The 112,761-nt window shown below is 71.9% G+C and carries 100 protein-coding genes and 1 riboswitch (2 of these 101 running past the window's edge); of the genes, 50 read left to right on the top strand and 50 right to left on the bottom strand.

What is annotated here, in order from left to right; genetic code table 11:
* On the bottom strand, window positions 1-154 hold the 5' end (the start) of the coding sequence (locus ACH4XV_RS01920) for a DUF6421 family protein (protein ID WP_395786162.1). Its footprint begins 1,232 nt before the window's first position; only the first 154 of its 1,386 coding nucleotides appear in the window; the start codon lies at window positions 152-154; its stop codon lies off the left edge, out of view.
* 358 nt (window positions 155-512) lie between these two features.
* Between ACH4XV_RS01920 and ACH4XV_RS01915 the strand changes: the two genes are divergently transcribed.
* Window positions 513-1,811, top strand: a complete 1,299-nt coding sequence (locus ACH4XV_RS01915; protein WP_395786160.1) for a nucleobase:cation symporter-2 family protein — start codon at window positions 513-515, stop codon at window positions 1,809-1,811.
* 57 nt (window positions 1,812-1,868) lie between these two features.
* Here ACH4XV_RS01915 and ACH4XV_RS01910 read toward each other — a convergent pair whose 3' ends face one another.
* The 4 genes from ACH4XV_RS01910 to ACH4XV_RS01895 form a co-directional block, all read right to left on the bottom strand.
* Window positions 1,869-2,489: a transglycosylase family protein gene (locus ACH4XV_RS01910; RefSeq protein ID WP_395786158.1), complete on the bottom strand. Its 621-nt coding sequence runs from the start codon at window positions 2,487-2,489 to the stop codon at window positions 1,869-1,871.
* Between the two features lie 105 nt (window positions 2,490-2,594).
* Window positions 2,595-2,777: riboswitch (cyclic di-AMP (ydaO/yuaA leader) on the bottom strand.
* Between the two features lie 201 nt (window positions 2,778-2,978).
* A complete protein-coding gene (locus ACH4XV_RS01905; protein WP_379998328.1) occupies window positions 2,979-3,314 on the bottom strand; it encodes an EthD family reductase in 336 nt (111 codons plus the stop codon).
* Window positions 3,315-3,390: 76 nt separating this feature from the next.
* Entirely contained in the window at window positions 3,391-4,254 is an 864-nt protein-coding gene (locus ACH4XV_RS01900) for a phosphoenolpyruvate hydrolase family protein (protein ID WP_395786156.1), read from the bottom strand.
* Window position 4,255: 1 nt separating this feature from the next.
* On the bottom strand, window positions 4,256-5,500 hold the full coding sequence (locus ACH4XV_RS01895; protein ID WP_395786154.1) for a Tm-1-like ATP-binding domain-containing protein: 1,245 nt from the start codon (window positions 5,498-5,500) through the stop codon (window positions 4,256-4,258).
* A gap of 157 nt (window positions 5,501-5,657) precedes the next feature.
* Here ACH4XV_RS01895 and ACH4XV_RS01890 point away from each other — a divergent pair, with 157 nt between their 5' ends.
* A complete protein-coding gene (locus tag ACH4XV_RS01890) occupies window positions 5,658-6,443 on the top strand; it encodes an SDR family NAD(P)-dependent oxidoreductase (protein ID WP_395786152.1) in 786 nt (261 codons plus the stop codon).
* A gap of 1 nt (window position 6,444) precedes the next feature.
* Here the strand turns inward: ACH4XV_RS01890 and ACH4XV_RS01885 are convergent, their stop codons facing one another.
* A complete protein-coding gene (locus tag ACH4XV_RS01885) occupies window positions 6,445-8,064 on the bottom strand; it encodes a PucR family transcriptional regulator (RefSeq protein ID WP_395786150.1) in 1,620 nt (539 codons plus the stop codon).
* Window positions 8,065-8,366: 302 nt separating this feature from the next.
* Here ACH4XV_RS01885 and ACH4XV_RS01880 point away from each other — a divergent pair, with 302 nt between their 5' ends.
* The 5 genes from ACH4XV_RS01880 to ACH4XV_RS01860 all read left to right on the top strand — a co-directional run bounded on the left by ACH4XV_RS01880 (window position 8,367) and on the right by ACH4XV_RS01860 (window position 15,042).
* A complete protein-coding gene (locus ACH4XV_RS01880; protein WP_395786148.1) occupies window positions 8,367-9,251 on the top strand; it encodes an FAD binding domain-containing protein in 885 nt (294 codons plus the stop codon).
* Window positions 9,248-9,748: a (2Fe-2S)-binding protein gene (locus tag ACH4XV_RS01875; protein ID WP_395786146.1), complete on the top strand. Its 501-nt coding sequence runs from the start codon at window positions 9,248-9,250 to the stop codon at window positions 9,746-9,748. Before ACH4XV_RS01880 ends, ACH4XV_RS01875 begins: the two co-directional genes overlap by 4 nt.
* 4 nt (window positions 9,749-9,752) lie before the next feature.
* The gene (gene pucD / locus ACH4XV_RS01870) at window positions 9,753-12,119 is read left to right on the top strand and encodes a xanthine dehydrogenase subunit D (protein WP_395786144.1); all 2,367 of its coding nucleotides are present in this window, start codon (window positions 9,753-9,755) and stop codon (window positions 12,117-12,119) included.
* 231 nt (window positions 12,120-12,350) lie between these two features.
* Window positions 12,351-13,856, top strand: a complete 1,506-nt coding sequence (locus ACH4XV_RS01865; RefSeq protein WP_395786142.1) for an NCS2 family permease — start codon at window positions 12,351-12,353, stop codon at window positions 13,854-13,856.
* Between the two features lie 40 nt (window positions 13,857-13,896).
* Window positions 13,897-15,042: an XdhC family protein gene (locus tag ACH4XV_RS01860; protein WP_395786140.1), complete on the top strand. Its 1,146-nt coding sequence runs from the start codon at window positions 13,897-13,899 to the stop codon at window positions 15,040-15,042.
* Window positions 15,043-15,247: 205 nt separating this feature from the next.
* On the opposite strand, the gene ACH4XV_RS01855 is transcribed toward ACH4XV_RS01860, so the two are convergent.
* The 8 genes from ACH4XV_RS01855 to ACH4XV_RS01820 all read right to left on the bottom strand — a co-directional run bounded on the left by ACH4XV_RS01855 (window position 15,248) and on the right by ACH4XV_RS01820 (window position 24,529).
* Window positions 15,248-15,457 carry a CsbD family protein gene (locus ACH4XV_RS01855; RefSeq protein WP_078978080.1) on the bottom strand — a complete coding sequence of 70 codons (210 nt, stop codon included), beginning with the start codon at window positions 15,455-15,457 and terminating at the stop codon, window positions 15,248-15,250.
* Window positions 15,458-15,615: 158 nt separating this feature from the next.
* Window positions 15,616-16,911 (bottom strand): family 2B encapsulin nanocompartment shell protein, encoded by a 1,296-nt coding sequence (locus tag ACH4XV_RS01850; RefSeq protein WP_395786138.1) that lies wholly within the window; start codon window positions 16,909-16,911, stop codon window positions 15,616-15,618.
* Window positions 16,912-17,212: 301 nt separating this feature from the next.
* Window positions 17,213-18,256 (bottom strand): allantoicase, encoded by a 1,044-nt coding sequence (alc, locus tag ACH4XV_RS01845; RefSeq protein ID WP_395786136.1) that lies wholly within the window; start codon window positions 18,254-18,256, stop codon window positions 17,213-17,215.
* 116 nt (window positions 18,257-18,372) lie between these two features.
* Window positions 18,373-19,719, bottom strand: a complete 1,347-nt coding sequence (allB, locus tag ACH4XV_RS01840; protein ID WP_395786134.1) for an allantoinase AllB — start codon at window positions 19,717-19,719, stop codon at window positions 18,373-18,375.
* Complete coding sequence (locus ACH4XV_RS01835; protein WP_395786132.1) at window positions 19,716-20,837, bottom strand: glycerate kinase; 1,122 nt, start codon at window positions 20,835-20,837, stop codon at window positions 19,716-19,718. The genes allB and ACH4XV_RS01835 overlap by 4 nt, the downstream gene beginning before the upstream one ends.
* 181 nt (window positions 20,838-21,018) lie before the next feature.
* The gene (gene gcl, locus ACH4XV_RS01830; protein ID WP_395786130.1) at window positions 21,019-22,734 is read right to left on the bottom strand and encodes a glyoxylate carboligase; all 1,716 of its coding nucleotides are present in this window, start codon (window positions 22,732-22,734) and stop codon (window positions 21,019-21,021) included.
* Window positions 22,734-23,690 carry a 2-hydroxy-3-oxopropionate reductase gene (locus ACH4XV_RS01825; protein WP_395786128.1) on the bottom strand — a complete coding sequence of 319 codons (957 nt, stop codon included), beginning with the start codon at window positions 23,688-23,690 and terminating at the stop codon, window positions 22,734-22,736. The genes gcl and ACH4XV_RS01825 overlap by 1 nt, the downstream gene beginning before the upstream one ends.
* Window positions 23,687-24,529 carry a hydroxypyruvate isomerase family protein gene (locus tag ACH4XV_RS01820; protein WP_395786126.1) on the bottom strand — a complete coding sequence of 281 codons (843 nt, stop codon included), beginning with the start codon at window positions 24,527-24,529 and terminating at the stop codon, window positions 23,687-23,689. Before ACH4XV_RS01820 ends, ACH4XV_RS01825 begins: the two co-directional genes overlap by 4 nt.
* Window positions 24,530-24,670: 141 nt before the next feature.
* On the opposite strand from ACH4XV_RS01820, the gene ACH4XV_RS01815 reads away from it, so the two are divergent.
* From ACH4XV_RS01815 to ACH4XV_RS01790, 6 genes are all read left to right on the top strand, one after another.
* On the top strand, window positions 24,671-24,928 hold the full coding sequence (locus ACH4XV_RS01815; protein ID WP_395786124.1) for a thiamine-binding protein: 258 nt from the start codon (window positions 24,671-24,673) through the stop codon (window positions 24,926-24,928).
* Window positions 24,925-25,287, top strand: coding sequence for a helix-turn-helix domain-containing protein (locus ACH4XV_RS01810; RefSeq protein WP_395786122.1), 363 nt, complete (start codon window positions 24,925-24,927; stop codon window positions 25,285-25,287). The genes ACH4XV_RS01815 and ACH4XV_RS01810 overlap by 4 nt, the downstream gene beginning before the upstream one ends.
* Before the next feature lie 159 nt (window positions 25,288-25,446).
* Window positions 25,447-25,944: a 2-oxo-4-hydroxy-4-carboxy-5-ureidoimidazoline decarboxylase gene (uraD, locus tag ACH4XV_RS01805; protein ID WP_395786120.1), complete on the top strand. Its 498-nt coding sequence runs from the start codon at window positions 25,447-25,449 to the stop codon at window positions 25,942-25,944.
* Window positions 25,941-26,282: a hydroxyisourate hydrolase gene (gene uraH, locus ACH4XV_RS01800; protein WP_395786118.1), complete on the top strand. Its 342-nt coding sequence runs from the start codon at window positions 25,941-25,943 to the stop codon at window positions 26,280-26,282. Before uraD ends, uraH begins: the two co-directional genes overlap by 4 nt.
* Before the next feature lie 4 nt (window positions 26,283-26,286).
* The gene (gene pucL, locus ACH4XV_RS01795) at window positions 26,287-27,201 is read left to right on the top strand and encodes a factor-independent urate hydroxylase (protein ID WP_395786116.1); all 915 of its coding nucleotides are present in this window, start codon (window positions 26,287-26,289) and stop codon (window positions 27,199-27,201) included.
* Window positions 27,202-27,235: 34 nt separating this feature from the next.
* Window positions 27,236-28,624, top strand: coding sequence for an 8-oxoguanine deaminase (locus ACH4XV_RS01790; protein WP_395786114.1), 1,389 nt, complete (start codon window positions 27,236-27,238; stop codon window positions 28,622-28,624).
* A gap of 20 nt (window positions 28,625-28,644) precedes the next feature.
* Here ACH4XV_RS01790 and ACH4XV_RS01785 read toward each other — a convergent pair whose 3' ends face one another.
* The 3 genes from ACH4XV_RS01785 to aceB all read right to left on the bottom strand — a co-directional run bounded on the left by ACH4XV_RS01785 (window position 28,645) and on the right by aceB (window position 31,170).
* Window positions 28,645-28,995 carry a hypothetical protein gene (locus ACH4XV_RS01785; RefSeq protein ID WP_395786112.1) on the bottom strand — a complete coding sequence of 117 codons (351 nt, stop codon included), beginning with the start codon at window positions 28,993-28,995 and terminating at the stop codon, window positions 28,645-28,647.
* Between the two features lie 25 nt (window positions 28,996-29,020).
* Complete coding sequence (locus ACH4XV_RS01780) at window positions 29,021-29,410, bottom strand: gamma-glutamylcyclotransferase (protein WP_395786110.1); 390 nt, start codon at window positions 29,408-29,410, stop codon at window positions 29,021-29,023.
* A gap of 140 nt (window positions 29,411-29,550) precedes the next feature.
* Window positions 29,551-31,170, bottom strand: a complete 1,620-nt coding sequence (aceB, locus tag ACH4XV_RS01775) for a malate synthase A (RefSeq protein ID WP_395786108.1) — start codon at window positions 31,168-31,170, stop codon at window positions 29,551-29,553.
* A 130-nt stretch (window positions 31,171-31,300) separates the two neighbouring features.
* Here aceB and ACH4XV_RS01770 point away from each other — a divergent pair, with 130 nt between their 5' ends.
* The gene (locus tag ACH4XV_RS01770; protein WP_395786106.1) at window positions 31,301-32,104 is read left to right on the top strand and encodes an IclR family transcriptional regulator; all 804 of its coding nucleotides are present in this window, start codon (window positions 31,301-31,303) and stop codon (window positions 32,102-32,104) included.
* 27 nt (window positions 32,105-32,131) lie between these two features.
* Here ACH4XV_RS01770 and ACH4XV_RS01765 read toward each other — a convergent pair whose 3' ends face one another.
* Window positions 32,132-33,334 (bottom strand): TetR/AcrR family transcriptional regulator, encoded by a 1,203-nt coding sequence (locus ACH4XV_RS01765; protein WP_395786104.1) that lies wholly within the window; start codon window positions 33,332-33,334, stop codon window positions 32,132-32,134.
* A gap of 137 nt (window positions 33,335-33,471) precedes the next feature.
* Between ACH4XV_RS01765 and ACH4XV_RS01760 the strand changes: the two genes are divergently transcribed.
* Window positions 33,472-34,251 carry an SDR family NAD(P)-dependent oxidoreductase gene (locus ACH4XV_RS01760; protein ID WP_395786102.1) on the top strand — a complete coding sequence of 260 codons (780 nt, stop codon included), beginning with the start codon at window positions 33,472-33,474 and terminating at the stop codon, window positions 34,249-34,251.
* Window positions 34,252-34,434: 183 nt separating this feature from the next.
* Here the strand turns inward: ACH4XV_RS01760 and ACH4XV_RS01755 are convergent, their stop codons facing one another.
* Window positions 34,435-34,605, bottom strand: a complete 171-nt coding sequence (locus ACH4XV_RS01755) for a hypothetical protein (protein WP_395786100.1) — start codon at window positions 34,603-34,605, stop codon at window positions 34,435-34,437.
* Between the two features lie 139 nt (window positions 34,606-34,744).
* On the opposite strand from ACH4XV_RS01755, the gene ACH4XV_RS01750 reads away from it, so the two are divergent.
* The 7 genes from ACH4XV_RS01750 to ACH4XV_RS01720 all read left to right on the top strand — a co-directional run bounded on the left by ACH4XV_RS01750 (window position 34,745) and on the right by ACH4XV_RS01720 (window position 41,462).
* On the top strand, window positions 34,745-35,773 hold the full coding sequence (locus ACH4XV_RS01750) for a glycerophosphodiester phosphodiesterase (RefSeq protein ID WP_395786098.1): 1,029 nt from the start codon (window positions 34,745-34,747) through the stop codon (window positions 35,771-35,773).
* 138 nt (window positions 35,774-35,911) lie between these two features.
* On the top strand, window positions 35,912-37,060 hold the full coding sequence (locus ACH4XV_RS01745; protein WP_395786096.1) for an NAD(P)/FAD-dependent oxidoreductase: 1,149 nt from the start codon (window positions 35,912-35,914) through the stop codon (window positions 37,058-37,060).
* A complete protein-coding gene (locus ACH4XV_RS01740) occupies window positions 37,057-37,344 on the top strand; it encodes a (2Fe-2S)-binding protein (protein WP_395786094.1) in 288 nt (95 codons plus the stop codon). The genes ACH4XV_RS01745 and ACH4XV_RS01740 overlap by 4 nt, the downstream gene beginning before the upstream one ends.
* Window positions 37,341-38,717 carry an NAD(P)/FAD-dependent oxidoreductase gene (locus ACH4XV_RS01735; RefSeq protein ID WP_395786092.1) on the top strand — a complete coding sequence of 459 codons (1,377 nt, stop codon included), beginning with the start codon at window positions 37,341-37,343 and terminating at the stop codon, window positions 38,715-38,717. The genes ACH4XV_RS01740 and ACH4XV_RS01735 overlap by 4 nt, the downstream gene beginning before the upstream one ends.
* Complete coding sequence (locus tag ACH4XV_RS01730) at window positions 38,714-39,655, top strand: dihydrodipicolinate synthase family protein (protein WP_395786090.1); 942 nt, start codon at window positions 38,714-38,716, stop codon at window positions 39,653-39,655. Before ACH4XV_RS01735 ends, ACH4XV_RS01730 begins: the two co-directional genes overlap by 4 nt.
* Window positions 39,655-40,656 carry a proline racemase family protein gene (locus ACH4XV_RS01725; protein WP_395786088.1) on the top strand — a complete coding sequence of 334 codons (1,002 nt, stop codon included), beginning with the start codon at window positions 39,655-39,657 and terminating at the stop codon, window positions 40,654-40,656. The genes ACH4XV_RS01730 and ACH4XV_RS01725 overlap by 1 nt, the downstream gene beginning before the upstream one ends.
* Window positions 40,657-40,778: 122 nt before the next feature.
* Window positions 40,779-41,462, top strand: a complete 684-nt coding sequence (locus ACH4XV_RS01720) for a GntR family transcriptional regulator (protein WP_078978057.1) — start codon at window positions 40,779-40,781, stop codon at window positions 41,460-41,462.
* An 82-nt stretch (window positions 41,463-41,544) separates the two neighbouring features.
* Here the strand turns inward: ACH4XV_RS01720 and ACH4XV_RS01715 are convergent, their stop codons facing one another.
* The gene (locus ACH4XV_RS01715) at window positions 41,545-42,825 is read right to left on the bottom strand and encodes an alpha/beta fold hydrolase (RefSeq protein ID WP_395786086.1); all 1,281 of its coding nucleotides are present in this window, start codon (window positions 42,823-42,825) and stop codon (window positions 41,545-41,547) included.
* Window positions 42,826-43,033: 208 nt separating this feature from the next.
* Here ACH4XV_RS01715 and ACH4XV_RS01710 point away from each other — a divergent pair, with 208 nt between their 5' ends.
* Window positions 43,034-44,203 carry a lactate 2-monooxygenase gene (locus tag ACH4XV_RS01710; RefSeq protein ID WP_395787036.1) on the top strand — a complete coding sequence of 390 codons (1,170 nt, stop codon included), beginning with the start codon at window positions 43,034-43,036 and terminating at the stop codon, window positions 44,201-44,203.
* Window positions 44,204-44,573: 370 nt separating this feature from the next.
* Window positions 44,574-45,758 (top strand): low temperature requirement protein A, encoded by a 1,185-nt coding sequence (locus tag ACH4XV_RS01705; RefSeq protein ID WP_395787035.1) that lies wholly within the window; start codon window positions 44,574-44,576, stop codon window positions 45,756-45,758.
* A gap of 15 nt (window positions 45,759-45,773) precedes the next feature.
* Here ACH4XV_RS01705 and ACH4XV_RS01700 read toward each other — a convergent pair whose 3' ends face one another.
* Window positions 45,774-46,280 carry an Lrp/AsnC family transcriptional regulator gene (locus tag ACH4XV_RS01700; protein WP_395786084.1) on the bottom strand — a complete coding sequence of 169 codons (507 nt, stop codon included), beginning with the start codon at window positions 46,278-46,280 and terminating at the stop codon, window positions 45,774-45,776.
* 60 nt (window positions 46,281-46,340) lie between these two features.
* On the opposite strand from ACH4XV_RS01700, the gene ACH4XV_RS01695 reads away from it, so the two are divergent.
* Window positions 46,341-47,651, top strand: coding sequence for a trans-sulfuration enzyme family protein (locus ACH4XV_RS01695; protein ID WP_395786082.1), 1,311 nt, complete (start codon window positions 46,341-46,343; stop codon window positions 47,649-47,651).
* An 84-nt stretch (window positions 47,652-47,735) separates the two neighbouring features.
* Here ACH4XV_RS01695 and ACH4XV_RS01690 read toward each other — a convergent pair whose 3' ends face one another.
* Entirely contained in the window at window positions 47,736-48,890 is a 1,155-nt protein-coding gene (locus ACH4XV_RS01690; RefSeq protein WP_395786080.1) for an FAD-dependent oxidoreductase, read from the bottom strand.
* A 140-nt stretch (window positions 48,891-49,030) separates the two neighbouring features.
* Between ACH4XV_RS01690 and ACH4XV_RS01685 the strand changes: the two genes are divergently transcribed.
* Both ACH4XV_RS01685 and ACH4XV_RS01680 read left to right on the top strand, forming a co-directional pair.
* Window positions 49,031-49,627, top strand: a complete 597-nt coding sequence (locus ACH4XV_RS01685) for a TetR family transcriptional regulator (protein ID WP_395786078.1) — start codon at window positions 49,031-49,033, stop codon at window positions 49,625-49,627.
* Between the two features lie 475 nt (window positions 49,628-50,102).
* A complete protein-coding gene (locus ACH4XV_RS01680) occupies window positions 50,103-51,107 on the top strand; it encodes a transporter substrate-binding domain-containing protein (protein ID WP_395786076.1) in 1,005 nt (334 codons plus the stop codon).
* Window positions 51,108-51,172: 65 nt separating this feature from the next.
* On the opposite strand, the gene ACH4XV_RS01675 is transcribed toward ACH4XV_RS01680, so the two are convergent.
* The 4 genes from ACH4XV_RS01675 to ACH4XV_RS01660 form a co-directional block, all read right to left on the bottom strand.
* Window positions 51,173-51,868 carry a response regulator gene (locus ACH4XV_RS01675; RefSeq protein ID WP_395786074.1) on the bottom strand — a complete coding sequence of 232 codons (696 nt, stop codon included), beginning with the start codon at window positions 51,866-51,868 and terminating at the stop codon, window positions 51,173-51,175.
* Window positions 51,869-51,965: 97 nt separating this feature from the next.
* A complete protein-coding gene (locus ACH4XV_RS01670; RefSeq protein WP_395786072.1) occupies window positions 51,966-53,141 on the bottom strand; it encodes a sensor histidine kinase in 1,176 nt (391 codons plus the stop codon).
* Window positions 53,138-55,288 (bottom strand): MMPL family transporter, encoded by a 2,151-nt coding sequence (locus ACH4XV_RS01665; RefSeq protein WP_395786071.1) that lies wholly within the window; start codon window positions 55,286-55,288, stop codon window positions 53,138-53,140. The genes ACH4XV_RS01670 and ACH4XV_RS01665 overlap by 4 nt, the downstream gene beginning before the upstream one ends.
* 473 nt (window positions 55,289-55,761) lie before the next feature.
* On the bottom strand, window positions 55,762-56,748 hold the full coding sequence (locus tag ACH4XV_RS01660; RefSeq protein WP_395786069.1) for an ADP-ribosylglycohydrolase family protein: 987 nt from the start codon (window positions 56,746-56,748) through the stop codon (window positions 55,762-55,764).
* A gap of 2,510 nt (window positions 56,749-59,258) precedes the next feature.
* Here ACH4XV_RS01660 and ACH4XV_RS01655 point away from each other — a divergent pair.
* From ACH4XV_RS01655 to ACH4XV_RS01645, 3 genes are all read left to right on the top strand, one after another.
* Window positions 59,259-59,777, top strand: a complete 519-nt coding sequence (locus ACH4XV_RS01655; protein ID WP_201260900.1) for a DUF6643 family protein — start codon at window positions 59,259-59,261, stop codon at window positions 59,775-59,777.
* 142 nt (window positions 59,778-59,919) lie between these two features.
* Window positions 59,920-60,738, top strand: a complete 819-nt coding sequence (locus tag ACH4XV_RS01650; RefSeq protein WP_395786067.1) for an MOSC domain-containing protein — start codon at window positions 59,920-59,922, stop codon at window positions 60,736-60,738.
* A gap of 243 nt (window positions 60,739-60,981) precedes the next feature.
* Entirely contained in the window at window positions 60,982-62,079 is a 1,098-nt protein-coding gene (locus tag ACH4XV_RS01645) for an ABC transporter ATP-binding protein (protein ID WP_395786065.1), read from the top strand.
* Window positions 62,080-62,121: 42 nt separating this feature from the next.
* Here the strand turns inward: ACH4XV_RS01645 and ACH4XV_RS01640 are convergent, their stop codons facing one another.
* The gene (locus tag ACH4XV_RS01640) at window positions 62,122-65,181 is read right to left on the bottom strand and encodes a helix-hairpin-helix domain-containing protein (protein WP_395786063.1); all 3,060 of its coding nucleotides are present in this window, start codon (window positions 65,179-65,181) and stop codon (window positions 62,122-62,124) included.
* Window positions 65,182-65,471: 290 nt separating this feature from the next.
* Here ACH4XV_RS01640 and ACH4XV_RS01635 point away from each other — a divergent pair, with 290 nt between their 5' ends.
* Window positions 65,472-66,092, top strand: a complete 621-nt coding sequence (locus tag ACH4XV_RS01635; RefSeq protein WP_395786061.1) for a GNAT family N-acetyltransferase — start codon at window positions 65,472-65,474, stop codon at window positions 66,090-66,092.
* A 39-nt stretch (window positions 66,093-66,131) separates the two neighbouring features.
* On the opposite strand, the gene ACH4XV_RS01630 is transcribed toward ACH4XV_RS01635, so the two are convergent.
* A complete protein-coding gene (locus ACH4XV_RS01630) occupies window positions 66,132-67,112 on the bottom strand; it encodes an aldo/keto reductase (protein WP_395786059.1) in 981 nt (326 codons plus the stop codon).
* A gap of 209 nt (window positions 67,113-67,321) precedes the next feature.
* Between ACH4XV_RS01630 and ACH4XV_RS01625 the strand changes: the two genes are divergently transcribed.
* The gene (locus ACH4XV_RS01625) at window positions 67,322-68,371 is read left to right on the top strand and encodes an LLM class F420-dependent oxidoreductase (protein WP_395786057.1); all 1,050 of its coding nucleotides are present in this window, start codon (window positions 67,322-67,324) and stop codon (window positions 68,369-68,371) included.
* A 129-nt stretch (window positions 68,372-68,500) separates the two neighbouring features.
* Here ACH4XV_RS01625 and ACH4XV_RS01620 read toward each other — a convergent pair whose 3' ends face one another.
* Entirely contained in the window at window positions 68,501-69,124 is a 624-nt protein-coding gene (locus ACH4XV_RS01620) for a hypothetical protein (RefSeq protein ID WP_201260899.1), read from the bottom strand.
* Between the two features lie 255 nt (window positions 69,125-69,379).
* On the bottom strand, window positions 69,380-70,354 hold the full coding sequence (gene corA, locus ACH4XV_RS01615; RefSeq protein WP_395786055.1) for a magnesium/cobalt transporter CorA: 975 nt from the start codon (window positions 70,352-70,354) through the stop codon (window positions 69,380-69,382).
* 174 nt (window positions 70,355-70,528) lie between these two features.
* Here corA and ACH4XV_RS01610 point away from each other — a divergent pair, with 174 nt between their 5' ends.
* From ACH4XV_RS01610 to mshC, 4 genes are all read left to right on the top strand, one after another.
* Complete coding sequence (locus ACH4XV_RS01610; protein ID WP_395786053.1) at window positions 70,529-71,254, top strand: histidine phosphatase family protein; 726 nt, start codon at window positions 70,529-70,531, stop codon at window positions 71,252-71,254.
* A 92-nt stretch (window positions 71,255-71,346) separates the two neighbouring features.
* The gene (locus ACH4XV_RS01605) at window positions 71,347-71,916 is read left to right on the top strand and encodes a DUF3090 domain-containing protein (RefSeq protein WP_078978035.1); all 570 of its coding nucleotides are present in this window, start codon (window positions 71,347-71,349) and stop codon (window positions 71,914-71,916) included.
* Window positions 71,913-72,737, top strand: coding sequence for an SCO1664 family protein (locus ACH4XV_RS01600; protein ID WP_395786051.1), 825 nt, complete (start codon window positions 71,913-71,915; stop codon window positions 72,735-72,737). The genes ACH4XV_RS01605 and ACH4XV_RS01600 overlap by 4 nt, the downstream gene beginning before the upstream one ends.
* 141 nt (window positions 72,738-72,878) lie before the next feature.
* Window positions 72,879-74,105 (top strand): cysteine--1-D-myo-inosityl 2-amino-2-deoxy-alpha-D-glucopyranoside ligase, encoded by a 1,227-nt coding sequence (gene mshC / locus ACH4XV_RS01595; RefSeq protein WP_395786049.1) that lies wholly within the window; start codon window positions 72,879-72,881, stop codon window positions 74,103-74,105.
* Window positions 74,106-74,450: 345 nt separating this feature from the next.
* Here mshC and ACH4XV_RS01590 read toward each other — a convergent pair whose 3' ends face one another.
* Both ACH4XV_RS01590 and ACH4XV_RS01585 read right to left on the bottom strand, forming a co-directional pair.
* Window positions 74,451-75,707, bottom strand: a complete 1,257-nt coding sequence (locus ACH4XV_RS01590; protein ID WP_395786047.1) for a class I SAM-dependent methyltransferase — start codon at window positions 75,705-75,707, stop codon at window positions 74,451-74,453.
* A gap of 340 nt (window positions 75,708-76,047) precedes the next feature.
* Complete coding sequence (locus tag ACH4XV_RS01585; protein ID WP_395786045.1) at window positions 76,048-76,923, bottom strand: TIGR04222 domain-containing membrane protein; 876 nt, start codon at window positions 76,921-76,923, stop codon at window positions 76,048-76,050.
* Window positions 76,924-77,216: 293 nt separating this feature from the next.
* Between ACH4XV_RS01585 and ACH4XV_RS01580 the strand changes: the two genes are divergently transcribed.
* The 3 genes from ACH4XV_RS01580 (at window position 77,217) to ACH4XV_RS01570 (ending at window position 79,963) form a co-directional block, all read left to right on the top strand.
* Window positions 77,217-78,545, top strand: a complete 1,329-nt coding sequence (locus tag ACH4XV_RS01580) for a M20/M25/M40 family metallo-hydrolase (RefSeq protein ID WP_395786043.1) — start codon at window positions 77,217-77,219, stop codon at window positions 78,543-78,545.
* Window positions 78,546-78,768: 223 nt separating this feature from the next.
* Window positions 78,769-78,999, top strand: a complete 231-nt coding sequence (locus ACH4XV_RS01575; RefSeq protein WP_395786041.1) for a chaplin — start codon at window positions 78,769-78,771, stop codon at window positions 78,997-78,999.
* A 313-nt stretch (window positions 79,000-79,312) separates the two neighbouring features.
* Window positions 79,313-79,963: a chaplin gene (locus ACH4XV_RS01570; RefSeq protein WP_395786039.1), complete on the top strand. Its 651-nt coding sequence runs from the start codon at window positions 79,313-79,315 to the stop codon at window positions 79,961-79,963.
* A gap of 129 nt (window positions 79,964-80,092) precedes the next feature.
* On the opposite strand, the gene ACH4XV_RS01565 is transcribed toward ACH4XV_RS01570, so the two are convergent.
* Window positions 80,093-80,278 carry a DUF5703 family protein gene (locus ACH4XV_RS01565; RefSeq protein ID WP_078978027.1) on the bottom strand — a complete coding sequence of 62 codons (186 nt, stop codon included), beginning with the start codon at window positions 80,276-80,278 and terminating at the stop codon, window positions 80,093-80,095.
* A gap of 118 nt (window positions 80,279-80,396) precedes the next feature.
* Here ACH4XV_RS01565 and ACH4XV_RS01560 point away from each other — a divergent pair, with 118 nt between their 5' ends.
* Window positions 80,397-81,038 (top strand): hypothetical protein, encoded by a 642-nt coding sequence (locus tag ACH4XV_RS01560; protein WP_395786037.1) that lies wholly within the window; start codon window positions 80,397-80,399, stop codon window positions 81,036-81,038.
* A 128-nt stretch (window positions 81,039-81,166) separates the two neighbouring features.
* On the opposite strand, the gene ACH4XV_RS01555 is transcribed toward ACH4XV_RS01560, so the two are convergent.
* Window positions 81,167-82,306 (bottom strand): chemotaxis protein, encoded by a 1,140-nt coding sequence (locus tag ACH4XV_RS01555; RefSeq protein WP_395786035.1) that lies wholly within the window; start codon window positions 82,304-82,306, stop codon window positions 81,167-81,169.
* Window positions 82,307-82,555: 249 nt separating this feature from the next.
* Here ACH4XV_RS01555 and ACH4XV_RS01550 point away from each other — a divergent pair, with 249 nt between their 5' ends.
* Window positions 82,556-84,109, top strand: coding sequence for an ABC transporter substrate-binding protein (locus tag ACH4XV_RS01550; protein ID WP_395786033.1), 1,554 nt, complete (start codon window positions 82,556-82,558; stop codon window positions 84,107-84,109).
* Here ACH4XV_RS01550 and ACH4XV_RS01545 read toward each other — a convergent pair.
* The 3 genes from ACH4XV_RS01545 to ACH4XV_RS01535 all read right to left on the bottom strand — a co-directional run bounded on the left by ACH4XV_RS01545 (window position 84,081) and on the right by ACH4XV_RS01535 (window position 88,043).
* The gene (locus tag ACH4XV_RS01545) at window positions 84,081-85,628 is read right to left on the bottom strand and encodes an MFS transporter (protein WP_395786031.1); all 1,548 of its coding nucleotides are present in this window, start codon (window positions 85,626-85,628) and stop codon (window positions 84,081-84,083) included. The two genes, ACH4XV_RS01550 and ACH4XV_RS01545, sit on opposite strands and share 29 nt — an antisense overlap.
* Window positions 85,628-86,695, bottom strand: coding sequence for a fatty acid desaturase family protein (locus tag ACH4XV_RS01540; protein ID WP_395786030.1), 1,068 nt, complete (start codon window positions 86,693-86,695; stop codon window positions 85,628-85,630). Before ACH4XV_RS01540 ends, ACH4XV_RS01545 begins: the two co-directional genes overlap by 1 nt.
* Window positions 86,696-87,095: 400 nt before the next feature.
* Window positions 87,096-88,043 (bottom strand): LysR substrate-binding domain-containing protein, encoded by a 948-nt coding sequence (locus ACH4XV_RS01535; RefSeq protein WP_395786028.1) that lies wholly within the window; start codon window positions 88,041-88,043, stop codon window positions 87,096-87,098.
* A 410-nt stretch (window positions 88,044-88,453) separates the two neighbouring features.
* Between ACH4XV_RS01535 and ACH4XV_RS01530 the strand changes: the two genes are divergently transcribed.
* Window positions 88,454-90,316 carry an LVIVD repeat-containing protein gene (locus ACH4XV_RS01530; protein ID WP_395786026.1) on the top strand — a complete coding sequence of 621 codons (1,863 nt, stop codon included), beginning with the start codon at window positions 88,454-88,456 and terminating at the stop codon, window positions 90,314-90,316.
* 56 nt (window positions 90,317-90,372) lie between these two features.
* Here ACH4XV_RS01530 and ACH4XV_RS01525 read toward each other — a convergent pair whose 3' ends face one another.
* The 4 genes from ACH4XV_RS01525 to ACH4XV_RS01510 all read right to left on the bottom strand — a co-directional run bounded on the left by ACH4XV_RS01525 (window position 90,373) and on the right by ACH4XV_RS01510 (window position 95,492).
* The gene (locus ACH4XV_RS01525; protein ID WP_395786024.1) at window positions 90,373-91,101 is read right to left on the bottom strand and encodes an SMI1/KNR4 family protein; all 729 of its coding nucleotides are present in this window, start codon (window positions 91,099-91,101) and stop codon (window positions 90,373-90,375) included.
* Window positions 91,102-91,110: 9 nt separating this feature from the next.
* Window positions 91,111-92,538, bottom strand: a complete 1,428-nt coding sequence (locus ACH4XV_RS01520; RefSeq protein WP_395786022.1) for an MFS transporter — start codon at window positions 92,536-92,538, stop codon at window positions 91,111-91,113.
* Between the two features lie 125 nt (window positions 92,539-92,663).
* Window positions 92,664-94,844 (bottom strand): endonuclease/exonuclease/phosphatase family protein, encoded by a 2,181-nt coding sequence (locus ACH4XV_RS01515; RefSeq protein ID WP_395786020.1) that lies wholly within the window; start codon window positions 94,842-94,844, stop codon window positions 92,664-92,666.
* A 93-nt stretch (window positions 94,845-94,937) separates the two neighbouring features.
* Window positions 94,938-95,492: an NADPH-dependent FMN reductase gene (locus tag ACH4XV_RS01510; protein ID WP_395786018.1), complete on the bottom strand. Its 555-nt coding sequence runs from the start codon at window positions 95,490-95,492 to the stop codon at window positions 94,938-94,940.
* Window positions 95,493-95,591: 99 nt separating this feature from the next.
* On the opposite strand from ACH4XV_RS01510, the gene ACH4XV_RS01505 reads away from it, so the two are divergent.
* Entirely contained in the window at window positions 95,592-96,059 is a 468-nt protein-coding gene (locus tag ACH4XV_RS01505; RefSeq protein ID WP_379998478.1) for a YbaK/EbsC family protein, read from the top strand.
* Here the strand turns inward: ACH4XV_RS01505 and ACH4XV_RS01500 are convergent, their stop codons facing one another.
* Genes ACH4XV_RS01500 through ACH4XV_RS01490 form a run of 3 tightly spaced genes read right to left on the bottom strand, consistent with a single transcriptional unit; the run spans window position 96,060 to window position 99,015 of the window.
* Window positions 96,060-96,722 carry a class I SAM-dependent methyltransferase gene (locus tag ACH4XV_RS01500; RefSeq protein ID WP_395786016.1) on the bottom strand — a complete coding sequence of 221 codons (663 nt, stop codon included), beginning with the start codon at window positions 96,720-96,722 and terminating at the stop codon, window positions 96,060-96,062. It lies immediately after the preceding gene.
* 4 nt (window positions 96,723-96,726) lie between these two features.
* Window positions 96,727-98,148 carry a VWA domain-containing protein gene (locus ACH4XV_RS01495; protein ID WP_395786014.1) on the bottom strand — a complete coding sequence of 474 codons (1,422 nt, stop codon included), beginning with the start codon at window positions 98,146-98,148 and terminating at the stop codon, window positions 96,727-96,729.
* A gap of 6 nt (window positions 98,149-98,154) precedes the next feature.
* Window positions 98,155-99,015, bottom strand: coding sequence for a MoxR family ATPase (locus ACH4XV_RS01490; protein WP_201261004.1), 861 nt, complete (start codon window positions 99,013-99,015; stop codon window positions 98,155-98,157).
* 241 nt (window positions 99,016-99,256) lie between these two features.
* Here ACH4XV_RS01490 and ACH4XV_RS01485 point away from each other — a divergent pair, with 241 nt between their 5' ends.
* The 4 genes from ACH4XV_RS01485 to ACH4XV_RS01470 are packed head-to-tail and all read left to right on the top strand — an operon-like array spanning window position 99,257 to window position 102,401.
* Window positions 99,257-100,339: a slipin family protein gene (locus ACH4XV_RS01485; RefSeq protein ID WP_395786012.1), complete on the top strand. Its 1,083-nt coding sequence runs from the start codon at window positions 99,257-99,259 to the stop codon at window positions 100,337-100,339.
* A gap of 36 nt (window positions 100,340-100,375) precedes the next feature.
* Window positions 100,376-100,999, top strand: a complete 624-nt coding sequence (locus ACH4XV_RS01480; RefSeq protein WP_380038845.1) for an AIM24 family protein — start codon at window positions 100,376-100,378, stop codon at window positions 100,997-100,999.
* Window positions 100,996-101,643 carry an AIM24 family protein gene (locus ACH4XV_RS01475; RefSeq protein ID WP_126635649.1) on the top strand — a complete coding sequence of 216 codons (648 nt, stop codon included), beginning with the start codon at window positions 100,996-100,998 and terminating at the stop codon, window positions 101,641-101,643. The genes ACH4XV_RS01480 and ACH4XV_RS01475 overlap by 4 nt, the downstream gene beginning before the upstream one ends.
* Window positions 101,640-102,401: an AIM24 family protein gene (locus tag ACH4XV_RS01470; protein WP_078978011.1), complete on the top strand. Its 762-nt coding sequence runs from the start codon at window positions 101,640-101,642 to the stop codon at window positions 102,399-102,401. The genes ACH4XV_RS01475 and ACH4XV_RS01470 overlap by 4 nt, the downstream gene beginning before the upstream one ends.
* Before the next feature lie 107 nt (window positions 102,402-102,508).
* On the opposite strand, the gene ACH4XV_RS01465 is transcribed toward ACH4XV_RS01470, so the two are convergent.
* Window positions 102,509-103,417, bottom strand: coding sequence for a LysR family transcriptional regulator (locus ACH4XV_RS01465; protein ID WP_395786009.1), 909 nt, complete (start codon window positions 103,415-103,417; stop codon window positions 102,509-102,511).
* A 154-nt stretch (window positions 103,418-103,571) separates the two neighbouring features.
* Between ACH4XV_RS01465 and ACH4XV_RS01460 the strand changes: the two genes are divergently transcribed.
* Complete coding sequence (locus tag ACH4XV_RS01460; protein WP_379998489.1) at window positions 103,572-104,786, top strand: amidohydrolase family protein; 1,215 nt, start codon at window positions 103,572-103,574, stop codon at window positions 104,784-104,786.
* A gap of 414 nt (window positions 104,787-105,200) precedes the next feature.
* On the opposite strand, the gene ACH4XV_RS01455 is transcribed toward ACH4XV_RS01460, so the two are convergent.
* Window positions 105,201-105,662, bottom strand: a complete 462-nt coding sequence (locus ACH4XV_RS01455; RefSeq protein ID WP_395786007.1) for a prevent-host-death family protein — start codon at window positions 105,660-105,662, stop codon at window positions 105,201-105,203.
* 214 nt (window positions 105,663-105,876) lie between these two features.
* The gene (locus tag ACH4XV_RS01450) at window positions 105,877-107,631 is read right to left on the bottom strand and encodes a choice-of-anchor A family protein (protein WP_395786005.1); all 1,755 of its coding nucleotides are present in this window, start codon (window positions 107,629-107,631) and stop codon (window positions 105,877-105,879) included.
* A 328-nt stretch (window positions 107,632-107,959) separates the two neighbouring features.
* Between ACH4XV_RS01450 and ACH4XV_RS01445 the strand changes: the two genes are divergently transcribed.
* Window positions 107,960-108,901, top strand: a complete 942-nt coding sequence (locus ACH4XV_RS01445) for a hypothetical protein (protein WP_395786003.1) — start codon at window positions 107,960-107,962, stop codon at window positions 108,899-108,901.
* A 50-nt stretch (window positions 108,902-108,951) separates the two neighbouring features.
* Here the strand turns inward: ACH4XV_RS01445 and ACH4XV_RS01440 are convergent, their stop codons facing one another.
* A complete protein-coding gene (locus ACH4XV_RS01440) occupies window positions 108,952-109,863 on the bottom strand; it encodes a LysR family transcriptional regulator (RefSeq protein ID WP_395786001.1) in 912 nt (303 codons plus the stop codon).
* Window positions 109,864-109,937: 74 nt separating this feature from the next.
* Between ACH4XV_RS01440 and ACH4XV_RS01435 the strand changes: the two genes are divergently transcribed.
* Window positions 109,938-110,855, top strand: coding sequence for an EamA family transporter (locus tag ACH4XV_RS01435; protein WP_395785999.1), 918 nt, complete (start codon window positions 109,938-109,940; stop codon window positions 110,853-110,855).
* 127 nt (window positions 110,856-110,982) lie between these two features.
* Here ACH4XV_RS01435 and ACH4XV_RS01430 read toward each other — a convergent pair whose 3' ends face one another.
* Both ACH4XV_RS01430 and ACH4XV_RS01425 read right to left on the bottom strand, forming a co-directional pair.
* Complete coding sequence (locus ACH4XV_RS01430) at window positions 110,983-111,942, bottom strand: electron transfer flavoprotein subunit alpha/FixB family protein (protein ID WP_395785997.1); 960 nt, start codon at window positions 111,940-111,942, stop codon at window positions 110,983-110,985.
* 116 nt (window positions 111,943-112,058) lie between these two features.
* On the bottom strand, window positions 112,059-112,761 hold the 3' portion of the coding sequence (locus ACH4XV_RS01425; RefSeq protein ID WP_395785996.1) for an electron transfer flavoprotein subunit beta/FixA family protein. It continues 77 nt past the right edge of the window; 703 of the gene's 780 nt are visible here — the last part of the coding sequence; the start codon falls outside the window, past its right edge — the gene reads right to left on this strand; it ends in the stop codon at window positions 112,059-112,061.

Below are 112,761 nucleotides of genomic sequence, written 5' to 3'. Positions count from 1 at the left end.
CGGCGACCAGGAGACGGGCGGCAGCATGCCCGGACGGCTCGATCGAGCCGTCCTTGGCCTGAAGCGGACGCAGGTCGGCAACGGCTTCCTTGAGCACCGGCCACTGCGGGTGGTCGACGGCGGTACGGACGGCTACGCGGGTCATGTCGGACATGAAACCCCCTCAGGGAAACGCAGGAACCACGGTCAGACGAACCTATGTCAAAAGAATTTCACGTGGCAAGGCCGATTCAAACGCAATCTTATCGTCTCCAGTGCGTTTTGCCCGAATAAGTTGAGAATGCGATCACTGGCTCGCCGACCGAGCCGCCGACAGCTGTGGCTATTGACCGCCGATCCGACCCCTCCCTGCAGTCTCGTTCTGTTCTACGGAATACTGATTCTGCATCACGAAAACCGTTGGTCAGGGGAACGCCCCGGATCCGCATCCACTCCCGCTGCCCGAACCTGCGATCCCGTACGCCAATGGGCCGGACCGTCCCCGCGACGGCATCCGATGTGGAGGCACGGACATGGGCTGGAAAATCACCGGAAGATCCGCGCAGGCGACCACGCATCCCGTCGACGAGGTCCTGCCGCCCGGGCGCATGCTGGTCGGCGCCCTGCAACATGTGGCCACCATGTACGCCGGCGTCGCCGCACCGCCGCTGATCATCGGCGGCGCGCTCGGCCTGCCCCCCGCCGAGACGACCACGCTGCTGGGCGCGAGCCTGCTGATCGCGGGCCTGGCCACGCTGCTCCAGACGATCGGCTTCTGGCGGATCGGCTCGCGACTGCCGTTCGTCAACGGCGTCACCTTCGCGGTGGTCTCGCCGATCCTGGCGGTGGCCGCGGCCAAGCAGGACGCGACACTGCCGGTGATCTTCGGCTCGACCATCGTCGCCGGCGTGTTCTGCCTCGTGCTCGCCCCGGTCTTTTGCCGACTGGTCCGCTTCTTCCCGCCGGTGGTCGGCGGGACGGTGATCACCCTGATCGGCGTGTCCCTGCCGCCGGTGGCGGGCAACTGGGCGCAGGGCGGCGACCGGAAGGCGGCCGACTACGGCTCGATGACCAATCTGGGCCTCGCCGCCGCGACGCTGGTGGCGATCCTGGTCCTGCATCGGGTGCTGACCGGATTCGGGCAGCGTGTCGCGGTCCTGCTCGGGCTGCTCGTCGGCACGCTACCGGCCATCCCGTTCGACCGGGTGGACGGGGACGCGCTGAGCGGCCTCGCGATGTTCGAGGTGCCAAGGCCCTTCGCCTTCGGGGCACCGCAGTTCGACGTATCGGTGACCGTGTCGATGCTCGTGGTGATGATCGTGTGCATGACCGAGTCGACGGCCGACATCATCGCGCTGAGCGAGGTGGTGGACAAACCCGCCGACGACCGCACCATCGCGGGCGGGCTGCGTGCCGACGGCCCGGCCACCGCGTTCGGCGGCGTGTTCAACGGCTTCGCCTGCACCGCCTTCGCGCAGAACATCGGACTGGTCGCGCTGACCCGGATCCGCAGCCGGTTCGTGGTCGCGGTCTGCGGCGGCTTCCTGGTCCTCATGGGCCTGATGCCGATTGTCGGCGGCCTGGTCGCGCTGGTCCCGCAGCCCATACTCGGCGGCGCGGGCGTGGTCCTGTTCGGCACCGTCGCGGTGGCCGGCATCCGCACCCTGGGCAAGGCCGATCCGAACGCCGGCTCCAATGCGCTGATCGTGGCGGTCGTGCTCAACCTGCTGCTCAACCACACCAGTCGCGCGGGCGGCAAGGCGCCCGCCGAACCCACCGACCCCGCCGTCACGTTGCCGGCCCAGTCCGCCCAACAGCCCACTCGAGCATGACCACATGCACGTGGGCCCCGCCGAAGTGTTCGGCGGGGCCCACGTGGTGAGGGGAGATCAGACGGCGAGCTTGGTGCCCACCGCGATCACGTTCGGGTTGTCGCCGATGACGCCGGCGTTGGCCGTGTGCAGGGCCTTGTAGCCGCCCTTGACACCGAGCTTGGCCGCGATCGCGGACAGCGTGTCACCGGACTTGACGGTGTAGGTGCCGGAGCCCGACGCCCGCTCGGTCGCGGCCGACTTCGGCGCGTCCTGCTTGGCGACGTCCTGCTTGGGCTGCACGTTGAGCTTCGGCGCGTTGCCGGTCGCGGGCTTGGCCTCGGACTTGGGCTCGGCCTTCGGCTCGACCGAGGACTTGGTCTTGCCGGCGGTCGAGGACTCGGCCGTGGCGTTGGCGTCGCCGCCCTTGCCCAGGCCGGCCTTCACGGAGCAGACCGGCCAGGCGCCGGGGCCCTGGCTCGCCAGGACCCGCTCGGCGACGGCGATCTGCTGCGCCTTGGAGGCCTGCGCGGCGCTGGCCGCGTACTGGCTGCCGCCGAACGCGTTCCAGGTGCTCGGGGTGAACTGCAGACCGCCGGAGAAGCCGTTGCCCGTGTTGATGCTCCAGTTGCCGGTGCTCTCGCACTGGGCGACCGCGTCCCAGGTGGACGAAGTCGCGGCGTTCGCGCTGCCCGCCATGCCCACGAGAGGAAGGACGAGACCCGCACCCGCGGCGACGGCGATGCCGGCGCGACGGCCACGAGAGAGCGAACGAACCGGAGCGGTGATGGCACGGAAGGTCATTGATTACCTCGTCGGGCGCCTACGAAGTTAGCTGTCGGGTTCGGACGATTGGCCCGGCCTCGCCTGTCACAGGCATGGCTTCACCCCAGGCATCGGCAGTGCCGATGTCGGCTCACTTGGTTCCCCCGCTCCTGCCGCCAGTCAATTTCGACTGCTTCCCTCGGGCGGCGGCAGGATTCGGCGTACCGCCCGGGGAGTCCGCTTGTGCGAACAACCACGAAGCTACGCACCGGTTCGCCGGGTTGGCAAACATTTCGGGCGGTTTGTGACGTCCCCCATAAGGGGGAATAACACCTATTTGCCCGATTTGTCGCCATCCTTGCAGGTCACGGCTCCGGCGTACACGGTGCGCGGCCGCGTGGTCACGCGTGCGTCAGCGACGGGCTATTCCGTCGCGGGCAGCTCTACCGGAACCACTACCCGCTCCTCGTCCCAGAGGAACGTCGCGCCGCCGGTCGCGAAATTGGGCACATCGGCCACCGTGGCCCGCCCCTCGGGCGAATCCAGCACAGCCTCGAGTTCCGCGCGCGAGGGCGCGTACAGCGCGACCACCAGGTAATAGGGCGGCTTCGCGCCGGACGGATCCGGTTCGCACTTGCCGATGGTCCAGCCGGTCAGCCCCGGCATGGTGCGGGCCAGCGGGACGTGCTTGTCCCAGTAATAGGAGTCGAACGCCGCCGGGTCTTCGGGGTGGCCGTAGAGCACGGTCAACTTGTACATGCCGGGTCCTCACGCTCGTGATGGTCGGACGGACGGACGTGCGCTTGCGCCAGGCGGCTGCTGCCGGGCGCGGTCGTTACGGATGTGCCGGGGTGTCGCCCGTCGTGGCGGCGTCCCCACTCGGGGTGATGCTCTTGAACGCCCGTGCCTGCTCGGTGATGGCCACCTCGGTCGGCAGGCGCTCCATGCTGGAGGCGCCGAAGAAGCCGACCACGCCGGTGGTGTGGGCCAGCACGTACGCCGCGTCCTCGGGTTCGGCGATCGGCCCGCCGTGGCACAGCACCAGCACGTCGGGATCGACCTCCGCCGCCGCGTCGCGCATCTCCTGCACCCGCTCAACCGCCTGGTCGAGGGTGACCGCGGTGGTCGCGCCGATGCTGCCCTTGGTGGTCAGGCCCAGGTGCGGCACCAGCACATCGGCGCCGGCCGCCGCCATCGCACGGGCCTGCTCGGGGTCGAAGACGTACGGCGCCGTGAGCAAGCCGCGCTCCGCCGCCAGCCGGATCATCTCCACCTCCAGGTCGTAGCCCATCCCGGTCTCCTCCAGGTTCTGCCGGAAGACACCGTCGAACAGGCCGACCGTCGGGAAGTTCTGCACTCCCGCGAAGCCCATGGCCGCGAGTTGGTCCAGGAAGTGCGGCATGATCCGGAACGGATCGGTGCCGCACACCCCCGCGAGGACCGGGGTACTGCGCACCACCGGCAGCACTTCGCCCGCCATCTCCACCACGATCGCGTTGGCGTCGCCGTACGGCAGCAGTCCCGCCAACGAACCCCGGCCGGCCATGCGATAGCGGCCCGAGTTGTAGATGATGATCAGGTCCACACCCCCGGCCTCGGCGCACTTGGCGGACAATCCGGTGCCCGCGCCCGCGCCGATCACGACGCCGCCCTGCTCGACCGTCGTGCGCAGTCGGCCCCGCGCCTCGCGTCCGTTCATCTCAGTCCACGTGTCCCTTCGTGATCAATTCGTGCAATCGATCCGCCGCCGCCTTGGCGAACGCCGGATCGTTGATGTCCGTCGCGACCTCGCGCACCTCGACGGCGGTCCCGTCGAGGCCGGCGCGCAACGCGTCGAACAACGCCGTATCGGCGTCGGAATCGTAGAAGGGTGCGCCCTCGACGTCGATCGCCGAGACTCCGCGCAGCGGCAGGTACAGCGCGGTGGGCCCGGTCGCGTCGAGCAGTTTGGCCGCGATCCGCCGTCCCAGTTCGGCGTTTTCGGCCGGTGTGGTGCGCATCAGCGTCACGGTCGGGTTGTGCACGTACAACAGCCGGTCCTCGAAACGCGGCGGAACGGTGTCGCGGGGGCCGAAGTTCACCATGTCCAGTGCGCCCACGCTGACCACCTGCGGCAGCCCCACGCGCCCGGCGGCGGTCAGCCGTTGCGGACCCGCGCTGAGCACCCCGCCGACCAGGTCGTCCGCCAGCTCGGTGGTGGTCAGGTCGAGGACCCCGGCCAGGAATCCGCCCTCGGCCAGGTTCTCCATCGCCCGGCCGCCGGCTCCGGTGGCGTGGAACACCAGCACCTCGTAACCGAGTTCGTTGAGCCGCTCGCGCGCCGCGTCCACCGCCGGCGTGGTCACCCCGAACTGGGTCGCGGCCACCAGCGGTCGGCCCTCGCCGGTCACCCCGGCGACCGCCGCGCGATCCTCGGCGTAGCCGCCGGCCATGCCCGCGATCGCGTCCGCGGCGTTGCCCAGGATGCGTTCGGAGAGCCGGTTGATCCCGGCGATGTCCACGACGCTGTACATCATCGTCACGTCCACCGCGCCGACGTACGGCGACACGTCGCCCGCCGCCATCGTGGACACCAGCAGCTTGGGCACGCCCACCGGCAGCGCGCGCATCGCGTGGGACGCGATCGCCGAGCCGCCCGAGCCGCCCATCGCGAGCACTCCGTCCACCCGTCCCTGCTCGAAGAGTTCGCGCAGGATCGAGGCCGCGCCCTCGGCCATCGCGGTGGTCGCCGCGCCCCGGTCGGCGCGGGTGCGCAGGTCCTGCAAATCGGTGCCCGCCGCGGCCGCGACCTCGCCCGCCTGGACGTCGGCCTGGGCCAGCGAGTCGCCCAGGACGCCGACGTTCATCAGCAGGACCTCGGCGCCTCTGGCCCGCAGCCGGTAGGCCAGCCACGCGTATTCGGACCCCTTGGTGTCCAGCGTTCCGATCAGTACGACGGTGGGCATCGGTGCCTCCGGTGGTGTCGGTACGGCTTGCCGGGTTGACGCTTCGGCGGCGAACGGCCGCGCACAGTAACCCAACCGGATGATCATGGCAATGCAAAGCACCGTGCGATAGGACGGGTGGCGAGTCGCGGATTTCGTGCACGTGAAAGGGGTGTCGATGGCGGAGGAACCGGACGCACGGGTCGCAATCGTCGCGGGAGCCGGAGCGGGCATCGGGCGCGCGTCGGCATTGGCGCTGGCCCGCGACGGCGCGGATCTGGTGCTGGCCGCCCGCCGCCCCGAACCGCTGCGCGAACTCGCGGACGAGATCCGGGAGCTGACGGGCCGTCGAGTGCTCGCGGTGCCGACCGACCTGGCCGACCAGGGCGCCTGCCGCGCGCTGGTGGACACCGCGGCGCGGGAGTCGGGCCGGGTGGACGTGGTGGTGAACGTGGCGACGTACAACCCGTCGGGACGCCTGGAGGAGTTGGACCCGGACGAGTTCCGGCGCGCGTTCGAGATCAACGTGCTGGGCGTACTGGCCGTCTCCCGGGCCGCGTTGCCGCATCTGCGCGCGGTGGGCGGCGGCTCGATCGTGCAGATCAGCTCCGAGGCGCCGCGCGCGAAACTGGTCGGCCTGGGCGCGTACGCGGCGACCAAGGCCGCGATGGAGGTGGCCTCCGGGGTGTTGGCCAAGGAGGTCGGGCCGGACGGCATCCGGGTCAACGTGGTCGTCGCGGGCTACACCGAGAACGCCAAACTCGCCGGGTACATCGCCGACATCGCCGCGCGCCGGGAGGTGCCCGAGAGCGAGGTGCGGGCCGAGCTGACCCGGTCCTCGGCGCTGCGCCGGATCACCCGGCCCGAGGACATCGCCGACGCCGTCGCCTTCCTGGCCTCCGACCGGGCCCGGGCGATCACCGGCACGGTCGTCCCGGTCACGTCGGGGGTCTCCATCGGCTGATTCAGCGCAGCCGCAGCGCCAGGAAGAAGTCCACCTTGTCCTCCAGCCGGGCCAACTGACGCCCGGTCAGCTCCTCGATCCGGCCGATCCGGTAGCGCAGCGTGTTCACGTGTACGTGCAACCGCGCGGCGCACCTGGTCCACGACCCGTCGCAGTCCAGGAACACCTCCAACGTGCCGATCAGGTCCGCCTGATGGCTCGCGTCGTAAGCGCGCAGCGGTTCCAGCAACCGGCCCCGGAAGGCCCGGCGCACGTCCTCGGGCACCGCGGCCAACAGCGCCACGTGCGAAGCGAGTTCGGCGTGCCCGACCACCTCGATCCGGCCCGTCCTGGTCCCGGCGATCCGGCCCGCGTGCCAGGCCTCCTCCAGGGCGCCGCGCAGCGCGTCGGCGCGGGCCACCCGGGCGCTCACCCCGATGTGCGCCCGCAGGTCGTCCGTCGCGGGCCCGTCCAACGCGGCCAGCCGCTCGCGCAGCAGGCCCGTGGTGGGATCCGGCTCCGCGCCGTCCCGGTCGTCCCCGCCCTCGCACGAGATCAGCGCCACGGCGCCGGTGCCGGCCGCCGACACCAGGGCCGGCGTCGGTCGATCCGCCAACGCCTCTTCCAGCAGCACCCGGGCCAGTCGGGGTGCGTCGCGCACGGGCACGTCGGGCAGCGTGAGGGTGACGAACTGCCGGTGCCACGTGTCGCCCTCGTCCGGCCCGGCCACCCGCAGGCGGGTCGCCACCTCCAACGAATCGGCGCCGGTCGCCAGCAGGTTCAGCACGTCGTCGGCCAGGCGCCGGGTGTGCCGGCGTCCGTCCTCGACCCGCTCCCGGCCCACCGAGACCAGCCGGACCAGTTCGCCCAGCAGCGCCTGGTGCCGGTCGGGCCAGTCGCTCACGTCGTCCTCGACCGCCAGGAACCAGTCGCCCCACGCGTCCGGGTCGGCCGCCCCGCCCGCCTCGGGCACCGGCAACAGCGAGAACGAGCGCCCGTCGACCCGGTGCCGGTACGGCACCCGGGCCCGGCGCTCGCGGGCGGCGAAGTGCGCGCGGGCCAGCTTGACCCGCAACCCCGGTGCCAGATCCGGCCCGCCTGCGGCGGCCTGCCGCCCGGTCAGCGAGAGCACCCAGCAGTGGATGTCGATGTCGGCCGCGACCAGCCCGAGCACCCCGTCCAGCCCGGCCCCGCCGGCCGCCGCCTGGACCAGACGTCGATGCCGGTCGACCACCGCGGTCAGGTCGTCGGCCCGCTCGGCGGAGATCCGCCGGACCACGAACTCGGTCAGGTGGGCGAAGGACAACTCCTCCTCGACCGCGAACAGCGGCAGGTGGTGCCGCTCGCAGGCGTCCACCAGATCGGCCGGGATGGCGCCGATCTCGGCCTCCCCCGCGGCCAGCGCGGTGGCGCCGCCCCGGGTCAGCACCCGGACGAAGCGGTCCGAGTCGGCCGAACCCGAGCGCCAACCCATCCCGGTCAGCACCAGGGCCCCGGCGGTCAGGTAGCGGCTGGGGTCGTGCAGGTCGGTGGTCATCACCGCGCGCACCGTACGATCCAGCTCCCCCTCGCCCACCAGCAGACGGATGCCGGCTATGCCGACGCCGCTCGTGCCATCGCCGAGAAGCGCGCGCAACCGCATCGACGGCCCCCTCTCGATCGAGCCGGCCACGGCGTCGGCCGCGCGGCGGATCCGTCATACCGGTTCGACGACCGGACGAGCACTTGGAGAAAAGTACGGGAACACCGCCCGTGCGACACGCCTGGGTCATGTCTTTGGCGGGTACTCGCAGTGACCTCCGTCTCGGTGTACTGGTGCGCACCCTCCCATCCACACAAACGACCGGCCACGAAACGACCGGTCACCACACCCCGAGCGACGCGCCCCCCGCGACGGGTACAAGGACGGTAGGGCCATACGCAAGGCAGAAGGAGACACCCGACATGGAATTCCTGCGGCCCGCGACGTGGGAGGAGGCGCTCGCCGTCAAGGCGCAGCACCCGTCCGCGGTCCCGATCGCCGGTGGCACCGACGTGATGGTCGAGCTGAACTTCGACCGGCGTCGCCCCGACGCCCTGGTGGATCTCAACCGGATCCGCGAGTTGCACGAATGGCGGATCGAGGACGACGACACGGTGCGTCTGGGCGCCTGCGTACCGTACGCGCGGATCATCGAGTCGCTGCACGACCGGCTGCCGGGGTTGTCCCTCGGCGCACGCACCGTCGGCTCGCCGCAGATCCGCAACCGGGGTTCGGTCGGCGGCAACCTCGGCGGCGCCTCGCCGGCGGGCGACGCGCACCCACCGCTGCTCGCCTCGGGCGCCACGGTGGAGGCGGCGTCGGTGCGCGGCACCCGGCTGATCCCGATCGACGACTTCTATCTCGGGGTCAAGCGCAACGCGCTGGAGCCGGACGAGTTGATCCGGGCGATCCACATCCCCTCGGCGACCGGGCCGCAGCAGTTCGCCAAGATCGGCACCCGCAACGCGATGGTGATCGCGGTCTGCTCGTTCGCGGTCGCGCTGCACCCGCGCACCCGGGACGTGCGCACCGGGATCGGCTCCGCCGCGCCCACCCCGCGCCGGGCCCGAGAGGCAGAGGAGTTCATCCGAGCCGAACTCGGCGAGAGCGGCCTGTGGACCTCCGGCGGCGAGCTGCCGCAGGCCACCGCGCGGCGCTTCGGCGAACTGGTGGCGGCGGCCGCCGCGCCGATCGACGACGTGCGCGGGTCGGCCGCGTACCGGCGCCACGCGCTGGCCGTGCTGGCGCGCCGCACCCTGCTCTGGACCTGGAACGACCACCGCACCACCGGGAGGGCCGCCGCATGAGGGTCACATTCACCGTGAACGGCCGCCCGACCGAGGCGGACGACGTGTGGGAGGGCGAGAGCCTGCTGTACGTCCTGCGCGAGCGGGTCGGGCTGCCCGGGTCCAAGAACGCGTGCGAGCAGGGCGAGTGCGGCTCGTGCACGGTCTATCTCGACGGTGCCCCGGTGTGCGCGTGTCTGGTCGCCGCCGGACAGGTGCAGGATCGTGAGGTCGGCACGGTCGAGGGGCTGGCCGACGGGGACACGCTGGATCCGGTCCAGCAGGCGTTCGTGGACGCGGGCGCGGTGCAGTGCGGGTTCTGTACGCCGGGGCTGCTGGTCCAGACGCATGACCTGCTCAACCGGGCGCACCACCCCTCCGACGCGGAGATCCGCGAGGCGCTGTCCGGCAACCTGTGTCGCTGTACGGGCTACGAGAAGATCATGGACGCGGTCCGGTTGGCGGCGGCGCGCAAGGCCGAAGCGCGCGGCACGGCCCCGGTCGGTTCGGAGGGCTGACGCCATGGCCGGTCCGACCATGCCGAAGAACCTGCTCGACGTCGCCGCGCCCGGTCGGGACGGCATCGGCGCCTCGCCGCCGCGGCCCGACGGGATCCTCAAGGTCAAGGGCGACTTCGCCTACGCCTCGGACCTGTGGCACGAGGACATGTTGTGGGGCACGACGCTGCGCAGCCCGCATGCCCGGGCCCGGATCCGGTCCGTGGACGTGTCCGCGGCGCTGGCCGTGCCGGGGGTGTACGCCGTGCTCACCCACGAGGACATCCCCGGCAGCAGGTTCTACGGCCTGGAGATCGCGGATCAGCCGGTGTTGGCCATCGACGAAGTGCGCTTCCACGGCGAGCCGATCGCGATCGTGGCCGCCGACCACCCCGAGACCGCGCGGCGCGCGGCGGCCCGGATCGTGGTGGACTACGACGTGTTGCCGGCGATCGGACCGGCCGAGGCGCTGGATCCGGAGCGCTACGGCTACGTGCACGCGCCGGCCGACTACAAGGCGCACGCCTTCGGCAACATCGTGCACAGCCAGCACATCCACCACGGCGGCGGGGACTCGGCGCGGGTGCGCGCACGGGCCGATGTGATCGTGCGCGGCGAGTACGAGGTCGGCATGCAGGACCAGGCGTTCCTGGGCCCGGAATCGGGGCTCGCGGTGCCCGCCGAGGACGGCGGGATCGATCTGTACATCGCCACCCAGTGGCTGCACGTGGACCGGCAGCAGTTGTGCCCGGTGCTCGGTCTGCCGCCGGAGAAGGTGCGACTGTCCCTGGCCGGCGTCGGCGGCGCGTTCGGCGGGCGCGAGGACCTGTCGATGCAGGTACACGCTTGTCTGCTCGCGCAGTACACCGGCAAGCCGGTGAAGATCGTCTACAACCGCGAGGAGTCGTTCTTCGGCCACGTGCACCGCCATCCGGCCACGATGGTCTTCGAGCACGGCGCCACCCGGGACGGCCGGTTGGTGTTCGTCCGGGCGGAGATCGTGCTGGACGGCGGCGCGTACGCCTCCTCCTCCCCCGCCGTGGTCGGCAACGCGGCCTCGCTGGGGATCGGGCCGTACGTGATCCCGAACGCCTCGATCGACGCGACCGCGGTGTACACGAACAACCCGCCGTGCGGCGCGATGCGCGGCTTCGGCGCGGTTCAGATGTGCTTCGGCTACGAGAGCCAGATGGACCGGCTGGCCGCGGAACTGGGCCTGGATCCGGTGGAGTTGCGGCGGCTGAACGCGATGGAGCAGGGCTCGGTGCTGCCCACGGGGCAGGTCGTGGACGCGCCCGCGCCGGTGGCCGAACTGCTGCGCCGGGTCGAGGCGATGCCGCTGCCGGCGGCGGAGCACCGGCACACCGCCGACGGTGTGGACGTGCGCGAACTGCCGGGCGGGGTGTCCAACAGCACGCACGGCGAGGGCGTCGTACGTGGGATCGGCTACGGGGTCGGGATCAAGAACGTCGGCTTCTCCGAGGGCTTCGACGACTACTCCACCGCGCGGGTCCGGCTGGAGGTGTTGGGCGGCGCGCCGGTCGCGCTGGTGCACACCGCGATGGCCGAGGTGGGCCAGGGCGGCGTCACGGTGCACGCGCAGATCGTGCGCACCGAGTTGGGCGTGGACCTGGTGACCATCGCGCCGGCCGATACGCGGGTGGGCTCCGCCGGGTCGACCTCCGCGTCGCGGCAGACGTACATGACGGGCGGCGCGGTCAAGTCGGCCGCCGAGGCGGTGCGCGGCACGGTGTTCGAGCGCGGCCGGCTCCGCCACGGCTGGACGCCCGATCTCGTGGCGGGCCTGCGCCTGGTCGGCGGCAAGGTGGTCGACCGCGCCGACGCGGTGGTCGCCGACCTGGTCGACCTGCTCGGCGACGAACCCGTGGACGAGACCGTCGAGTTCCGGCACCGCCCCACCCAGGCGTTCGACCGCAGCACCGGACAGGGCGTCGGGCACGTCCAGTACACATTCTGCGCACACCGCGCGGTGGTGGACGTGGACGTGGAGCTGGGCCTGGTCAAGGTGGTCGAACTGGCCGCCGCACAGGACGTCGGCAAGGCGATGAACCCGCTCGCGGTGCTCGGCCAGATCCACGGCGGCAGCACCCAGGGGCTGGGCCTGGCGGTGATGGAGGAGATCGTGGTCGCCGAGGGACGGGTGCGCAATCCGTCTTTCACGGACTACCTGATCCCCACCATCCTCGACACCCCGCCGATGCCGGTGGACGTCCTCGAACTGGCCGACCCGCACGCCCCGTACGGGCTGCGCGGAGCCGGCGAGGCACCCACTTTGTCCGCGACGCCCGCGATCGTCGCGGCTATTCGCGCGGCGACCGGTCTGGCCCTGAACCGGGTGCCGGTCCGGCCGGAACACCTCACCGGGCTCTGAGACTCCGTCAGTTCCCGTTCTCATCACCGTAGTACGGTCCCGGCGGCGGCGCAGACGCGGCCCTCGGGGCCGGACCGGCTCGACCCCGCACGGCCGATCGCCGTGCCGTCGAGCGGACGCGCCCCCACGCAGGAAGGCGTCGCGCCCGCCTGCCCGGAACAGGCTCCGGGCGGTTGCGCCGCGGCGACCGGCTCCACCCCAACAACACCTAGGACACTTGGGAGTGGGAAAGTGGCTCAGACATCGGTTCCGACGGAACCCGGCGAGAATCCCCCGAATCCGCCGCGCGGATCCGGGGCGACCGCGGCCGGCGATCCGCCGCCGGCCGGCTCGTCCGGTTCGGGCGCGTTGGACACGTACTTCCGGATCAGTGCGCGCGGCAGCTCGGTGGGCCGCGAACTGCGCGGCGGCCTCACCACGTTCATGGCGATGGCGTACATCCTGCTGCTCAATCCGATCCTGCTGGGCGGCAAGGACGTCAAGGGGCACCAGCTCGACCCCGCGCAGATCACCACGATGACCGCGCTGGCCGCGTTCATCACCACGGTGGCGATGGGCCTGATCGGCAACGTACCGCTGGCGCTGGCCGCGGGCCTGTCGGTGGCCGGCGTGGTGGGCAACCAGGTCGCGGCCGAGATGACCTGGCCGCAGGCGATGGGCCTGTGCGTGATCTACGGCTTGATCATCATGCTGATGGTCGTCTCGGGGCTGCGCGAGCGCATCATGAACGCCATCCCGATGGCGCTCAAGTACGCGATCACCATCGGGATCGGCCTGTTCATCGCGATGATCGGGCTGAACAAGGCGGGCGTGGTGACCGAGAACGCCGCCCCGGGCGGACCGCCGGTGACGCTCGGGCCGGCCGGTGAACTGGCCGGCTGGCCGGTGCTGATCTTCGCGGTCACGGTGCTCACCATCTTCATGCTGATGGCCCGCGGTATCCGCGGCGCGATCCTGATCGGCCTGGTCTTCGGCACCGTGCTGGCGATGGTGGTCAATGCGATCGTCGACATATCCGACAAGACCTGGGGCGGCGGTGTACCGAACCTGCCGGACAAGGTGGTCGATGCGCCGGACTTCGGGCTGTTCGGCCAGGTGAGCGTGTTCGGCGGTTTCTCCGAGGCCGGCGGCATCACCACCTCCGTCCTGGTGTTCACCCTCGTCTTCGCGGGCTTCTTCGACGCGATGGCGACCATCATCGGCATCGGCAACGAGGCCGAGCTCGTGGACGACAAGGGCCGGATGCCCGGACTGTCCAAGGCCCTGGCCATCGACGGTGCGGGGGGCATCGTCGGTGGGGTGACCGGTTCGTCGGGTCAGACCGTCTTCATCGAATCGGCGACCGGCGTCGGCGACGGCGCCCGCACCGGGCTGTCCAGTGTGGTCACCGGCACGATCTTCGGCCTGATGTTGTTCTTCACCCCGCTCGCCGGCGTGGTCCCCGACCAGGTCGCCGCCGCCGCGCTCGTGGTGATCGGCTCGATGATGATCACCCAGGTCAAGCACATCGACTGGGACGACAAGGCCGAGGCGATCCCCGCGTTCCTGACCATCGTGCTGATGCCGTTCACGTACTCGATCACCGCCGGCGTCGCCGCCGGCGTGATCGTCTACACGCTCATCAAGGCCGCCCAGGGCAGGTTCCGCGACATCGGCCCGCTGATGTGGATCCTCACCCTGGCCTTCCTCGTGTTCTTCGCCCTGCATCCGATCAAGGAGTGGTTGGGCGTCAGCTGACGCCCGCACACCGCACCATCCACACCCCCAGGAGACGTCGATGCTCGACCTCGGGAGCGAACTCGCGGCATGGCGCCGTGCGGGAACGCCATACACCCTGGCCACCGTCGTCGGCGTCGGCGGGAGCGCCCCCCGCCCCCCGGGCGCGGCGCTCGCGGTGGGCGCCGACGGCACGGTCGTCGGCAGCGTCTCCGGAGGGTGTGTGGAGGGTGCGGTGTACGAGTTGTGCCGCGAGGCACTGGAGCGCGGCACCCCGGTGCTCCAGCGCTTCGGCTACAGCGACGAGGACGCCTTCGCCGTGGGGCTGACCTGCGGCGGAGTGCTCGACATCTTCGTACAACGCGCCGGCGACGCGACGGTGGAGGCGGCCCTGGCCGCGGCCGAACGGGACATCCCCGTGGCCGCGGCCCGCGTCGTGGCGGGACCGGCGGCGCTGGTGGGGCGGGCGATCACGGTCGTGGGCGCGGCGCACGGGGTGGACCCCGCGGAGTCCGCGGTGACCGGTACGTTCGGCGCCGATCCCGCGCTGGACGCCTCCGTGGTCGCCGAGGCCCGAGCCATGCTCGCGCTGGGCCGCACCGGCCTGGTGACGCTGCGCCCGGACGGCCGCCCGTGTCCGGAGTCGGCCCCCGACGACGTCACCGTCTTCGTGGAGACCCACACCCCGCCACCACGCCTGCTCGTCTACGGCGCGATCGACTTCGCGGCGGCGGTGACCCGGATGGGCAACCTGCTCGGCTACCGGGTGACCGTGTGCGACGCGAGGGAGGTGTTCGCCACGCGGCGGCGTTTCCCCGACGCGGACGAGGTGATCGTGGACTGGCCGCACCGCCACCTGGCCTCGATCGCGAACACCCTCGACGCCCGCACGGTGATCACCGTCCTGACCCACGACCCGAAGTTCGACGTCCCGCTCCTGGACCTGGCGCTGCGCCTCGATGTGTCCTACGTCGGCGCCATGGGCTCGCGCCGCACCCACGAGGCGCGCCTGACCCGCCTGTGCGAAATCGGGCTCACCGAAAAGCAGTTGGCCGCGCTGCACTCCCCCATCGGCCTGGACCTCGGCGCCCGCACCCCCGACGAGACGGCCCTGTCCATCTTCGCCGAGGTGGTGGCCGCCCGAACCGGCGCCACGGCCCGCCCCCTGCGCACCGCCACGGGCCCGATCCACCGCGCGGCGGCCTGACTCCGCCGCCCCCATCCACCTCGCCTGGGCCGCCGCGCTCCCGGTCGCCGTATTCGTCCTGCTGCGGGCCAACCACCGCCCGTTCGGCCGGTCGGGCTGACCCGCCGGGCCCGACCCGCCCACCCACGCCGCGAGGCCCCCGGAACACCGGGGGCCTCGCGGTCGCCCGACTCCGTCGCACGCGGCGACCGGGCAGGCCCTGCGATCAGTCCCGCTTGAGCGAGCCCTTGATCTTGTTGATTGCCTCGTTGGCCTTGTCCTTGGCGCCTTCGACGGCCTGCTTGGCCTTGGCCGAGCCCTGATCCTGCTGGCCCTCGTCCCGCAGGTCCTCGTTGCCGGTCGCCTCGCCGACCTTCTCCTTGGCCTGGCCGGCTGCGTCCTGGGCCTTGTTGCGGATGTTGTCGTCGATGCCCATGTCTCGGGTCTCCTGTCGCGGTAGACCGCGCGCGTCCGTTGATCGCGCGACGTCCGGCCCGACCTATAACCGGAAACGACCGGTTTGACACCCATGCATAGTCTTCGTGATCTTTCTCATCCGGTCACCGGTGCCGCACACGGGGTGGTTTCTCCCGCTCACCGGGCCCGCGAGATCTCGACGTTCTCCAGGACCCCCAGGGCGTCCGGGACCAGTACAGCCGCCGAGTAGTAGGCGGTGACCAGGTAGGAGATCAGCGCCTGCTCGTTGATGCCCATGAAGCGCACCGACAGGCCCGGCTGGTACTCGTCGGGCAGGCCGGTCTGGTGCAGACCCACCACACCCTGGTCGTCCTCGCCGGTACGCATCACCAGGATCGAACTGGTGCGCTCCGCCGAGATCGGGATCTTGTTGCACGGGAAGATCGGCACGCCGCGCCAGGCCGGGATCTGGTTTCCGCCCACGTCGACCGTGGTCGGGTACAGGCCGAGCCGGCTGCACTCGCGACCGAACGCGGCGATCGTGCGCGGGTGGGCCAGGAAGAGCCTGGAGCCGCGTCGCCGGCTGAGCAGTTCGTCCATGTCGTCGGGGGTGGGCGGGCCGGATTGGGCCTGGATGCGCTGGTCGTAGTCGGCGTTGTGCAGCAGCCCGAACTCGCGGTTGTTGATCAGCTCGTGTTCCTGGCGCTCGCGCAACGCCTCGATGGTCAGCCGCAATTGCTGCTCGATCTGATCCATCGGATGGTTGTACAGATCCGCGACCCGGCTGTGCACCTTGAGCACGGTCTGCGCGGCGCTCAACTCGTATTCGCGCGGCTTGAGTTCGTAGTCCACGAAGCTGCCGGGCAGCAGCGCCTCGCCACGGTGGCCGGCGGACATCGGGATCTCCGCCTCGCCCTTGGCGTTCTGCGGCCGGCTGGTGTCCTCGGCGTATTCGGCCAGGTGCGTGCGCAACGCGTCGGCCTGCACCGCGTCGAACGCCTCCCGGGTCATCTCCAGCACGATCACCGAGGTGGCCGCGGTGGCCGTGTACCCCCACGTCGCGTCCCGGTCGACGAGCATGCGCTCGCCGAAGTGGTCGCCGTCGCCGTGCAGTCCGAGCACGGTGCGGTCGCCGTAGCGGCCCTCGCCGAACCGGTTGATCTTGCCGTGCACGACCAGGAAGACCCGGTCGGTCGGCTCCCCCAGGGTCGCCAGCGTCTCCCCCGCCGCGAACTCCCGCCGCACGAACCGGTCCGCCAGCGCGCGCAGCACCTCCTCGTTTTCGAACCCGCGCAGCGGCGCCAGCTCGCCCAACTCCGCCGGGATCACCCGCACATCGGAACCGGTCTGAACGAACTGGACCCGGCCGTCCCCCACCCGGTAGCTCAGCCGTCGGTTGACCCGGTATGTACCACCCGATACCTGGACCCACGGCAACATCTTCAGCAGCCATCGCGACGTGATGTCCTGCATCTGCGGGACGGTCTTGGTGGTCGTCGCGAGATTTCGCGCCGCCTCCGTCGCGAGACTCGAACGGGCCTGCGTGTCCTGGGCGTCACCTTCCGTGCGCGCCCCAGCATCGATCGACAACGATTCCGCCTCCCCTGGATGAACCCGTTTGCGCGGTCAATCGTTGCCGTTGCGCCGGTGGCCGGCCATTACCCGAACGAGTGAGACTGGTAGGGGTGCGAATTGGCTAAGTAGCTCTGACGGAGGCTTCCCCGGGATCCGCTCGCTCGTCTCGGATCCGACTCCCCGTCGGCCGGCGCGTGCGCTACGGTCCGGCGGTGTGGAAGCGGTCGCGCAGCGCGGTCAGGGCCGCCTCCGTCAGTCGGCCCGGCAGCCGCAGTCGGGCCACCCCGCCGTCCGGGAAGACCTCGATGCGTACGTGCGTGACCGGGGGCGCGTCGGTGAAGCGGAATCGGTGTCGGGTGTCCGGCTGGACCCGGGTGCGCGGCAGCAGTTCGAACCAGGCGTCAGGATCCACACCCGCGTCGCTGCCGGCCAGCGCGACCCAACCCGGCGCGTTCCCCAGGTAGTTGTCGATGTCGATTTCGGCGCCCAGGAGTTCGGCCCGTCCGACCAGGCGCAGCCGCACCCAGTCGTGGCCGTCGTCGCGCCGCCGGCGGGTCTCCCAGCCCTCGCCCATCACCCGCGAGCGGCCCGGCGCGTTGAGGTTGTGCGGCGAGGAGAAGTAGCGGTCGCTGGCCGTCTCGGCGACCCCGCCGTACTCTTGCGCCGCGAGGTCCACGGTGAGTCCGTCGAGCCAGGCCGGATCCGGCACCGCCTCGCCGTGCACGCGCAGTCGGGCCACCCCGCCGTCGGGGAAGATGTTCAGCCGTACGTGGCTGAACCGACGTGCCACGGCGACCTCGAAGGGATGCGCGGTGTCGCCCCGCAACTCGGTGCGGGCGACGATCGTGGTCCATACGACCGCCGGGTCGAGCAGTTCCTCGACCGAGGGTGTGCCGGGCACGGAGGCGGCCTCGACCGAGGCGCCCGGCGGAAAGTTCCCGGTGAAGAACGCGGTGTCGATCACGACCCCGCGCACGATGCCGGGCACGCCCAGGCGCACGATCGCCCAGTCGTGCGCGTCCGGTTCGGGGTGCGGGTGCGCGGCCGAGGGGCCGCGCCGGCGGCGGGTCTCCCAGCCGTCCATGATCTGCCCCCTGGGGCCGAACGTGTGCGGCGCGAAGACCGGCGGTTCGGCTCGGAGCAGGTTCTCCTTCTCGGCGAACCACTCGTCGTTGGCGGCGACTACGCCGGCGCCGAGCGCGCGCGAGGCCAGATTGACGTACGCGGTGAAGTCGGTGGTCATGGGGAATCTCCTCGCCCGGAACGGGAGTCGACGACCGCGGGCGGGCGCTCGCGGCCATGGGAGAGCGCTCGGAGGAGGCGGCCCGTGGCCGCGCGGCCGGCGCATGGCCGGGGTGATCACGCGGCCGTCCCCACGCGGTCCAGGAGGCGTCCGCGCGGGGTGCCGTGTACGTCCACGGGCGCGCCCGCGAGCCACGTGGTGCGGACCGCGCCGGTGAGCGTGCGGCCGGCGTAGGGGGTGGCCGGATTGCGGTGGTGCAGCCCGCCCGGATCCACCGTGAACACCGCGTCCGGGTCGAACGCGACCAGGTCCGCGTCGTATCCGGGCGCGATCGTGCCCTTGCGGGCCAGGCCGACCAGGCGCGCCGGCCCGGTCGACATCAGCGCGACCACCTCAGCCAGCGCCAGGCCGCGCGCCCGGGCCTCCGTCCACACCGTGGGCAGGCCCAGTTGCAGCGACGCGATGCCGCCCCACGCGGCGGCGAAGTCGCCGACGTCGAGCCGCTTGAGGTCGGTGGTGCACGGCGAGTGGTCGGAGACCACGGCGGCGAACGCGCCCGCCTCGATCCCGTGCCACAGCCGTTCGCGGTTGTCCTCGGAGCGGATCGGCGGGCAACACTTGAACGTGGTGTCGCCGGCCGGCACCCCTTCGGCGACCAGGGTCAGATAGTGCGGACAGGTCTCGGCGGTGACCACGACCCCGTCCGCACGGGCGGCGGCGAGCAGCGGCAGTACGTCCGCCGAGGACACGTGCAGCACGTGCACCCGCGCGCCGGTGCGCTTGGCGGTGTCCAGGAGTCGCCCGACGGCGACCGTCTCCGCCGCGTCGGGTCGGGAGGCGAGAAAGTCGGCGTAGGCCCGACCGGGCACCTGCGGCGCGGCGTCCAGGACCTGCGGCGCCTCGGCGTGGATGATCGCGAGCGCGCCCAGCCGGGCCTGCTCGGTCAGCGCCTCGGCCAGCTCGGCGGCGTTCACGTGCGGGAACTCGTCCACGCCGGAGGGCGCCAGGAAGCTTTTGAACCCGTACACGCCGGCCCGGTACAGCGCGGCCAATTCTCCCGTGTTGCCCGGGATCGCCCCGCCCCAGAAGCCCACGTCCACGTAGACCCGCCCGCGGGCGGCGTCCCGCTTGATCCGCAGCGCGTCGACCGTGACGGTGGCCGGGATCGAGTTGAGCGGCATGTCGATCAGCGTGGTCACCCCGCCGGCGGCCGCGGCCCGGGTGGCGCTGGTGAAGCCCTCCCACGCGGTGCGGCCCGGCTCGTTGATGTGTACGTGGGTGTCCACCAGGCCGGGCAGCAGGGCCACCTCGCCCAGATCCTGGATCGGCGCGCCGCCGACGGCGGCGCCGTGGGGCAGCACCTCGGCGATCCGGTCGCCGGCCACGACCACGTCGGCGGGCCGCTCGCCGTGCGGGGTGAGCACCCGGCGCGAGCGCAGCACGAGGGTGGGGGCGTGGGTCACGACGCGTCCTCCGATGCGGTGAGCAGGTCGCGGGCCAGCCGCTCGCCCGCGATCTCGGCGAGGGCGCCGGCGCGGGTCAGGCTGTCGGGGCCCAGGTCGGTCAGCGCGTAGGCGGCGACGATGCCGGCCGCGTCGAGTCGGTCCCGGCTCAACTCGACGCGGCCGCACACCACCGCCACGGGCACGCCCCGGGCCCGGGCGGCGGCGGCCACCCCGGCCGGTGCCTTGCCGTGCAGGGTCTGTGCGTCGAGGCTGCCCTCGCCGGTGACCACGAGCCGGGCCCCGTCGAGCAGTTCGGCGAAACCCAGGAGGTCGAGCAGCAGGCCGATGCCGGGGCGCACGGTCGCGCCGAGCAGCGCCAGCGCGCCGAATCCGGCGCCGCCGGCCGCTCCCGCGCCGGGGACGTCGGCCAGGTCCGGGGCGACCACCTCCGCCCAGCGCGCGAGGGCCGCGTCGAGCACGGCCACGTCGCCGGGAGTGGCGCCCTTCTGCGGCCCGTACACCACCGCCGCGCCCTTGGGGCCGAGCAGCGGGTTGTCCACGTCCGAGGCGATCACCACCTCGACGCCGGCCAGCCGCGCGGCCAGGGCCGAGGCGCCGTCGATCCGGTCCAGGTCGCGCAGCGCGGCCCCACCCCGGGGCAGGTCCGCCCCGGCCGCGTCGAGGAGGCGCACCCCCAGCGCCCGGGCCAGGCCCGAGCCGCCGTCGGTGGCCGCGGCGCCGCCCAGGCCGAGCACGATCCGGGTGCAGCCCAGTGCGAGCGCGCGGGCGATCAACTCGCCCACCCCGGTGGTGTCGGCGGTCAGCGGCTCGGGTCCGGCGGGCAGCCGGGCCGGCCCCGAGGCCTCGGCCAGTTCCACCACGGCGGTGGCGCCGCGCATCGCGAACGCCGCGTCGACGGGCCGCCCCGTGGGACCGCTCACCCGCGCCGGGATCCGGGTGAAGCCGGCCGCCACCGCGGCGTCGACCGTGCCCTCGCCGCCGTCGGCGACGGGTACCACGCGGATCCGGGCGTCCGGGCGTGCCCGGCGGATCCCGGCGCCGATCCGGGCCGCGGCCTCCGCCGCGGTCAGGGTCCCCTTGAACTTGTCGGGGGCCAGCACGACGACCGGGCCCATGCGCTGCTCCTTCGGGTGGGCTGTCGGGTGGGCTGTCGGGTGGGCGGTACAGAGGGCACAGTCAACTACGCGGCCGCCGTTTCGGGCAGGACCGACGGGGCCGGCAACCGCCCGGTGGCGCGGGCACGACACCGGAATGGGTCGACGCCACCGGACGGAATCGATGGGAAGCGGCGGTCCGCTACGGCACCGGCTCGAATTCCTCGACCGCGTCGATCGCGGGCCCGTGCGGCGTGTTCGCCTCGCGCTCGATCATGATCTCCACCAGGACCGGCCGCGAGGTGCGTTGCGCCTCCTTGCGGGCCCATTCCACGCTCAGGCGGATGTCGCCCGGCTCGATCACCCGCTTGCCCGAACAGCCGTACGCCTCCATCAACTTGACGTTGTCGGTGCCGACCTCGTCGTAGTGGATGTCGACCTGGTAGTTCATCTCGTACGGGATCGACGCCTGCCGGATCAGGCCCAGATACTCGTTGTTGATCATGATGATCACGAACGGCACGTTGTACTGCGCCGCCACGGCCAGTTCCTCGACCAGATACTGGAAGCCGTAGTCGCCGACGATGCCGACCACCTCGGCGTCCGGATCGCTGCGCCCCAGTGCCTTCTTGACCCCGATCGCCGCCGGGATCTCCCAGCCGAGCGGGCCGGCCTGACCGCAGACCTGGTAGTGGCGCGGCTTGTACGCCTTCTGGTGCTGGCCGCCCCAGATCTGGTAGAGCCCGATCGCTGTGACGAAGTAGGTGTTCGCGTCGAAGATCTCGTTGATCTCCTTGTACACGCGCGGCGCCTTGATCGGCACGGTGTCGAAGTCCTCGCGCCGGGTCAACGACGCGCGCAACTCCCGGATCCGCGCGACCCACGCGCCCGCCTCGCGGCGGATGCCGCGCTCCTTGGCGGTGGCCAGGATCGCCTGGAGGAACAGCCGGGTGTCCGAGACGATGCCCAGGTCCGGCTCGAACACCTTGCCGATCTGGGTGGGTTCGATGTCGACGTGGATGAACTTCCGCTCCCCCCGGTACACATCGAGCGTGCCGGTGTGTCGGTCGCCGAAGCGGGCGCCGAGCGCGAGCACCAGGTCCGACTCCAGAAACGAGGCGTTGCCGTAGCGCTGCGAGGTCTGCACACCGGTCATCCCGCTGTAGAGCGTGTGGTCCTCGTCGATCGACCCCTTGCCCATCAGGGTGACCTGCACCGGGATCTGGAGCAGTTCGGCGAGTTCGACCAGTTCTTCGTGCGCCTCGCCGATGATCACCCCGCCGCCGGAGAGCAGCAGCGGGCGTTCGGCGGCGAGCAGCAGGTCCAACGCGGCGTCCACCCGGGGCTGGTGCGGGTGCACCTCGGTCACCGGCAGCGGCGCGTCCACCTCCGAGTCCCACCAGATCTCGTGGCGCTGCACGTCCAGCGGCAGGTCGATCAGCACCGGGCCCGGGCGGCCCGAGCGGGCCAGCCGAAACGCCTCACGGAAGATCCAGGGAGCCTGTGCGGCCTCCTTGACCTGCACCGACCACTTGGTCACCGGTTTGGCGATCTCCACGATGTCGACCGCCTGGAACGCCTCCTGGTGCAGCTTGCTCGACACTGCCTGACCGGTGATGCACACGATCGGGACCGAGTCGGCGAGCGCGGTGTACAGGCCGGTGATCATGTTGGTGCCGGCCGGACCGGAGGTGCCGATCGCGACGCCGACGCCGCCGTTGGTCCGGGCCCAGCCGTCGGCCATGTGGGTCGCGCCCTCTTCGTGCCGGACGATCAGGTGCTCGATCCCGCCGACCGCCTCCAGGGCCGCGTAGAGCGGCAGGATGGCCGCGCCGGGGCAGCCGAACGCGGTGTCCACGCCCTCCGACTTCAGCACCTCCACCACGGCGTTCATGACCGGAACACGACGGGGTGCCATCAGTTGTCTCCCTGTTTCGAAACACTGTCCTCGATGCCGGCGATCGCCGAGCCGCCCTCGCGGGGACCACCGTTGAGCCGTTCCAGGCCGAGCAGCAGACCGGAGTGGTCCAGCCCGCCGCCGCCCTGGGCGCGCAGCGACGCGACGAGTTGCGCGGTGAGTCCGGCGAGCGGCAGTACGAGGTCGAACTCGCGGGCCGCCTCGGTGACGATGCCCATGTCCTTGTGGTGCAGGTCGATCCGGAATCCCGGCTCGAAGTCGCGGTCGCGCATCACCCGCCCCTTGCGGTCCAGGACGGTACTGCCGGCCAGTCCGCCGGCGAGCACCTTCAGCCCGGCCTCGGTGTCCACCCCGGCGCGCTCCAGGAACAGCAGTGCCTCGGCGACGAGTTGGATGTTGCCCGCGACGATCAGCTGGTTCGCGGCCTTGACCGTCTGTCCCGCGCCGTGCGGACCGACGTGCACGATCGTGCGGCCGAGCACCTCGAACAGCGGCAGTGCGGCGGCGAAGTCCCACTCGGTGCCGCCGACCATGATCGAGAGCACCGCCTCGACCGCTCCCGCCTCGCCGCCGCTGACCGGCGCGTCCAGCACCCGCAGCTCGCGCTCGGCGCCGGCCTGGGCCACCGCGATCGAGGTGCCGGGCTTGATCGAGCTCATGTCGATCACCATCGTGCCGGGCGCGACAGTCTCCAGGACGCCGCCCGCGCCGAGCATCACCCGCTCGACCTGCGGGTCGGCCGGGACCATGGTGATCACCACGTCCGCGTCGCGCACGGCGTCGGCGATGTCCGCCGCGCCCTCGCCGCCGGCCGCGATCAGCCGGTCGATCGCGGCCCGCTCCAGGTCGTATCCGGTGACCCGGTGGCCGGCCCGAACCAGATGGGCCGCCATCGGGCCGCCCATGATGCCCAGTCCGATGAACCCGATCCGCCCGGTGTCCCCCGCGCCGGTCATCCGGTCCCTCCCTTGCTGCCGCGCAACTCGCGCGCGAGCCAGCCGAAGCTGTCCGCGGCGGCGCCGACCGGCTTGTATTCGAGGCCGACGCGCCCGGTGTACCCGGCGGCGACGAGTCGGCGGAACAGGTCGTCGAAGTCCATTTCGCCGGTGCCGGGTTGCCCCCGTCCGGGGGTGTCGGCGATCTGCACGTGGCCGAAGCTGTCGGCGTGGGCGTCGATCACCCCCGCCGGCGCCTCGCCGTTGCGGGCGAGGTGGTAGAAGTCGGCCAGGAAGGCCGTGTTGCCCAGGCCGGTCTCGGCGTTCACCTTGTCCACCACGGCGAGCGCGGCGGCCGAGGTGGCCAGCGGGTAGCGCGGGTTCTCCGGCGTGTTCAGCGCCTCGATCAGCACGGTCGCCCCGACCCGCTCGGCGGCGACGGCCGCCGACACCAGGTTCTCCAAGGCGAGTTCGTCCTGGGCGCGCGGATCCACGCCGTCCTCCCGGTTGCCGTACAGCGCGTTCAGCGCGCGGCAGCCCAGGCTCCCGGCGAAGCCGGTCGCGACGTCGATGTTGGCCCGGAAGCGCGCCGCCTCGGCGGGCCGGGACAGCAGGCCACGATCCCCGGCGGGCATGTCCCCGGCGTCGAAGTTCAGCCCGACCAGGGCGACCCCGGCGTCGCGGACGGCCCGGCCCAGCGCGTCCGACTCGGCGTCGGTGGGGGTCGGACCGGCGAAGGGCCACCACAGCTCGATCTCGGTGAAGCCGGCCTCGGCGGCGGCCGCGGGCCGTTCGAGGAGCGGGAGTTCGGTGAAGAGGATCGAGAGATTGACGTCGAAGCGCAGTTCGCGAGCGCTCACGGGATCACCTCTTCCACGTCGATTCCATAATGCGGAAGTAATATTCCGCTCATCGAAATCATGTCACGCGGCTTCAACAGTTTGTCAAGGGTGGGTGCACGGCAGCCCGGGATCGGCCCGGCCAGGGACTAGGGTTCGGGCGTGCGATTGCGGATGGAGTTCTCGACCGAGCCGTTCGATCTGGACGGCGTGCCGGCCCATGCCCTGGAGGCCCGACGCGTGCTCGACGACGCGGGTCTCGACGTGGAGGTCGGCCCGTTCGGTACGACCGCCGAGGGCGAGGCCGAGGTGGTCCTCGCGGCGCTGGACCGGGTGTGCCGAGGCGCGTTCGGGGTCGGCGCGTCCCGCATCTCGATCCAGGTGACGACCGTGCCGCAGACACCGGGAGGCCGGGCGTGAGCGCCGCCGAACATCCCCTGTCCGCCGCGATCAAGCCCCTGGTGACCGCGATCGGCGCCGAGTTCGTCCCGGTCGGCGACGCCGGCCCCGAGGACGTCGTGCTCGACTGGGAGGGCCGCCCCGCCGTCGCCGTACGCCTGCCCGGCCTCGGCAGCGCCCTGGACCGCCTCCTGGGCGAGGCCGAACGCCAATACGGCCCGCTGGCCGACCTCGGGCGCGAGGACAAGCAGCGGGTGGTCCGCGCCCTCGAACAACGCGGCGCGTTCACCATCCGCCACGGCGTCGAGACGGTGGCCGCGGCCCTCGGAGTGAGCCGCTTCACCGTCTACAACTACCTGAACCGCGACACGCGCCCCTGAACCGAGGCCCCACGATCGCTCCGATGACGCACTTCAACAAACTGTTGACGATCGGGATTCGCAACGCCTAGCGTTCCGGCCAGTGCCGCCGCCGGGTACTCGCTCGGGCGTGGTGCTCACCTCTGGACGGGAGTACCCGCGGAGCGAGGAGGTCTCGACATGCCATCGACCCCAGGGCTGAAACGGCTCGACGACGCGTCCACCGACGAGGGGATCCGACTGCTCGGGCAGGTATGCGCCAGTCGGGCCTGGATCGCGGCGGTGCTGGCCGGACGCCCCTACCCGGACCCGGACGCGCTGTTCGCCGGCTCCGACGCGGCGACCGCCGCTCTCACCACCGACGATCTGCTGGAGGCGATCGACGGACACGCCGTGATCGGGCGCCCCCGGCACGACGATCCGCAGTCGACCCGCGAACAGGCGGGCGTACGGCAGGCGGACGACACACTGGCGGCCGACCTGCGGGCCGGGAACATCGCGTACCGGGACCGGTTCGGGCGGGTCTTCCTGATCTGCGCGAGCGGGCGCGGAGCCGCGGAGATCCTGGCCGAACTGCGCCACCGACTCGACAACGACCCGGCGACCGAGTGGGAGGTCACCCGCGAGGAGTTGCGGAAGATCAACCGCCTGCGCCTGGAAGGGCTGATCCGCGCGTGATCTCCACCCACATCCTCGACACCAGCGAGGGCCGCCCGGCCTCCGACGTCCCCGTCGAGTTGTCCAGGCGCACCGCCGACGGCACCTGGATCGTACTCGGCACGTCCGCGACGGACGCCGACGGCCGCTGCCCGGACCTGCCGGCGCTCGGCGTCGACCCGGCCGCCGGCCCCGTCGACGTGCGCCTGGTCTTCGACGTCGGCGCCTACCGGCGCGCCCGCGGCGAGACGCCGTTCTTCCCGGAGGTCCGGGTGGTCTTCACCGCCGACCCCGAAACGCGCTACCACGTACCGCTCTTGCTCAACCCGTACGGATACTCCGTTTATCGAGGGAGCTGACGACATGCCGATGGTGCTCGGGCAGAACCAGTACGGAAAGGCGGAGACCCGCGTCGTCCGGGTCCGCCGCGACACCGAGCGGCACGAGGTCAAGGACCTCAACGTCGGCGTCGCGCTGTCGGGCGACCTGTCCGACACCCACCTGACCGGCGGCAACGACAAGGTGCTGCCGACGGACACGATGAAGAACACCGTGTTCGCCTTCGCCCGCGAACACGGCATCGACTCCGCCGAGGCATACGGGATACGCCTGGCCCGGCACTTCGTCGAATCGCAGCCGTCGATCACCCGGGCCCGGATCCGGATCGAGGAATACCCGTGGAACCGGATCACCTCGGCCTCGGGACGCGATCGCTTCGTCGGCGCGGACGAGATCCGCCACTCGTTCGTCCGCGACGCGAGCGAGACCCGCACCACCGAGATCGTCTGGGAGCACGGACGGGCGCAGGTGGTCTCCGGACTGAAGGACCTGGTCGTGATGAACACGACCGCCTCCGAATTCCGGGGCTACATCAAGGACCGCTACACCACCCTCCAGGAGGCGTACGACCGCATCCTGGCCACCAAGGTCAGCGCCCGCTGGCGGTTCTCCTTCGACGCCACCGCCGGCGCGAGCGAACCGGACTGGGAACGCTCGTACACGCGGGTGCGCCGGCATCTGCTGGAAGCGTTCGCCGAGACCTACTCCCACTCGCTCCAGCAGAGCCTGTACGCGATGGCGGACCGGGTATTGACCCATCGGCACGAGGTGGACGAGGTCCGCCTGTCGCTGCCGAACAAGCACCACTTCCTGGTCGACATGGAGCAGATGGGCATCAAGAACGACAAGGAGGTGTACTACGCCGCCGATCGGCCCTACGGTCTGATCGAGGGCACGGTGCACCGCGAGGGTGTCACGCCACTGATCCCGGTGGACTGAACCCACCGACACCGCTGCCGCAAAGGGACCGCCGATGTCTGTCGACAACTCCACCGGCTCCACCGCCCCCGGGCGCATCGTGATCGAGAACTGCGCGATCGCCACCGTCGACGCCGGGGACACCGAGTACGACTGTGGCCACGTCGTGGTCGCCGGCAATCGCATCGAGGCGGTCGGCGCCGGGCCCGCCCCCGCCGGCCTGGAACGGGTGGTGCGCCGCATCGACGGGACCGGGCACCTGGTCACCCCGGGCCTGGTCAACACCCACCACCACTTCTATCAATGGATCACGCGCGGCTTCGCGCAGGAGTGCAACCTCTTCGACTGGCTCGTCACGCTCTACCCCGTCTGGGCCGGGATCGACGACGAGATGTGCTACGCCGCGGCGCAGGGTTCGGCCGCCGCGCTGCTGCGTTCGGGCTGCACCACCTCCACCGACCACGCCTACGTCTTCCCCAAGGACGGCGGCGACATCCTGGGCGCGGAGATCCGCGCACTGGCCGAGTTGGGCATGCGGTTCCAACCCACCCGGGGGTCGATGGACCTGGGCACTTCGCAGGGGGGACTACCGCCGGACGCGTGTGTCGAGGACACCGACGCGGCGCTCGCCGCGACGGCCGAGGCGATCGACCGCTGGCACGACGCCTCCTTCGACGCGATGGTCCGGGTCACCGCCGCACCCTGCTCGCCGTTCTCCGTGACCCCCGAACTGCTGCGCGGAGCAGCCGAGTTGGCCCGCACCAAGGGGGTTCGGCTGCACACCCACGGCGCCGAGACGGTGGAGGAGGAGGCGTTTTGCCGGGAACGATTCGGCATGGGGCCAACCGACTACCTGGAGAGCCTGGGCTGGTTGGGCGAGGACGTGTGGATGGCGCACTGCATCCACATGGACGACTCGGACATCGCCAAGTTCGCCGGCACCGGCACCGGCGTGGCGCACTGCCCCTCCTCCAACGCCCGGATCGCGGCGGGTATCGCCCGGGTGCCGGACATGCTGGCCGCCGGCGTCCCGGTGGGCCTCGGCGTGGACGGCGCCGCCTCCAACGAGTCGGGGGAACTGGGTACCGAGCTGCGCAACGCGCTGCTGATCGCCCGACTGCGCGGCGGACCGGGCGCGTTGACGGTCCGTCAGGCGCTGCGCCTGGGCACCGCGGGCGGCGCGAAGGTGCTCGGCCGGGAGCACGAGATCGGCTCCCTGGAACCGGGCAAGCTCGCCGACCTGGCCGTGTGGCGGGTGGACGACGTGCTGCACTCGGGCATCGCCGACCCGGTGGCCGCGCTGGTCCTGGGCGCCGCCGCCCCGCTGACCCTGCTGCTCGTGAACGGCCGCGAGGTGGTGGAGCACGGTCACCTGTCCCGGGTGGACGAGGAGGAGATCGCCCGCAACGTGAGCCGAGCGGCGGCCCGACTGCGCGCGAAGTAGCGCCCCGCGGCGGGCGGGGGTCAGTCCCGGGCCGCCGCCTTGGCCACCAGCGCCAGCGGTACCGTCGCGCACTGCGTCGCGGACGCCACCGTCATGGTCCGCACCCCGGTCCGCCCGGCGATGTCCACCAGCCGGGCCGCGTCGCACACGAAGGGCCGGGCGTGCGGGACGTCCCGGGCGCAGGTGGCCGCGTCGACGAAGGCCGCCAACCACGGCTTGCCGTCCTGCCCGTGGATGAAGACCACCGATTCGGTGTCGTCGATCGCCACCACCACCCCGCCGGCCACGATCGCGGCGAGCAGGTCGGCGGGGTCGATCTCCCCGTCGGTGTCCTCCAGGACGGCGGCCAGGGCGGCGTTCTCGGCAGTCATGCCGTGATCATATGGGCGCCGGCGGCTACGCCTCGCGCCCGAGCGTGCGCAGGTACGCCCGCCACCCGCCGAACTCGGTGATCTCCTTGTGCCGGCCGCACTCCGACTCGCCACGGCGCAGGATCATCGAAAAACAGGCCGAGCCGTCCTCCAGCTTGATGATCCCGAACTCCAACTCCGGCGGTTCGGTCGGCAGCAGGTTGTCCCGCAACACCTCGTCGGGGACCTCGTACACCTCGCCCGCGATCCGCGCCTCGCTCGTCGGGTCGGGCAGCAGTCCCGGGCAGCGGTCGCCGATCGAGAAGAAGCGGTATCCGGGGGCGGTGCGGGTCCGGGCGACCAGCGGCGCGCCCTCCAGGTGGTGGTGGAACGGGCCACCCTCCATCGCCTGACCATTGAGGAACATGCGGGCCATCGGCTGTCTCCTGTTCGAAATCGGCAGGGGTGCGGGGGAGGGTGCGGAACGGCCGGGCCCGTCCGATCGGACGCGCCCCACGACCGCCGGGATGGACCCGGCCGTTCCGCGCATGTGGGCAGATACACGAACGGCTCGACTCAGTCGAGGAGTTCGCATCCCGGCAGGGTGAGGAAGTCGACGAACTCCTCGGCGAGGGCGACCCGCAGGAACAGGTCGCGCGCGTCCGTCCAACGGCCCGCGTCGAAGTTCTGATCGCCCAAGTCCTCGCGCAGCGCGCCCAGTTCTTCGACGACCAGGCGGCGGACCAGGTCCGCGGTGACCTTCTCGCCGGTGTCCGAGAGCACCACGCCGTTGTTGATCCACTGCCACACCTGGGAGCGGGAGATCTCCGCGGTGGCGACGTCCTCCATCAGGCCGAACACGGCGACCGCGCCGTATCCGCGCAGCCACGCCTCCAGATAGCGCAGCCCCACCCCGACCGCGCCGTGCAGCCCGGCGCCGGTCGGCGAGCCCTGGGCGGAGGCCACGTCGAGCAGCTGATCCGCCGTCACCTCGACCTCGTCGCGGGTACGTTCGAGCTGGTTCGGCCGATCGCCGAGCACCGCGTCGAACGCCTCGCGGCACACCGGGACCAGGTCCGGGTGGGCCACCCACGACCCGTCGAAGCCGTCCGCGGCCTCACGGTCCTTGTCGTCGCGCACCTTCGCCAGCGCCGCCGCGTTGGCCGTCGCGTCCCGGCGGGAGGGGATCACCGCCGCCATCCCGCCGATGGCGTGCGCGCCGCGCCGGTGGCAGGTGCGCACGAGCAGTTCGGTGTACGCGCGCATGAACGGCGCGGTCATGGTGACCGCGTTGCGGTCGGGGAGCACGAACGCCTCGCCCGCGTCCCGGAAGTTCTTCACGATGCTGAACAGGTAGTCCCACCGGCCGGCGTTCAACCCCGAGGCGTGCTCGCGCAGTTCGTACAGGATCTCGTCCATCTCGAACGCGGCGGTGACCGTCTCGATCAGCACGGTGGCCCGGATCGTGCCGCGCGGGATGTCGAGCAGGTCCTGCGCGTGCAGGAACACGTCGTTCCACAACCGGGCTTCGAGCCGGCTCTCGATCTTGGGCAGGTAGAAGTACGGTCCCAGGCCCCGGTCGAGCAGCCGGGCCGCGTTGTGGAAGAAGTACAGCCCGAAGTCGACCAGCGCGCCGGACGCCGGCGCGCCGTCGACCAGGATGTGCCGCTCGTCCAGGTGCCATCCGCGCGGGCGCATCACCACGGTGGCCAGTTCGTCGTCCGGGCGCAGCCGGTAGCTCTTGCCCTCGGCGGTGGAGAAGTCGATCCGCCGGTCGTAGGCGTCGATCAGGTTGAGCTGGTGCGCCACCACGTTGTGCCAGGTGGGCGCGGAGGCGTCCTCGAAGTCGGCGAGCCAGATCCGGGCCCCGGAGTTGAGCGCGTTGATCGTCATCTTGCGGTCGGCCGGTCCGGTGATCTCGACCCGGCGGTCGCGCAGCGCGGGCGGCGCCTCGGCGACGCGCCAGTCGGCGGCGCGCACGTCGGCGGTCTCCTGGAGGAAGTCGAGCCGGCCGGTGCGGGCGATCTCCGCGCGCCGGGCCCGTCGCCGGTCGAGCAGTTCGAGGCGGCGACCGCCGAACCGGCGCTGTAGCGCGGCCACGAAGCGCAGCGCCTCGGGGCCGAGCACTTCGTCCGCCCGCGGCACGGAGCCGCCGGTCGCGCCGCCGTGCTTGACCACGATGGTCGGTGCACTCATGGGTGGCTCTCCTTCGCCGTCGACGTTCTTTTGTAGAGTGGACATTAGTTTCCGGGAAACGGAAGTTCAACAACGTGTTGAACTCAGTGTCGACGAATCTCGTCGAACCGAGTCGTGTGGAGGATCGTCGGTGGCCGCAGGCAAGACAGGCAGCAACGGCACGGGCGGCGGCGTCCAGTCCCTGGAACGTGCGTTCGACCTCCTCGAACTGCTCGCCGACGCCGGCGGGGTGCTGACGCTCAGCGAACTCGCCGCGCGTTCAGGATTGCCCATGCCCACGATCCACCGCCTGGTACGCACCCTCGTGTCGCTGGGTTATCTGCGCCAGGACGCGTCGCGCCGCTACACCCTGGGCCCGCGGCTGATCCGGCTGGGCGAGACCGCGGGCCGCCTGCTCGGCAGCTGGGCCCGGCCGTATCTGGCCGAGCTGATGGAGGCCACCGGCGAGACCGCCAACCTCGCGGTCCTGGAGGCGGGCGAGGTGGTCTACGTCGGCCAGGTGCCCAGCCGGCACTCGATGCGGATGTTCACCGAGGTCGGCCGCCGGGTGCAACCGCACTGCACCGCGGTGGGCAAGGTGCTGCTCGCCCAACTGCCCGAGGCAGACGCGGCACGGCTGCTCGGCGGTCGCCCGCTGGCCTCGCACACCGAGCACACGGTCACCGATCCCGCCGAACTGCTGGCCCAGTTCCCGACGATCCGGGCCCGGGGCTACGCGATCGACGACCAGGAGCAGGAACTCGGCGTGCGCTGCGTGGCGGTGGTGGTACCGGGCGCGCCGACCGCGACCGCGCTGTCCATCTCCGGCCCCGAGGCGCGCATCCGGGCGATGGAGGAGGGCTGGATGACCGGCCGGATGCAGGAGATCGCCGTCCGCCTGGGCCGACGCCTCGGCGGCACCGACCCGCTCCCGGAGCCCCTGGCCGCCGACTGAACCACCCGCACCACCCGCCGAGCGGGGTCAGGCCGGCGTCAGACCGAGCACGGCGCCGGCCACCACCGTCAGGGTCGGCGCCACGCCGTCGGTGTCGCGCAGATGCCGCACCCGGGCCACGTCGTTGATCGCGCTCAGCGCCGCGTGTACTCGGATCCGCGCCTCGGCGGCGCCGTACTCCGGCCGGACCGCGCACAACAACTGGGTCCACTCCATGAGGTAGTCCACCCGCGCCTGCCGGGCCCGATGCCGCGCCTGCGTCGGCAGGTGCGAAACCTCCGCGACCAACAACTGCACCAGGTCGTTGCGGTCGAGGGAGAAGCGCACATACGACCGCAGCAGTACGCGCAGCGCCGTCTCGGCGTCGTCAGCGCCCGCGAGCGCGCGCGTCATGTCCATCGAAAGCCACTCCAGGCCCCGGGTCACCGCGGCGCACAGCAGGTCGGCCTTGCTCTCGAAGTGGTTGTACACACTGGGGCCGGCGATCCCGGCGGCGGCGCCGATGTCCTCGATGGCCACCCCCGCGTAGCCCTGCTCGGCGAACATCCGCACCGCCGCGCCGAGCAGCGCCTCGCGCCGCGAGCGCAGCCCGATCCCGGCCGGCGCCGGGGCCTCGGCGATCGGCCCCAGCACCGCCGGATCCGCGGTGACCGCCGCCCGACACAGGTCCACCAGGAGGCGGACGTACTCCGGACGGGGCAGGTCGATCCGGTGGAAGGACGGGCTGAGCAGCACCCCCAGGCCGCTGCGGGCCAGCACCTCGCCCTGCCCGGTGGACAGTTGCGGGCGGGCCTTGCGGATCAGCGCGGTGACCACGGCGGTGACCGCGCGCACCTCGCGGCGTACCTCGGCGCGTTCCTCCGGCGGCAACAACCGGCCCTCGCGCTGCCACAACACGCCCACCTCGCGGTGGTCGAGGGTGGCCGAGACCACCGCGCGCAGCACGGTGTCCGGGTCGTCCACGGCGCTGCGGGCGAGCGCGTCGCGCACCGGCGCGATCCCGTCGAGCACCACCTGCAGGAGCAGGTGCTGTTTGCTGCGGAAGTGCCGGTACAGGGCGGAGGGGCCCATGCCCACCGCCTCGGCGATGTCGCTCATCGCCACGTCGGCGTAGCCCCGGCGGTAGAACAGGTCGGCCGCCGCGGCCAGGATCAGCTCGCGTCGATTGCGCGGCCGGGTCCCCCGGGCGGGCGGCACGAGTCCGCCGACCTTGCGCACCGCAGCCGCCATCGCGTACTTCCCTCCGGGATCCGCCCCCGCGCGCCATTGTTCCAGCCGGCCGCCGCCCGCGGCGGCCACGCACCGAACCGGCCCCGCCCCGATGAAGCAAACCGGGCCACCGCTCGCGATCACTAGGCTGCGGAGGCATGACGACCTCACTGATCACCGGTGCCACCGCAGGGCTCGGCGCCGCGTTCGCCCGGCGCCTCGCGCACGAGGGGCACGACCTCGTCCTGGTCGCGCGCGACCGCGAACGGTTGACCGAATGTGCCCGCGAACTGCGGGAGGAGCACGGCGTGTCGGTGCAGGTGCTGGCCGCCGACCTGTCGCTCGACGAGGGCATCGCCGCCGTCGAGGCCCGCCTGGCCGACCGTGAGGCGCCGGTGGACGTGCTGGTCAACAACGCCGGGTTCGGCAACAGGGGCGGCTTCCTCGACGTGCCCACCGCGGACGAGTTGCGCATGCTCAAGGTGCACTGCGAGGCGGTGCTGCGGCTGACCGCCGCCGCGTGCGAGGCGATGCGCGAGCGCGGGCGCGGCTGGGTGGTGAACGTGGCCTCGGTCGCCGCCTTCCTGCCGCGCGGCACGTACGGCGCGAGCAAGGCGTGGGTGGTGAGCTTCACCGAGGGCGCGGCCAAGGAACTCGCGGGCAGCGGAGTGCGGTTGATGGCGCTGTGTCCGGGCTTCGTGCGGACCGAGTTCCACCTGCGGGCCGGGATGGGCACGTCCAACATCCCCAACTGGATGTGGCTGGACGCCGATCGGGTGGTCGCCGCGGCGATCCGCGACCTGGCGGTGGGCAAGTCGGTCAGCGTGCCGGACCTGCGCTACAAGGCGGTGGTCGGCCTGGCCCGGCTCACCCCGCGCGCCCTGTTCGGCAACGTGTCCACGCGGACCGGCCGGGTGTACGGACCCACGCGCGGGTAGCGCCTGTCCGAGGTCGCGGCGCCCGCGCTCGGGGTGGGACACCGAGGACCCCGCCGACGGATGGTCGGCGGGGTCCTCGGGTGCGTCCGGGCGGGGCGGTGTGTCCGTCACGCCCCTCCCCCGGGTATCCGCGAAGTCTTCGGGTCGACACGCCGGGACCGTCGCCCCGGAGCGACCGGACGGTCAGCGACGACGGCCCTTGGGTCGGTCGCTCTTACCGCGCCGGGCGGCCTTGGGGGCTTCGAGCGTGTCGATCGCCTCGGTCGGGTGCGCCGGGGCGGACTCCACGCGCTCGGTGTCGGCGAGCATCGGGTTCTTGTTCTTCAGGTGCGGCTTCTGCTTCTGCTTGGCCATGACCGTTTCCTCCTGGAGAGAGCCGTTGGGCGGTCATCGACCACTCTCACACCGTTCATGACGGTACGCATGTCGAGGATCACACGCGGTCATCGAGGGGAATCGAATGGCGGCCCGACTTACCTTCTACGATGCCTGGATGCCCCTCGATCCACGCCGACGCCGGCACCGCCGCCGGGGATACCCCATGCGGCGGATCGGCGTCGCGCTCGCCATGGCCGGCATCGCCGTCGGCGCCGTCCAGTGCGCCGAGCCCGCCCTGGTGCACAAGGACGGCACAACGGCGTCCGCGGGCGGTGTGTCGACGACCACCGAGCCGCCCCAGCCGGCCGCGATGCGCCCATCCTGGGACGACACCGGCGCGCCGAACGGCTCCTCGGCGATCGACGGTCGCCGGTACATGCGATCCGCCGGCGACCGGGTGACCGTGTTCGCGCACCGCGGCGCGCCGACGCTGGCCCCGGAGAACACGCTGCCCTCCGACGAGGCGGCCCGCCATTCCGGGGCGGACTGGATCGAGAACGACGTGCAGCCGAGCCGGGACGGCGTGCCGCACATCATGCACGACGAGACGGTGGATCGAACCACCGACGGACACGGGCGCATTCGCGATCTGACCTCGGCCCAGCTGGCCGGGCTGGATGCCGGGAAGTGGTTTCGGCCGGAGTTCGCCGGCACGAAGGTGATGACCCTGCGCGGACAACTCGCGGACCTGCGCTCCCGGGGCGGGCGCCTGCTCCTGGAGATCAAGAACCCGCAGACCCGGGAGGAGATCGCCCGCATCGTCGACGAGGTGCGCCACAGCGGCATGTCGGACCGGGTGTTCGTACAGAGCTTCGATCGGGAGTCGTTGCGGATCACCCGCGATCTCGCCCCCGACCTGCCGCTCGGCCTGCTGGGCGACGCGGACGAGGCGGATCCGGTGGCACTGGCCCGGGAGTTGCGGCTGACCTCGTACAACCCCTCCTACTACCTGGTCGCCAAGCATCCCGACCTGGTCCGCCGACTGCACGCGGCCGGCGTCGCGGTGTTCGCGTGGACCCCCGACGACCCGAACGAGTGGTCGAAGCTGCACGACGCGGGGGTGGACGGAATCATCACCAACCGCAGCGCCGACCTGGTCGCGTGGAACGGGAAGCACACCCCCGGGAAGGGCGCCCGCCACTGAGCCGAGCCGGCGAACGGCCCGTGAACGGCCCGCGACCGACCCGAAACCCCGCTTTCGGACGGGTCGCGGGCCGTCCTGTCCACGGAACCGCGTCGACAAACCCTTTACCTTGTAAGGGCAATGTGACATTTTACTGACGTGAGCCAACTCCGTCCCAGTGATGTCGTCGTCATCGGCGCGGGCGTGGTGGGTGCCGCGTGCGCCCACTTCGCCGCGCGCGCGGGCCTGTCCGTCACCGTGCTCGACCGGGGTCCGGTCGCGGGCGGGACCACCGGCGCGGGTGAGGGAAACCTCCTCGTCTCGGACAAGGAGCCCGGCCCGGAACTCGCGCTGGCCCTGCTCTCGCTCCGCCTGTGGGCCGAACTCGCGGAGCGCCGCGACGACTTCGAGTACGAGCCCAAGGGCGGCCTGATCGTCGCCCGGACCGAGGCCGAGGCCGCCGCGATGGCGGCGACGGCGGCGGCCCAGCGCGCCTGCGAGGTCACCGCGCACGCGGTCGACGCCGCGCGCCTGCCCGACTACGAGCCGCACCTGTCCCGCGCCGTCGTGGCCGGCACCCACTATCCCCAGGACGCCCAGGTACAGCCGGCCCTGGCCACCGCCTCGATGTTGCGCGCCGACGGCATCCGGCTGCACACCGGGGTGAGCGTCACCGGCTTCCTGCGCGGGGCCGACGAGCGGGTGGTGGGCGTGCGGACCTCGCACGGCGACGTGGCCGCCGGCGCGGTGGTCAACGCCGCCGGCACCTGGTCCGGCGAGGTGGCCGCGCTCGCCGGGATCACCCTGCCGATCCTGCCGCGCCGGGGCTTCGTGCTGGTCACCGAGCCGCTGCCGCCGATCGTGCGGCACAAGGTGTACGCGGCGGCCTATGCCGGGGACGTGGCCAGCGACGAGGCGGACCTCGCCTCCTCGGCGGTGATCGAGGGCACCCCGGCCGGGACCGTCCTGATCGGCGCCAGCCGGGAGCGGGTGGACTTCGACCCCTCGTTCTCGGTGCCGGTGTTGCGCCGACTGGCCGCGCAGGCGATCGAGTTGTTCCCGGTCCTGGCCGGCGCCTCGGTGCTGCGCGCCTATCGGGGCTTTCGGCCGTACTGTCCGGACCACCTGCCGGTCGTCGGCCCGGATCCGCGCGCGCCCGGCCTGCTGCACGCGTGCGGTCACGAGGGCGCCGGCGTGGGTCTGGCCCCCGCCACCGGCCTGCTGATCGCCCGCACGCTGACCGGGGAGCGCCCCGATGTCGACCTCGCCCCGTTCGCCCCGAACCGCTTCGCGGAGGTAGCCGCGTGACCGACGAAACCGGCCCCGCCCCCCTCGACCGCTCCGGCGACGCCGGCTTCCACCTGACCGTGGACGGCCGCCGCATCCCGGTCGAGCCCGGCCAGACGGTCGGCGCCGCGATGCTCGCCGCCGGGATCCGGTCCTGGCGCACCACCCGGTTCGCGGGCAGGCCGCGCGGCCTGTTCTGCGGCATAGGGGTGTGCTTCGACTGTCTGGTGACGGTGGACGGTACGCCGTCGCTGCGCGCCTGCCTGGTGACCGCGCGCCCCGATGACGAGGTGAGCACGTCATGAGCCACGAGATGGGCCAGGGAATGAACCACGAGAAGGGCCGCGACCCGGGTGGCCGCGACAATCTCCACGACCTCGTCGTCGTCGGCGCCGGGCCGGCCGGGCTCGCCGCCGCCGTCACCGCCGCCGGCTTCGGCCTGCGGGTCGCCATCCTGGACACGAACGCCCGGGCGGGCGGGCAGTATTACCGGCACCGTGCGGGCCGGCCGCCCGCGTGGGCGCCGCTCGCGCGCCTGCACACCGTCGAGCACCTGGCCGAACACCGGGTCTGGGCGGTCGAACGCGACGACGGCCACTTCACGGTGCATGCCGTGGCGGGCGAGCGCGACGGCGTCGCGGTGGCCGTGCGCGGCCGTCGGCTGCTCCTGGCCACCGGCGCCTACGACCGGCAACTGCCCTTCCCCGGCTGGGATCTGCCCGGAGTGTTCACCGCCGGCGGCGCGCAGGCCCTGCTCAAGGGCAACGGCGTCGCGCCCGGGCGGCGGGCGGTGGTGGCCGGTACCGGTCCGTTCCTGCTGCCGGTCGCCGTCGGGCTCGCCGACGCGGGTGTGCGGGTGCTCGCGGTGGTCGAGGCCTCGCGTCCCACGCCGCGGGCCGCCGCGCTCGCCCCGCACAGCCCGGCACGGGTGGTCGAGGCCGCGGGATATGCCGCCGCGTTGGCGCGGCGGCGCATCCCGTACCGCACCGGCCGGGCCGTGGTCGCCGCGCACGGCGACGGGGGCGTGCTGGGTTCGGTCACCGTGGCCCGGCTCGACGCGGACTGGCGGGTGCGGCCCGGGACGGGGGACGAACTGGCCTGCGACACCCTCGCGGTCGGCTACGGCTTCACCCCGCAGCTCGAACTCGCCGGCCAACTCGGCTGCGCGAGCACCCCCGACGGCTTCGTCGCGGTCGACTCCCGCCAGGCCACCGACCTGCCCGGGTTGTACGCCGCAGGCGAGAGCACCGGCATCGGCGGCGCCCAACTGTCCGAGGTGGAGGGCGAGTTGGCCGCATACGCGGTCGCGGGCCGGACGCCGCCGAAAGCGCTGCTGCGTCGGCGGGCGCGGCTCACCCGGTTCGCCGCCGGGCTGCGCGCGCTCTACCCGATCCGGTCGGGCTGGCCGTCGTGGTCCGACGAGGACACCCCGATCTGCCGCTGCGAGGAGGTGCCGCGCGGTCGGATCGCGGACGCGGCGCGGCAGGGCGCGGACGACGTACGCTCGATCAAGCTGCTCACCCGCGCGGGCATGGGCTGGTGTCAGGGCCGTATGTGCGCCGAGGCCACCGCGTGCGTGCTCTCCGACGTGTTGGGCCGGCCGATCGCCGCGCCCGCGCCCACCCGTCCGATCGCTGTCCCCATCCGTCTCGGAGATCTCGCCCAAGGAGCCTCATGAGCACTAGCCCGCACCTTCCCGCCCCGGAGCGCTCCGCCCCGCAGGACGGCGCCGACCGCAAGCCGTGGCACGGCGTCGTGGTGGCCACCGCCCTGCCGCTGCGCGAGGACCTGTCGGTGGACTTCGACGCGTACGCCGAACACGTGCGGTGGCTCGTGGACTCGGGCTGCGACGGGGTCTGTCCGAACGGCTCGCTGGGCGAGTACCAATCGCTCATCCCGGAGGAGCGCGCCCGCGTGGTGCGGGTCGCGGTCGACGCGGTGGGCGGCGACCGGGTGCTCCCGGGCGTGGCGGCGTACGGCGCGGCCGAGTCGCTGCGCTGGACCGAGCAGGCGGCCGAGGCGGGCGCCCGTGCGGTGATGCTGCTTCCGCCGAACTCCTATCGTGCGGACACCCGTACGGTGATGGACCACTACCGCACGGTGGCCCGGGCGGGGCTGCCGATCGTGGCCTACAACAACCCGTTCGACACGAAGGTCGACCTGACTCCCCGACTTCTCGCGGACCTGTACGAGGAAGGTCTCGTGGTCGGCGTCAAGGAGTTCACCGGGGACGTGCGCCGGGCCTACGAGGTTGCCGAACTCGCGCCGGGGCTCGACGTGTTGATCGGCAGCGACGACGTCACCCTGGAATTCGGGCTGGCCGGCGCGGTGGGTTGGATCGCGGGTTACGCCAACGTCTTCCCGCGCGCGAGCGTGGAGTTGTACCGCGCGGCCGTGCACGGCGACCCGCGCGCGGCGTTGCCGCTGTACCGCCTGCTGCACCCGCTGCTGCGGCTGGACGCGCGCACCGAGTTCGTGCAGTCGATCAAGTTGTCGATGGATCTGGCGGGCCTGCGCGGCGGGCCGTGCCGCGCGCCGCGGCTGCCGCTGTCGCCCGAACAGGAAGCCTTCGTCCGGGAATCCACCGAGAAGGCGCTCGCGGAGGGATTGAACTGATGCGTTCCCGACACGTCTACCACGCGGTCGACTCGCACACGGAGGGCATGCCCACTCGGGTGATCACCGGCGGCATCGGGGTGATCCCCGGCGCCACGATGGCCGAGCGGCGCAGCCACTTCATGGCCGAACTGGACCACATCCGCACGCTGTTGATGTACGAGCCGCGCGGGCACGGGGCGATGAGCGGGGCGATCCTGCAACCGCCGACGCGGCCGGACGCCGACTACGGCGTGTTGTTCATCGAGGTGTCGGGGTGTCTGCCGATGTGCGGACACGGCACCATCGGGGTGGCCACCGTCCTGGTCGAGACCGGCATGGTCGAGGTGGTCGAGCCGGTCACCACGGTCCGTCTGGACACCCCGGCCGGACTCGTGGTCGCCCTGGTCGAGGTCCGCGACGGCGCGGCCCGCTCGGTGACCCTGCGCAATGTGCCCGCGTACTCCCACGAGTTGGACGCGACGGTGGACGTGCCGGGGCTCGGCGCGGTCACCTACGACATGGCATATGGCGGCAACTTCTACGCGATCCTGCCGATCGAGAAGGTGGGCCTGCCGTTCGACCGGGCCGAGGGCACCCGCATCCTGGAGACCGGCCTCGCCATCATGGCGGCGATCAACGAGCAGGCCAGGCCGGTGCATCCGGAGCAGCCGGAGTTCGCGGGCTGCCACCACGTGCAGTTCCTCGCGCCGGGCTCGGACGCCGCGCTGTCGCGCAACGCGATGGCGATCCACCCCGGTTGGTTCGACCGCTCGCCGTGCGGCACCGGAACCAGCGCGCGGATGGCGCAGTTGGCGGCGCGGGGCGAGTTGACGGCGGGTCAAACGTTCGTCAACGAGTCGTTCATCGGGACCCGCTTCCGCGGTCGGATCGTCGCCGAGGCGGAGGTCGGCGGGCGCCCGGCGGTGGTGCCGGAGATCACCGGGCGGGCGTGGATCACCGCGACCGCGCAGTATCTGCTCGACCCGGAGGACCCGTTCCCGGCGGGGTTCCGGCTCTGAGGGGCGGGCGCGCGGTCGGTTCCGCCCGGTTCCCTGCTCACCCTCGGTGATCTTTCACACGCGCAGTCGCGATCCCGCCCCAGCGGTGACTGACCGTCAGTAACATGGCGGGAGGAGGCACCATGGACACGGGACACGGAGCGCTCGCGCTGCCGTCCTTCGACGATCGACCGATCCTGCGGGATCGGGTGGCACGAGAGTTGCGCGCGGCGTTGATCGCGGGTGAGATGCGGCCGGGCGTGGTCTATTCCGCGCCCGCGTTGGCCGCTCAGTTCGGCGTGTCGCCGACGCCCGTGCGCGAGGCGATGCTCGACCTCGCCAACGAGGGACTGGTCGAGGCCGTACGCAACAAGGGATTTCGCGTCACCGAGCTGTCCGACCGCGAGTTGGACGAGTTCACCGAGGTGCGCGCGCTGATCGAGGTTCCGGTGGTGGCCCGCCTCGCGGGTGTGGTCACCCCGGCCCAGACCGCCGCGCTGCGCCCGGTCGCCGAGGAGATCGTCGCGGCGGCCGAGGCGGGCGACCTGATCAGGTACGTGGAGGCGGACCGCCGCTTCCACCTGTCGCTGCTCGCGTTGGCGGGCAACGAACACCTGGTCCGGGTGGTCGGCGATCTGCGCAAACGTTCGCGCCTGTACGGGCTGTCCCGGCTCGCGCGCGGCGGCCGACTCGCCGCGTCCGCCGCCGAGCACCTCGAACTGCTCGACGCGCTCGACAGCGGCGACCCGGCCGCGGCCGAGCAGGTGATGGCCCGGCACATCGGCCACGTCCGCAATCTGTGGGCGGGGCCGGAGCGGGAGGGCTGAGCCGGGGGCGGGATCGACGTCACGTCGCCCGCTCCGCGCCCCCGGACCACGTGCCCGGGGCCGACCGTCCCGGTCGGCGGCGTCAGACCTTGCCGGCGACCATGTCCATCAGACGGCCGAGGACCGCGCCGCCGGAGGCGTGGGAGCCGTCGTGCTCCCACTCGTTGGTGACCCACGCGCGCAGGTTGCCCACCTCGCGCGCGGTCTCCAGGGACAGGTCGGCGTCCACGTACATGTCGTCGAAATAGACCGCCGCGGCCACCGGGACCGCGTTCGCGCGCAGCTGCTCGACGTCGTACAGGACGGGCCAGTCGTACTGCTCGGCCAACAGATGGGCGGCCTCGCGGAACGGGCGCAGCGCGGCCATCTCCTCGAACATCCAGGGGTACATCATCTCCCCGGTGAACAGCAGCGGATCGGCGCTCTCCGCGAACTCCGGCAACCCCGCGCGCACCTTCTCGGCGGCCCACCCCGTGGCGACCTTGCCCTGCCCGTAGATCGGCTCCTGGAGCACCGCCCACAGCGGTTGGTCGGTCAGCGCGGTGGCCTGCATGGCGGCGGCACGGAAGGTGTCCGAGACGCGGTCGCCGTCCCACGCCTCGTCCAGCATCCAGTGCACCCGCTCGAAACCGTCGCCCATGCCGAACACCGAGCCGAGGAACTGCAGTCGGCGCACGGTCAGTCGGTCGCCATCGGGCAGCCGGACGTCGCGCTCGGTCAGGTGGTCGGCGAGCCGGCGGACCGCCTCCACGTCGTCCGGGTAGCGCGCGTAGTACTCGGCGTTCTTGGTCCGCACCCTCGGGTAGGTGCGGTGGTAGACGTCCTCGGCGGTGACGTCCAGGCCGATCAAACCCCCGGTGACGTAACAGGACTTCAGCGCCTCGGGGGCTCGGGAGAGATACGCGAGGGTGATGAATCCGCCGTAGCTCTGGCCGAGCGTCTCCCACGGCTCGTCGCCGCACAGTCGACGGCGGATCAGCTCGGCGTCGGCGACGATCGAGTCCGCGCGCATGTGCCGTAGCAGGGCGGCGAGTTCGTCGGGTGGGGTGCGTGCCGCCAGGCTCGGCGTGACGGGCGTGCTGCGTCCGGTACCGCGTTGGTCGAGCAGCAACACCCGGTGGGTCTTCAGCGCACGGGCCAGCCAGCCGTTGGCGCGTGGGGGCCGCTGTGCCTTCTGGCCCGGGCCGCCCTGGAAGAAGCACAACCACGGCCGGTTGCGACCCATCGCGGTGGGGTCGACCACCTCGCGGGCGAAGACCTCGATGGTCGGCCCGTCGGGACGCGCGTGGTCGAGCGGGACGACGAAGGTGTGATCGGTGAGGGCCATCCCCGGGATCCGGGTGATGCGGTTCGTGCGGGTCATGCGGATTCCTCCCCTGGGTGCGTGCCGTTCGGGTGTGCTGTGACATTCCACCGGAGGAAGGTGCTTGTTGTCCCACCGCATCGGGAAGATTGCTGCGGCAGGGTTCTGCGCGATCCCGTGCGGCGAAAGGGTGTCAGTCATGGTCGATGGCCCGGTGTCCGATGGCGCGCACGCCGGTGAGGCGCGGTCCGGTGAGCCGCAGTCCGGTATGGCGCGGCCCGCCGGGCCCTTCTCCGCGTTTCAGGACTCGATCCATCTCGACGGGCTGCTGACCGGGGAGACACCCCCGTACCCCACGGGCGCGAGCGCGTTGGAGGAGGCGGCGCGCGAACGGCTCGATCCGGGGCCGCGCGGCTACGTACTGGGCGGCGCGGGCGAGGGCGCGACGATGCGGGCCAATCGCGAGGCGTTCGAGCGGCGCCGGATCGTCCCGCGCATGTTGCGGGACGTGGGCACCCGGGACCTGTCCTGCTCGGTATTGGGCACCGACTCGCCCGCGCCGGTGCTGCTCGGGCCGGTCGGCGTGCAGTCGATCGTGCATCCCGAGGGCGAGTTGGCGACCGCGCGGGCGGCGGCCGGACTCGGGCTGCCGATGGTGTTGAGCACCGCGTCCTCGTACTCCCTGGAGGAGGTCGCCGCCGCGTCCGGCTCGGGCCCCCGATGGTTCCAGCTGTATTGGCCGCGCGACGACGACGTGACGATCAGCCTGCTCGCCCGGGCGCGGGCGGCCGGCTACACCGTGCTCGTGGTCACCCTGGACACCTGGTATCTGGGCTGGCGGCCGACCGACCTGGACGGGGCGTACCTGCCCTTCCTGCGGCACATCGGCCTGGCCAACTACCTGAGCGATCCGGCCTTCCTGGCCGGCCTGAGCCGCCCGATCGCCGAGGACCCGACGGCGGCCATCGTGCACTGGGCCGGAATGTTCTCCGACCCGACCAAAACCTGGTCCGACCTGGCCTTCCTCCGCGACAACTGGATCGGCCCGATCATCCTCAAGGGCGTCCTACACCCCGACGACGCCCGCCGAGCCCGAGACGCGGGCATGGACGGCATCGTGGTCAGCAATCACGGCGGCCGCCAACTCGACGGCGCGATCCCGGCGTTGGATGCCCTCCCGGAGATCGCGGCAGCGGTGGGCAACGACCTGACGGTCCTCTTCGACAGCGGCGTACGCACCGGCACCGACATCCTCAAGGCCCTGGCCCTCGGCGCCCGCGCAGTCCTCCTGGGCCGCCCCTACATCTACGGCCTGGCCCTGGGCGGCGCACCAGGCATCACCCACGTACTCCGCTGCCTACTGGCCGAATTCGACCTATCCATGGCCCTATCAGGCCACACCCACCCACAAACCCTAACCCCATCAACGCTGACCTAACCCACCAACCACCCCTGCCCCACCCTCTCTCCCCACCCAACCCCCTCCGGCACGCCCAACCCTCTCCGGCCCGCCCGGCACCCTCCAGATCACCGGCACGCTCCGGCCGGTCCGGCACGCTCCAGCCCGTCCAACATCCAGGCTCTCCAGCACGCCACAGCTCATCCAGCACCCCTCCAGCCCGTCCGGCGTTCGAGGACAACCGCAGGCCGGCCACCCCGCCGACTCCAGGCCGCCTCGACCACACCGCCCGCTGGGATTACCCCGGTTTGCCCGCCCCTCTCGGATACCCTCCGCGCATGATCACGCCCGGATCGAGAGGACCAACCCCGTGACCAACCCCGCGCGCCCCGCCGCAATCCTGCGCCGGATGACCTCGCGCAGTTCCACGGAGCCGCACCGCGCATCCACGCCGTTGGAGTTGTTCTTCGACCTGACCTTCGTGGTGGCCGTCGCCCAAGCCGGCAGCCGCCTGGTGCACTCGCTCGCGGAGGGCCACCCCGGCCACGGGATCACGGGATACCTGCTCGTGTTCTTCGCGATCTGGTGGGCGTGGGTCAACTTCACCTGGTTCGCCTCCGCGTACGACTGCGACGACCCTCTGTACCGCGTCGCCACGCTCGTCCAGATCACCGGTGTCCTGGTCCTGGCCGCCGGCGTCCCGCGCGCGTTCGAGAACAGCGACTACACGGTCGCCATCGTCGGCTACCTGATCATGCGCCTCGCGCTGACCTTCCAGTGGCTGCGCGCGGCCCACGACGAGACCGACCCGGCGGCCCGCCGCACCGCGCTGCGCTACGCGGCCGGCGTGGTGCTGGTCCAGATCGGCTGGGTGGTGCTCCTGATCCTCCCCGACGCCGCCTGGAACTGGGGCTTCCCACCGCTGGCGATCGCCGAGATGGCGGTACCGGTCATCGCCGAACGCGGGCGCTCCACCAGCTGGCATCCGCATCACATCGCCGAGCGCTACGGCCTGTTCACCATCATCATGCTCGGCGAGAGCGTGTCCGCCGCGACCGTCGCGATCCAGACCGCGCTCGACGACCAGGCCGCACTGGACGAGTTGTTGCCGATCGCCGCCGGCGGGCTGCTGATCGTGTTCGCGGCCTATTGGATCTACTTCGCGGCGCCCATCCACGAATACCTGCAATCCAGTCGACAGGCGTTCCTATGGGGCTACGGCCACTACGTGATCTTCGCCTCCGCCGCCGCGATCGGGGCCGGTCTCGAGGTCGCCGTCGAGCAGGCCGTCGGCGAGGCGCACATCTCCGACGTCGCCGCCGCGGCGAGCGTCACGATCCCCGCCGGGCTGTTCCTGGTCACCACATGGGCGCTGCACGCCCGCCACCACAAGCGCGGCGCCGCCCAGCAGATACTGCTGCCGACCGCCGCGGTCCTGGTCCTGGCCTGCGCGTTCCTGGGCGAGGCGGCGGTGCCGGCGGCCGGAGCGGTGGCGGCGCTGACCGTGGCCGCGGGGGTGGTGTTGTCCGCCCGCCAGGGCGAGGGCGCCGGCGACGTCGACCCGCGCCCGGAGCCGGTGTCCGAGGCCGACTGAGTCCGGGACGAACGGCTAACCCGCCGTCAGGCGCCGTGCGGGAACCGACGGTTCGGGCGGGAGGAGCGGACCGCCTGACCACTGCTGGAAGATCAGCATCGTGTGCACCTGGGTCACCTCGGTGCGCGCCGTGAATCCGTCCACCACCAGGCGTTGCAGCCCGGTCGCGTCGGCGACCGCGACGTGCACGAGGAAGTCGTCGGGACCCGCGAGGTGGTACAGCGCGCGGGTCTCCGGCAGCTTCAGCACATGCCCGACGAACGGGTTGAGCACCGCGCGGTGATGGGGCCGTACCCGCACCGCGAGCATCGCCTGGAGCGGTCGCCCGAGCGCCGCCGCGTCCACCTCCACCGTCGCGCCCTTCACCACCCCGGCGGCGCGCATCCGGGCCACCCGGTCCAGGCAGGTCGAGGGCGCTATTCCGACCTCGGCCGCGAGTGCCTTGTTGCTGATCCGGGCATCGTTCTGGAGAGCCCGAAGAATGCCGAGGTCGATCGGATCGAGGGCGATGGATTGGCTCATCCGGCGATGATAATTCGGTGATCAGACAGATTCTCCGGAGGTCGCCCCAGGATGACGTCCATGGACCTTCGACCGGACTCCCCCGCCGCCGCCGGCCGCACCGACACCGCGCCCGCCGGCATCACCCCCGCCGGCGCCGACCCTGCCGGCTCCACCCCCACCGGACCCCTCGCGCGGCACACGTTCGAGACCCGCGCGGTACACGCCGGCCGCGACGACCTGGCCGCCCTGGGCGTACACGCCGTGCCGATCGACCTGTCGACCACCTATCCCCTGCCGGACCTGCCGGCCGCGGCGCTCGCCCTGGACGCCTACGCGGAGGGCGAGTTGCCCGACGGTTCGGCGATCTACGGTCGGCTGACCAATCCGACCGTGCGCCGCTTCGAGCAGGCGCTCGCCGAACTGGAGGGCTGCGCCGACGCGGTGGCGTTCGCGACCGGCATGGCGGCGGTCACCGCGTGCCTGCTCGCCGCCGCCGCGCAGGGCCGACGGCATGTGGTCGCGGTCCGGCCGCTGTACGGCACCACCGACCACCTGCTCTCCGGCGGCCTGCTCGGCACCGAGGTCACCTGGGTCGAACCGGACGGCGTGGCCGCGGCGTTGCGGCCCGACACGGGTCTGGTCATGGTCGAGACACCGGCCAATCCGACGCTGGCCGAACTCGATCTGGCCGAACTCGCGGCGCAGGCAGGCGAGATACCGCTGCTGGTGGACAACACGTTCGCCACGCCGGTCTTGCAGCAGCCGGCGTCCTCGGGTGCCCGTCTGGTCCTGCACAGTGCGACCAAGTTCCTCGGCGGACACGGCGACGTGCTCGGCGGTGTGGTGGCCTGTGATCCGGAGTGGGCCAAGGCGCTGCGGCAAATCCGTTTCGCGACCGGGGCGTTGCTGCACCCCCTGGCGGGTTACCTGCTGCTGCGCGGCCTCGCGACCCTGCCGATCCGCGTCGCCAGGGCCTCCGCGACGGCCGCCGCGCTGGCCGCCCGACTGGCCGCACACCCGGCGGTGGCGCGTGTGCATTATCCCAGCATCGGTGGCGCCCTGGTGGCCTTCGAGCCGATCGGCGACCCGATGCGGCTGGTCGGCGCGCTCCGCCTGATCACCCCCGCCGTGAGCCTCGGCGGCGTCGACACCCTGATCCAGCACCCGGCTTCGCTGACCCACCGGGTCATCGACGACGGGGCGCGCGCCGAAGGCGATATCGGCCCGCACCTGCTCCGCCTGTCGATCGGCCTGGAACACGAGGCGGACCTGTGGGCGGACCTGTCGGCGGCGCTGGAGCAGACGGGCGGGGAGCACGTCGGGGCATCGCCGGTTCCGGACGCGGAGGCCGGGGTGGGCGACGCGGCGCTGTGGCCGGTGGGGGTCTGAGCGGCGGGGCCGGGGTGGGTCCCGCATCGCGCGGGCCCGGGATCGGTGGCGGCGTGCTTCGCGGCGCGGCCGGTCCCGGCGGGGTCAGCGGTAGGTCAAGCCCGAGAGTTGCAGGGCGAGTCGACGCCGCACGGCGGGGATCCGGGTGAGCGTGCGCAGCACGATGTTGCGCAGGGGGCGCAGCGCCGGGGTGAGGGTGGCCACCCGGGTCATCCGGTCGGCGAGCTTGACGATGCGTTCGGCGGTCGGGCGACGGGTGGCGCCGTAGGTGTCCAGGGCCGTGGTGGGGCCGCCGTCGAGTACCGAGCCGAGCGCCTCGGCCAGGGTCACCGCGTCGAGGATGCCGGCGTTCATGCCCTGGCCGCCGGCCGGGCTGTGTACGTGGGCGGCGTCCCCGGCGAGCAGGATCCGGCCCGCGCGGTAGGCGTCGGCGATCCGGTGGTGGACGCGGAAGCGCGAGCCCCAGACGACTTCCTCGACGACCACGCGGCCGGTCTTCGAACCGCGTACGTCGAGGAGTTCCTGAACGTAGGCCGCCGACGGCTCGTGCGGCGCGTCGGCGACCGGCGCGACGATCCGGTGCCGGCCGCCCGGGAGCGGGGCGAGCACGACGAGGCCGGCGGGGGCGAAGTACAGGACCACCTCGTCGGCCGCGACCGCGCCGCTCAGCCGTACGTCGGCGAGGACGAACGACTCGGCGTAGGTGCCGCCCTGGAAGCCGATTCCGGCCTGGTCGCGCACCGTGCTGTGCATGCCGTCGGCGCCGACCACCCAGCCGGCGCGGACACGTTCGCCGCTCTCGAAGGTCGCGGTCACGCCGTCGGGGTCCTGGTCGAGGGAGGTCACCCGGTACGGCCGCAGGACGGTGCCGCCGAGTGCGGTGAGGCGGTCGAGGAGCGTGGCCTCGGTGGTGGCCTGGGAGACCATCAGCGAGTACGGGTACTGCGTGGGCAGGTCGGTGAAGTCGATCCGGACCACCACGCGGTCCCGATCGCGGAAGGTGAACGTCGGCGCGGGGATGCCCTGCGCGACGAGCGGGGCGGCGACTGCGAGCGGGGCCAGTACCTCGAGGGTGCGGGCGTGTACGACGGCGGCGCGCGAGGTCTGCTCGGCGGCCGTGTGGGCGTCGACGACGGTGACGTCCCGGCCCTGGGCGGCGAGGGCCAGGGCGAGGGTCAGTCCGGCGGGGCCGGCGCCGACGACGAGGACGTCGGTGGTGGCGGGGAGTCGGGTGCTCATCGGGGGCTCCTGGGGTTGGGATCGGAGGCGGGGCTCGAAAGCCGGGCCGGAAGGCCAACGCTTGTTGGCCAACGACTGTTGGCATAACCATGACCCTCCCGTGGCGGTAAGTCAACAGGCGTTGGCCTACAATCGTTGGCATGAGTGCTCCGCGAAGGTCGTCCATCGAGACCAAGGCCGTGATCCTGGCCGCTGCCCGGGAACGATTCGGCGCCGACGGCTACGAACGGGCGACGATTCGGGCGATCGCCTCGGATGCGGCGATCGATCCGTCGATGGTGATGCGGTACTTCGGCACGAAGGAGAAGTTGTTCGCCGCTGCGGCGGACGTCGATCTGCGGTTGCCCGCGCTCGATGCGGTCCCGCGCCCACAGCTCGGAGCGGTGCTCTCGGCGCACTTCCTCGACCGGTGGGAGGGGGACGAGGCGATGCTGATCCTGCTGCGGACCGGGGTGACGAACGACGACGCCGCCGAGCGTATGCGCGCGGTCTTCGCGAACCAGCTCGCCCCGCTCGTGCTCCGCACCTGCCCGAACCCCGCCGAGGCCCCCCGGCGCGCCGGCCTGATCGCCACGCAGGTGCTCGGCCTCGCCCTGTGCCGATACGTCCTGCGGCTGCCGCCGATCGTGGCGATGACGCATCCCGAGGTGGTCGACTGGCTCGGTCCGCAGATCCAACGCTGCTTGACGGGGAGCCTGGGGGCCGACGGTCCGGGGGCCGAGGGGCCTGGGGTCTGAGGGTCGGCGTCCGGGGGCCAGGGGTCCGAGGGTCGGCGGCAAAAGGCCGGGAGTGCGAGGCCCACTTGCCGGCGGGCCGGGGGTCCGGGGCTCTGCGGCGCGTGGCCGGACGCGCGCGCCGACGGCCTCGGCGTCGATCCTCCCGAGCCGTCCGCGTACGGTCTCCACGATTCGTGGGGATTACCCCCGGTAGCCCGCGAGTTCGCCCGGGTAGCGTCTCGATCAAGGCAGCATCGGCCGTGCCGAGCGGTGTCGTGCACACCGCCCCGGGAGGTGACGCGTCATGTACAGGCACGCAGTCCGACCGCACCGCACGGCACGCCGCCCACTTCGGGCCCGACCGTTCACGGGACTTCGGCGTCCCGACGGGAGGGCTTCGCGCGCGGCGGCTCGGCACCCGCGACGCCGGGGCGCCCGGGGGATGCGGCTTCGGCGATGCCGGGGAGCCACGATTCGGCCGACGTCCGCGCTGTCGATGGCGGTCGTACTGATCGTGCTCGCGGCACTGGCGTCCTGTACGTCCGCCCGCTCCACGACGTCCGGCGCACCCGCCGCCTCGCCCACAGGACTCCCCGACGCCGGCGCGACCGCACCCGGGTTCGCCCCCGGGACCGTCACCGAACCACCCGCCGCCTGCGGGAACCCCACCGCGAGTCTGCGGCCCGCCTCCGGCCCGCCCCGCGCGGCCGACTACCGCACCGACGGCTCGCTCACCCGCATCCTGGAGCGGGGCTACCTGATCGTCGGGATCGACCAGAGCGCCTACCCGTTCGGCTATGCCGACGTGACCGACCACAACCGGCTCAAGGGTTTCGACGTCGACCTGGTGCGGGAGATCACCGCGGACCTGTTCGGCGGCAACGACCCGAGCCGACTGCGCTTTCGGGTGGTGCCGAACAACATCCGCGAACAGTCGGTCGCGGACGGCACGGTGGACATGGTGGCGAAGTCCGTCACCGTCAACTGCCGCCGGCGGGCCGTGGTCGACTTCAGCTCGATCTACTACGAGTCGGGCCAGCGGGTACTGATCGTCGACGACACCCCGGCCGCGGGCGCCGACCACACGAAGGGCCTCGCCGGCCTGCCGACGGGGACCCGGGTGTGTACGGTCGGCGGCACCACCGCCGCCGACGCGGTACACGCCACGCGGGGCCTGGTCGACGTCACCGGCGACAACTGGACGGACTGCCTCGTCCGCATCCAGCAGGGCCAAGCCGACGCGGCGGTCGGCGACGACACCGTCATGGCCGGCCTCCAGGCCCAGGACCGCTTCATCCGCATGGTCGGTCCCAAGTTGACGAGGGAGCCCTACGGGCTCGAAATCGCCAAGGGGAAGCCGGACTTGGTCCGCTTCGTCAACGCGTCCCTCGAACGCATCCGGCACGACGGCACCTGGCGTCGGTTGTTCGACACCTACCTGGGCCGCTACATCCCGGAGTCGGGGGGTGTGACGGCGCCGGAGGCGGAGTACCAGGACTGAGCGGGCGCGTGGAGCCGGGCGGGGTCGGGGTGGCGGTCGCGGCCACTGCGCACCGTGGCCGAACGCTACGTCGGCGACAGGTCGTCCCCCGGAACGATCAGCCCCGACTCGTAGGCGATGACCACCAGTTGCGGCCGGTCCCGGGCGCCGAGCCGGGCCATGATGCGGCTCACGTGCGTCTTGGCGGTCAGCGGGCTGAGCCCGAGCAGCGTGCCGATCTCCGCGTTCGTCAGCCCTCGTCCGACCAGCGTCAACACCTCGCGTTCGCGCGCCGACAGGTCGGCCACCCGAGTCGAGCCCGGCGTGCCCGTGGTCGCCGTCGCCGGCATCCGCAACACGCGCGAGATCAACCGTGCGGTCGGGCCTGGCGACAGCAGCGCCTCGCCGGCGCCGATCGTGCGGATGGCGGCCAGGAGTTCGGCCGGGCGGGTGTCCTTGACCAGGAACCCGCCGGCACCCGCCCGCAACGCGGCCAGCACGTTCTCGTCGTCCTCGTAGGTCGTCAACACCAACACCCGGACCCGGGACAACTCCGGATCCGCCGCGATCAGCCGCGTCGCCTCGATGCCGTCCAGAATCGGCATCCGGATGTCCATCACCACGACGTCGGGCCCGCACTCCCGGGCGAGTTCGAGCGCGGCCCGCCCGTCGGCGGCCTCACCGACCACCTCCATGTCGGCCGCCGAGGACACCAACATCGCGAACGCCGACCGCACCAGATGCTGATCGTCGGCCAGCAACACCCGCAAGGTATCGCCCATCACACACTCCCCCGTCCATCCGAAACCCGCCGGCCGGGGCGGTCGGCACGGCCGGCAGCGCCGGCGCGGCCGGGCAGTCGGCGGACCGGCGTCGCCTTCACCCCGTGTCCTCCGACCGTGCCATCGGCAACACCGCCGAGACCGCGAACCCGCCCTCGGGAGCGGGGCCCGCGACCAATGTGCCGCCGACGCTGCGGGCCCGTTCGGTCATTCCGAGGATGCCGAAGCCGGCGCCCTCCCCGACCCCGTTCGCGCGGCCGTCGTCGACCACGCTCACCCGCAACTCGCCGTCGTCGGCGATTAGTTCCACCCGCGCCGTGTGCGCCTGCGAGTGCTTGACCACGTTCGTCAGCGCCTCCTGCACGATCCGGTACACGGCGACGCCCACCTCGGGCGCGGGCGTCGGGCCGTCGTGTCCGGTCAGGGTGACGTCGATGCCGGCGGAGCGGGCCGCGCCCGCCAGCGGAACCAGGCCGTCCAGACCGGCCAGGCCCGGCACCGCCTCGTACGACGCGACCTCCTCGGCGTCCCGCAACACCGCGAGTGTGGCCCGCAGTTCGTGGCGGGCGTCGCGGCAGGTCTGCGCGATCGTGTCCAACGCGCCCACCATGACCGTACGGTCGGCCGGCGGCTCCTGCGCGGCGAGGTGCGCTGCGACCCCCGCCTGGACGCCGATCAGCGTGATGCTGTGCGCCAGCAGATCGTGCAAGTCCCGCGCGATCCGCAGGCGTTCCTCGGCCACCCGCCGCCGGGCCACCTCGTCCCGGGTGCGTTCGGCGCGCTCGGCCCGATCGATGATCGCGCTCACGTAGTCGTGGTGGCTGCGCCAGGCCTGGCCCGCAATCACCGCCGCGACCACCCAGCCCGCCATCCCGCAACGATCACGCCAGCTCGGCCCGTCGGTACCGCCCAGGGTCATCGCCACGACGGCGACGGTCAGCGCCGCCACCCCGACCACGACGGCCACCCCGCGCCGCACGTACGCCACGTATGTCCCCAACGCCACCAACGCCGGCACCGCGGCGCTCTCGTGCAGGTATTCGCGGTGGTGGTAGGGCACGGTGAGCGCGAACGTCAGCACCAGCACCGCCCCCGGCCGGACCCGACGCCAGGCGAGCGGAATCGTGGCACCGACCAGCAGCGCCACGCCGACCGGGTCCAGCGCCCGCTGCGCCGACCATACCTGCGCCGCGCCGACCGCCCCCGCCGCCAACAAGACGGCGAGCAGGGCGTCCGCGACGGACGCCCCACCCCACCTCGTTCGTGTCGTCACACCGCCATCTTCCGGGACGACACGGGCGGTTGCGGCGGTCGGGTCCCCGTCGTGTCCCGCGCAGGTCGTCGGGAAAGCGGGCCGGGCCACCAGATCCACCGATCCAACGCCACGCTCGCCGCGGTGACCAGGAACGTCCGGACCAGGAACGTATCGATCAACACCCCCACCGCGACCACGAATCCGAGCTCCACGAGGGAGACCAGCGGCAGCAGGGCGAGGACCGAGAAGGTCGCCGCGAGCACGAAGCCGGCCGAGGCGATCACCCCGCCCGTGGTCTCCAGCGCCGCCGGCGCGGCGATCCGCACCGAATCCCCGCGCAGCGCCATCTCCCGCACGCGGTGCATCAGGAAGATGCCGTAGTCCACCCCGAGCGCGACCAGGAACACGAAGGTCAGCAGCGGCGTTTGCGCATCCACGCCCGCATACCCGAAGCCGTGCTCGAAGACCAGCCCGCCCAGACCCAGCGACGCCGCCCAGACCAACCCGACGGCGGCGACCAGGATCAGCGGCGCCACCAGGCTGCGCAACAGCAAGATCAACACCAGCAATACCGCGAGCAGTACGAGCGGCACCACGACGCGGCGGTCCCTGGCCGTGGTGTGTGCGGTGTCCATCTGCTGCGCGGTGGGGCCGCCGACCCGGGCATCCGGTACCGCACGCAGACGCTCGATCGTGGCATGCTCCCCGGCCGACTCGGGTCGATCCTTCGCAAAGGCCAGGATCTCCGTCCACCCACCGGCCGTTCGTCCCTGACGCGCATGCTCGACCCCCTCGGTCGAGCCCACCGCCGCCAGCACGTCCCCGGCCCGCTCGCTCCGCGCCAGCACCGCGATCGGCGCACCGGACTGCTCCGGGAAGGCCGCGCTCAACGTCTCCTGGGCCACGATCGACTCGGGCTTCTTCGTGAAGCCGTCACTCTGCCGCAACGCGCCCGGCAGCGCGAACGCGGTCAACGCCCCGGCCCCGAGCAGCACCACTCCCGCGACGAGCACGGCGATCGGCCGCCGGGACACCGCCGTTCCGATCCGCGCGTAGGCCCCGCGCCCCAGCTTCGGCGTACTCCCGAACACCGGCACGAACGGCCAGAACACCCGCCGCCCGAGCAACACGAGGATCGCCGGCAGCAGGGTCGTCATCACCGCGAGCGCGCACACCACGCCCACCGCCCCGACCGGCCCCATGCCCCGACTGCTGTTCAGATCGGCGGCGGTGAGGCAGAGCAGCCCGACCACGACCGTCCCCGACGAGGCCAGCACGGCGGGCCCACAGCCGCGCAGCGCGGCGAGCATGGCCACCAACGGCCTTTCGTGTAGACGTAGTTCCTCGCGGTAGCGGGCCACCAGGAGCAGCGCGTAGTCGGTGCCCGCCCCGAACACGAGCACCGTCAACACGCCGGAGCTCTGCCCGGTGACGGTGATCCCGAACGCCCGCACCAACCCGTACACCGTCGCCGTCGCGACGGCCACCGCGACTCCGGCGCAGACGAGCGGCACGATCCAGAGGTAGGGGCTGCGGTAGGTCAGCATGAGCAATACGGCGACGACGAGCACGCTCGCGAGCATCAGCGTCCCGTCGATGGACGAGAACACCTCCTGCATGTCCGCCGTGACGCCGCCGGGCCCACCGACGCGCACGCTGAGCCCGTCGGGGTGCCGCTCCACGAGGGTGCGGATGTCCGGCACGATGTCGTCCGGTTCGGCGCCTCGACGGTCGACGGACAACGCGTAGCGCAGCGTGGTGTGATCGTCCGACTCCTGCGCGGCCGGCACCGACCCACCCACGAGCGGATGGCGAGCCACGACGTCGGCGACCCCCGCGGCGGCCGACTGCCGGTCGGCGGGCGTCAATCCGCCGTCGCGGCGATACACGATCTGCACGTCCATGGCGTCGCCGCCCGGCAACCCGCCCTGGATCCGGGCCACTTGGGTGGACTCGGCGTTGGCGGGCAGATAGTCCACGGCCTCGTTGCGCTGCACGTCACCGAGCTTGGCGGCGAACATCCCCGCCACCAGCACCACCAACACCCATCCGCTCACCACAACCCACGGCAACCCCCACAACCGCCCTCGCCGCGACGGCCGTGGCCGTACGGGCACGCCCGGGTCGGCCCCCGAGCCGCTCTGTTCCCGCGCCAAAATCTCCATGCCCCAAGGCTTCCGCCCAACCCCACCCCACTCGTCCGGCCAAGGACCGATCTCCGCGTTACTCCACCCGACGTCAAGAAGCCCCCACTAATCCCGGAGGAGTAACCACCCCGCCCGGCGCACAGAGACGTTGGTGGGGACAACCCCTACGGCGCCCGTTCGTCCGACCAGGCGCCGGCATCGGCCACCAAGCCACGCCCGCCGCCAACCCCAGCGGCATCCGCCCACCGGCCGTCACCTCAGGAAGCAGTCCCGCACCGCCCACGGCCGAAAGCCACGGCGCAACCACCCCGGCCGGCACACCGACGCCTTCCCGAAGCGGTCGTCAGCAGTCGCCACGGTACGAATGGTCCCGCCAGGACCCGCACTCCAGCCACCACAACGCGCGCCGGCATCCAAATCCGCAAACGAACCCGCCACCCCGCCACCGACGATGGTCCAGCCGCCGCAGGCACCCAGCCCATGGTCCAACGTCACCGCAGGGGCAGCTCGGTTCCGCTCACCGCCAGAGTCCGCCGCGCCAACTGCCGCAGCGCGCAGATGCCTTCCCCGGGCAGCGCGGTCTCGACCCGAGTCGCCACCCCCTCCGGCCACCCCGCCTCGGCACCGTGCAACACGCCTGCGATCGAGCCCACCAACGGCGCGGTGCCATGAACGTCCCACCCGCCGCGCACCGTCAGCCCAATCTGCCGAGCGGGGTCGGCGCCTCCCCACAACAACCCAGCCGCGATCAGCCCCGCGCTCCCCGACGCGTCGTGCCGATCGTCGCTGCCGAACTCTCGTCGTACCTCGGCGACCACTCGGTCCCAGGCCCACCCACGTGCAGACGCAACCAACACATCCCGAACCACCCGCGACACCTCCGACTTCACCGGAACGTGCCGCAACGAAACACCGACCGCCTGCGCCGCATCCCGAGCCGTGAAGGCCGCCGCCGCAAGGGCAGCACACCACATGGCGGCATACACCCCCTCCCCGGCATGCGACACCACCGCATCCTTCCGAGCCAACCGCGCCGCCCGCCTCGGATCCCCGGGCGCCACATAGCCATACAGGTCGGCCCGCGTCATCGCCTCACCCGACGCGCTCCCATCGCCTGCCGTGGTCGGGGGCAAATCCCCGTCAAGCAAACGCAGATACGCGGCCTGCTCCGCCGCAAAGGCCCGCAGGAACGGCAGGGTAAGCAACCACAATCCGCCGACCTGCGCACTCGTGAACCCCGGCCCGTACGACTCCAAAACCCGCAGACTCAAAACCGCCCGATCAACCGCGTCACTGCGATCCTCGGCCAAACCGGAACCCAATCCCTGCCTCGCCTCATGGGCGCCAAGGCATCGCCCGATCCATCCCCCGTGGATCCGATCGAACAACACGGCGCGTACCGGCGGCGGATCAATCCCCCCGGCCGGAGGCAGCTCATCGATCAACGCATCAACCCCCTCGCCCTTTTCTCGTCTCAACCCATCTCTCTATAAGCCATCGAGCCCCATCAACGCTCTCAGGAATCGCACCCGGTCCAAAAGCTTTTGCCCAGAACGATCCATCCCGCAAGCATCTCGAGGCCAACGGCCTCCGGAGCATCCATCTCAAGCCAAATCATCGTCCCGCCAATCATCTCAATACCACCCATGTCAGCAGAATTAATATTCGGAGCATATAATCAGGCACCAATCATCTTGAAATAAGCAATCACTGAATCAAACGCCTCGAGAGCACCCATCCCTGAGGCCCATTTTGGTAGCGACCATCTCGGACAACCGTCTAGCAACCGACTATTTTGGGCGCGGCAACCACCACGCAACCGACCCCACCTCGGGAAAGACAACCGCGCCTCAGACGACCCGAAAGCCGCCTTTCACGAACCCGATCGTCGCGCCCGAATATCACGGGAAGCCTTGAATCTCACCGCCTGGCTTCCGACCGGTCGACTTCGATGCCCGGTGCTCGGCAGCCCCGAGTCCCGGCGCCCGACTCCCCGCCTCAACTCCCCGTGATGACGGCCGAGCTGGGGTACCCCACGTCTTCCGGACGCCTTTTACTCGCGGTCCTTTTAGGTCGCGAGTCTGGGCTTGTCATGGTCCCGCATGCTTCGAACTGCGTGCGATGGCTCAGGCTCGATTGGAATCGTCGGTGATTGCAGAAGCCCTCGATGTAGGAGTCGATGACGACAGCACGGTAAGGGAGTTCCTCCCAGGTCGGAACTTGGATGACGTCGCCGACGAGTTCGGTCCCCGGCCGGTTCGCGGCGAAATCGCGGGCCGACGAGGTCGGGATGCGTGAGTGCGCGTCGCCGGGCCGCGTGGTCACGGTCCTGCACGGTCCCTGCACCCCTGACGAAGTCGCTGTCCGGAAGATCCGGACCACCTCACAGGGAGGGCACTCCGGTCGAGTCCGCCGGGGGCCTTCTCGAGTGGGCCAGGTGCATTCGGCGGGCGTTGCGCCTTTGGTTGCGTGGGCCGGTCCGGGGCTGGTCAGAGTCGATCGTGAGCCGCCGCCCGCGTGCGGGGCTCCAAGACTCCGGCTCCTGGCGAGACGGGCGCGTTGCTCGGCTGAAACCGGCCGGCAGCGAGGAGCGGGTGGGTGGTCGGGTCTGAGTCGTCCGGGGGCCTTCCCCGGGTGGGTCGGGCAGGGCATTTCGAGGTGCGGTGGGCGCGTGGGGGCGGGAGTTCACAAAACCGGACGGCGTGAGGTGCCGTGGACACGGCGCGCGAGAAAACCGCAGGTCAGCGGGGAGGGAAGCCGTTTCGAACGCCTCCGGATCCGGTTTCGACCCCCACTGGGCACTTTCGGTCACCTCAACGGCCTCTACGAGGTCGCGGCGCCGGAAGCCGACCCGACTTGGCAGTTTCGGTCTCCACACCGGCGTTGAGGAGGCCGGAGCACACGAAACCGGCACTCGACACCCGACTTTCCACCCCGACACCACAAAACCGCAGGTCACCGAAGCCCGAACCCCACAACCACCCACCGCGATCCGGTTTCCAACCCCAACTCCCCTCCCAAAACCCCGAACCGTCCTCGGCTCCTCGCTGCCGGCCGGTGTTCGGTGAGCAACACACCCGTCTCGTCGGGAGCTTCGAGTCTCGGAGCCCCGCACGCCGGCGGCGGCCCACCACCGACTCCGACCAAGCCCGGTCCAGCCCACGCAGCCAAAGGCGCAACGGGCGCGGGGAACGCCCGGCTCACTCGGGAAGGCCCGCCGGGAACCCGGCCGGACCCAAGCGCCGCAGTCGGCTCGGCGATCCGCCCGGTCGGGCCGCGATGCGGCGGGCGTTCGAGGGTGAGGCCCGGCCCCTGCGGTCGGTCCGAGGGGGCCACCGGGTCAGGCGGCGGGGCGGGCGTCCGAGGCGGGGCCCGGTGCCTGTGGTCGGCTCGGGGATCGGGCCGCAGCACATCGCAGCCGCGCCCCGCAGCCGCCGTCCCCAGGCGCGGCCGTGCCCTACCGTCAAGCGTCGGCCCCGCCAGGACCGGCAGCCGCACCCCGCAGCCCACCCCGCAAGCGAGGCCGAATGCCTGCCGTCGGGGTCAAGCCACGCCAAGAGCGGCAGCCGCGCCCCGCAGCCCCCTCGCAACCAAGGCCGAACGCCCCCGTCGCGGTCGGACACCGCCCGCTCCGGCAGCCGCAACCTGCAACCAGCCCTCTCGCAACCGAGGCCGAACGCCCCCCTCGCGGTCGAGGCCCACGAGGACCGGCGGCCACACCCCGCGCCCGAGGCCCGAATGCCTCCGGCGCGCCGCGCCCCTCCGCCCCAACCTCCCTCCCGACACGCCCGTCGGTTTGGTTAACCCCGGGTGTCGGGAGCTGCGGAAACGTCCTAAATGTGACGCCCTATCACATCGCCCGCGCAGGCGGCGGAGGCACCCCGGCTCGCGCTATTGGCAAGCCTTGACGAAGTTCAGACGCAACCCGCTGAAATTCGTCACGACCCAGGGGGTTCGCAAGCGCCGCGAATCGCGTACCTTATCGGCCATGACCTCGGCTCGCGCCTATGACGGCGGCATCTACTCGCCGTATTCGGAGACCCCGATCTACGACCGGCTGGTGGCCGAACGGGGCCGGCCGGAGATCGGCCCCTTCAACGTGCCCCTCCCGGACTTCGCCATGCACCCGCTCTTCGGCGAACGACCGGCGCTCCCCGCCCTCCCGGCGCTGCCCTCCTCGTACTCGTCGCCCGCGCCCGCGTACGGCTCGTCGACCCCGGGCTACGGCTACAACGCGCCCGCGCCGATGCCCGCGCTGCCCGCGCCGCTGCCGGTGCCCGCGCAGTACGGTGGCGCTCCGCAGTACGGGGGCGGTCAGTACAACAACGCGCCCATGTCGGGCTACGCGTCGATGGCCCCGGCCGCGCCGCAGGCTCCGCAGCCGGCCGTGCACCAGTCGCAGCCGGGCGCCGGGCAGTACGCCGCGCAGTACGTCCAGCCGCCGCAGGTTCCCGCGCCGCGTGTGCCGAACATGGGCGAGCCGGGCCAATTCCCGCCCCGTTACTGAGCGAACGCCGCCGAGCGCAGGCCCGAGCGAGGTCGAGAACCGAGAGTCGTCATACCCGTACGTCCCGCGTGGCCGTCCCCGAGCCGAGGCGCCGCGCCGAGCCGCCGTCGGCCCTCCCGGGCCGGCGTGCAACAGTGAAGCCATGCACCACCGCCACCTCGCCTCCCTGCACCTGTACCCGATCAAGTCCACGCGTGGCATCGACCTCTCCGAGGCCGTGGTCGAGCCGTGGGGCCTTGCCGGGGACCGGCGTTGGATGTTGGTGGACACCACCGGACGGTTTCTCAGCCAGCGCAAGCAGCCCCTGCTCGCGACCGTGACGGTACGTCAGGAGGACGGCGGACGACTGGTCGTCCGTGCGCCCGCGATGGACGAACTCCGGGTCGAGCCGCCCGCCGAGGTCCGGCTCGTGCCGGTGACGGTCTGGAACGACGAGGTCGAGGCCGCCGTGGGCCCGGACGACGCGCACACGTGGTTCGGGAAGGTGCTGGGCATCGACGTGCGGCTCGTCCACCTGGACGACCCGACCCGACGGATGCCCGATCAGAAGTACGCGGACTCATCCGATCGAGTGAGCTTCGCGGACGGCTTTCCGCTGCTCCTGACCACGACGGGTTCACTCGAAGCGCTGAACGGTCTCGTCGAGTCCCCACTGCCGATGAACCGTTTCCGCCCCAACGTGGCCATCGACGAACCCGAGGCGTGGGCCGAGGACCACTGGCGTCGGATCCGGATCGGCGACGTCGTCTTCCGCGTGGTCAAGCCGTGTTCCCGCTGCGTCATCACCACCACCGACCAGCGGACCGGCGAACGCGGCCCCGAACCGCTCCGGGCCTTGGGCAAGCACCGCCGCTTCGGTACGAAGCTGGTCTTCGGCCAGAACCTGGTCCCCGAACTCCCCGCCCACACCACCGGCATCCTCCACGTGGGCGACACCTTCGAAGTCCTCGAAACGGACTGACCGGACCTCGGCGCGGCCGGCCGATTCTCGCGCCTGCGAGGGGCCGATACGAGGGTCGTCGCGGGCGCGGTGGGTACGGACCGCGCGGGTCCGGCCGACCCCGCCACCCGGCGCACCGGCGTCACTCACGCGGGTGACATCGTCCGCGCGCCCCGACCCCACACCCCCGCTCCCCCGACACGCTGATACCCCCACTACCTAGGACCGTCCGGCACGTTCCTGCCGGGTGAGGGGCGCGACTCCATGGCTACCGTCACGTTCGACCGGGCCACCCGCCGGTACACCAAGGGCGACAAGCCCGCCGTCGACCAGCTCTCGCTGGAGATCGGCGACGGTGAATTCCTCGTCCTGGTCGGCCCGTCCGGCTCCGGGAAGAGCACCGCCCTGCGCATGCTCGCGGGCCTGGAGGACGTGAACTCGGGCACGATCCGCATCGGCGACCGCGATGTCACCAACCTCGAACCCAAGGACCGCGACATCGCGATGGTGTTCCAGAACTACGCGCTCTACCCGCACATGTCGGTGGCCGAGAACATGGCCTTCGCGCTCAAGATCGCACATCGGCCGAAGGATGAGATCGCCCGACGCGTCACCGAGGCCGCGAAGATCCTCGACCTCACAGAATATCTCGACCGCAAACCGAAGGCGCTCTCCGGCGGTCAGCGTCAACGCGTCGCGATGGGCCGCGCGATCGTCCGCGAACCGCGCGTATTCCTGATGGACGAGCCGCTGTCCAACCTCGACGCCAAGCTCCGCGTCCAGACCCGCATCCAAATCGCGGGCCTGCAAAGGCGGTTGGGCACCACCACGGTCTACGTGACACACGACCAGGTCGAGGCGATGACCATGGGCGACCGCGTCGCCGTACTCCGCGACGGCATCCTCCAACAGGTCGACACCCCGCGCCGGATGTACGAGCACCCGAACAACGTATTCGTGGCCGGCTTCATCGGCTCGCCGTCGATGAACCTGATCGACACCGAACTGACCGAGGAAGGCTTCCGGTTCGGCGACGCCCCGATCCCGCTCACCCGCGAGGCGCTGGACACGGCCCGCGCCGAGAAGGCCGAGCGGATCACGGTCGGAATCCGCCCGGAGCACTTGGAGGTCACCTCCGACTCCGATGCCGACGGCCTGCCCGTCACCGTGGACGTGGTCGAGGAACTGGGCTCCGACGCCTACGTATACGGCACCGCCCGGGTCGACGGCTCGCCCGCGCCCCTGGTCGTCCGGGTGCCCGGCAACCGGGTGCCGCACAAGGGCGAGACGCTGCGGGTGACCCCACGCATCGACGAGATCCACAAGTTCTCGAAGTCCACCGGCGAACGCCTCGCCGACTGAACTCCCCGCCCGGGCTCGCCGAGCCCGGGCGCCGAGGGCCCCTCAGCCGGCCGCCTCCCCGAACGCCTGCCGCAGGTGGGTGGTTCGCTGCCGGGTCGGGTCGGCGGCCACCGCGGCGGCGAGGGCCGGGCCGGCCGCGTGCACGATCGAGACGTGGCGCTCGCCTCGCGTGACGAGCGTGTACATGAGGGCCCTGGTGTAGGCGTCGGCGCCCTCGGCGGGCAGTACGACCACCGCGGCCGGGCGCCGCACGCCCAGGGATTGACGGGCCGTCAAGGCCCAGCCGTGGCGAAGCTCCGTCGGAGGTACCGCCTCCGGTGCGGCCGTCCCCAAGACCACGACCGCCCGCCCGTCGGGCAGGAGTTCGCGTACGGTCCCCTGGACCACCCCGCAACTGGGTTCTGTCGTGGCCCGGATCACCCGGTCGCCGACGTCGATGGCGCCCGGCGTCGGCGAATTCCCACCGCCGGGACCCGGGTTGAGCCGGGCCTTGAGGGCGGCGTTGAGCGCGTTCGCGCCGGCGGGCCCCGTGGCCAGGGGAGCGACGACCAGCACATCCCGAGCCGCGATGCCGATCGCCCTCGGAATCGAGTCGGCCACCAACTGGGCGCAGCGGTGGGCGGCTTCCTCGCCGGTGCGGGCGGGGATCAGTACGACGCGGCGCTCGGGATCCTGGATCGGTGGCAGCCGGCCGTCCCGGATGCCGTCGGCGAGTGCTTCGAGGGGTCCGTCCGGGACGTTCGGCGCGACCAGCGCACGGATCGCGCCGGTGGCGGCCAGGTCGGTGAACACCCGTCCCGGGCCGGTCGATTCGAGTCCGGCCGGGTCACCGGCCAGCAGGAGCCTGGCGCCGTCGGGAACCGCCTCGAAAATCGCCGCCGCGGCGGTGACGTCGAGCAGGGTCGCGTCCGTGACGACGAGGAGGTCGAGTTCGAGGGTGCCGTCCTGGCCACGTTCCATCGCGGCCAACTCACCCAGACCGACGGCACCGGCGCCGAGGCGATCCCGGCCGTCGAGCGTCGGGACGACCACGGTGACCCGAAGTCCGGCCGCCCGAGCCTTCGCGACGACGGCCGAGATCGCGGCGGGCGGCTCCTCACCGGGGCCCGCGGCGTAGAGCACGACGCCGGTCGAAGCCAGCGCCCGATCCAGCTTGCCGTCGCCGAACTCCGGCCAGGGCTCGACCGTCGACATCAGCCGCACGACCGCCTCGGCGATGGCCTCCTCGGCGAGGGCGTAGTCGTCCAGTGCGAGCAGCACGCCACCGACGGCGGCGAGTTCGTCGGGCTCCTCGAAGTCGGCCTCGAAGTCGCCTTCGCCGTCGTCCGTTTCGTCGAAGTCGCCGCCCTCCTCGCCACCTGCCTCGGCGGAGGCAGCGGGTACGGCGGCGAAAGCCATCACCCGGCCCTCGGCCAATATGGCGCGCAACGCGGTGTCGGGCTCACCCACCTCGAAGTGCCCGAGCGCGGCCCGAACGGCATCGGCCTCGATCGCGGTATCCCCCTGGCGAGCGGCCCGGCGAAGCAGCCAGAGCACAATCGCCCGCACCCGCCGAGGATCGTCGGCGGCCCACGCGGTACCCAACGCCCCACGCGCGAACAGGTCGGCCTGCTGCGGCGCGATCCCCGCCACGCCGAGCAACGCCCACGGATCACCGGCCAACAACTCCGCCGCCTCGCTCCCCAGCGCGGCAACCACCTGGGGAGCCATCCCCTCGGGAGCCCCGGCAGCCCCCAGCAGCCGAGCAACATCGGCAACCACAACACCGAACGGCCGCCGCTCCACCTCCCCCACCCCCGGGTCGGAGGCACCCCCGACACCGGGGCGCCCCCAGGCCCCACGCTCGCGCCCACCGCTGTCGGCAACGCCCGGCCTCGCGGGCGTACCGCTCTCGCCCACAAGCGGGGACCTGCCGCCGTCATCACCGCAAGCGAGGGCATCACCGCCCCTCACAAGGCCCGGCCCATCGCCGTCGCCGTCCGACGCGGCGACAGCATCGCTCTCGGTGTCCACGCCGGGGGAAGCGTCCTCGGTACCGGCGTCGGCGCCGCGCGCAGCCTCGGGACGAAGTGACGTCGCCTCCGCTGCCCGATCCCGATCGCCGCGCGCGGCGCCCTCGGGGCCCCGATCCGGATCGCCGACGGAATCCGCCGGGCCGTCGGCGGCGACGCCCTCGTCGGCGGGCTTCGGCGTCGCGGCCATCGTGTCGGCGGCGGTCGGCGGTCGGACCGCGCTCTCATCGGCCGAGCGTGGCGCGTCACCGCTGCCGGCCGGGTTCGTCGGACCGCCCACCGGCTCCGACGGCTGAGCGACGAGAGCGGTGCCGTCCGGGGTCTCGGCCTCCGCGTCCTCGTCAGCCGGCTCGGTCGTGGCCACATCGCCGATGGCCGGGCTTGGCGAAGCGTCGACAGGGGCCGATTCGACAGCGGCGCCCTCACTGTCCGGCTCCGGCGGGAGGTCCAGGTCGCGGACGCGCCGAGGGGCACGCCGGGTGCCCCCATGGGGCGGCGCTTCGCCACCGGCCTCCGTCTCCCCACGGGGTGGCGCGTCGTCACCGGCCTCGACCTCACGGCGGGCCTCTTCGTCCGTCGACGAGGAAGCAGGCGCCAAGTCCTCCGCAGCCGCCGAGTCGGCCGAAGCCCCCTCGCCGCGGGCCTCCTCGCCACTGCCCTGCTCGACCGCCGCCGCAGCCTCGGCGGCGGCCTCCGCTTTTGCCTCGGCGGCGGCCTGCGCTTTTGCCTCGGCGGCGGCAATCGCGGCGGCCTCGGCCTCGGCCGCTTCAGCGGCCAGCGTGGTGCGGCGGCGGACACGCTCGGCGTGGTTCGGGTCGGCGGTCTCGATGTGCGCCACGCCGCCGACGACCTCGGGGGCCTCGCCGCGAGCCAACCTCGCGAGTTGGTCGCGCAGGAGCGCCACCGGGTCGGCCTTGGGTCGGCTGTCCCGGGCGTCCGACGGTTCGGGCTCCGGATCCGACAGCCCGTGCTCGGAGCCGGCCCGGGTCGCCGTGGCCCCGGGGTCGGCCCCGGCCCGATGCTCGGTCACATCCTCCGGATCGGCTCCCGCACCGCCGCCGTTCACGCCGCCCGCACCGCCCACACTCACGTCAGCCACACCCGACCCACACTCGTCCGCTCGAACACCCCGACACACAACCGGCCGCGCCGGTGTCACCGACCCTCGCCGGAATCGATGGTCCCAAACTGCCGTACCCGGCCGTCCGACACCTTCCGCCGCACCGAAGCCGCCCCCCTCGACCCACCCGATCCAGCGAAACCCCCGACCGGCGCGCCCCCGAACACCGGCCACCACACCCCCGCACCCCCAACCAACCAGGACCGACCGACAGCCGGCAGCCACACCACCGACCACCGGCTGCACCGAACGCACCCTCGATGGCCGGCCATGCGGCCCCCGCAGCCCGCCTCTGTCGGCGCCCGGCAATACCGTGCCCACCGCCCGCCAAGGCACCGGAGCGCGGGAAGGACACCCTGATCGACATCAAGGTCACCCAAGGCAGCCTCGACGACGTATCGGACTTCGTCTCGATGCTCCACGAGCACACCACCTGGCTGCTCCCGACGCGCTACGTCGACCTGCCCGAAACCCTGGGGTGGGAGGAACCCCCGCCGATCGTCAAACAGGTACTACGCCACACCCGCGCCGGCCGAACGCGAATCTGCCGGCACCCGTCGGGCCGCGTCACCGGCGGCTCCGTACCGATCGACGAGGCCCCGGAGTTCATTCCGCCGTCCGACGAGCCCGAGCTATACCTGTACCTCCCGGTCAGCGACGTGAGGCACTGGGATCTCGACATCGCGGCCCTGGTCGCCGACGCCCGGGCCGAAGCCGCCCGGCGCGGCATACGGCTGCTCCGCACGCACTCTTGGAGCGGCGAGGACGGTTGGCTCGTGCACGACTACGAGAGGCTCGGCTTCACCCCGACCCTGGAGTTCGAGGTACTGCGCGCGAACGGATCCTTCTGGCCGGGCCAGGTGCTCGAAACCCGAGTATGAGCCCGCCGCGGCCCCATCGGAGACCACCGACGCCCCCGCCTAGGCCTGGCTCCACGAATCGTCCGGGTAACCCGTCATCGGCTGGGAGACGTCCTCCAACGCGTTCCGGATCTCGGTCGGAAGCGTCACGGACTCCGCTGCCAACGACGCGCGGAGCTGGCCGGCGTTGCGGGCGCCCACGATCGGTGCGACCACGCCCGGTCGGTCGCGGACCCAGGCCAGGGCCACCTCGATCGGGGCCGCGCCCAAGCCGTCGGCGGCGGTGGCCAGCGCGTCGACGATGCGGCGGGAGTGGTCGTCCAGGTACGGGGCGACGAAGGGGCCCATGTGGGCGGAGGCGCCCCGGGAGTCGGCCGGCATGGCGTGGCGATACTTCCCCGTCAGCACCCCGCGCCCCAGCGGCGACCACGGGAGCAGGCCGACGCCCAGGTCCAGGGCCGCCGGCAGGACCTCGCGTTCGATGCCGCGTTGCAGCAGCGAGTACTCCACCTGCGTGCTGGCCACGACCACCCGGCCGGGGGCCGCCGACTGCCACGTGGCCGCCTTCGCCAGTTGCCAGCCGGAGAAGTTGGACACCCCGACATACCTGGCCCGCCCGCTGGTGACCGCCAGGTCGAGCGCGTGCAGGGTCTCCTCCAGCGGCGTCGACGGGTCGTACGCGTGCAACTGCCACAGGTCGACATGGTCCGTGCCGAGGCGGGCCAGCGAGTGGTCGAGCGCCTGGAGCAGGTGGCCGCGCGAGCCGTCGAAGCGGCGCTCGCTGTACGGCACGCTCGCGGCCTTGGTCGCGATCACCAGCTCCGAGCGCGGGATGTACCCGTCGAGGAGGCGGCCGATCATGTACTCGGCCTCGCCGTCGGCGTATACGTCGGCGGTGTCCACGAGGTTCCCGCCGGCGTCCAGATATGCCTTCATCTGGTCGGCCGCGTCGTGCTCGTCGGTGTCTCGTCCCCACGTCATGGTGCCCAGCCCCATGCGGGAGACCCGCAGGCCGGTGCGGCCGAGATGTCGCTGCTCCATGGCACCGGAGACTAGCCGTTCCCTCCCCCGCGCCGCCGTTGGCGGGGCCGTTCGGCGGTATGCCGGCGAGACAGGTTACCGACGGGTAGGTCACGCGGTAGGGTCGGCCGAGGTATCAGGTACCGCCAACCAGTCGGACGAACGCCGGACGAACGCCGTCCGGGCGTGAGACGGACGTCGGACAGACGTCGAACAGGGGGTCCGCGGAGATGCGACTCGGAATCAACCTCGGCTACTTCGGCGCCGGCAACGACGCCGACAATCTGGCGGTCGCCCAGGAGGCCGATCGGCTCGGCTACGCGGTCTGCTGGGCCGCGGAGGCCTACGGCTCGGACGCGGCCACCGTGCTGTCCTGGGTCGCGGCGCAGACCACCCGGATCGACGTCGGCTCGGCGATCTTCCAGATCCCGGCCCGGACGCCGACCATGACCGCGATGACCGCCGCGACGCTCGACGTGCTCTCCGGCGGCCGGTTCCGGCTCGGCCTGGGCGTGTCCGGGCCGCAGGTGTCCGAGGGCTGGTACGGGGTCAAGTTCGACAAGCCGCTCGCCCGCACCCGCGAGTACGTCGAGGTGATCCGCAAGGCGATGCGCCGCGAGCGAGTCGCCCACGAGGGCGCCAACTGGACCCTGCCGCTGCCCGGCGGCCCGGGCAAGCCGCTCAAGCTCACCGTGCACCCGGTGCGCGAGCACATCCCGCTCTACATCGCCGCCGTGGGGCCGAAAAACCTGGAGCTGACCGGCGAGATCGCCGACGGCTGGCTGGGCGTCTTCTACGCCCCGGAGCACGCCGAGGAGTCGCTCGTACACATCCGCGCCGGCCGGGAGAAGGCCGGCCTGGCGATGACCGACTTCGACGTCGTGCCGACCGTCCCGCTCGTGGTCGGCGACGACCCTCGGCAGGCGGCCGAACAGGTGCGCGGCTACGCCGCGTTGTACGTCGGCGGGATGGGCAGCCGGGACCAGAACTTCTACAACCGGCTCGCGGTCCGCATGGGCTACGAGGCGGAGGCCAAGGAGATCCAGGACAGGTTCCTGGCGAAGGACTACGCGGGCGCGGGCGCGGCCGTCCCGTACGACTTCATCGACAAGACCAGCCTGCTCGGCGGCCGGGAGCGGATCGCGGAGCGTATGCAGGCCTACGCCGGCACCGGCGTGACCACCCTGACCATCGCGCCCAACGGCAGCACCCTCGACGAACGCGTGGCGGCGCTGCGTCTGGCCGCCGAGGCGCTGGACCTCTCCGGCACCGGCTCCTGACCCGAGCCACCGGCTCCCGACACGACGGCGGGCCCGACGCACCTCGGGCCCGCCGCACGTCGGATCACGCCGCGCCCGGAGCGCCGGAGGCACCGGGAGCACCCGAAGCCCCCACCCGCGCCCACACCCTCAGCGCGGCCCCGGCACCCGCGCCGCGACCACCTCGGCGAACTCCAACAGCCGGCGGATCTGCCCCGGCCCGCCGTCCTCCAACGACTTGCTGAACCGGTACGCCTCCTGCCGGAAGCGCCCCGTCGACGCGCCGTCCTCCCCGCGCACCGTCGCCACCTCCTGCAGCGTCGGTGTGGCCAGGAACACGAACGCGCCGCGCAGTTGCCGCCGCCCGTCGTTGTCGGTGCCCACCAGGGTGCGTATCCCGACGTGCGAGACCGAGCCGAGCGGAATCACCTGCACGGAGGAATCCAGCACCGTGCCGCCGGGCGCGGACGGGTCGGTCATGTCCTCGCTGTGCCACAACACCAGGCGCCGGTCGTCGCAGACCGCCGCCTCCTGCCAGACCGAGGTGCCGTTCGCGTTGATGTCCACGACCCGTTCGAGCGTGAACCCGCGCACCGGACGGCGGCCCAGCACCGAGCCCAGGGCCTCCATCGCCACGTCCGGGTGCAGCAGGTAGGACCGCACCGCGTCCTCCAGCTGGGTGTGCGCGGACCAGTCGGCCCCGGCGGCTCCGGCCCCCGGAACCTGGGCCGGGCGCGTCCCCGATGTGCGCTGCCTGCCCGACTTGCCGAACATCCCCACCTGCTTCCGCCGCGTCTGTACAAGCAGAAGCCTACGAGAGTCCGGCGTGGGCGGTGCCGGCGTCCACCGCTTGATCGCTCACGGAACGAAATCAGGCCGCGGCGGGGGAGTCCAGTGCGTCCCCGCCACGGCCGGTACCGAGTTCAACGACCACACCCGACAAAGGACACGCCGGCGGGACCGGAGCCCCGGACGCGCCGGCAACCGAAACCGGCCCGGCGGCGACCGCACACGGAACCGACGCGGCCCCTACAACCACCCGCTCCGCCGGAACATGCGATGCAACCCCACACACGACAGCACCATCAGCGCCACCGCCCCCGGATACCCCCACACCGACTTCAGCTCCGGCATGTGCTCGAAGTTCATCCCGTACACGCCCGCGATCATCGTCGGCACCGCGAAGATCGCCGCCCACGCGGAGATCTTGCGCATGTCCTCGTTCTGCCGCACGCCCACCTGCGCGAGGTGCGCGCCCAGGACATCCGACAACAACCGGTCGAACGACTCGATCTGTTCGGTGACCCTGGTCACGTGGTCGGCCACGTCCCGGAAGAACGGCCGGGTGTCGGCCGGGACGAAGGCGATCTCGGACGTGGCCAGCCGCCGTATCGGCTCGATCAGCGGCAGCGCGGCGCGCCGGCACTCCAGGACCTCGCGCTTGAGCAGGTAGATCGCCTCGGCGTCGTTCTCCCGACTCGGCGAGAAGACCCGCGCCTCCAGCTCCTCCAGGTCGGTCTCCAACTCGCCGGCGATGGCGAGATAGGTGTCCACGACCGCGTCGGCGACCGCGTACATCACCGCGCCGGGGCCGTGCTTGAGCAGCTTGGGCTGCTTTTCCACCCGGCGGCGCACCGACTTCAGCTCCGCGCCCGGACCGTGCCGAACGGTCACCACGAACGAGTCGCCGATGAACATCATCAGCTCGCCGGTCTCCACCGACGACGTCTCGTCGTAGTAGTGGAGCGTCTTCAGGACCAGGAAGATCGAGTCGTCGTAGGTCTCCAGCTTGGGCCGCTGGTGCGCGTGCAACGCGTCCTCGACCGCCAGCGGGTGCAGCCCGAACTCGCTCGTGACCAGGTCGAACTCGCTCGGCGTCGGCTCGTGCAGCCCGATCCACAGGAACGAGTCACCGACCCGTCGAGCCTCGTCCAGCGCGTCGGAGAAGTCGGAGGGCCCTTCGGTCCGGCGGCCGTTCGTGTAGATGGCGCAGTCGACGATCACCCGGCCAGTTTGCCGGCTCGCGCGCCCGACCGACGCGGCTCGACCCACCACCGCACCGGCCCCGCCCCACCCACACTCCGGCCGCGGCCCACCCACACCCCACCCACGTTCCATCCGCCCCTCACGCACGCCTCGCGCACGGCGCCCGCACCACCCCGACATAGGCTTGGCCTCATGACGACGGTGCTCTTTGTTCGGCACGGACGGACCACGGCCAACTCCTCCGGAGTCCTCGCCGGTTGGACGCCGGGGGTGTTCCTGGACGACCGGGGCGAGGAACAGGCCGCCGCGCTGGCGGCGCGGATCGCCGAGGTGCCGCTCGCGGCGGTGGTGACCAGCCCGCTGGAGCGCTGCCGGCAGACCTCGGAGGCGGTGCTGACGGCCCGGCTCGGGACCAAGTTCGCGCTCGACGCGGGCGCGCAGGTCGACGAGCGGGTCGGCGAGTGCCGCTACGGCGACTGGACCGGGCAGGAGCTGAAGAAGCTCGCCGAGGACCCGCTGTGGCAGACCGTGCAGACGCACCCGAGCGCGGTCACCTTCCCCGGCCCGGGCGGCGAGGCGCTGCGGACCACCCAGGCCCGCGCGGTGGACGCGGTCCGCGACTGGAACGAGCGCATCGCCGCCGAGCACGGACCCGACGCGATGTACCTGGTCTGCTCGCACGGCGACGTGATCAAGGCGCTGGTCGCGGACGCGCTCGGGATGCACCTGGACCTGTTCCAGCGGATCCAGGTGGATCCGTGCTCGCTCACGGTGATCACGTACGGTACCCACCGGCCGACCGTCGGCCGCCTCAACGACACCGGCGGCTCGGTGGCCGGCCTGCTGCCGCCGCCCGACGGACGGCACGGGCCGGCGTCCGGCGACGCGGTGGTGGGCGGCGGAGCCGGCGCGCCGTAGGGTTCTTCGGAGGGCGCGCTCCCCCCGCGCGCCCTGGCCGACCGACCCGATCGACCACCCGTCCAGCTCTCGACAGAAACACGGAGCAGATCGTGCCCCGCCAGGTCTTCCTGTACGACCCCCCGGACCGTTTCGTCGCCGGCACCGTGGGTGAACCCGGCCAGCGAACCTTCTTCCTCCAGGCCTCCGCCGCCGGCCGCGTGACGAGCGTCGCGCTGGAGAAGACGCAGGTGTCCGTCCTGGCCGAACGTGTCGACGAACTCCTCGACGAGTTGGTGCGCCGCACCGGGGGCGAGACCGCCGTACCGGCCGTGACGCCCGCCGAACTGGAGGACTCCGGACCGCTGTTGCCGCCGATCCTGGAGGAGTTCCGGGTCGGCACGATGGCCCTGGCGTGGGACGCCGACGACGAACGACTCGTGGTCGAGGCGCAGGCCCAGGTCCCCGACGACGACTCCCCCGAGGACACCCTGCTCGGCGACGACGACGACGAGGACGGCCCGCCGCTGCTCCGGGTGCGGCTCACCGGCGGTCAGGCCCGGGCGTTCGCGAAGCGCGCGCTGCTCGTGGTCGCGGCCGGGCGGCCGGCGTGTCCCTTCTGCGGGCTGCCGATGGACGCCGAGGGCCACATCTGCCCGCGCGCCAACGGGTACCGGCGTTGACCGACACGGTCCTCGACGCCGCCGCCGTCCCGGAGCTGTTGCGCCGGGGTGAGCTGACGGTGCAGGCGCGCCTGGAGGACGCCTCGAACGCCACGCTGTACTGCGTCGCGACGCTCGACGGCGTGTCGCTGCCGTGTGTGTGGAAGCCGGTCGCGGGCGAGCGTCCGCTGTGGGACTTCCCCGACGGCACGCTCGCGGGGCGCGAGGTGGCGGCGTACGAGGTGTCCGAGGCGCTGGGCTGGGACATCGTGCCGACCACGGTGTTCCGGGAGGGCCCGTACGGCGCGGGCATGTGCCAGTTGTGGATCGACCACAAGCGGGCGGACGACGAACCCGAGCCGGTCGCGATCCTGCCGGCGGTCGACCCCGGACCGGCCTGGAAGCCGATCGCGCACGTGGTCGTCCCCGACGAACAGGGCAAGGAGCAGCCCGCCCTGCTCGTGCACGCCGCCGGTGACGTACTGCAGCGCATCGCCGTGTTCGACGCGGTGGTCAACAACGCCGACCGCAAGGGCGGCCACCTCCTGCCCGGCCCGGCCGGCCACGTGTACGGAATCGATCACGGCATCTGCTTCCACGTCGAGGACAAACTCCGCACCCTCCTGTGGGGTTGGGCGGGCGAGCCGCTGCCGGCCTCCGCGCGCGCCGCGCTGACCTCGCTCGCCGAGGAGTTGGACGGCGCGCTGGGTGTGCGTCTGGGCGAGCTGATTACGCCGGACGAGGTCGAGGCCACCCGCGAACGGGTGAGAGTTCTGCTCGCCGAGGGCCGGCTGCCGAAGCCGGACGGCCGCCGGCATGTGATTCCGTGGCCGCCGATCTGACGTGACATGAAATTCACGAGTCGACCGGGCGTTCCCGGGCGACGGCACCGGCCGACGCGCCCCGGGCGCGGGTAAAGACGCGGAAATTCGTCTGCCAACCCTGGAAGATCTTCACCCCCCGCGGACGTTAGGCTCATACGTATGTATGCCTGGCCTGCACCCGAGCTCCCCGTTCTCCCTGGTCAGGGTGCGTCCCTGCGCGTGCACGACAGTTCCGTGCACGAGCTGGTGACGGTCACCCCGGGACCGGTCGCGCGGTTGTACGTGTGCGGCATCACGCCGTACGACGCGACCCACATGGGCCACGCGGCCACGTATGTCGCCTTCGACCTGCTCCAGCGGGTCTGGCGGGATGCCGGCCACACCGTGGACTACGTGCAGAACGTCACCGACGTGGACGACCCCCTCCTGGAGCGGGCCGTACGCGACGGCGTCGACTGGGTCGAATTGGCGGAGCGCGAGACCGCGCTGTTCCGCGAGGACATGGCGTCGCTGCGGGTGCTGCCGCCGGCGAACTACATCGGCGTGGTCGAGGCGATCCCGCTGATCGTGCCGCTGATCGAGGACCTGCTCGCCAAGGAGGCGGCCTACTCGGTCGACGGCGACATCTACTTCTCGATCGTGTCGGACGAGCGCTTCGGCGGCGTGTCCGGATACACCGCCGCCCGGATGCTGGAGATCTTCGGCGAGCGCGGCGGCGACCCCGAGCGGATCGGCAAGAAGGACCCGCTCGACCCGCTGCTCTGGCGTGCGGCGCGGCCGGGCGAACCGTCCTGGGACGCCTCCTTCGGCGCGGGGCGCCCCGGTTGGCACATCGAGTGTGTGGCGATCGCGCTGAAGTACCTGGGCATGGGCTTCGACGTCCAGGGCGGCGGCAGCGACCTGATCTTCCCGCATCACGAGATGGGCGCCTCGCACGCGCACGTGGTCACCGGCGAGGTGCCGTACGCGAAGGCGTACGTGCACGCGGGCATGGTCGCGCTGGACGGCGAGAAGATGTCCAAGTCGCGCGGCAACCTGGTGTTCGTCTCCAAGCTGCGCCGCGAGGGCGTGGACCCGATGGCGATCCGTCTGGCCCTGCTGGCCCATCACTACCGCAGCGACTGGGAGTGGACCGACACGGTCCTCGCCGAGGCCGAGGCACGGCTGGCCGCGTGGCGCGCGGCGGTGGGCCGCCCCGACGGGCCGGACACCACCGAACTGCTCGCCGCGATCCGCGAACGGATGGCCGACGACCTGGACGCCCCGGGCGCGCTGGCCGCGATGGACGCCTGGGCGGCGCGGCAACTCGCCGACGGCGGCGAGGACACGTCCGCCCCGGGCGTGGCCTCGCGGGCCTTGGACGCGATCCTCGGCGTGGCCCTGTAACCACGACCCGACGACGGCGGCCGGCCACGACAGCCGCACCGGCCCGAACAACCACGAAGGCCCCGAACGGCACTCGCCGTTCGGGGCCTTCATGGATCACCGGCACCTGCCCGGCGCCGGCCCGGGGTCGGTGTCCGCTCCGCCCGGCCACACCCCCGCGACGGCCGATCGGAGCGGACCCCTCGCCCGCGTCATAAGCAGATCACGCGGGAATCCCTCGGCACTTCAGGGGAAGCCCTCATCTTCGGCGGAAACTTCGAGGGAGTCGCCGACCCGATTCCCCGACATTGCCCCCGAACCGGGCTTCCCGAGGCGGAACTCCCTCGGATCGCGCGCCTCTCGCGCTCACGCCTCCATCAGCAGGTACTGCCGCACGTCCAGGTAGCCGGACCGGAAGCCCGCCTCCGACCAGGACAGGTACAAGTCCCACATGCGCCGGAACACGTGGTCGAAGCCCAACGCCTCGACCTCGTCGGCGCGCCGGTCGAACCGCTCCCGCCACAGCCGCAACGTCTCGGCGTAGTGCAGGCCGTACGACCTGCTGTCCGCGACCCGCAGCCGGGTCGCGGCGGCGGCCTTGCGCACCGCGTCGTCGGAGGGGATCAGACCGCCCGGGAAGATGTACTTGTGGATCCACGTGTACGTGTCCCGGCTGGCCAGCATCCGGTCGTGCGGCATGGTGATCGACTGCAACGCGACCCGGCCCCCGGGCGCGAGCAGTCGGTCGAGCACCGCGAAGTAGGTGGGCCAGTACTCCTCCCCCACCGCCTCGATCATCTCCACGCTGACGATCGCGTCGTAACTGCCGCTCACGTGGCGGTAGTCGCGCAACTCGACCCGGACCCGATCGGTCAGGCCCGCGTTCGCGATCCGCGCCGCCGCCAGGTCGCGCTGTTCGGCCGAGATGGTGATGGTGTGTACGTCCGCCCCGCGCTCGGCCGCGCGCAGCGCCAACTCGCCCCATCCGGTACCGATTTCCAGCAGCCGGGTACCGGGGCCGACGTCCGCCAGGTCGAGCAGCCGGTCGATCTTGCGCCGCTGGGCCTCGGGCAACGCGTCCTCGTCGGCGCGCGGTCCGCCGTCCGGGCCCTGTTCGAAGACGGCCGACGAGTAGGCCATCGTCTCGTCCAGGAAGGTGGCGAACAACTCGTTCGACAGGTCGTAGTGCCGGTGGATGTTGCGCTTGGCGCCGGCCACGGTATTGCGCTGCGCACGCGGCAGGCGCGGTATCGCCAGGGGGCGAAGTCGCTGGAGCGCCGGGGGTATCAGCGTGCTCACCCGGGAGGCGAACACGGTGAGCACCGCGGTCAGGTCGTCCGCCTCCCAGTCGCCCGCCTGATACGCCTCGCCGAAGCCGATCAGCCCACCCGTGCCCACCCGACGAAAGAACGCGTCCGGCCGCACGATCCGCATCACCGGCGTCTTCGCGTCCCCGTCGCCGCGCAGCGCGCCGTCGATCCACACCCGCAACGGCAGCCGAGCCACCGCTCGTTCGAACAGGAAGCGGGCCGCGGCGGCGCGCAGCGGTCGACGCGGCACCTCTGCCACATCGGGCCAGCGCACCGGATCGACCCGGGTCGGGGCAACCTCGATCACACTCAACGCAGACTCCCTCCAGTCCCGTGCCCGCACCACGGGTACGCCGCGCGGCCGCGCACCCCGTTGGTGCGACGTGACCGTCCGCGCCGCGCCTCCCTCCGGTTCGGGCCGACCCGATCGACGGCTGCCCGCCTCGGGAGGAACGGCGACTCGTAGAACTCCCATTCGAGTCCCACTCTTCCCGGAACGGGCGGCGACAGCCGTGGGCCGGGAGAACCCGTCCCGGACGGCCGCGGCGGAGCGTTGTGCGCGGCGCGCGGCGGCGGCCCGACATGCGTCGGCTCCGCATCCCGGAGTCGAGGATGCGGAGCCGGTCTTCTTCGATCGTCGAGCGGGCGCGGGCTCAGCCCCCGCAGCCGCCACCGCCACAGCCGCCGCCGCCGCAACTGCTCCCGCCACTGCAGCTGCTGCCGCCGTCGCCCCCGCCCCCGCCGCCACCGCTGCTGCCGGAGCCGCCGTACGCGACCAGCGCGAGCCGGGCGTCCGGGTCCGGGTGTGCGGCCATGCCGAGGCAGGCCACCACGAACAGCCCGGACAGCGCGCCCGCGCCGACCAGGGCGCCGGAACGGCGGTCTGCCCGCAACCGTGTGGTCAGCTCGCGCAGCTCCCGGCGGCCCGCCGCGGTGGTCCGAAAGCCCGCGGCGGTCAACCCCGCGAAGACGAAGGTGAGCACGATCATCGGGACCAGGAAGCCGATCGGCCGGCTGTGCGCCAGGCCGTTGACGAAGCGGGCGATGCCCACCAGTCCGAGCACGAACAGCAGCCGGGACGGCGTCTTGGCGATCCGACGCGCGAGCGGCGAGTGCAGCAGCCCGCGTTCGACCAGACTGCGCTCGATCTGCTCCCGCATGGGAGTGCGCGACCAGCCTCGCAGCAGGGCGAGTCGGGTGCCGCGCGTGGTGCGGACGACGTCCAGCATCGCCGCGGCCACCGGCTCCGGCGGGCGCGATCCGGTCGCTGCGGTGACCCGGCCGACCCGCTGGACGTGTACGTAGCCCTCGGTGATCAGCGACGCCAGGGCGGTGTCGGCGACCCGCATCGGGCCGCCCGCCAGGTAGGCCGCGTCGTACGGGCCCAGCGACCCGCTTGGCGCCTGGCCTCGGATCGCCCAGGCGAGCACGATCCGCAACACGATCGCCAGGACCACGAGGCCGAGGGCGATCCCGCCGTAGAGGCGGAGAAATTCGGGACCCGTCAGACCCCACGCCGTGCCGTTCATGTGACGTCTCCTCCCGATGGTCCGACTCGTGGGTGTGTGCGGCTTGTTCACCCTGATCCGGAAGGTAGCAGTGGCCCGATCCTCCCGGTCAGAGGCATCTCCCTACGTTGCGGGCACCGTCGCCGCGCGGTCGCCACACGCTCGCCCGGCGGCCCCGTACCGGCCCCGCGACCGGCCCCGCTCGACTGACTGATCGTCAGAACGGTGCCCCGGCTCGGTCGGATCCGCTCGCGGGTGCAGGATGGTGGTACACCCGTACGCACGTGCCGTTCCGCCTTCCCCGAGGAGCCGTCATGACGGAGGCTGTCCGTCCCCAGCCCACCACCCGCGCGGAAGACGAGGTCGTCGACCTGTGTCGCGACCTGATTCGCATCGACACGAGCAACTACGGCGACGGATCGGGGCCGGGTGAACGGGCCGCCGCGGAGTACGTCGCCGAAAAGCTGGCCGAGGTCGGCCTGGAGCCGAAGATCTACGAATCCGAGCGCGGCCGGGCCAGCACGGTGGTCCGGATCGAGGGCACCGACCGGTCCCGGCCGGGCCTGCTGATCCACGGCCACACCGACGTGGTCCCGGCGAACGCCGCCGACTGGACCCACGACCCGTTCTCGGGCGAGATCGCCGACGGCTGCGTGTGGGGTCGCGGCGCGGTCGACATGAAGGACATGGACGCGATGGTGCTCGCGGTGCTGCGCGACCGGGTACGGTCCGGCCGGCCGCCCGCGCGCGACGTCGTACTCGCCTTCGTGGCCGACGAGGAGGCCGGCGGGCTGTACGGCGCCCGGCACCTGGTGAACAACCACGCCGACCTGTTCGAGGGCGTCACCGAGGCGATCGGCGAGGTCGGCGGCTTCTCCTTCACGGTCAACGAGGACCTGCGGCTCTACCTGGTCGAGACCGCCCAGAAGGGCATGGACTGGATGCGGCTGATCGTGGACGGCACCGCCGGCCACGGCTCGATGATCGCCAAGGACAACGCGATCACCGAACTGGCCGAGGCGGTTGCCCGGGTGGGACGGCACAAGTTCCCGGTCCGGGTCACCAAGACGGTGCGCGCGTTCCTGGACGAGGTCTCCGACGCGCTGGGCATCGAACTCGACCCGGACGACATAGAGTCCACCATCGAGCGGCTCGGCCCGATCGCGAGCATCATCGGCGCGACCATCCGCAACACCGCGCAGCCGACCATGCTGAACGCCGGGTACAAGGTCAACGTGATCCCCGGGCAGGCCACCGCTCACCTGGACGGCCGCTTCCTGCCGGGCTTCGAGGACGAGTTCCACGCCGAGTTGGACGCGGTCCTGGGCCCGCGCGTGCGCCGCGAGACGATCCACACCGACCAGGCCCTGGAGACCGGCTTCGACGGCGCCCTGGTCGAGGCCATGTCGGCCGCGCTTCGCGCGCACGACCCGGCCGCGCGCGCCGTGCCGTACTGCCTGTCGGGCGGCACCGACGCGAAGTCCTTCGCCGATCTGGGCATCCGCTGCTTCGGGTTCGCGCCGCTCAAGCTGCCGGCCGACCTCGACTTCGCGGGCATGTTCCACGGCGTGGACGAGCGGGTCCCGGTGGACGGGCTGAAGTTCGGTGTCCGGGTGCTGGATCACCTGCTCGACAACGCGTGAGACACCGCCGAGCGGGGGGCGCGCGGCCGGGCCCGGGAGGGGACTCCCGAAGCCGTGCCGCGCGCCCGTCGGGACCGCCGGCCCGGGGTTTCCCGGGCATCGGGCCCGAACGAGTGAATACCTCGTGGAGCACGTAGCCTGCGCCCGATCCGGTCGTTTCTTCTTGTGCGGCGCGCATGCGCGTCGTGGTGTCTACAAGGAGGACGGAAGAATCATGAAGAAGATGGGCAAGGCCGCGTTCATCGTCGCGGCCGGCAGTGGTCTCGTGCTCGCCGGTGCCAGCGGTGCCATGGCCAACGCCGAGGCGGACGGCGCGGCCGTCGGCTCCCCCGGTGTGCTGTCGGGCAACAACATCCAGGTGCCGATCCACGTGCCGATCAACCTGTGCGGCAACAGCATCGACATCATCGGTGTCCTGAACCCCACGTTCGGCAACACCTGCATCAACGCCTGATCCAGGCCCACGCCCTCGATGGCGTGTGGACGGCCCCGGGACCGCCAAGGTCTCGGGGCCGTCCCGCTGCTCCGCCCTCTCCCATCCGGGCCCGGCGGCGTCGGCGCATCGACGGTCGTCTTCGTTCAGCCAAGCGCCCGTCCGGGCCGAAGTGCGGGCGAAAACAATCGGAACACGGTTGCAAGGAAGGCTGAAACTCAGCCATACGAGCGAATCGCCGTCACCCCGGTGACCTCCGGTGTCGACTCTCGTTGGACGACCGTGCGGGGTCAACGTCCCCCGCCCCTCGCGAGAGAGACACAGGGGTACCTACATGCACCAGCTCGCCAAGAAGGGGCTGTTGGTCGTCGTCGCAACCGCAGGCGCGCTCGCGTCCGCGGCCGTCGGCGTGGCCAACGCCGGCAGCGGGGCCGACGGAGCGGCCGTCGGCTCGCCCGGCGTGGCGTCGGGCAACAACATCCAGGTGCCGATCCACGTCCCGGTGAACATCTGCGGCAACACCGTGAACGTCATCGGTGCGCTGAACCCGGCCTTCGGCAACCACTGCGCCAACGCGTCGACCGACAAGCCGCCGCACACGAAGCCTCCGACAACCCACCCGCCGACCAGCAAGCCGCCGACCACGTGCCCGCCGAGCACCAAGCCCCCGACCACCAAGCCCCCCACCACCAAGCCGCCGACCAGCAAGCCGCCCACCACCGGCGGCTCGACCGGCCACAACACCGGCGGGTCGACGGGCGGCAACACCGGCGGTACGACCGGTGGCACCACGGGTGGGACCACCGGCGGCTCGACCGGCGCCGGCTCGGCCGGCAGCACCGGCGGCTCGACCGGCGGTTCCTCGCACGGCGGCGGGGCCCTCGCCGAGACCGGTTCCGACGCGCTGACCGTGGCCCCGATCGGCGCCGCGCTGCTGCTCGGCGGCTTCGTTCTGTACCGTCGCGCGCGGCCCGCCCGGGACTGATCCCGACGGGAGCGACCCCCATCGACCGGGCGCACGACGCACCCCGACGCACGCCCGGATGGACTGCTCGCCCCTGGGAGGCCAGGGGCGGGCAGTCCGCGTTTCGCCTCGCTCACATGGTGCGCATCGTCACATGGTGCGCACCTGTCGGATGATCCGGCGCCGGAGCACCACCCGGCGGCTGCCGTCGCCGCGCAGGAGCAGCCGGTCCAGCTCCCAATACCCGTATTCCGCCTGCTCGGTCAGGATCCGACACGCGTCCCCGCGGGACGTGCCGCGCGGAATGTCCAGTTGCCGAAACTCGTAGTCCGCCATGTTTCCATTCCCCGGCGCCCGCGCCGCCGGCGCGGTGACCGGCCTTTTGGTAGGCCAACGACTCCGCCATCAGTGAACCATTGTGCGCGCGTGGGGCTCTTGCGGATAACGTCACCCCATGACCGGTGTTGCGCAGCCCACGCCAGAGCAGGTCCGTGCCGCCGCGGACGTTCTCAAATCGGCGATCGACGACCATCTGGCCGCCGTCGAAGCCCGCCAGGGCGAGAGCGACCCGGCCGTCTTCGCCGCGTACGACGCGCTCGCGGCCGCCGCGGAGGCCTACGACGAGTTGTTGTACGACGCCTACGACGAGGTCACCCCGTTCGAGGTGCCGAGCAGCGGCGAGGAAGCCGAGTACGAGGGGCCGACCAACCCCGAGGCGGTGACCGTGCTGATCCGTCGCGACTACGTGATCAAGGATCTGATCACCCTCGTCGACCACGCCCGCCGGGCGGACGCGGAGGCCGGCGAGAACGAACCGGCCGTCTCGCCGCGCGATACCGGCGCCGACAGCGCGTCCAGCGCGGTCGCGGTGCTCTTCGACGTCTACGATCCGGACGAGATCGCCCAGCGCGCCGACGAACTGGGCCTGGAACCGGGCGACTCGACCCTGTGGGTGTCCGCGATCGAGCCGAGCGAACCGGGCGAATGGCTCGACGCCCCCTTCGAGGACGCGGATCCGCGCAGCATCATCTACCGGTTCGAGACGAGCACCGCGTACGAGGACGACCTGGAAGCCTTGGAACGCGATCTGCACTGACCCCGAGGCACCGACCGGCGCACCGATCGACCGCCGATCGACCCTCACGGGTCCGGTCACGGGTCATCCGGGTGCGGGGGCGGCCTTTCCGGACGCCGCCCCCGCACCCGGATGTGCGTGGTGTCGGCTCAGTAGCGCATCGCCAGGGCGATGCCGCCCGCCTCCGCGAGCGTGCCGTCGGGGACGAAGACCACCTTGCCGTCGCCTTCGAGGGCCGCCTCGACCACGGTGTCGACGATGTCGTCCTCGGCCCGACCGGCCAGTACCGCGTCCTCCGCGTGCGGGCCGGTGAGCACTTGGAGCGCGATCTCCCCGGTCGCCTCGACGATGACCAGGCGGCCGGTGACCCGCAGGCCCTCCTCGACCACGAGCAGCGCGCCGCGCCCGGCCCGGACCGGCGTCCACACCTCCTGGATGCCACCCGCGTACCGCTTGGCGCTGCGCGCGTCGTCGAGCGCCCGCAGTGCGGCGGCGGTCGCCTCCTCGGCCAGCGCGGCCCGCGCCGGGGCCAGGATCTCGGCGAGCTGCGCGGCCGTGGCCTCGACCAGGCCGCCGACCTCCAGATCGCGCTCGGCCAGGTGCCCGGCGTTGCGGCTGCCCTCACGGAACGCCTTGACCTGGGGGCGCAGGCCGACCAGAACGACCTTGCCGTCGCGGTTGGACCCGACGAGCGCGTGGGCCAGGTGTTCGTCGGCCTCGTTCAGCAGTCGGCGGAATTCCTCGCTCACCCCCATGCCGCCGCCCTCGCGCCGGAGTTGGCCGTCGGGCTCGGGCGCGGGTGTGGTGACCGGGAACCCGTCGACGCGCGCCTCGTACACGTGCTCGCCCCGGCCGCGCCACAACCGTGCCTCCTGCTCGCTGAGCACCAGCGCCCAGTACGGGGTGAGCCGCTCCGCCGCGGAGACCAGGTTGCGGGTGAGGTAGGTGGTCGCGAAGACGATCCGCTCGCTCACCGGCGCCTCGATCCTGAAGGCGTAGTGCTCGTCCGCCGACGCGTAGAGCACCAGACCGTCGAGGAAGCTCTCCGGATCCAGTTCGGCCGCCGCGGCCCGGAGCCGTTCCGCGGTCTTGATCCGCACCTCCCGGGTCACCTCCGGGTCCGCCGCCAGCCGCTTCTCCGCCTCGGTGAGCACGTTCCGCAGCCGGATGTGGTCCTGCTGGTTCTCCGGGCGGTGCCGGTGCGTGGGCAGCGTCAGGGACACCAGCGGGTACGCGCGGGGACGGCGCAGCTCGGCGAGCAGGTCCGGCGTCAGGGCGGCGGTGGTCATGCGGTCTCCTGGCGTGCGTTCAGGCCTCACGGCATCGGCAAACACACCGTCCTATGCCCGCTTCGGCAGGAAAATCGCGCGAATCACCCGACCGGCTCGCAGCCCCGCGGCGGTCACCGATCCGGAAACACTTGTTGACCGTGAGTCAGGAGTGACTTTAGGTTGAGCCCTCACCGTCCATGGGGATCCGGCCTGCCCGGAGACCGTGGTCCGCCCGGACCGGGGTGGGCCCGTGCGAGGAGCGACCACGTGCGATCCGTGCTCTCCCGGCGGCCGGCCCTCGTGGCCGCGCTGCTCGGGGCGACCCTGACCACCGCCGCGTGCGGCGACGACTCCGCCGCCGGCGGTTCGTCCCGCGACGCGATGACCGTGCTGGTCACGCAGGAGGCGCGCAGTCTCGACCCGATCGTGGCGAGCCTGTCCCAGATCACCGGCGGCACCCAGGCCGCGGCGGTCTTCGACGTGCTGTTGTGGATCGATCCGAAGACCGGCCGGGCCCAGCCGCAGTTGGCGGAGAGCGCGACGGCGGCGGAGGGCGGTCGGGTCTGGACGTTGCGGTTGCGGCCGGACCTGAGGTTCTCCGACGGCACCCCGCTGGACGCGGAGGCGGTGAAGTTCAACTGGGAGCGGCACGCGGATCCGGCGAACAAGTCGCTCCAGGCGCGGGTGGTCGCCGGGGTCGGCATATCCGTGGCCGACAGCCGGACCGTTCGGGTCACGCTGCCGGCCCCGAACGCGCACTTCGACAAGGTGATCGCGCACAACCTGGCGTTCATCGGCTCGCCGACGGCGATCAAGGCCGATCCGAAGGGGTTCGGCGCCAAGCCGGTGGGGGCCGGGCCGTACCGGCTGGAGAGCTGGGTGCGCGATCAGCAGATGGTGTTCAAACGCAACCCGAAGTACTGGCAGGTGGGCTCCCGGCCGCCGCTCGAGGAGCTGATCCTCAAGCCGGTGGTCGACCAGTCGCAGCGGCTGGCGATGCTGGGTGCCGATCAGGCCCAGGTGTTGACCACGGCGCAGGCCAAGTTGATGGGCGACGCACGCAAGGCCGGGCTGCCGGTGGTCACCGAGGGCAAGAGCGGCGGTTTCATGACGCTGTTCAACACGGCCCGACCCCCCTTCGACGATCCCCGGGCGCGGCGCGCGTTCGCGTTGATCATGGATCCGGCCGCGCGGACGAAGGTGGTCACCGACGACGCCGGCAAGCCGCTGAGCACGTTCCTGCGCCCGGGTTCGGACTTCGTCGCCTCCGACGCGCCGCTGCCCGCGAACAACCGGGTCGAGGCGCAGCGCCTGCTCGACGCGCTCGCCGCCGAGGGCAAGCCGCTGAGCTTCACCTACAGCACGTACAACAGCCCCGGCTCGCATGTGACCGCCGAATACTGGCTGGCCCAGCTCGCCACGATGAAGAACATCAGCATGAAAACCGAGTTCCTGGAGGGCACCCAGTACCTCCAGAAGGTGCAGATCCAGCGGCAGTTCGACGCGGGCGAGTTCGTGTTGTCCTTCGACGACCCGGAGCCGGTGTTGTACAACTTCCTGCACTCCAAGGGGCAGGACAACCACATGCAGTGGAAGAACCCGGCGGTGGACGGGGCGCTGGAGCGGGCCCGGGCCACCACCGATCCGGAGGTCCGGCGGGCCGCCTATGCCGAGGTGCAGCGGGCGCTGGCGGAGGATGTGCCGATCTTCGCCTATGAGCAGGCGTTCACCGCGGCGATCCGGGCGAAGAACGCCAAGGTGGTCGACCTGACCGTGTTCGAGGACGGGTTGATCATGTTCGACCGGTTGGGTCTGGCCTAGCCGCGAGCGGGCGCGACTGGGCGTGGGCGGCCGGGGCGGGGATCGGCACGGCTGTGGGGCCGCCGGGTTCGGGGATGCACAGGCAGGCGATCAGCGCGCAGCCGGCCACCGTGCCGGCGATCACGAATATCACCATGTAGGCGTGCAGCGCGGGCAGTTCGCGGCCGGCGGCGGAGATCGTGTACGAGGTGAGCACGGCGGCCACCACCGCGCTGCACACCGCCTGGCCGATGGTGCGCATCAGCGCGTTGATCCCGTTGGCGGCGGCGGTCTGCGCGGCGGGCACGGCCCGGATGACCAGCATCGGCAGCGCCGAGTAGCACATGGCGGTGCCGGAGGCGACGACCGTGGCGCCGGCGATGACGGTCCACAGGTCGTGGCTGGTGAAGATGCGCACCACGTAGCCCAGGCCGAGCAGGACGGCGCCGAGGCCGAGGCAAAAGCGTGGTCCCCGGGTGGCGGTCAGCCGGGTGGAGACGGGGGAGAGCACGACCATCATCACCCCGCCGGGGAGCAGGCACAGGCCGCCGGCGGCGACCGAGAGGCCGAGGCCGTAGCCGCTCGCCTCGGGTGTCTGGACCAGCTGGGCCGTGGACAGGCTGTTGGCGTAGAACGAGAAGCCGATGAACAGCGCGGCGATGTTGGGCAGCAGCACCGCCGGGCGGGTGGTCACCCGCAGGTCCACGAGCGGGGTGCGGGCCCGCCACTGGTGCCGGCACCAGCCGAGCAGGATCACCGCGGCGGCGCCGATCAGGCCGGCCGTGCGGGCGCTGCCCCAGCCCCAGGCGGCGCCCTTGGAGACCGCGAGCAGCAGGCAGACCAGGAACGCGGCCAGGCCGAGCGAGCCGATCACGTCGAAGCGGCCGGGGGTGCGGACCGGCGACTCGCGGACCACGAGCACGACCAGGGTCAGCACCACCAGGGCCAGCGCCGTGGCGGCCCAGAACATCACGTGCCAGTCGGCGTGGTCGACCACGAGGCCGGCCAGCGGGAGGCCGACGGCGGCGCCGATGCCGAGCGTCGAGCTCATCATCGCGATGCCGCCGCCGACCTTGGCCGGCGGCAGTTCGTCGCGCAGGATGCTGATCCCCAGCGGGACCACCGCGGTGGCCATGCCCTGGAGGGTGCGGCCGACGATCAGCACGCCGATGTCCGAGGTGAGCGCGCACATCAGCGAGCCGATCGACAGCACGACCATGGCCAGGACCAGCATGCGCTTCTTGCCGAACATGTCGCCCGCCCGGCCGAGCAGCGGGGTGCAGACCGCGCCGCTGAGCAGCGTGGCGGTCAGGGTCCAGCTCACCGTCGAGGCCGAACTGCCGGTCAGCGCGGGCAGGTCCGGCAGGAGCGGGACGACGACGGTCTGCATCAGGGCGGCGACGATGCCGCAGGAGCCGAGGACCGGTACGAGGAAGCGTCGTCGCGCGTCGTGCGGGGTCGAGGCGGGGCCGGTCACGAACGCTCCGGGTGGGAGAGGGCGGAAGGTCGGCCCCACCCTAGGGATAGATGTACGACACATCAATCGTTTGCGGACACCTTTGCCCGCTCCTTGCGCAGCGGCGCGCCCACCCGGTGCATGTGGCCGAGCGCCTGCCGGTAGGAGGTGATCGCGCTCGTCTCCAGGTAGGGCACTCCGAGCCGGGCGCAGTGCGCGCGCACGATCGGCTGCGCGCGGCGCAGGTTCACGCGCGGCATGTTCGGCACCAGGTGGTGTTCGATCTGGTAGTTCAGCCCGCCGAGCAGCCAGTCGGTGACCGGGCCGCCGGTGACGTTGCGCGAGGTCAGCACCTGGCGGCGCAGGTGGTCCCACTTGACGCCCGGCTCCGGCATCGGCATGCCCTTGTGGTTGGGCGCGAACGCCATGCCCAGGTGCAGGCCGAGCAGCGCGTGGGTGAGCAGCACGAAGGCCAGGGCCTTGACCGGCGACATCGAGATGGCCAGGACCGATATGTACAGGGCGTAGTGCAGGGCCAGCACGGCACCCTCGACCCGGCGCTCGCGCGGGGTGCGCTCCTTGAGCGCCATCAGGCCGTTGACCTTGAGGTTGAGCCCTTCGAGCAGCAGCAGCGGGAAGAACAGCCGCGCCTGGTTGCGGGTCAGCCAGCCCATCAGGCCGGTCCGGCCGCCCGTCTGGTCGGCGTCCCAGACCAGCACGCCGACCGCGACGTCCGGGTCCTTCTCGCGGTGGTTCGGGTTGGCGTGGTGCTTGTTGTGCTTCGCGTTCCACCAGCCGCAGCTCATCCCCATCAGCAGGTTGCCGTGCAGCAGGGAGAGCACGCGGTGGGTGCGGGCGCTGCGGGCGATCTGCTGGTGGCCCGCGTCGTGGCCGACGAAGGACGCGCGGGTGGTGAACAGCGCGACGGGTATCGCGAGGGCGAGCTGCCACCACGAGTCGCCGACCCAGACGACCGCGGCCCAGGAGCCGAGCAGGAGCAGCAGGTTCAGGCCGATCGAGCGGGCGTACCAGGCGGTGCGCCGCTCCAGCAGGCCGGCGGCCTTGAGGTCGGCGAGCAGCGGCGCGAAGTCGCTGCCCCGGCGCGGGGCGGCGGCCTCCGGGGTATCCAGGATCGGTGCGGTCATGGTCATGGGGCGTCCCCGAATTCAGGTTGCGGATGATCGGTCGAGCACGCCGACCGGGCGTAACTCGACGCTATTGATCACCAGCGCGGGGAACGAGCCGGTCGGCCCCCGGATGCGGGGGCATCTCCACCTCCCCCATCCGGGGGCCGCACCCCATGGACAACCGGGGTGTGATCGGGTACGGCGGACGCGGCTGGTGGGGCCGTGGGGCTGCGCGGGCTATCCCTTGCGGCGTCGGCCGTCCGGGGAGCGGCCGACCCGGAGCGGGGTGTTGCGGACGCCGGCCCGGTACACCCCCGCGGGCGCGGGCCGGTCGTTCCGGGTCGGGGCGGAGTCGGCCGAGGTGGCATGGTGCTCCCGGGCGAAACCGCTTGAACAGGGCGCGCGGTGGTGCGGGGCGGGCGCGTCAGTCCGGATCGAGCGCCGCCTCCTCGCCCAGCGCGGCCCGCAACGCCGCCGCCTCCTCGCCGATGCAGGCGAGGAAGGCGCCCACGGCGGGGGTCGGCGGCCGGTCCGCGAGGAGCGTGGTGCCCACCGTGCGGCGCACCGACTCCAGCGGCACCGGCAATACCGCGAGGCGGTCGTCGCCGGTGACCACGAGTTCGGGCAGCGCCGCGATCATGTCGGTGGCGAGCAGCAGCGCGCGTACGGTCAGGATCGAGGTGCACTCCACCCGATCGGCCGGCAGGGCCAGCCCGTTGCGCAGGAACAGCTGGGTCAACTCGCTGCGCAGCGCCGTCTGTTCGAGCGGCAGGATCCACGGGTGCGCGATCGTGTCGGCCAGCTCGCGCGCGCTGTCCAGGAGCGGGTGGCCGCGGCGGACCACCAGCCGGATCGGCTCGCGGTACAGCGCGGTCCGCCGGACCCGTCCGCCGTCCGCGGCCGGTCCCAACCGGCCCACCACGACGTCGATCTCGCCGGCGAGCAGCTGCGGGTGCAGTACGTCGTGGGTGGCCTCGCGGACGATCACGGTGATCCCGGGCCGCTCCCGCTTGAGCGCCGACACCGCGCGCGGCAGCAGCACGCTGGTCCCGGCGAGCAGGGTGCCGACGACGACCGTGCCGGTCTGGCCCTCGCGCAGGCTCGCGAGGTGGTCGCCGGCGCGCCGCACCTCGGCCAGGATCGCCCGTGCGTGTGCGACCAGGGCGGTGCCGTACAGGGTCGCGCTCATCCCGTGCGGGCCGCGCTCGAACAGCGGCACGCCGACCATCGTCTCCAGCTCGCGCAGCGTGCGGGTGGCGGCGGGCTGGGTCAGGTGCAGCGCCTCGGCCGCGCGGCTGACTCCCCCGTGCTCGGCGATCGCCGTGATCAGGGTCAGGTGGCGAAACTTCAGCCGTCCGTCGAGCAGGTCCACGCGGGCTCCCGTACCGGTTCGGTGCTGCGTCCCCCCGACAGGACGCATACCTGTTTGGTGATGCCATGGCGCCGGATCGGCATTGGATGGACATGCACCGGCGCAGCCATCATGCACGTGGCGACGGCTTCTTGACGAGCCGCCGCCGTGGCCGCACGAGCGCGCGAGCGGCCCCGGGCGGATCGACGCGCGGCGGCATCGGAGCTTCCGGAGCCGCCGGGTCGGCCCACTCGCCGAATGTGCCCCTCGCCGGATGTACGAGTCGCCGGCGAGGAGGTCACGGGTCGACGGCACGATCGGGGATTCCGTTCGTGCCGTGCCCCGCGAAGGCGCGTGCCGCGTCCCCGCCCGGCGCTGTCGCCGCCGGTCGTGTACTTCCCCGTCATCGTCCCGGTCGGAAGGTTCGTCAGATGCGCCGCACTCCCCTCCTCCGCAACGGCCCCGGCAGATACGGCAGATCCAGCGCGTTGGCGGTGGCCGCCCTGGTGGCGATCACCGCCGGCACCTACGCGGGTTCCCCACGCGCCGGCTCCCCCGCAGCCGGCTCCCCGCCCCGCACCGCGACCGCCGCGGGCGCCGCCGGCACCGATCCGAACATCCCCTTCGTCTGCCAGGAGCGTCGTCCACAGGCGGCGGATCCGAACGCGTACGGCATGCAGCTCGACGGCTCGTTCCTGGCCCCGGCGTCGACCCCGCTCGACGAGGAGAACCCGCACCCCTTCCCGGGCCGGCGCGCCGACTACGACGGCCGGCAGTACGTGAAGAACATGACCGTCGAAGCCGCCTACGAGGGCTACGACTTCACCCCGGACTTCTTCCACACCTGGCAGAACATCGTCGACTTCGACGGCCGCCGCTACATGTTCCAGTACGACCGCTCCGAGGGCCGCGTCTACGACATCACCGACGTCAAGCACGTCACGGTGGTGGAGAAGATGTCCCGGGAGGACGTCGGCGGCGACGAGTCGAAGGCCAACGGGACCTGGGCGGCCGGGGATTACTGGGGCGCGTCCACGATCCAGTGGAACGACCGGCTGCGCGCCTACGTGATGGTGCAGTCCTTCGAGGACAAGCGCCAGATCACCGAACTCGGCGACGAGCCGGGCAAGGACAAGTACGGCAACCCCGACGGCGTGGCGAAGTTGCGTGCCAAACCCGGTCTCAAGGGTTTCAAGGTGTATCGCCTGAACGGTCCCCGCAAGGCCGATTGGCAGCTGATCTCGACCGTCAGCACCGACTCGACCCAGCCGGACCCGCTGCACAGCGACCCGAACCGCCCGCAGCAGGGCTCCGGGTCGCTGGACGTGCCGTACTGGGACGGCGGCAGGTACATGTTCATCGCGGTCGCGCCGAACGACACGTACGCCAACACCGAGTACCCGACCAACCTGCACTCGGCCGGCTACCAGTCCTACGACATGTCCGACCCGAGCGCGCCGAGGCTGCTGGACACCTGGCATCTGCCCGGACAGGTCACCGGCGAGGACGAGGCGTACGCGCGCAACCCGCGCTGCGGGAACCGCACCAGCTGGCTGGGCGCGCGGATGTCGCTGTTCGTGCCCACGCCGGTGGAGCGCGGCGGGCGGTACGGCTTCGCCGTGCAGGGCGGTCTGGGCATGACCGTCCTGGACATCTCCGACCCCGCCCGGATGCGCCAGGTGGGGCATGTGGACCTGCCGCCGTCGGTGGCGGGCACCGAGGGCGACAACATCGACGTGTCGCAGTTCCAGCGCACCGGGATGATCTACGTCTCCGGCTATCCGCTGACCGAGGACTGCTACGAGCCCTACAAGCCGATCTACCAGATCGACGCACGGGACCCGGCCAATCCCCGGATCGTCGGGCAACTGCCGCGTCCGACCCCGCCGAAGTCGGCCGGGATCACCGACTATTGCCAGCGCCGGGGCAGCTTCGGGCCCAAGCGCACCGGCTACTACACCAACCCGGGCCGGCACGACGACGGCACCCTCGTGTACGGCTTCTACAACGCGGGCGCCCAGGTCTTCGACGTGAAGAACCCCGCCCGGCCGGAGATCGAGGCGTACTTCGTGCCCAAGGCGTTCGGCACCAAGACCCGGGACTGGCCGACCGAGGACGGCACGTTCCCGGAGTGGGCGATGGGCAACCAGACGCACGGCGTCTACGTCGAGTGGGACCGCAACGTGGTGTGGGTGCTGACCAATCACGGCATCTACGCGCTGTCCGCGAAGGACGTGCTGGGCAGGCCGAACCTGGGCCGGCCAAAGGAGCCGTTCCGCAACAGCGGTTCCTGAGCGACGGTTCGGCCGCCCGGCGTCCGCACCTCGGGGCGCCGGGCGGCCGGCCCGGCTCACCCGGCGCGGGCGTCGGGCTCGTCCTCGTCGTCCTCGTCCGGGCCGCAGACCGCGTCGAAGAAGGTCTCCAGATCGTCCTCGGTGCGGGCGCGGAAGACGATCATCGTGCCGTCGTGCCGGCCGAGCAGGTCGTGACCGGCGAACCAGCGGATCCGGTTCCCGGCCGACTCGCTCTCGGGGTAGCCCGGAAAGGCCAACTCCCGCATCGTCTCGGGGAGCAGGTCGAGGTCGTCCGCGTCGAGCTCGACCGCCTCGACCAGGTCGTCGTCGAACAGCAGCGTCTCGGACAGCACGATCTCCACCGCCGCGAGCGAGAACCGGTGCAGCCAGGCGCTCCAGGGCTCCTCGACCGGCTCGGCCGTGCTGAAGCTCACCAGCACCTCGGGGTCGTCGCCGTCCGGCCGCACGCCCCACCACGCCACGCCCTGGTTCTCCTCGCGGAAGACCAGCAGGCCGTCCTCCACGTAGAGCTTGTCGGGCGGCAGCAGCACGTCGTGATTGCTCGTCAGGTCCGACCGCCGGCCCAGGAGTTCGTACAGCTCGCGGAGCGCGGCCGGCAGCGGGACGCCCAGTCGCGCCGCGCTCGCGTCCAGTTCCGCCGGGGTGTACCCGTCGGCGGGCCCGATCGCCCGGGCCCGGTCGGCGGCGAAGGCGCGAACGAACTCCCAGGCCCCGGCCCGATCGGCGAGCGCGGCGGGCAGTGCCGCGTGGATGTCGAAGGTCATGGCCGGACGCTACCGGGTCCCGGGCACCCGTCCCCGGTGCAGATCCACCACCGCGACGACGAACGCGGCGAGCACGAACGCCACCGACACCACCAGGCCGTGCCGCAGCGGCCCGGCCCAGTCCCGGCCCCGGTCGGCGGCCAGTCGGGAGAAGAAGATCGAGCCGACCGCCGCGATGCCCATCGCCGAGCCGATCCGCTGCCCGGTCTGCAACACCCCGCCCGCGCTGCCGCCCTGCGCCGGCGGCACCCGGGCCAGGGTCAGCGTCTGGTTTGGCGAGATCACCAGCCCGCTGCCCACCCCCGCGAACGCCAACGGCGCCACCAGGACCCAACCGATATCGCGCCCGGGTACCTCGTACACCCCCACGATCGCCCCGCCGAGGCCGACCGCGACCATCAGCAGCCCGCCGGTCACCAGCGCGAGCCCGTACCGGTTCACCAGGTGCCCGCCGATCGATGCGCCGACCGCGGAGCCGACCGCGAACGGGGTGATCGCAAGTCCGGCGAGCAGCGCGCTGTAGCCGAGGCCGGACTGGAGATAGAGGGTGAAGACGAAGAAGATCGAGGTGAATCCGGCGAAGTAGAACAACATCACCAACAACCCGAGCGTGTACGACCGGACCCGGAACAGGGCCAGGTCGACCACCGGATTGCGGCCGACCCGGGTCTGGTGGATCTCCCAGCGCACGAACCCCGCCAGGAACACCGCCGCGATCGGGATCAAAAGCCACTTGGTCGAGCCCTGCCACTGGCGTTCCTCGACCAGCGGCAGCAGCAACAGCAGCACGCCGCAGCCGAGCAGAAGCACGCCGACCGGGTCGAGGTCGCGCAGACAGGCCCGGTTCTCGTGGTCCGGTCCCGGCAGCAGCCGCCGGGCCAGGACGAGGGCCAGCACGCCGATCGGGAGGTTGACGTAGAACACCCAGCGCCAGCCCTCCTCGGCGCCGGCCGCCTTGATGATCAGCCCGCCCAGGAGCGGGCCGACCGCGGTGGAGATGCCGATCACGGTGCCGAACATGCCGAACGCGCGGCCGCGTTCGTGACCGGCGAACATCTGCTGGATGAGCGCGGACACCTGCGGGGTGAGGATCCCGCCCGCGATGCCCTGGAGCAGTCGGGCCAGCACCAGCCACAACGACGTCTGCGCGGCGCCGCACAGCGCGCTCGCGGCGGTGAACATGGCCAGGCCGGTCATGAACATCATCCGGCGCCCGCGTGCGTCGCCGATCCGACCGGCGGGCACCAGGACCAGGCCGAAGGTCAGCGCGTAGCCGGACAGCACCCACTGCACGTCGCTCTCCGAGGCGCCCAGGCCCGCCCGGATCGACGGCAGCGCGACGTTGACGATCGACACGTCGAGCAGGGTGATGAACCCCGCGATCAGACAGACCCCGAGCGCCTGCCACCGACGCGGGTCGGGCGCATCGTGCGTCACGCTCCCACGCCCCTTCTCGGCCGCTCCCGCACGGCCACCCCGTCGGCGACCATCCGAGGGACGATGCCCACATCCCCCGGAGCCAAGGCGCCCGCCCGGGTGACCCCGGTCGACCGGGGCGCTGGTCAGTAGCCCAGCGTCACCGCGACGGGCAGGTGATCGGAGGCCTTCGAAGGCGGTGCCTCCACGGCGAGCACCCGCAGTCTCGCGTCGACGAGCACCTGGTCGATCTCGCGCCGGGGCCGGTCCGCGGGATAAGTGCGCAGCGGCCGTACCCGGGCCAGGCCGTCCACCAGCCCGCGCGCGGTGAACGCCCGCACCTGCGGGCTGTCCACGGCGGCGTTCAGGTCGCCGAGTACGGTCACCGGCACCGCCTCGCGCGCGGCCAGGCCGGTCGCGAACGCGGCGGCGCGGTCCGCCTGTCGCTGCGGCACCTCGTCGTCCGCGTCCTGGAGGTGGGTGGCCACGAACCCGAGCCGCTTGCCGGGCGCCGCCTCGACCACCACGCCCAGCGCCTGTGCGCCGGTGGGGGCGCCGCCGGCCGGGAGCCGAATCGACTCCAGGTGCCGGATCGGCTTGCGGGTGAGCACCGCGTCGCCCCACTGCGGGTCGGCGGCGGGCGCGAACCGGTAGGGCAGGTCGAGCCGCCGGGCGAGCAGGGTCAGTACGTCGTGGCCGCCGTTGAGGAACCAGGCCCGGTCCACCTCGTTGAGCAGCAGCACGTCGGGGCGCAGCGCCCGGATCGTGTCGGCCGTGCGATCCGGGTCGAACCGTCCGTCGATGCCGTAGCCCATCCGGATGTTGTACGTGACCACCCGCAGCGTTCCGGCCGCCGCGTCCGGCACCGGTGCCGAGCCCGGGCCCGGGCGCAGGCCGAAGGCGGCGAGCGCGAGCAGCACCGGGAACACGGTGGCGAGGGCGAGCGGGAGGTGCAGGCGTTCGGCCCGCTCGGACGGGGAGGGCGGGGGTGCGACGCGGGCCGCCTTGCGGGTGGTCGTGCCGGGTGGGGTGGGTGCGCCGGGGCGGCCGGCGGCGCGGGCGGCGGTGGGTTTGGGGGTGGACCTGGCGCCGGGGCGGGTGCCGGGTTTGCGGCCGGGGCGCTGCGGCGAGCGGCCGATGCGGGTGCGGGCGCCGAGCGGGACGTCGGATCGGGGGCCGTTGGAGCCGGTGGCGTGTGCGACGGTGCGCCCGCGGGCTCGGGTATGGGGTTGAGGTCGGGTTCGGCTTTGGGCTTGGTCGCGGGCCGGGGCGGGTGGGGTCTCGGGCTCGGCCCGCGTGGGCGCGCGCAGGTCGCGGAGCGCCGCCGCGCCCGCGACGACCGCGATCGCCGCCACGCCCAGGAGCAACACCCGGCCGCGGGCCAGGACGCCGATCTCGATGTCGTAGCGGGCGTAGTGCAGGAAGGTCAGTGCGAAGAAGCCGACCATGCTCCAGGCCGGCGCCCACCGCACCTCGGCGCGTATTCGCCCGGCCGCGTCGCCCAGGACCAGGCCCAGCCCCAGCACGCCCACCGCCTGCCACGCCGCCGCGCCGGTCGGGGCCAGGCCGACGATCCCGTCGTGCGCGCTCGTCTCCAGGTAGCCCGCGCCGATCACACCCGCGACGACCAGCGCCAGGCCGACGGGCAGCACCCAGACGCCGCGCAGCCGCGACACGGGCACCGCCAGCGCCCAGGCGGCGACCAGGACCGGTACGCCCCACCGGGGTTCGCCGGCCGCCGCGTGCCCGACGCCGACGTTGCCGAACAACACGCCGGTCAGGAACAACACGGGACCGAACACCGCCCACAACACCGGCGCGGGCGCGGGGGTGGCGGGCGCCTGGATCCACACTTGACCGGCCACGAACAACACGGCCAGGACGCCCAGTACGGCCCAGCCGCGCCAGACCTCCAGCCACATCGGGTCGAGTGTGCCGAGCCCGGCGTGCAGCGCCACCGCCGCGGCAAGGCCGGCCGGCACCGCGACGCCGGCGTCCCATCCGGTGTGCGCGACCGCGACCAGCCAGCACAGCGCGGCGACCAGGGCCAGGCAGGCCACGTAGAGCTGCCGGTCGCCGCCGTCGGTGAACTGCGTCCACAGCCGCACCATCACCATGGCGACGCCGGCCACGACCGCGACCGGCCGACCGCCGACCCGGCGACACAGCGGCACCACCGCGAAGGCGGCCACGAACCAGGCGATGGCGAACAGGCCCAATTGGGCCGCGGGGGTCGATCCGGCGTCTCCGTACACGGTGATCAGCGACGGTAGCCACACCCGCAGGATGTCGACCGTAAAGACGATTCCCAGAGCGATCACGATCATCGGCACGCGCAACCCCCGTCTCGATGGCGGGGTCAGCATAGAGCGGCGAATCCCGCTCGGGAGGGGACTCCCGACGATCCGTCGACGGCGCGTTCAGGCCCGGGTGAGTCGGGCCGCCTCGGCGAGTACGGTCAGCACGGCGGCGATGCCCTGGCGCACCTCGGAGTCGGCGATCAGGCCGTCGGGGTCGATCCCGTCGCGGGCCACGCCCAGGCGTACGCAGGCCGCTTCGATCACGTCGGCCCCGGTGTACCCGAGCACCGTGCGCAGCGACTCGTGCGCCTTGGCCGCGCCGCCGGGGTTGGTCGAGGCGTTGATCCAGCCGACCGGCTTGTCGCTGGTCTCGACGCCGCCGACGGTCCAGTCGAGCAGGTTCTTGAACGAGCCGGGCAGCGCGCCGGCGTACTCGGGCGTGGAGAACAGCACCGCGTCGGCGCCCTCGATCGCGGCGCGCAGCGCGACGACGGCCTGCGGCAACGGCTCGTGGTCGTCGTCGGGGTTGAAGTGCGGCAGCTCGGCGAGGCCGGGAAAAACGACGGCCTCGACCCCCTCCGGTGCGACCACGGAAGCGGTCCGCACCACCGCGGAGTTGGTGGACTCCGCACGAAGCGACCCACTGATCACGAGCACCCGGCGATTCGCTGTCATGGCCGGTCAAGGTAGCACCGCGCGCACTTCGCCGCCCGACGCCGACGGGTCGCCGCCATCGGTGCCGCAGCCGCGGCGCGCCGGTATTAACCTCGCCCCATGAACACGCCGGTCGAGAACGTCGCCGAGGCGCTGCGCGCGCTCGGCGCCACGGGTGGGATCCGCGCCTTCGCCGAAACGGTGCCGACCGCGGCGGCGGCCGCGGAGGTACTGGGCTGCGAGGTGGGCGCGATCGCCAACAGCCTGATCTTTTCCGCCGACGGCCGACCGCTCCTGGTGGTCACCAGCGGGGCGCACCGGGTCGACACCCGCGTGGTGGCCCGGCTGCTGGGCGTGCGCAAGGTGCGGCGCGCCGACCCGGAGTTCGTCCTCGCGGCGACCGGACAGGAGGTCGGCGGGGTGGCCCCGGTGGGTCATCCGCAGCCGATCCGCACGCTGATCGACACGTGGTTGGACAAGCACGAGGTGGTCTGGGCCGGTGCGGGCGACCACAACCACATGTATCCGACGACGTACGCGGAGCTGCTGCGGATGACGGGTGGGCAGGCGGCGGACGTCGAGGCGTGATCAGCGGGGCCGGCGCACGATCGTCTCCCAGTGGGCCCAGCGGCCCGCCGGCGGGTCCAGTCGTGGGCTGTATTCGGCGCGCAGGGGCAGGACCGGCTCGAAGTCGGCCAACAGCGCCTCCAGTTCGGCGCGGCCGTAGTAGTGCACGACGAGGCCCGCCTTGAAGCCCTCCAGGTAGCGGAAGGTCCGCCCCCCGTCGGGGTGTTCGTCCAAGACCTCGTGCGCCTCGACCGCCTCGGTCTCGGCCGAGGCGGTGCGCAGCGCGAACAGGCCGCCGGGGGCCACCCGTTCCAGCGAACCGCGCACCATGTCCCGGGCGGCGGCGCGGGTGCCGTGCTGGTGCACCTGAATGCCGACCACGAGGTCGTATCGCCGCCCAGGCGGCAGATCGTCCTGGGTGCCGTGCACCAACGGCACTCCCGGCTCCCGCAGCGCCAGTTGCTCCAACGCGATCCGGGACGGGTCGACCCCGACCAGTTCCAGCCCACCGCGCCGCAGCGGAATCAGGTTCCGCCCGTTGCCACACCCGATCTCCACCCCCGAGACCCCGGGCGCCGCCACCTCCAGGATCCGCGCCACGAACGGGTCGGGCCCGGCGTCGGCGTACATCCCGTCCGCGTAGGCGTCGTCCCAAAACTCCACGGCGATCCGGTGCGCGTCCATGTGGTCAGGCCAACTCCCCCACGAATCTGCCAAGTTGGGTCAGGTTGCGGCACTCGATCAGGGGGATGTGGCGGGCGTACACGCCGGCGATCGAGTCTCCGGTGTCCCAGTCGCGCTCGGGCTCCGGGTTGAGCCACCAGGCGTGGCGGGCCGGGGTGACCATCGCCTCCAGGGCGGACAGGGCCGGGTCCTGGTAGTTGTTGCGGGCGTCGCCCAGGATCAGCAGGGAGGTCTTGGGGCCGATCACGTCGCCGTAGTGCTCGACGAAGACCTTGAAGGCGTGTCCGTAGTCGCTGTGTCCGCTGAGCCGCACCAGGTTCGCCTCGGCGGTCAGCCGGCGCATCGCCTCGCCCACGTCGCCGCCGGGCCGTTCGAAGAACCGGGTCACCTCGTCCAGCGTGTCGATGAATGCGAACACCCGTACCCGGGCGAACTGTTCGCGCAGTGCGTAGGCGAGCAGCAGGGTGAAGTGGGCGAACGAGGCGACCGATTCGCTGGCGTCGCACAGCACCACCAACTCGGGCTTGTGCGGTCGGCGCGGCCGATGCCGCGTGGTCAGCGGCACGCCGCCGGTGGACAACGACGCGCGCACCGTCCGGCGAAAGTCCAATCGGCCGCTGCGGCCCGCGCGTTGCCGGACGGTCAGTCGGGTGGCCAGGCGCTGCGCGAGGGGTTGCACCTCGCGGCGCAGCGCCACCAGGTCGGCTCGGCTTGCGCGCAGGATGTCCAGGTTCTCCACGGCCGGCCGCACCGCCGTCTCGGCGACCCGTTCGATGCCGCGTTCCTCGGCGAGGCGGCGGCGTACGTCGGCCAGGATGTGTGCGTTCAGCCGGTCCACCCGGGCCTGGATCATCCGCCGGGCGTTGCGTTCGGCGACCCCGCCGGGGAGTTGCCCGCCCAGTACCGCGCGCAGCAGGCCCGCCATCAGCGTCTTGGGGTCGAGCGCCCGGCCGACCAGCTGTGCGGACCACGAGGAGCCCGACGCGCCCTCGAAGCCGGCGAACCGGCCGACCGCCTCGCGGGCCAGCGCGCGCAGCGCGATCTCGTCGTCGGTGAGCAGGAGTTCGCGCAGCCGGTCGCGGAATGCCTCGGCATCGGCGGCGTCGGTGTCCAAAGCGGGGGCATCCGGGGCGGGGGCGCTGTCGGCCGGCGCCTCCGCCGGTGGTTCCGGCTTCCGTTCCGGGCCTTCCGGGCCCTTCGGGCTCTCCCCGAGCGGGAACCACAGCTCGAAGAGAGTGTCGAAGACCGGCCGATGGGTGTGGCGCTTGACCAGCGACGCGGCGTAGGCGGCGCGCAGCGTTTCGCGGTCGGCGAGGTCGAGCACGGTCAACGCGCGTGCGGCGTCGAGCCCTTCGGCGAGCGACACCGGCAACCCGCCGTGCCGCAGCGCCCGGACGAACCCGGTGTGTCGATCCAGGAGCGACATCGGCGGTCAGCCGCCGAGGCCGGGCAGGCCGAGTTCCTTCGCGGCCCGCGTGTGGTCGGCGACGTGCTTGAGCACGACTCCGAGGGTGCGCGCGATGGTCTCCTCGTCCAGGTCGTCGGCCTCGAGGGCGAGCAGCGTGTGCGCCCAGTCCAGGCTCTCCGCGATGGACGGCGCCTTCTTGAGTTCGAGGGCGCGCAGCGAGGCGACGGTGCGCACCACCTGTTCGGCCAGGTGCGCGCGGATCCCGGGCACCCGGGTGAGCACGATGTCCCGCTCGCGCTCCGGCGTCGGGTAGTCGATGTAGAGGTAGAGGCAGCGGCGCTTCAGCGCCTCGCTCAGCTCGCGGGTGGCGTTGGAGGTGAGCACTACGAACGGGCGCTGCGAGGCGGTGATGGTGCCCAGTTCGGGGATGGTGACCTGGAAGTCGGACAGCACCTCCAGGAGCAGCCCCTCGACCTCGACGTCGGCCTTGTCGGTCTCGTCGATCAGCAGCACGGTGGGCTCGTCCCGGCGGATCGCGGTGAGCAGCGGGCGGGCGAGCAGGAACTCCTCGGCGAAGATGCCGGCGCGCGCCTCGTCCCAGCCGTCCACCCCGGCCTGGATGCGCAGGAGTTGTTTGCGGTAGTCCCACTCGTACAGCGCCCGGGACTCGTCCAGGCCCTCGTAGCACTGGAGTCGGATCAGCGCCGAGGACGTGGCCGCCGCGACCGCCTTGGCCAGCTCGGTCTTGCCCACCCCCGCCGGTCCCTCGATCAGCAGCGGTTTGCCCAGCGCGTCGGCCAGGAAGACGGCGGTGGCGATGCCGGGGTCGGTCAGGTAGTCGACCGCGCCGAGCCGGGTGCGGGCGTCCTCGGGCGAGGCGAACATCGTCATCGTGGTGCACTCCTCGCGGGCGATCGCGGCCGGCCGGTGTGCCGGGTCCGGCGCCGGCCGCCCCCTCAAGTTACAAGAGGGGCCGGTCGGCGGGATACGAGCGGGGCCGGGTCGGCTCCGCCACGCCCTCCGGCTTGGCTGACGTGGCGTCACATGACCGATTCTTGACGCCGATCACACCGTGCGTAGGGAGTTCCCCGGTCCATTCGGGGCCTCGGGTTCCTAGCATCGAGACATGGACATCGCGGTGGGTTTCGTCATCGGGATCGTGGTCGCCACGCTGATCGTGGTGGCCAAGGGCGCACGCGTGGTACAGCAGTACGAACGTGGGGTGGTGTTCCGGCTCGGCCGGGTCAGGCAGCGGGTCCGCCAGCCCGGATTCCACGTGATCGTGCCGTTCTTCGACCGGATGCGGAAGGTCAACATCCAGATCATCACGATGCCCATCCCGGCTCAGGAGGGCATCACCCGGGACAACGTGACGGTGCGGGTGGACGCGGTCGTCTACTTCCGGGTGCACGACCCCGCGCGGGCGATCGTCGAGGTGCAGAACCACGTGTTCGCGATCGAGCAGGTGGCGCAGACCTCGCTGCGCTCGATCATCGGCAAGAGCGACCTGGACGACCTGCTCTCCAACCGCGAGGAACTGCACCGGGGCCTGGCCCTGATGATCGACAGCCCGGCGGTGGGCTGGGGTGTGGAGATCGACCGGGTCGAGCTCAAGGACGTACAGCTGCCCGAGTCGATGAAGCGGTCGATGTCGCGCCAGGCGGAGGCGGAGCGCGAGCGGCGCTCGCGGATCATCACCGCCGACGGCGAGTTCCAGGCGTCCAAGAAGCTCGCGGCGGCGGCCGACGAGATGTCCCAGTCGCCGGCCGCGCTGCAACTGCGGCTGCTGCAGACGGTGGTCGAGGTGGCCGCGGAGAAGAACTCGACGCTGGTGATGCCGTTCCCGGTGGAGATGTTGCGCTTCTTCGAGAACTTCCCGAACGGCGGGGGTGGGCCGGAGCCGCGCGATCCGGCGGTCGCGCGGGCCGCGGTGAAGGCGGTCGCGCAGGCGGCGGCGCGGGTCGCGGACGGGGGCGAGAGCAGGGGCGAGGAGGGGTCCGCGGACGAGCGGGCCGCGGCGGTCGCGGCCTCGGCGTCGGCACTGGGGGACGAGGATCGACCGGTGACGGCGGTGGTGTCGGCCGTACCGCCGATGCCGCCCGCGCCCCGGGTTCCGCCGGTGCCGGCCGCGCCGCCGATCGTGCCGCCTGCCGCGCCGCCGGTAAAGCCCCGGCAAGATGAGGGGTTTCCACCCTCCGACCACGGCTGACCTGCTGCTAACTTCCCCACCGTGGCGACCTTTGTGATGCAGGGCACGCGAGTTCTCGCGGTGGGCTTGGGCGGAGAGGCGGTCAAGGCCCGGAACGGGACGATGATCGCCTATGACGGACGAATGACCTTCAAACGATTGTCCGGTGGGGGTGAGGGGCTGCGCGGGATGGTGACCCGCCGGCTCACCGGCGAGGGCATGACCCTCATGGAGGTGAGCGGCGAGGGCACATGCTGGTTCGCGGACCGGGCCACCGAGATCAACCTCGTGCACCTGAGCGGCGAGACGCTGCATGTGGAGTCGAGCAACCTGCTCGCGGTCGAGCAGAGCCTGCGTACCGGTACCGAGTTCACCGGGCTGCACGGCGCGACCAGCGGGCAGGGCCTGTTCACCACGACCGTCTCGGGTCAGGGCACGGTCGCGGTGACCTCCGACGGGCCGGCGATCGTACTGCGGGTGTCGCAGGGCGAACCGCTGTCCGTCGACCCGGGGGCGTACGTCGCGCACACCGGGCAGCTCCGCAAGGAGTTCGTCAAGGACGTGAACTGGCGCACGTTCATCGGCGAGGGATCCGGCGAGAGCGTGCAGTTGCGCTTCGAGGGCGACGGGTTGGTGTACGTACAGCCCACCGAGCGGCAGACCATCGGGGGGCAGACGTGACGTTCGACCAGCTCAACTCCAAGATGATCGAGGCCACCGTGCGGCCCGGGCAGACGCTGTACTGCCTGCGCGGCGCGATGTTGGCCTACCGGGGCGAGGTCTCCTTCACGCCGACCAGCACCGGGGCGCAGGGCGTCGGCGGGATGATCGGTCGGCGTCTGGCCGGCGAATCGGTGCCGCTGATGAAAGCCGAGGGCGACGGCCGGGTGATGTTCGGCTACGCGGGCCGGCACGTGCACCTGATCGAGATCACCGGCGACACCCTGCACATCGAGGCCGACCGGCTGATGGTGTTCGAGGACAGCCTCCAGCAGGGCACGATGTTCATGGGCTCGCAGGGCGGCGTGCGCGGGATGATCCGCGGCCAGGTGACCGGCCAGGGCCTGTTCACCACCACGCTGACCGGGCGTGGCTGGTGCGCGGTGCTCGCGCACGGCGGGGTGATCGAACTGCCGGTCCAGCCGGGCCGGTCGATCCACGTCGACCCGCAGGCGTACATCGCGCACCGGGGGCAACTCGACAACCGGATCGGCGCCAACGTCGGCTGGCGCGACGTGATCGGGCGCGGCTCGGGCGAGGCGTTCCAGTTGGAACTGTCCGGCACCGGCACGGTCTACGTCCAGGCGAGCGAGGAGAAGCTGTGAGCGGCCCGGGTTCCGGCACGACCGTGTACGACGCGCGCTCGCTGCCGCAGGACGACAACGTCAATCCCTACTCCTTCTGCGTGGCGCTCGACGGCGAGTGGTTCGTGCAGAAGGGCAAGATGATCGCCTACTACGGGCGGATCAAGTTCGAGGCGCTGGGCGTGGGCGCGCTGGACCGGCTGGTCACCGCCAACTTCAACTCGCCGCTGTACATCCAGGACTGGATCGTCGCGCAGGGCAAGGGCCAACTGCTGCTCGCCGACCGCGGGTTCGACGTCAACTCGTACGACCTGGAGGTGGGCAACCTGACCATCCGGGCGGCCAACCTGCTTGCGTTCCAGCCCGGTCTGGACCTCAAGCAGTCGATCGTGCCCGGGTTCGTCACGCTGATCGGGACCGGCAAGTTCGTCGCCGCGTCCAACGGCGCGGTGCACTTCGTCGAACCGCCGATCCGGGTGGACCCGGAGGCGCTGCTGGGCTGGGCCGACTGTCCGACGCCGTGCCACCACTTCGACACCAAGTACATGCGCGGCGCGCTCGGCATGGCCCGGCGGCTGACCGGGATCGGCGGCGCCTCGGGCGAGGAGCACCAGTACGACTTCGTCGGGACCGGGACGGTGCTGATGCAGTCCTCGGAGATCTCCATCGACCCGAACCTGATTCCGGCGCAGACCGCGCAGCAGAACCAGCCGCCGGGGGCGCAGAACATCCCGGGGCTGCCGAATCTGCCGGGACGGTTGGGTCGGTTGTTGCAGTAGCGGGAACCGACGGCGGGTTCGGGCCGTTGACCTGGCGAGGCCCTTCACTGGGGACGGTGGAGGGCCTCGCCAATGCCTCGGCCGGCCGGTCGGCTTGTGCCCCCGGCCTACAGCTGGTCGGCCAGGTCGCTGTCCGCGGCCACCTCGCGCAGGAGTTGCACCAGGACGTCGACGCCCTCGTGGTCGGTGTCGGCGCGCCAGAAGGCGGTCACCGCGACGTCCGGCGCCCCCGTCAGCGGGACCTGGACGACCCCGCGCACCGGCCGCTGCCGGGCCCAGCCGCGCGGCGACAGGCCGATCCCCTGGCGGTCCACGACGCGCGCGATCACATCGTCCACGCTGCCGTACGCCTCGACGATGTCGGTCGCGCCCGAGCGCCGCAGCGCCTCGGTGACGCGCGTGTACAGCCGGGGATGCGGTTGGCGCGGCCACACCACGATCGGCTCGCCGCAGCCGACCAGCTCGGTCAGGTCCACCGAGCGCCGTTCGGCGAAGGGGTGCTCCTGCGGGAACAGCGCGACGAAGGCGAACGTGCCGACGCGGGCCGACTCGAAGCCGGAGCCCAGGTCCGGCAGCCAGCCCAGGCCCGCGTCGAGCACACCCTCGCGCACGTCGGCCACCTGGCGCGCGGTCGGCTCGCTGGTCCACTGCACGCGCAGCGCCGGGTGGCGGATGTGCAGCGCGGAGATCGCGGCCGACACGAGCGAGGGACCCAGGCCGGAGGTATACCCCACGCGCACCTGCCCGGCGTCCCACGTGGCCCGCCGCCGTACCTCCGCGCACGCGTCGTCGAGCACCCGCAACGACTCGTCGAGCCGACTGCGGAACACCTCGCCGAGCGGGGTGAGCGCCACCGGCAGCGAGGAGCGGTCCACGAGCCGGGTGCCGAGCTGCTGCTCCAGCCGGCGTACGGCCTTGCTCACCATCGGTTGGGACAGGTACAGCCGAGCGGCGGCCCGGCCGAAGTGCCGCTCCTCGGCGACCGCCAGGAAACATCTCAGGTCGCGCAGCTCCATGGAAACCCACCTATGCCGTGTCGGCATAACGTTAGCAACAACAGGGGCTTGGCTGACGCCCCGTCAGCAGGTTTCCTTGGGAGCGCGGCAATCGCATCGCAATCGCACCGCAGCCACACGGCAATCGCACCGAAGTCGCACTAAGGAGCAGGTCATGACGCTCGAGATCCCGCGCATCATCTCCGTGGACGACCACGTGGTGGAGCCGCCGGACCTGTGGACCTCGCGGCTGCCCGCCAAGTACAAGGACCGCGGCCCGCGCGTGGTGCGCGACAAGGCGAAGTTCAACTTCATCGGCGGCGTCTTCTCGTACGAGCGCGGTGTCGAGGACGGCGAGTGGTGCGACTGGTGGCTGTACGACGACCTGGTCTACCCGTTCCCCAAGCTCTCCGCCGCGGTCGGCTTCGACACGCTCGACGTGACACCGGTCACCTTCGACGACATCCGGCCTGGCGCGTGGATCCAGTCCGAGCGCCTCAAGGACATGGACGCCAACCACGTCGACGCCTCGCTGTGCTTCCCGAACATCCTGCCGCGCTTTTGCGGCCAGGCGTTCTACGAGCGTGAGGACAAGGAACTCGCACTGCTGTGCGTGCAGGCGTACAACGACTGGATGATCGACGAGTGGTGCGCGGGCGACGGCAAGGGCCGCCTGCTGCCGATGACGATCATCCCGCTGTGGGACGCGAACCTGGCCGCCGCCGAGGTGCGCCGCTGCGCCGCCAAGGGCTCCTTCGCGGTCGCCTTCTCGGAGAACCCGGTCCCGCTCGGCCTGCCGTCGGTGCACTCGAAGGACCGGTTCTGGGACCCGTTCTTCCGGGCCTGCGAGGAGACGGACACGATCGTGTGCATGCACATCGGCTCGTCCTCGAAGATGCCCTCCACCTCCCCCGACGCGCCGTTCATCGTCTCCTCGGTGCTGACGTTCCAAAACGCCATGGGCTCGATGGTCGACTACATCTTCTCCGGCGTCTTCGACCGCTTCCCGAAGCTGAGGATCGCCTACGCCGAGGGCCAGGTCGGCTGGATGCCCTACGTCATGGAGCGCGCGGACAAGCTGTGGGAGGAGCGCGACGACAACGCGTTCGGCTCCTCGCTCACCCAAAAGCCCAGCTCGTACATCAAGGACCGGATCTACGGCTGCATCTTCGACGACGAGATCGGCCTGCGCAACCGCGACGTGATCGGCATCGACCAGATCTGCTTCGAGGTCGACTACCCGCACGCGGACTCGACCTTCCCCAACACCCACAAGGTCGCCCTCGACATCGCCACCAAGGCGGGCCTCACCCAGGCCGAATGCGACAAACTCTTCCGCACCAACGCCATCAAGGCCTTCGGCCTCACCCGCTTCGGCATCACCAAGTAACCCACCCCCGCCGGCCGCGCCCCCACTCCCCCGGGCGCGGCCGGCGGCAGGGCCACGGCCACTCAGGTATCGGTGTCCTTCGGATGCCGAGTACTCGCATACACGAGATGCACGGTCCGCCGGCGCTCGTCGACGAGGTAGCGCACTCGTCCGCCTGCGGTCACCTCGTACTCCCATTGCGGAAACTCGTCGCCGCCCAGAGCCCGAACACCCAGTCGCCCGTGCAGGCGATGTTGCCGATCCGGGTCGGCGGTGGACTGCGGTGCCGCGCGCAGGGCTTCGAAACAGCGACGGGTATTCCCCGGCGCTTCCGTACACAGGTCGCTCCAGCCCTTGGCGGCTTCGCTGGTGGCGAACCGCAGTCGCCATTCGGTGCCGACGGGGGTGGGGGGACGTCGTCCCCGCGCTTCGGGCTCATGGGCCGATGACCTCGCCGTGGTTCTCGCCCGGCAGGGGCCGCGTGAGGGCTTCGGCCAGGGTCGGATCGGCGAGGATCCGAGCGGTGGCCCGCCACTCGACGATCACGCGATGAAGGTTGGCGTGTATGTCCAACTCCACGACGTCACGGGTCGCGTCCACGAGGTCGACCGCGAACTCTCGCATCTCCCGGGCCGAGAGGTGCCGCGTCCAGGGGAACACCGTAGGCAGCGCCAGAAAAATGGCTCGCGCGCCTTCGTCACTGCCCATCAGGGCGGCGAACAGTCGCGCGGTGACGTCGGCGGTCTCCTCACGCTCACGGTCGTGCCGCTCGGTGGTGAGATACAGGTCCTCACCATCCCGGCGCGTGACGTGAAGGCGCTGAACCTGCTCGACGGTGTCGGCAACACGCTTGGAGTTCTTTGACAAGTCGGAAAACGACACAGTCGGCGTGGACACACCGACGACGCTACTTCGGAACATATTCCGAAGTCAATCTGCCCCCGAAGCGGGTCGGATCTCGTCCGATGCCACCGCACACGTCCGAAACGGCCACTGTCGGGGGGCGGCGCTCGCAGCCCTCACACCGGTGGCTGGGCTGACGGGCCGGCCGCAGGCGTAGGAATGGCCCGCGAACTCCGGGAGTTCGTGGGCCATTCGGGGCGGAGGGGGATTACGTGCGGTTACGTCCGCGTGCGCGGTAGAGGAACATCAGGGCCAGTCCGAGGCCGATGGCGCATGCGCTGCCGGCGAGGAGGATGGCCACGTTGCCCGGCATGCCGCTGTGGGCGAGTTGGTCGGATCCGTTGGATCCACCGATCCCACCGCCGTGACCGCCGCCGTTGCCTCCGCTACCGCCGTCGCCGTGGCCGCCGTGGCCACCGCCGTGCGGTTTGGTGTGCGCGCCGGAGGGCACGGCCGAGTGGCTCGCGGACGGCGAGGCCGAGGACGAACCGGACGGCGACGCCGAGGGTGAGACCGACGGGGACACCGAAGGCGAGGCCGAAGGCGACGCGGAAGGCGAGGCCGACGGGCTCATCGAGGGCGATACGGAAGGGGACGCCGACGGGGAGGCCGAGGGCGACGCCGACGGCGAGACCGACGGGGAGGCCGAAGGCGACATCGACGGCGAGACCGAGGGCGACGCCGACGGGGACATGGACGGCGAGACCGACGGCGACGCCGACGGCGACATCGACGGCGAGACCGACGGCGATGCGGACGGCGAGACCGAAGGCGACGCGGACGGCGACATCGACGGCGAGACCGAGGGCGACGCGGACGGGGACGTCGAAGGCGAAGCCGAAGGGGACGTCGAGGGCGAGGCCGACGGCGACGTGGACGGCGAGGTCGACGGTGACGGCGACGTACCGCCGCAGTCCGGCAGGTCACCGTTGAACGGGTAGCGGTGGAACTCCGACCCGGACGACGACTGGTGGATCAGCGATCCGGCCGTGAAGAACCGGCCGTTCATCCCCGGTACGGACACCGTCGTGGTGCTCGCCGGGTTGCCGATCAGCATGCTGCCCTGGAACTGGGCGCTGCCCCTGATGGTCACCGTCGTGGCTTCCGGGAAGTTCCACAGCAGCCGCTCGCGCAGCCCGGTCGGGATCGCGGTGTTGCCGATGAAGCTGGCGATCGTCCGGTTCGCCCCGGTCAGGTTGACCAGGACCGTGGCGCCGCTCGGGATGCCGAGGAAGGTCATGCCCTGGTCCCCGCCGCTCGCACTCACCATGTCGAAGTCGACGTTGAACACCTGGAGCGCGGACGTGCCGTCGCCGGTGAACAACGTCTCGAAGCCGACGTTGACCGCCGTACCGGTCGGCTGCCGGAGCCGGCCGTCCGGGAAGGCGTAACAACTCGACGAGTCGGTCAACTGCGGGCGCAGCGCGGTGTACGGCGCGGCGGCGGATCCGTCCTTGACCGGATCCGGCGTCACCGTGCCGCTGAGCGTGCCGGCGTAGCGGACGACGCCGCTGACCGCACCCTCCTGGGCGATCAGGGTCTGCCCCGCCGCCACGGTCAGGTTGCCGCCGACGGTGAGGAAGTCCGTGCCGTTGTCGGGGGGCACACGGGAGCCGACCCCGACGATGCCCACGTTGTAGATGCTGGAGCCGGAGGTCTTGTTCATGTCGAAGTTGCCGAGGGTGACCAGCTTGCCCTCGGCTTCGGCGGCGGACCCGCTCACGGTCCAGTTGCCGCCCACGAACATGTTGATGCCGTTGTCCCGGCCCTGGATAGGACCGTTGTTGGGCTCCAGGTCCACAGCCGGACAGCTGCCCGGGATGCAGGGGCCGAGACCGCCGGGCAGCGGCTTGGCGAAGCCCATCACGGCGAACACGCAGACGAGGATCACACCGCCGAGGGTGACGACTCCGGATAGCGCGAGGCCCGTCGCGCGGATCCGGGCGTTCGGTTTCCTGTGCATTTCTGAAACATGGGATATAAAACGACAAATGCGGACAAGGCGCGCGGAAGGTTCCCCCGAATGCCTCTCCCGGGGATTCGCACACGCGACCGTCAACCGAGATGCGTACGGCCCGCATACGTCGCAGGTATGGGATACGAAGGGCGCCGCCGAATCGGAAACCGCCCGCGCGACGTGATCGTTGCCGGGGCGGGGCGGGGCGGGAAGCCGTGCCGGTACGGTCGGGCCCGGGCGGGCACGCGTGAACCGGCGAGGTGTTCGCGGCCGTGCGCCGTCGGTCGTCCTCGGACGAGGCACGAATCCTGGTGAGAGTGAGAGGGAGTCTTCTGTGATCGTCGGACTGGGCACCGCTGTCGCGGCCTCCGCGTGTTACGGAGTGGGGTCGGTGCTGCAAGCGGTCGGGTCGCGGCGATCCGCGCGCGAGGAGGCGGCCAGGCAGGCCGCGCGGGGCGGCGGTACCGCACAGGTGACCGGGTACGGCGGCCCGAGCCTGTCCTCGACCGCCAAGGCCGCGGTCACGTGGGAGTTCATCGTCGGCACCCTGCTCGACTTCGTCGGCTTCGCGCTCGGCGCGCTGGCGGCGCGGCTGCTGCCGCTGTTCCTGTCCCAGACGATCATCAGCGCGAACCTGGTGATCACCGCCGTACTGGGCATCAAGCTGCTCGGCATCAAGCTGCATCGCGCCGACTGGACCTCGATCGGGGTGGTCTGCGGCGCGCTGGTCCTGCTCGGCATCGCGGCCGGGCCCGAGGGTGATGGGCACAGTCCGCGCGCCACGCACTGGTGGGTGCTGATCGTCACCTTCGTGGTGATCGTCGGCGGGACCGTACTGGTGCGCTTCCTCGGCGCCAACGGCGCGATCGTCGCGGGCCTGCTCTCCGGCCTCGGCTTCGGCGGCCTGGGCATCGGCGTACGCATCCTGGACGGCGTCGACCCGTTCGACCTCGGCAAGCTGGCCGCCGACCCGGCCCTGTACGCGGTCCTGATCGGCGGCATCGGCGGGATGTACCTGCACACGATCGCGTTGCAGATCGGCTCGGTGAACGGCGCCACGGCGGCCCTGGTGGTCGGCGAGACGGTGGTCCCCGGCGCGGTCGGCGTGTTGTGGCTCGGCGACACCTCCCGCGCGGGCCTCGCCTGGCTGGCGGTCCTGGGCTTCATCCTCGCCGTGTCCGGCGCCGTGGCCGTCGCCTACTTCGGCAAGCACGACGCGCAGGAACCTTCCGCCACACCGGACAAGAGCCCCGAAGGCACCCCGTCACGCACCTGACCGCACCCGCGGGGCCCTGCGGAGCACACGATGCCGCCGGCTCTCGCGGGTCAGCCGGGCGCGCCCCGCTCCGCGAGTTCCGCGCCCACCGCGCGCAGGGTGTCGAGGAGGGGGGTCGGGCCCTGGCCCCGGCGGACGGCGGCCATCAGGTGCCGGCGGGGGGCCGGGGCGGTGATGGGGCGAAGGACCACGCCCCGGGGGAGTTCGGGCTGGGCCAGGCGCGGGATGATCGTCACGCCCAGGCCGGCGGCCACCAGGGCGAGCTGCGCGCCGAAGTCGGTCGAGGTGTGCACCAGGCGCGGCTGGAAGCCCGCCTGGTGGCAGGCGGTCAGAAGCACGTCGTGGCAGGCCGTCCCGGGCGCGGTGATGATCCAGTCGGCGTCCGCGAGATCGGCGGCCAGGGCCACCTCGGCGCGCCCCGCCAGCGGGTGATCGGCCGGCAGCGCGATCTCGAACGGCTCGTCGAGCAGCGGGTGCAGCTCGATTCGCGGGTGGTCCGGCGCGGGCAGGTCCGGATGCGTCATCACCACCGCGAGATCCAGCTCGCGCGCCGGCAGCAGCGGCAGCGCCAGCTCGGTCTCGTACTGGACCACCTCGAACCGCCACCCCGGGTGGGTCCGCTTGAGCCGGGCCAGCGCGGGCGCGATCAGGCCCGCGATGCCGGACGGGAAGCCGGAGATCCGGGCCCGCCCGATGCGGCCGTCGCGCTGCGCCGCGAGGTCGGCGCGGGCCTGTTCCAGCCGGGTCGCGATGGCGTCGGCGTGGCCGAGCAGCACATGCGCGGCCGGGGTGAGCCGGACGCCGCGCCCGTGCTTCTCCAGGAGTACGGCGTCGGCCTCCCTTGCGAGCACCGCCAGTTGTTGCGACACCGCGGACGGGGTCAGGTGCAGCGACTGGGCGGCGGCGACCACGGTGCCGTGCTGGTCGAGCGCGCGCAGGATGTTCAGCCGCTTGATCTCCATGTAGCAAAACTACCGATCGAGATCCGGAAAATGTAGCTGGACTCCATGGATGGCGCGAGCACACACTTCTCGGCATGACCCGTACCGATTCCCTGTGGGCCGTGCTCGTCACGGTGATCTGGGGGGTGAACTTCGTCGCGATCGACGCGAGCCTCGACGACTTCCCCCCGTTCCTGCTGGCCGCGCTGCGCTTCGCGCTCGTCGCGTTTCCCGCGGTGCTGTTCGTCAAGCGGCCGCGGACGAGTTGGAAGCTCATCATCGGGGTCGGACTCACGGTCAACATGGGGCAGTTCGCGTTCCTGTTCAGCGCGATGCACGCGGGCATGCCGGCCGGGTTGTCCTCGGTGGTGATCCAGTGCCAGGCGATGTTCACCGTGTTGTGCGCGGTGGTGATGTTGCGCGAGATCCCCGGGCGTACCCGGGTGCTCGCGCTGGGCGTGGCCGCGGTCGGGATGGGCGTGATCGCGTTCGGTCGTGGCCAGGGCGCGTCGTTGTGGCCGTTCCTGCTGGTGGTCGGCGCCGCCGCGTCGTGGGGCTTCGGCAACGTACTGACCCGCAAGGCCGGCATCCCCGGCGGGCTCGGCCTGGTCGTGTGGTCGGCGCTGGCCGCCCCGCTGCCGCTGCTCGCGCTGTCCCTGACCGTCGAGGGCCCGAGCCGGGACGTGGACGCGCTGACCTCGGCATCCTGGACCGGCGTCGGCGGACTGGCGTTCACCGTCGTGCTGTCGTCCTGGCTCGGCTACGGCCTGTGGTTCGCCCTCCTCGGCCGCCGCTCGGCCTCGGCGGTCGCCCCGTACGGCCTGCTCGTGCCGATCGTCGGCATCCTCGCCGCCTGGGCCGTCCTCGGCGAACGCCCGACCTGGATCGAGGCCGTGGGCGCCGCGATCGTCCTGACCGGCATAGCCCTGGCAAGCCTGCCCCGCAGGACCGGGACGCCGCCCCCGCCGGCCCCCGCCCTCCCCTCCGCCCCGATCCCGGCCGCCCACCCCTGAGCTGCCGTCGGCCGGCCCCGCCGGTGTGGGGGGGCGCGATCGGGATCGTGCGCTCTGATGTGGAACGACCCCGCGACCGGGTTTCCGGTGCGGGGTCGTTGCGCGTGCGGCGGGGTGCCGGGGGCGGCTACTTGCGCTTGTTGATTTCCGCTTCGAGCTGCGGCATCACCTTGAACAGGTCGCCGACCACGCCGTAGTCGACCAGGTCGAAGATCGGGGCGTCCTCGTCCTTGTTGATCGCGACGATCGTCTTGGAGGTCTGCATGCCCGCGCGGTGCTGGATCGCGCCGGAGATGCCGACCGCGATGTAGAGCTGCGGCGAGACCTGGGTGCCGGTCTGGCCGACCTGGTGGCTGTGCGGGTACCAGCCGGCGTCGACCGCCGCGCGGGAGGCGCCCACGGCCGCGCCGAGCGCGTCCGCGACCGACTCGATCACGTGGAAGTTGTCCGCGCCGTTCACGCCGCGACCACCCGAGACGACGATGTCGGCCTCGGTCAGCTCGGGGCGGTCGGACTTCTCGCGCGGGGCGCGCGAGACGACCTTGGTGCCGGTCGCCGCGGTGGTGAAGTCCACCGTCACGGCCTCCACCGTCGGGGTGGCCGGGGCCTCCTCGGGGGTGGCCGCGTTCGGCTTGACCGTGATGATCGGGGTGCCCTTGGTGACGTGTGCCTTGACCTGGTAGGTCGCGGCGAACACCGACTGCTCGGTGACCGGGCCGTCGGGGCCCGCCTCGACGTCGACGGCGTCGGTGATCAGGCCCGACTCCAGCCGCACCGCGACGCGCGCCGCGATCTCGCGGCCGTCGTTCGAGGACGCGACCAGGATCGCGCCCGGCTCACCGCCCCCGGCGATCTGCGCGAGCGCGTCGACGGCCGGCGCGACGAGGTAGTCGTCCACCTCGGGGGCGTCCACGACGTACACCTTCTGCGCGCCGTACCTGCCCAGCGTCTCGGTGGCGCCCTCGGCGCCCTTGCCCAGGAAGACCGCGGCCGGCTCGCCGAGGCGGCGGGCCAGGGTCAGCAGCTCCAGGGTCGGCTTGCGGACCGCGCCGTCGGCGTGGTCGACGAGAACGAGGATCTCGGCCATGGTTGTTCTCTCCTACTCCGGTACAGCCCGGATCTCTCCGGCCGGGTTGCGATGCTCGGTCGCCCCGGGGGGCGGCCGGTCAAAGGTGTCGAAACAGTCCGGTTCTGCCGACCGACTCAGATGAACTTCTTGGCGGCGAGGAACGCGGCCAACTGCACGCCGCCCTCGCCCTCGTCCTCGACGACCTCGCCCTTGGCGCGCGGCGGGCGCTTGGTCGCGGTGTCCACGATCGACCAGGCGGCGGACAGGCCGACCTCGTCCGACTCGATGCCCAGGTCGTCCAGGTCCTTCGAGACGACCGTCTTCTTCTTGGCCGCCATGATGCCCTTGAACGAGGGGTAACGCGCCTCGCCGGTGCGGTCGGTGACCGACACGACGGCGGGCAACGAGGCCTCGATCAGCTCGGTGGCGACGTCGCCCTCGCGGCGGCCCTTGACCACACCGCCCTCGACGGTGATCTCGTCCAGGTAGGTGACCTGCGGAACACCCAGGCGCTCCGCGAGCATGGCCGGCACGACACCCATCGACGCGTCGGTGGAGGCCATGCCGCACACGACCAGGTCGAAGCCCGCGTCCTCGATGGCCTTGGCCAGGATCAGCGAGGTGCCCAGCGCGTCGGTGCCCGCGATGTCGTCGTCGTTGACGTGGATGGCGTTGTCGCCGCCCATCGCCAGCGCCTTGCGCAACGCGTCCTTGGCATCGTCCGGACCGACCGTCAGGTACGTGATCTCGGCCTCGACGCCGGACTCCACGATCTTCAGAGCCTGCTCGATCGCGTATTCGTCCAGCTCCGACAGCAGGGAGTCGACCGACTCGCGA

It is taken from the genome of Embleya sp. NPDC020630 (assembly GCF_044334985.1).
In the GTDB taxonomy this organism is placed as follows: domain Bacteria; phylum Actinomycetota; class Actinomycetes; order Streptomycetales; family Streptomycetaceae; genus Embleya.
This window is presented reverse-complemented; position numbering and strand designations above follow the sequence as displayed.

Excerpts from the sequence above, each read along its gene's own strand:
- ACH4XV_RS01915 (WP_395786160.1), top strand. The coding sequence starts at position 513 with ATGGGCTGGAAAATCACCGGAAGATCCGCGCAGGCGACCACGCATCCC.
- ACH4XV_RS01910 (WP_395786158.1), bottom strand. The coding sequence starts at position 2,489 with ATGGCGGGCAGCGCGAACGCCGCGACTTCGTCCACCTGGGACGCGGTC.
- ACH4XV_RS01905 (WP_379998328.1), bottom strand. The coding sequence starts at position 3,314 with ATGTACAAGTTGACCGTGCTCTACGGCCACCCCGAAGACCCGGCGGCG.
- ACH4XV_RS01900 (WP_395786156.1), bottom strand. The coding sequence starts at position 4,254 with ATGAACGGACGCGAGGCGCGGGGCCGACTGCGCACGACGGTCGAGCAG.
- ACH4XV_RS01895 (WP_395786154.1), bottom strand. The coding sequence starts at position 5,500 with ATGCCCACCGTCGTACTGATCGGAACGCTGGACACCAAGGGGTCCGAA.
- ACH4XV_RS01890 (WP_395786152.1), top strand. The coding sequence starts at position 5,658 with ATGGCGGAGGAACCGGACGCACGGGTCGCAATCGTCGCGGGAGCCGGA.
- ACH4XV_RS01885 (WP_395786150.1), bottom strand. The coding sequence starts at position 8,064 with ATGCGGTTGCGCGCGCTTCTCGGCGATGGCACGAGCGGCGTCGGCATA.
- ACH4XV_RS01880 (WP_395786148.1), top strand. The coding sequence starts at position 8,367 with ATGGAATTCCTGCGGCCCGCGACGTGGGAGGAGGCGCTCGCCGTCAAG.
- ACH4XV_RS01875 (WP_395786146.1), top strand. The coding sequence starts at position 9,248 with ATGAGGGTCACATTCACCGTGAACGGCCGCCCGACCGAGGCGGACGAC.
- pucD (WP_395786144.1), top strand. The coding sequence starts at position 9,753 with ATGGCCGGTCCGACCATGCCGAAGAACCTGCTCGACGTCGCCGCGCCC.
- ACH4XV_RS01860 (WP_395786140.1), top strand. The coding sequence starts at position 13,897 with ATGCTCGACCTCGGGAGCGAACTCGCGGCATGGCGCCGTGCGGGAACG.
- ACH4XV_RS01855 (WP_078978080.1), bottom strand. The coding sequence starts at position 15,457 with ATGGGCATCGACGACAACATCCGCAACAAGGCCCAGGACGCAGCCGGC.
- ACH4XV_RS01850 (WP_395786138.1), bottom strand. The coding sequence starts at position 16,911 with ATGCAGGACATCACGTCGCGATGGCTGCTGAAGATGTTGCCGTGGGTC.
- alc (WP_395786136.1), bottom strand. The coding sequence starts at position 18,256 with ATGACCACCGACTTCACCGCGTACGTCAATCTGGCCTCGCGCGCGCTC.
- ACH4XV_RS01835 (WP_395786132.1), bottom strand. The coding sequence starts at position 20,837 with ATGGGCCCGGTCGTCGTGCTGGCCCCCGACAAGTTCAAGGGGACCCTG.
- gcl (WP_395786130.1), bottom strand. The coding sequence starts at position 22,734 with ATGGCACCCCGTCGTGTTCCGGTCATGAACGCCGTGGTGGAGGTGCTG.
- ACH4XV_RS01825 (WP_395786128.1), bottom strand. The coding sequence starts at position 23,690 with ATGACCGGCGCGGGGGACACCGGGCGGATCGGGTTCATCGGACTGGGC.
- uraD (WP_395786120.1), top strand. The coding sequence starts at position 25,447 with ATGCCATCGACCCCAGGGCTGAAACGGCTCGACGACGCGTCCACCGAC.
- pucL (WP_395786116.1), top strand. The coding sequence starts at position 26,287 with ATGCCGATGGTGCTCGGGCAGAACCAGTACGGAAAGGCGGAGACCCGC.
- ACH4XV_RS01790 (WP_395786114.1), top strand. The coding sequence starts at position 27,236 with ATGTCTGTCGACAACTCCACCGGCTCCACCGCCCCCGGGCGCATCGTG.
- ACH4XV_RS01785 (WP_395786112.1), bottom strand. The coding sequence starts at position 28,995 with ATGACTGCCGAGAACGCCGCCCTGGCCGCCGTCCTGGAGGACACCGAC.
- ACH4XV_RS01780 (WP_395786110.1), bottom strand. The coding sequence starts at position 29,410 with ATGGCCCGCATGTTCCTCAATGGTCAGGCGATGGAGGGTGGCCCGTTC.
- aceB (WP_395786108.1), bottom strand. The coding sequence starts at position 31,170 with ATGAGTGCACCGACCATCGTGGTCAAGCACGGCGGCGCGACCGGCGGC.
- ACH4XV_RS01765 (WP_395786104.1), bottom strand. The coding sequence starts at position 33,334 with ATGGCGGCTGCGGTGCGCAAGGTCGGCGGACTCGTGCCGCCCGCCCGG.
- ACH4XV_RS01760 (WP_395786102.1), top strand. The coding sequence starts at position 33,472 with ATGACGACCTCACTGATCACCGGTGCCACCGCAGGGCTCGGCGCCGCG.
- ACH4XV_RS01755 (WP_395786100.1), bottom strand. The coding sequence starts at position 34,605 with ATGGCCAAGCAGAAGCAGAAGCCGCACCTGAAGAACAAGAACCCGATG.
- ACH4XV_RS01750 (WP_395786098.1), top strand. The coding sequence starts at position 34,745 with ATGCCCCTCGATCCACGCCGACGCCGGCACCGCCGCCGGGGATACCCC.
- ACH4XV_RS01735 (WP_395786092.1), top strand. The coding sequence starts at position 37,341 with ATGAGCCACGAGATGGGCCAGGGAATGAACCACGAGAAGGGCCGCGAC.
- ACH4XV_RS01730 (WP_395786090.1), top strand. The coding sequence starts at position 38,714 with ATGAGCACTAGCCCGCACCTTCCCGCCCCGGAGCGCTCCGCCCCGCAG.
- ACH4XV_RS01725 (WP_395786088.1), top strand. The coding sequence starts at position 39,655 with ATGCGTTCCCGACACGTCTACCACGCGGTCGACTCGCACACGGAGGGC.
- ACH4XV_RS01720 (WP_078978057.1), top strand. The coding sequence starts at position 40,779 with ATGGACACGGGACACGGAGCGCTCGCGCTGCCGTCCTTCGACGATCGA.
- ACH4XV_RS01715 (WP_395786086.1), bottom strand. The coding sequence starts at position 42,825 with ATGACCCGCACGAACCGCATCACCCGGATCCCGGGGATGGCCCTCACC.
- ACH4XV_RS01710 (WP_395787036.1), top strand. The coding sequence starts at position 43,034 with ATGGCGCGGCCCGCCGGGCCCTTCTCCGCGTTTCAGGACTCGATCCAT.
- ACH4XV_RS01705 (WP_395787035.1), top strand. The coding sequence starts at position 44,574 with ATGACCTCGCGCAGTTCCACGGAGCCGCACCGCGCATCCACGCCGTTG.
- ACH4XV_RS01700 (WP_395786084.1), bottom strand. The coding sequence starts at position 46,280 with ATGAGCCAATCCATCGCCCTCGATCCGATCGACCTCGGCATTCTTCGG.
- ACH4XV_RS01695 (WP_395786082.1), top strand. The coding sequence starts at position 46,341 with ATGGACCTTCGACCGGACTCCCCCGCCGCCGCCGGCCGCACCGACACC.
- ACH4XV_RS01690 (WP_395786080.1), bottom strand. The coding sequence starts at position 48,890 with ATGAGCACCCGACTCCCCGCCACCACCGACGTCCTCGTCGTCGGCGCC.
- ACH4XV_RS01685 (WP_395786078.1), top strand. The coding sequence starts at position 49,031 with ATGAGTGCTCCGCGAAGGTCGTCCATCGAGACCAAGGCCGTGATCCTG.
- ACH4XV_RS01680 (WP_395786076.1), top strand. The coding sequence starts at position 50,103 with ATGGCGGTCGTACTGATCGTGCTCGCGGCACTGGCGTCCTGTACGTCC.
- ACH4XV_RS01675 (WP_395786074.1), bottom strand. The coding sequence starts at position 51,868 with ATGGGCGATACCTTGCGGGTGTTGCTGGCCGACGATCAGCATCTGGTG.
- ACH4XV_RS01665 (WP_395786071.1), bottom strand. The coding sequence starts at position 55,288 with ATGGAGATTTTGGCGCGGGAACAGAGCGGCTCGGGGGCCGACCCGGGC.
- ACH4XV_RS01655 (WP_201260900.1), top strand. The coding sequence starts at position 59,259 with ATGACCTCGGCTCGCGCCTATGACGGCGGCATCTACTCGCCGTATTCG.
- ACH4XV_RS01650 (WP_395786067.1), top strand. The coding sequence starts at position 59,920 with ATGCACCACCGCCACCTCGCCTCCCTGCACCTGTACCCGATCAAGTCC.
- ACH4XV_RS01645 (WP_395786065.1), top strand. The coding sequence starts at position 60,982 with ATGGCTACCGTCACGTTCGACCGGGCCACCCGCCGGTACACCAAGGGC.
- ACH4XV_RS01635 (WP_395786061.1), top strand. The coding sequence starts at position 65,472 with ATGGCCGGCCATGCGGCCCCCGCAGCCCGCCTCTGTCGGCGCCCGGCA.
- ACH4XV_RS01630 (WP_395786059.1), bottom strand. The coding sequence starts at position 67,112 with ATGGAGCAGCGACATCTCGGCCGCACCGGCCTGCGGGTCTCCCGCATG.
- ACH4XV_RS01625 (WP_395786057.1), top strand. The coding sequence starts at position 67,322 with ATGCGACTCGGAATCAACCTCGGCTACTTCGGCGCCGGCAACGACGCC.
- ACH4XV_RS01620 (WP_201260899.1), bottom strand. The coding sequence starts at position 69,124 with ATGTTCGGCAAGTCGGGCAGGCAGCGCACATCGGGGACGCGCCCGGCC.
- ACH4XV_RS01610 (WP_395786053.1), top strand. The coding sequence starts at position 70,529 with ATGACGACGGTGCTCTTTGTTCGGCACGGACGGACCACGGCCAACTCC.
- mshC (WP_395786049.1), top strand. The coding sequence starts at position 72,879 with ATGTATGCCTGGCCTGCACCCGAGCTCCCCGTTCTCCCTGGTCAGGGT.
- ACH4XV_RS01585 (WP_395786045.1), bottom strand. The coding sequence starts at position 76,923 with ATGAACGGCACGGCGTGGGGTCTGACGGGTCCCGAATTTCTCCGCCTC.
- ACH4XV_RS01580 (WP_395786043.1), top strand. The coding sequence starts at position 77,217 with ATGACGGAGGCTGTCCGTCCCCAGCCCACCACCCGCGCGGAAGACGAG.
- ACH4XV_RS01575 (WP_395786041.1), top strand. The coding sequence starts at position 78,769 with ATGGGCAAGGCCGCGTTCATCGTCGCGGCCGGCAGTGGTCTCGTGCTC.
- ACH4XV_RS01570 (WP_395786039.1), top strand. The coding sequence starts at position 79,313 with ATGCACCAGCTCGCCAAGAAGGGGCTGTTGGTCGTCGTCGCAACCGCA.
- ACH4XV_RS01565 (WP_078978027.1), bottom strand. The coding sequence starts at position 80,278 with ATGGCGGACTACGAGTTTCGGCAACTGGACATTCCGCGCGGCACGTCC.
- ACH4XV_RS01560 (WP_395786037.1), top strand. The coding sequence starts at position 80,397 with ATGACCGGTGTTGCGCAGCCCACGCCAGAGCAGGTCCGTGCCGCCGCG.
- ACH4XV_RS01555 (WP_395786035.1), bottom strand. The coding sequence starts at position 82,306 with ATGACCACCGCCGCCCTGACGCCGGACCTGCTCGCCGAGCTGCGCCGT.
- ACH4XV_RS01545 (WP_395786031.1), bottom strand. The coding sequence starts at position 85,628 with ATGTGTCGTACATCTATCCCTAGGGTGGGGCCGACCTTCCGCCCTCTC.
- ACH4XV_RS01540 (WP_395786030.1), bottom strand. The coding sequence starts at position 86,695 with ATGACCATGACCGCACCGATCCTGGATACCCCGGAGGCCGCCGCCCCG.
- ACH4XV_RS01530 (WP_395786026.1), top strand. The coding sequence starts at position 88,454 with ATGCGCCGCACTCCCCTCCTCCGCAACGGCCCCGGCAGATACGGCAGA.
- ACH4XV_RS01525 (WP_395786024.1), bottom strand. The coding sequence starts at position 91,101 with ATGACCTTCGACATCCACGCGGCACTGCCCGCCGCGCTCGCCGATCGG.
- ACH4XV_RS01515 (WP_395786020.1), bottom strand. The coding sequence starts at position 94,844 with ATGATCGTGATCGCTCTGGGAATCGTCTTTACGGTCGACATCCTGCGG.
- ACH4XV_RS01510 (WP_395786018.1), bottom strand. The coding sequence starts at position 95,492 with ATGACAGCGAATCGCCGGGTGCTCGTGATCAGTGGGTCGCTTCGTGCG.
- ACH4XV_RS01505 (WP_379998478.1), top strand. The coding sequence starts at position 95,592 with ATGAACACGCCGGTCGAGAACGTCGCCGAGGCGCTGCGCGCGCTCGGC.
- ACH4XV_RS01500 (WP_395786016.1), bottom strand. The coding sequence starts at position 96,722 with ATGGACGCGCACCGGATCGCCGTGGAGTTTTGGGACGACGCCTACGCG.
- ACH4XV_RS01495 (WP_395786014.1), bottom strand. The coding sequence starts at position 98,148 with ATGTCGCTCCTGGATCGACACACCGGGTTCGTCCGGGCGCTGCGGCAC.
- ACH4XV_RS01490 (WP_201261004.1), bottom strand. The coding sequence starts at position 99,015 with ATGTTCGCCTCGCCCGAGGACGCCCGCACCCGGCTCGGCGCGGTCGAC.
- ACH4XV_RS01485 (WP_395786012.1), top strand. The coding sequence starts at position 99,257 with ATGGACATCGCGGTGGGTTTCGTCATCGGGATCGTGGTCGCCACGCTG.
- ACH4XV_RS01480 (WP_380038845.1), top strand. The coding sequence starts at position 100,376 with ATGCAGGGCACGCGAGTTCTCGCGGTGGGCTTGGGCGGAGAGGCGGTC.
- ACH4XV_RS01465 (WP_395786009.1), bottom strand. The coding sequence starts at position 103,417 with ATGGAGCTGCGCGACCTGAGATGTTTCCTGGCGGTCGCCGAGGAGCGG.
- ACH4XV_RS01460 (WP_379998489.1), top strand. The coding sequence starts at position 103,572 with ATGACGCTCGAGATCCCGCGCATCATCTCCGTGGACGACCACGTGGTG.
- ACH4XV_RS01450 (WP_395786005.1), bottom strand. The coding sequence starts at position 107,631 with ATGCACAGGAAACCGAACGCCCGGATCCGCGCGACGGGCCTCGCGCTA.
- ACH4XV_RS01440 (WP_395786001.1), bottom strand. The coding sequence starts at position 109,863 with ATGGAGATCAAGCGGCTGAACATCCTGCGCGCGCTCGACCAGCACGGC.
- ACH4XV_RS01435 (WP_395785999.1), top strand. The coding sequence starts at position 109,938 with ATGACCCGTACCGATTCCCTGTGGGCCGTGCTCGTCACGGTGATCTGG.
- ACH4XV_RS01430 (WP_395785997.1), bottom strand. The coding sequence starts at position 111,942 with ATGGCCGAGATCCTCGTTCTCGTCGACCACGCCGACGGCGCGGTCCGC.